Genomic DNA, 112,818 nt, shown 5'->3' with positions numbered 1-112,818 from the left:
GTCGAAGGCGTGCGCTGGCTCGCCGATCACCTGCTGGGCCGCCGGATCGCGGTCGTGGTCGTCACGCACGACCGGTGGTTCCTCGACACCGTCGCGAGCCTCACCTGGGAAGTCGCGAACGGCCGGGTCGAGCAGTACGAAGGCGGTTACGCCGACTGGATTTTCGCGCGCGCCGAACGTGCCCGCCTCGCCGCGACCGCGGAGGAGAAGCGGCAGAACCTGGCGCGTAAGGAATTGGCGTGGCTGCGGCGTGGTCCGCAGGCGCGTTCGTCGAAGCCGCGCTACCGCGTCGAGGCCGCCGAGGCGTTGATCGCAGATGTGCCGCCGCCGCGCGATTCCGTGGAGCTGATGGCGTTCGCGAAGCGCCGGCTCGGCAAGACCGTGCTGGAGCTGGAAGACGCATCGCTGCGGGTCGGCGACCGGACGCTGCTCGACCACGTGACGTGGCGGATCGGCCCCGGCGACCGGATCGGTCTCGTCGGTGTGAACGGCTCCGGCAAGACCACGCTGCTGAAACTGCTGGGCGGCGACGTCGAATCGCCGACCGGACGGCGGGTGCAGGGCAAGACGGTCGCGCTCGCGCACCTGCGCCAGGAACTCGACGACCTGCCCGCCGATCTCCGGGTGCTGCAAGCGATCGAGCAGATCGCCGGCCGCGTCGTATTCGGCAAACAGGAGATGACCGCGTCGCAGCTCGGCGAGAAGCTCGGCTTCCCGGCCGCCCGCCAGTGGACGCCGGTCGGCGACCTCTCCGGTGGCGAACGCCGCCGGCTGCAGCTGTGCCGGTTGCTGATGGCCGAGCCGAACGTGCTGCTGCTGGACGAGCCGACGAACGACCTGGACATCGACACCCTGCAGCAGCTCGAAGACCTCCTCGACGGCTGGCCGGGCACGATGGTGGTGGTCTCGCACGACCGGTACCTGGTCGAGCGGGTTTGCGACGCCACGTACGCGCTTCTCGGCGACGGCAAGGTCACGCACCTGCCGGGTGGCATCGAGGAGTACCTGCAGCGCCGCGCCCGCGCGAAGGAAGCAGCGCCGCGTCGCGAGGCACCGGCCGCGGAGAAGACCGAGGCCAAGCGCAGTGCGGCGGAAACCCGTGCGGCGCAGAAGGAATTGAGTCGGCTGGAACGGAAGCTGGACCAGCTCGCGAAGCGGGAAGAGAAGCTGCACGCCGCGCTGGCGGAGGCGGCCACCGACCCGGAGAAGCTGATCGAGTTGAACACCGACCTGAAGGCCGTCCTGGCGGAGAAGGACGACGTCGAGGCGCGGTGGCTGGAGACGTCCGAACTCGCCGAGTGACAATCGGCGGATGGACGACGACGTTCCGCGGCTGTCGATGCTGCGCGCCGACACCACGTCGGTGCTGCGGCTGATCGCGCATTTCGACGCGCTGACCGGCCTCGCGCCCGACGCGGTGGTCCGGTCGGCGGCGCTCGTCGCGGGTTGCCCGGTCGGCGCCGTCCTCGGCGGGGAATCCGTCTGGTTCGACGGCGCGGGCTCGCCGATTTCCGGACCGCCGCTGGACGACGTCCAGATCGACCGGCCCGCACCGCATCCGCTCGATGTCGTCCTGCTCGACCAACTCCGTCGCGCTCTGCGCGCCGCCCGGCCCAGTCCGTCGCTCCGGCTCGGCGAACCCGGCCTGCTGGAGATCGCCGTCTCGTCCCGCGAACAACGCCGGGATCGCTTGCGCGCTCTGCAATTGCTTGGCTACGACCTCGACCAGCCGGTCACCGCTTTGGTGCTAGCCGGTGCTCCGGAAGACGGCCTCGACGCGCTCGCCCGCGCCGGAGCCGGTCGGCTGCACCACCACCGCTTGGGCCGCCTGACCCTCGCGCTGACCCAAGGCGGCCCAGCGCCGCGCGAGTTAGCCGGGCGCTTGCACAACGGCCTCGCCGCCCGCCATCCGGCTTCAACGGGACTTGACCGAGCCGTGGACATCTGGATCGGCATCGGCGAGCCAGCCGCGGCAGCTGACGCGCCCGTGTCCTGGCAGCAAGCCCGCACCGCGCTGCGCTTCGCATCGTCCACTGTGTTCGGTCGCCGCGCCGTGCCGTACGGACCGCTCGGAGTCCTTGTCCTGCTTGCGGAATTGCCGCCGTCCCAACTTGCGGCGACCCCAGGCGTAGCGGCGCTCGAAACCCACGCCCGGACGCCCGGCGGCGCACTCGACGTGGAAGCGCTTGAGTCGTACTGCGTCTTCGGCGCGCTCCGGCGGACGGCAACCGAATTGAACCTCCACCACAGCACCGTCGCGGCTCGCCTGGGCCGGATCGAAGCGGCGACCGGCTGGCGGCTCGAAGACGCGATGGACCGCTTCCAAGCGACGTTCGCGCTGCTGGCCCGGCGATTGGTGACGTCGGATCGCACGCTGGGCGACGTCGGGTAGGCGACGCCCGTCGCGCCGACCGGCCGGATCCGGCGACGCGCGTCGGCTGACCCGTCGGGGCTCGCCAGCGACGATCGAGCACGCGCAACGACGCGCGTTTCCCGGAGGGACGCCCATGATCGACCCCACCCGCACCTGGCAGATGCTCGAACAGCGGCTCGAGACGACCACGAATCCCCGGCACCGGCAGGTGCTCGAGATCGTCCTGGAACACATGAAGGCCGAAGCCGAGCCGGACCTCGATCGCCTGATGGCGACGGTCAGCAAGGACGCCGCGTATCACTTCTGGGGCGCGAGCGGCGACAGCGGACCGAAGGGCCACGACGGCGTCCGCGAGTACTACGCGGCTTTCGTGGCGAGCAAGGCGAACCACCTCGAATACCGGATGGACCGCCTCGTTGTTGACGATCATGCTCTCGTTACTGAAGGCGATCTGCACATGCTCCTGCCAGGCGCGACCGCGCAGCAGATGGGTTTCCCGGTGGACGACGCCGACGCGGACTACCTGTATGTCAGCAGGCAGCTGATCGTGTGGCCGGTCGACGAGGACGGCCTGATCACCGCAGAGGATTCGTACACGTCCGGGCCGCTGGAATTCCGGAAACTGACCCGCGACGAGCTGCCGCAGGCGTACTTGGACCGGGTGCGTCCGCAACCCGTCTGACGCCGGACATCCGCTGTTCACGCCGCCGCGGGCGGGGCGGGAAAAACCGGACAGTAATCTGACGCACATGAGTCGGTTTGTGGACACACTCGTCGGGACTGCGGCGGACCGGGGGCAACGGCGCGGCATGGTGACCGGCGAGCCCAAGGAGCCGGTGCGCCGGACCTGGGCCCAGGTGCACGACGAAGCGCGCCGGATCGCGGGCGGGCTGGTCAGCGGCGGATTGAAGCCGGGAAGCGCGGTGGCGGTGCTGGCCGCGGCGCCGGTGCTCATCGCGCCGACCGTGCAGGCGGTGTGGCTCACCGGCGGCAGCGTGACGATGCTGCACCAGCCGACGCCGCGCACCGACCTCGCCGAATGGGCCGAGGACACGGTGAAGGTGCTCGAGATGATCGGGGCCGAACTGGTCGTGCTGGGCGAACCGTTCGACCAGCTCGCCCCGGTGCTCGAGGGCAAGGGCATCAGCTACCGGCTGATCTCCGACCTGGCCGCCGCCGAACCGCTGGCCGAGATCGTGAAGACTGCCGAGGGTGACACCGCGCTGCTACAGCTGACCAGCGGATCCACCGCGGAGCCGAAGGCCGTCCGGATCACCTACGGCAACCTGTACACCAACGTCAAGGCGATGGTCGACCGCGCGGAGTTCGAGTTCGACACCGACGTGATGGTGTCGTGGCTGCCGACCTTCCACGACATGGGCATGGTCGGCTTCCTGACCGTGCCGATGACGTTCGGCGTGGAACTGGTCAAGATCACCCCGGTCGAATTCCTGACCGGCCCGCTGATCTGGCCGGAGCTGATCAGCAAATACGGCGGCACCACGACGGCCGCGCCGAACTTCGCGTACGCCATCGTCGGCAAGCGCATGGCCCGGGTCGAGGACGACAATGCCTACGACCTGTCGAAGCTGCGCATCGCCCTCAACGGCGCGGAGCCGATCGACGAAACGGCCGTGCAGACCTTTGTGGACGCCGGGAAGCGCTTCAAGATGCCGCCCGAGTGCGTGTTCCCCGCCTACGGCATGGCAGAGGCGACGCTGGCGGTCTCGTTCGCGCCGCTGTTCACCGGCCTCACCCTGGACGTCGTCGAAGCGGACGCCCTGGAAGCCGACAACCGCGCAGTGCCCGTCCCGGAAGGCGACCCCCGGCGCGGCACGGACGAGGTCCGCTCGTTCGCCCTGCTGGGCCGCCCCTTGGACGGTCTTGAAGCCGACATCGTCGACGAATCCGGTGCGGTTCTGGGCGAACGCCAGGTCGGCGAGATCCGCCTGCGCGGCGAGGCCGTGACCCCGGGCTACCTGACCGTCAACGGCCCGCTGAACACCCAGGACCCGGACGGCTGGATGAAGACCGGCGACCTGGGTTACCTGGCCGGCGGCCAGATCGTGATCTGCGGCCGGCGCAAGGACGTCATCATCATGGGCGGCCGCAACCTGTACCCGACGGACATCGAACGCGCCGCGGGCTCGGTGGACGGCGTCCGGGCGGGCAACGCGGTCGCGGTCCGCCTGGACGCGGGCAGCCGCCGCGAACGCTTCGCCGTGGTCGTGGAATCCAAACTGGCCGGTGACGCCGCCGAGGAAACCCGCCTGTCCAAGGAAATCGCCGCAAGGGTCCGAGACGCGGTCGACATGCGTCCCTTCGCCGTGGTGGTGCTTCCGGCGGGGAGCTTGCCCAAGACCCCTTCCGGCAAGGTGAAGCGGGCGGCTACCGCGGTGCAGTACGCGGAGAAGATCGCTAAGAACGCCGATAGTTGATCTTTTCCGCGCCGGAACGCGACGAAGGCCGCTGCGAGGGATCGCAGCGGCCTTCGCGTCTAGGTCTTACCGGCCGGGCAGCCGTTCGGCCGGTGCCTCGGCGACGACGGGCCAGGAGGCGCGTCCCGCGGTGGCCTCGGTGTGGTCGCGGCTTCCCGGGATCATCGGGGCCCGCCTTCCGGACAGTTCGGCCAGCTGCGCCTCCACCTCGTCGAGGAACTGGTCGACCTCGCGCTCGTCGTACCCGCGCTTGCCGATCAACGGCTTGGAGAACAGCACGTGGTGGACCTCGGCCGCGGTGAGGTCGTCCTCGTCGGCGATCGTCTTGGCGATCCGCCGCACGAAGTCGTCGACCTCCTGCTTGGCGTAGCCGCGCCGGCCGATCGGGGCGTTACCGAAAGCGACCTCAGCGAGATCCTCGGCGGTAAACGACATGGATCATTCTCCGATTCAGGGGTCGGGGTGATGCGTTCTCCTGAATCCGTCCTAACCGGTCCCGGCCACCCCGGGAAGCCCGCGGCCGCCCGGACGACTCGATCAGGGCCCCAGAAGCCGCCCATCGAGTGAGAATTCCATCACGCACGGCCACAGCCGCTCACCCACACGCACAACGTGCGGAGGGGCCTGAACTCCCCAATGTGGCATTGGGTGCGTAGGACGCACCGAACGCCACATTGGGTGCGTCAGATGCACCCAATGCCACATTGGGGCGGAACCGGGCAAAAAATCAGGCGGCGTGGAAAGCGTTCTGCGCCGCCGCCAGCCCCCGCGAAATCAACGCCTCGGTCGCGTCCGCGCACCGGTCGACCTCGAACGGGAGCTCCTTGCGCTCGACCGTCGAGAAATCCTTCAGCACGAAATCCGCCGGATCCTGCCTGCCCGGCGGACGCCCGATGCCGAAGCGCACGCGGTAGTAGTCACGCGTGCCGAGCGATTTGGTGATGGACCGCAGTCCGTTGTGGCCGTTGTCGCCGCCGCCGAGCTTGAGCTTCAGCGCGCCGAAATCGACGTCCAGTTCGTCGTGCACCACCACGACGCCGGACGGCGGGACCTTGAAGAACCGGGCCGCGCCGACCACCGGACCGCCGGAGAGGTTCATGAACGACCGCGGCTTCACCAGCACGACGCGGGCGCCCGCGAGCCTGCCTTCGAGCACCTCGGCCCCGCTGCGGTGCGCCTTGAACTTCCCGCCGATCCGGCCGGCCAGTTCGTCGAGCACCATGAACCCGACGTTGTGCCGGTTCCCGGCGTACTGCGGCCCGGGATTGCCAAGGCCGGCGAGCAGAATCTGCTCGCCGGCCCCAGGCACGTCTTCACTCACGAAAGAGAGCTTATTCGGCAGCTTCGGCGGAGGCTTCCTCGGCTTCGGCGTCCTCGTCAGCGGCACCGCGCGGAGCCTCGTTGACGGCGACGACGAGCGCCTCGGCGTCGGTGACCAGCTCGGCGCCGGCGGGCAGGGTGACCTCGCCCGCGGTGATCTGGGTGCCGGCCTCGATGCCCTCGACGGAGACCTCGAACTGCTCGGGGATGTGCAGCGCCTCGACCTCGACCTGGATCGTGTCGAGGTCCTGGGCGACCAGGGTGCCCGGGCCCGCGGTGCCGGAGACGACGACCGGGACGTCGACGGTGACCTTCTCGCCGCGCTTGACGACCAGCAGGTCGACGTGCTCGATGTAGTTCTTGAGCGGGTGGACCACGATGGTCTTGGTCAGCGCCAGCTCGCTGGAGCCCTCGAGGTCGAGCGTGATGACGGCGTTGGTGCCGTTCTCGCGGACGACGCGGGCGAACTCGATGGCCGGCAGCGCGAAGTGCCGCGGGTCCGAGCCGTGCCCGTAGAGCACCGCGGGGATTTTGCCGGCGCGACGGGTGCGGCGGGCGGCACCCTTTCCGAACTCGGTGCGCGGTTCGACGGAAAGACGTACCTCGGACACGGTGTAGCACTCCTTCAATCACACGACGTGCGGCAGGGGGCGGCGGGGATCGTCGATCTCTGCTCGGGGGGCGGTTGTGCACGGCGGCGAGATTGCGGGCGCGAAATGACCACGGGGCTTCTCGAGCCGCCGCGTCGATCACGCCGGGCACCTACAGGCGCACCCGCCTCGCCGAGACAACCCGAGAAGTGTAAACCAGCCGGTCCGCGCGGGCACCCACCGGGTCGGCCCACGCTCCCCCTCGCGGGTGGGTGACGACACAATTCCCGTGCCGCCCGTCGATCTCTTGGGGGTGGCATGATTCCCGCGAAAGAGGGGCGGCCGACATGCGGGCTAGATGGACTGCGACAGCACTGGTGCTGCTGGGTGGGCTTCTCGCGGGCTGCCAGGTCGCGGTGACCGGCACGGCGGGACTGTCCGACGCTGACCGGCAGCTGGCCGAGCAGCGCGCGCAGCAGCAGACGGCGGTCGACGCCGCGCTTCAGGCGTTGGAGCAGGCACCGGCGCTGCAGTACGACGCGACGCTGAAGGACGGCGCCGGCAACCCGGCGACGCTGACGTACCGCGTCGCGCGCGACGGCAACGGCTTCGGCGCGCTGCCGCTGGAAGGCAAGTCGGTGCGGATCACCGAACCGGACGGGCAGCTGTACCTCGCGGCCGACGCGGACTACTGGAAGTCGCACGGGCTGGAGGAGAACAGCACCCAGTTCGGCGGCGGATGGGTGCACACCGTCGGGAGCGAACTGCCGGTCGACCCGGCCGCGCGGCTGGCCCCGCCGAAGCTCGCCGGCGAACTGCGCAAGGCGCTCGGCGGACTCGGCTCTGGCGCTCCGCAGAAGCAGAAGCTGCCGGACGGCACCGAGGTGTACGACCTCGGCGGCGCGCTCCAGGTGACCACCGCCGAACCGCACCGGGTCGCCGGGTTCGCGCCCGCGCTGCTCGACCCGCGCGGCGGCCCGAAGCTGGGCGCGGCGTTCCGGGTCCGGCCGCTCAGCGTCGCGGAGATCAAGCAGTTCCACACCGATTTCAACGCCGCGGTCGACGCCATCGGGCAGCCGTTCGACGGGCTCGCGCAGGCGAGCGTCACGGTGCTCAACGACAAACTCGACTGCCAGGATTACGTCGGTTCCTGCAAGACCACAGTGGACGTTTCGAACAGCGTCGTCGGCAATCAGCCGGGCTCCAAACCGAATGTGCACATCAAGCTCTCGGTGGAGATCAGCGCGGACTCGCTCGGCTCGCAAACCTGCGCCACGGAAGGCGACGCCGCCGCGGACGCGACCATCACGATGTCCTGCTCGGTCAAGTTCACCCTGCCCAACCGCACCGCGAGTTACCAGGTGCTGGCGAAGCCGACGGCGGTCGCCGAGGTGCGGTCGGCGGTCGACGCGAACGCGGTGAAGGCGAAACTGGCCACCGCGTTCGCCGCGCTCGGCGGCTGACCTGCACGCTCACCTCGGGGTGCGTTTCTTCCGTTGAAGTAGCCGAAGACCCGTCCTTACCATCGGCTGCGACGAGACGGACTTTCTTTTCGAGGAGCGGCAATGAGCAAGCTGGTGGTGTTCGGCGCAACGGGATTCGCCGGCGGCCGGATCACCGACGAGGCGCTGCGGCGCGGGCACTCCGTGACCGGGGTCGCGCGCAAGGCCGAGGGCTTGCCCTCTGGTGTCGAGGCGCGGTCGGGGTCGATGCACGACGCGGACTTCGTCGCTTCGGTGGCCAAGGGCGCGGACGTGCTCGTGATCGCGACGCCGGGCCGCGCGGACGACGAGGGCCGTCGCCTGGTGGACGCTCTGCCGACGCTGGTGGAAGCGGCCCGGGCGAACGGCGCGCGGCTGGCGGTTGTCGGCGGCGCCGGTTCGTTGCGGGTCAGCGAGGACGGGCCGCGCGTGATCGACACCCCGGAATTCCCGGAGGAATACAAGCCGGAGGCGGGCAGCCACGTCCTCGTCCTGGAGGCGCTTCGCGAGCTCCCCGCGGATGTCGACTGGTTCTACGTCAGCCCGGCGGCCGAGTTCGGTTCCTGGATCCCCGGCGAGCGCACCGGCAAGTTCCGTCTCGGCGGCGACGTGCTGGTCAGCGACGCCGAGGGGCGGTCGCACATCAGCGGTGCGGACTTGGCGATCGCGTTCGTGGACGAGATCGAGGAGCCGAAGCACTCGCGGGCGCGGTTCACGTTGGCTTACTGATGGTGGAACCCGGTGGTGCTTGTTGGCACCACCGGGTTTTTGCTGTGTGTCAGCCGGGGGATCCGGCGGTGCAAAGGAATTTCTCGGCGTGCGCCGGGTCGAGCGCGTTGGTGACCAGGTTCCAGACGTTGAGGTCGTAGGCCTCGCCGATGTGTCCGACCGGGTCGAACGGGCAGGTGTCCTGGACGTATTCGTTCGTGACGCCCGGCTCGCGCACGAAGGACGTTTCGGTGGGCGTGACCAGTTCGTCGAACCGCGATGTGAGCACGGTGTAGCGCACGCCGGGCTGCGCGATGGGACCGTTCGTGAGCGTCTGGACCGCGCTGCCGTCGGTGATCAGGTTGTCGCAAGCCGGGCAGCCGAACGCGGTGAGCGCCTTGCCGACCTCGTCGCGTGCGCCCAGCAGATACGCCAGCTTCGTCAGCCCGGCGAACGTCGTGCCGTGCGTGGGCGGCGCGATCGACACCACGGAGCCGATGCGGTCCGCGATGCCTTGCGTCTTCGTGACGTACAGGGATTGGAAGCCGCCCTCGGAGTGGCCGACCAGATCCACTTGCGCCGCACCGGTTTCGGTCAGTACTTCGCCGATGAACTGCTTGATTTCCGTTGCGGAGTCGGCGATCGGGCGGAGTCCGCCGACGACCGGGAACTGCGGGTACGCGCCGTAGGTCCGGCTGAAGGTGCAGTATCCCTTGGCCGCGACGTGATCCTGCAGATAGTTCAAGTCCTCATAGGACGTCGCGCCGAGTCCGTGCAGGAACACCACCGGACGCGGATGCGCCGCGCTCGGCCGGCACGCGGGATCGTTGACGCCGCCTGCCGTGGCGGCGGTGGCTGGGGAGGCGAACGCGGCGGTCAGCAATGCCGCGGCGGCCAGGACGATGCGCAACCTCATCGGAGCGGTCCTTCCCTGTCGTCCTTGACAGAGTCCTTGACACTGGATACCCGTGGGTATTGGATACCTGAAGGTATTGAGTGGGCTGAGCCAGTGTCAACCCCCGGATGAGGGAGAAGCCGATGACCGGCCGGACGCGGCCGACGCGGGCGGAGACCCGGCGGCGCATCCTCGACGCGGCCTTCGCCGTGTTCGGGGAACAGGGCATCGCCGCGACGAAACTGACCGAGGTCGCCGCGGCCGCCGGGCTGACGAAAGGCGCGGTCTACTCGAGTTTCGCGTCGAAAGACGAACTGGTGCTGGCGTTGATGGAAGAGCACGCCGCGCACCGGCTCGAGGCGAGCCTGGCGAGTTTCGCCGAAGCGGACGACGGCGGCGCGGGGCTCGCGAACGTCGCCGCGGTGCTGATGTACGAAATGCGCGCCGACGCGGTGTGGCACCGGCTGCTGGCCGAGTTTTTCGCGATGGCGCACCAAGACGACCGGCGGCGCGACGCATTGCGCCGGCGCCGCCGGGAGGTTCGCGACACGATCGCGCGTGCGTTGAACCGGCTCGCCGAGGGGTTGGACCTCGAACTTCCTTTGCCTGCCGAGGAATTCGCTGTCGTGCTGCTCGCGTTGAGCAACGGTTTGGCCGTGGAAGCCGATATCGACGACGAAGCTGTGCCAGACGGTCTCCTCGGCAAGGTGCTGACACTGATCGCTGGCGACGCCGTCGCGAAGGTGCAGGCGGCTAGCGACCTCGCAGCTCAGCCACCACCGGAGCGAAAGTCTCTATCATCGCCTCGAAAACGGTGAAGTAGGAGAAGCCGTACCGTTCGCGGTGCGCGATCAGCTGCTGCACCATTTCGTCCACTGTGCCGAAGAGCAGCTGCGGCGCTTTGAGCAGCTCGTCGACGTCCGCAGCGCTGCGTTCCTCGGTCTCGGCGTGCCATTCCGCGGCGGCCTGGCGGCGATCATCGGTGACCACGACGCGCTGGATCAGCATGTTGTAGTCGATCTCGCGATCCCCTGCGAGGGAACGGAAATACGCGACCCGCTCGTCCATCGCCACGTCGTTGTCGAGCACGAACGTGCCCGGCGGACGCCCGCGATCCTGGCGGAGACCGGCGAACCCGGCGATGTCCGCCTGTTCCGCCGCGAGCTTCAGCACGCCGTCGCTGTTGCCCGCGATCAGCAGCTTCGGCATACCGCCCTCGTCCTCGACGCGCGTGCGCAGTTCGGCGAGACCTTCGGTGAGGTACGTGATCCGGTCGGCGGCTTTGCGCCACGGAAGCCCGGCGTCGTCGAACTCGTGTTTCATGTGGCCCGAGCCGAGCCCGAGTTCGAAGCGGCCTTGGGTGAGTTTGTTGGTGGTGGCGACATCGCGGGCGAAGAGCGCCAGGTTGTAGAAGGGCACATTGGACACCAAGGTGCCGACCCGCACCCGCTCGGTCACCGCGGCGGCGGCCGTGAGCGCGGGGAACGGAGACAACCGCCCCGGCCCGAGATGGTCGGGCACGGTCAGGTGGTCGTAACCGAGTTCCTCGGCGCACCGGCATTTTTCGGTCCACTCAGCGCCGTCGGCCGTGAGCCGCAGGCTGACGCCGAATTCGAATTTCCCCATGGCAGTGACGCTAGCCAGTCCCGGACGGGTGACGCATCGGTTTTCGCCGCCGGCGGAACCCGGTTTTTGTCGTACCCCGTCGCTAGCTTCGGAGGCATGGTGTTGTCGATTGAAGAACGGGAACAGTTTCTGGCCGAACCGCACATCGGCGCGCTCGCCGTGGTCGAGCGCCCCGACCGCGCGCCGCTGACGGTGCCCATCTGGTACCAGTACACCCCGGGCGGCGAGCTGTGGGTGATCACGGAACCGAACTCGCGCAAGGCAAAGGCGATCGAGGCGGCGGGCCGGTTCAGCCTGATGGTGCAACGTCTCGAACCGACGGTGCGGTACGTGTCCGTGGAGGGCCCGGTGGTGCGGACGCGGCCGGGCAGCTACGAGCTGACGTGGGAGATGGCTTCGCGATACCTGCCAGCGGACAAGGTGGCCGGGTATGTGGAGTACGAGCGGACGCAACTGGGGGAGCACATGGCGATCCATATGCGGCCGGAGAGGTGGTTGTCTTCGGACATGGGCGCGGTGTGACGCCTCGGGCTTGGTGAGGAACGAAGCGAGGAGTGGAGGGGGTGTCTTTGACGGGTGAGGGCGGCACGGCTGCTCGGTAGCGGCGGCGCGGTTTTCGGGCGGCGCTGAACGCGGTGGCGCCTGGACGGATCCAACGCGGCCTGGACAGCTGCTTCGGTCAGGCGCGGGCTCGGCGTGGCGAGGTGGCGCGGTCGGCCGAGGTGGCGCGGCTGGGCTGGGGTGGTGCGGCTGGAGTGGCGTGGCGCTGCTGGACTGCGGTGGTGGGGCCGGGGTGGCGTGGCGCGGCTGGTCCGCAGTGGTGCGGCCGGGTGTCGTGGCGCGGTCGGCCGAGGTGGCGCGGCTGGGCTGGGCGACCGTGGCTTGAGCTGAGCGGCGGTTGGGCCAGACTGCGCGGGCCTCGGCGGGGCAGCGCGGCTGAGCCGGGCGATGCGGTCCGGATTGGACGGTGCGCCTGGATCGGCGGCGCGGGCTTGGACCGGTCGACGTTGCTTGCGCACGGGGGCGACCCCGTCTGCGCACGGCGGCAACCCAGCCTGCGTCGCACCGTGCCGTCGGCGCAGCCTGCACTGCTGAGCCGAGCCCCACTCGGCAACCGGGGCGCAGTCACCAAACAACGCGACCCGAGTCAACCGATGCGACCTGTCTCAGGCCGCACCCGCCAACTCGGGCCGCGTCGTTCAAAGCCGTTCAGAAAAGCGTCAGGCGTTGCCGTCGAACAGCGAGGTGACCGAGCCGTCCTCGAAGACCTGCTGGATGGCTTCCGCGAGCATCGGCGCGATGGACAGCACCGTCAGCCCCGGGAAGCGCTTCTCTTCCGGGATCGGCAGCGAGTTCGTCACGATGACCTCGCGCGCCTTGCACTGCGACAGCCGCTCAGTCGCCGGGTCGGAGAGGATGCCGTGCGTGGTCGCGATGACCACGTCCGCCGCTCCCTCTTCCAACAACGCCTCAGTGGCCTTCACGATCGTGCCGCCGGTGTCGATCATGTCGTCGATCAGCACGCAAAGCTTGCCCTCGACCTTGCCGACCACGCGGTTCGCCACCGCCTGGTTCGGCTTGTCCGGGTCGCGCGTCTTGTGGATGAACGCGATCGGCCGGTCGCCGAGCTGCTGCGCCCACTTCTCCGCCAGGCGCACGCGGCCCGAGTCCGGCGAAACAACGGTGATGTCCGCGTTGCCGTACGTCGACTTGATGTGGTCGGCGAGGACCGACTGCGCCATCAGGTGGTCGACCGGGCCGTCGAAGAAGCCCTGGATCTGCGCGGTGTGCAGGTCGACCGTCATGATCCGGTCCGCGCCCGCGGTCTTGAACAGGTCCGCGATGAGCCGCGCCGAGATCGGCTCGCGGCCCTTGTGCTTCTTGTCCTGGCGGGCGTACGGATAGAACGGCATGACCACGGTGATCCGCTTGGCGCTCGCGCGCTTCAGCGCGTCCACCATGATCAGCTGCTCCATCACGTACTCGTTGATGGGCGTGGTGTGCGCCTGGATCACAAACGCGTCGGTACCGCGCACCGACTCCTCGAACCGCACGAACAGCTCGCCGTTGGCGAACGTGTGCGCGGTCTGCGGGGTGATCGTCACGTTGAGGTGCTTGGCGACCTCTTCCGCGAGCTCGTGGTGCGCACGGCCGGAGAAGAGCATCAGATTCTTCTTCGGCGTACCTGACTTCGGACTCATGCTGGCGACTCCCCGTCGGTTCCTGCTGCTGACTCGGACACAACGGTGTCCTGCTGCTGGGCGGCGAGAGCAGCTTCCGCTGCCTCCGCCGCGGGCGTGCCCGGCCTGCGCCGGACCGCCCAGCCTTCGATGGTGCGCTGCGGACCGGCCGACAGCGCCAGTGAGCCAGGCGGGACGTCGTCGCGGATCACCGCACCGGCTCCACTGTAAGCGCCGTCCCCGATCCGCACCGGCGCGACCAGCGTGTTGTCCGCCCCAAGCCGGACATGCGAACCGACAACGGTCTGGTGCTTGGCCACCCCGTCGTAGTTCACGAACACACTGGAACAGCCGATGTTGCTGTGCTCGCCGACGATCGCGTCGCCTACATAAGTGAGATGCGGCACCTTGGTTCCGGTGCCGATTTGCGCGTTCTTCGTCTCGACGAACGCGCCCAGCTTGCCCTTCGCGCCGAGCTTCGTGCCCGGCCGCAGGAACGTGTACGGACCGACATTCACGCCGTCGCCCAGCTCAGAGCCGGAACCGTGTACGCGGACGACCGAAGCGCCCGCGCCGATCTGTACGTCGGTGAGCGTGGTGTCGGGGCCCACAACGGAGCCCTCGCCGACCGAGCAACGGCCCTTGAGCTGCGTGTTCGGCTCGATCAGCACGTCACGGGAGAGCGTGACGTCCGCCTCGATCCAGGTGGTGTTCGGGTCGGTGACCGTGACGCCTTCGCGCTGCCAGCGGCGCACGATGCGGCGGTTGTACTCGGCCCCGAGCACCGAAAGCTGCACGCGGTCGTTGACGCCCTCGGTGACCCACGGGTCGTCGACCACGAGCGCGCCGACGCCCTTGCCGTCCTCGCGCGCGATGCCGAGGACGTCGGTGAGGTAAAGCTCACCCTGCGCGTTGTCGGTGGACAGCCGCGACAGGCCGTCGATCAGCACGGCCGCGTCGAAGGCGTACACCCCGGAGTTGATTTCGGTGATCGCCCGCTGGTCCGGCGTCGCGTCCTTGTGCTCGACGATCGCGCTGACCGAGCCGTCGGCGCCGCGGACGATGCGGCCGTATCCGGTCGGGTCGGCGACCTCGGCGGTGAGCACGGTGACCGCGTTGCCCGCCTTGGTGTGCTCGGCGCGGAGCGCTTCCAGGGTTTCGGTGTCCAGCAGCGGGACGTCGCCGTAGCTGACGACCACGGTGCCGGTGAGTCCTTCCGGCAGTTCGGCCAGCGCGCACGAAACGGCGTGCCCGGTGCCTTTCTGCTCTTCCTGCACGGCGGTGGCGACCTCGCGGCCGAGCGCCTGCCCGACCCGGTCGAGTTCGGCGCGCACGGCGTCGCGGCCGTGTCCGATCACGACCACCAGATGCTGCGGCGCGAGGCCGGCGGCGGCGCGCACTGCGTGTTCCACCAGCGGCCTTCCGGCGATCGGGTGCAACACCTTAGGAGTGGAGGAACGCATGCGGGTGCCCTCACCCGCAGCGAGGATCAGCGTGCTCAGCGGGCCGCTCACGAGTCTCCCAACGATTCACCGGTGCGTTGACGAGCACCAACGATCCTACGTGGGGTCCTCAGCGCTCCACGCGGGGTCGGTCGGAGCCGTTTCCCCAGGCCAGCCGCCCATGCCGTCGCCCGCCATCGAATTGGCCGACGCTACCTGGTTGCCACCGCCGCGTTTCGCTTCGTACATCGCCGCATCCGCGCGCGCGAGCACCTGCTCGGCCCGCTCCTGCGGACGCAGCGACACGAGACCAATGGACAAAGTCACACCGTGCGAGAGGTGATGCGGCAGTGTCGCGACGGATTTGGCCGCGCGGCCGAGCGCCATCTTCGCCGCCGACGCCGGTGCGCCGGGCAGCAGCACGATGAATTCGTCGCCGCCGTAGCGGGCCACGACGTCGTCGCCGCGCAAAGCGTCGCGGAGAGTGCTTGCGACAACACGCAAAACGTTGTCGCCTTCGGCGTGCGACTGCTTGTCGTTGACGCCCTTGAACCCGTCGAGGTCGACCAGCGCGACCGCGAGCGGCTGCGCGTCCGCCGACGACGCCAGCGAGCGCAGCCGTTCGTCGAGCGCGCGCCGGTTCGGCAGGCCGGTGAGCGGATCCTGCAGTGCCTGCTGGGTGATCGCGCCGTGCTCGGCGGACAGCCGTTCATGCTCGCGGCGCGCGTTCAGGGTGGCGATCTGCGATTCGCGCAGCGCCCACATTTCGGTTTCCAGCGCGGTCGCGTAGTCGATCAGCGACTGGCTCGCGGCTTCCGGGTCGAGCCGGGCGAGTTCGCGGGAGAGGGTGAGCCGCATCGACGGCTGCGAGACGTCCTCGGCCAGCACGTCGCGGGCCTCGCGCAGCACTTGCAGCGCGTCGCTGCGACGGCCGGCCTGGTCGAGGCAGCGGGCCAGCGCGATGGCGACCAGCTCCTGCTCGTGCGGATAGTGGTGGCCGAGATGCATGCCCTGCAGCCGTTCGACGTGCTCGGCGGCCGGGTCGTGCAGCGCGAGCGCCGCGGCCAGCACGCCGACCTGGTCGACCGCCGACACCCCGATCTTGCGCGGGAAGAGCGATTCGGCGAACGGGCCTTCCGCGGCCACCGCCATCGACGCGGCGGTCCGAAACTTCTCCGCCGACTCGTCGTACTGCTCGATCCGTTCGAGCCGCAGGCCCCAGCCGAGCAGCATCTTGACCCGGTTCATCAGCTGCAGGGTGATCTCGTGCGGGCTCGCGCTTTCCCGGATCGCCTGGTGCGCGCGGCCGATCACCTCTTCGGCGGCCTCGTAGACGCCGAGCTGGTTGAGCACTATCCAGCAGTCGATGAGCGCCATCGACTGCATGCGGTTCCAGTTGCGGACGCCGACCTGGCGGTCCGGGATCGTGGAGTCGTCGAGGATCGCGAGCGCGCGGGCGATCTCGGTGAGCGCGGCGTCCTCTTGCGCGGCGAGCACGAGCCGTCGTCCGCGCAGCGCGTGCGCGTCCGCACGAAGCAGGGACAGACCGTGCCGCCGGGTGTGCGCGAGCATCTCGTCGAGCCGGGGTTCGGCCTCGGCGGCGAGGCCGCGGGTGACGAGCCGGGAGAAGGCGGAGGCGCGCAGCAGCTGGGCGACGAGCGTGGGTTCTCCCCGGCGCAGAGTCTCCTCGAGCAGCTCGTCCATGATCTTGACGATCTCGAGCTGGTTTTCGTGCTCCTGGCGCTGAACGGCCGCGATGAGTTCCCGCGCGCGCCCGACCAGCCACGCGTCCGACATCTCGACCAGGGTCGGGCGACGGGCGCCCGCGGGGTCGCTCGGTTCCTCGCTCAGCCGCCCCCACTCCCATCGCCCTCGCCGGATGTGCAGCTCCGCCGCCAGGATTCGAACCTGAACTGTCAGAACCAAAATCTGAAGTGCTGCCGATTACACTACGGCGGATCGGTCCTGGTCAGGATAGCGATGATCGAGGACGGGGGCGCCAGGAGGGGGAGGCGTGCGCCACAGGGCCGTCCCGGGCACCGGGCAATCGGACTTTTCGGGCCTCCACAGCGCCGGAAACCTCCTGTACCGTAACTTACGACACCGTAGGTAAGGGCACCCTTCGCAAGGGGTTGTGAGAGGAAAGAAGTGAGCGCATGACGGCCACCCTCGATCGTTCTCAGCCAGCGGGCGACCCGCCGAAGGGACCCAAGCCGATCATCGACGGACAGCGCGGGATCGGCGTTCAGCTGTCGGTGTACTTCGGGGTGCTGCTGCCGATCGTGGCGCTGCTGGTCGCGGTTCCGTTCGCCTGGGGCTGGGGCCTGACCTGGCTGGACGTCGCGCTGTTCGTCGTGTTCTACGGGATCAGCGGGCTGGGCATCACCGTCGCCTACCACCGCTACTTCACCCACGGTTCGTTCAAGGCCAAGCCGTGGCTGCGCGTCGTGATGGCGATCGCGGGCAGCATCGCCTTGCAGGGGCCGGTGATCACCTGGGTGGCCGACCACCGGCGCCACCACGCGTTCTCCGACCGCGACGGCGACCCGCACTCGCCGTGGGCGTACGGCACCTCGCCGCTGGCCATCGCCAAGGGTTTCTGGCACGCGCACATGGGCTGGCTGTTCGACCGCGACCAGAGCAACCAGGCGCGGTTCGCGCCGGATCTGGTGAAGGACCCGGCCATCCGCAAGGTCGACGACCTGTTCTGGCTGTGGTCGCTGGTGAGCCTGTTCGGGCCGGCGCTGCTGGGCGGGCTGATCTCGTGGTCGCTGTGGGGCGCGGTGACCGCGTTCTTCTGGGCTGGTCTGGTCCGCGTGTGCGTGCTGCACCACGTGACCTGGTCGGTCAACTCGATCTGCCACATGATCGGCGAACGCCCGTTCGCCGCCCGCGACCGTTCGGCGAACTTCTGGCCGCTGGCGATCTTCTCCTTCGGCGAGTCGTGGCACAACCTGCACCACGCGGACCCGACCTCGGCCCGGCACGGCGTGAAGCGCGGCCAGATCGACATGTCGGCGCGGCTGATCTGGATGTTCGAGAAGTTCGGCTGGGTGCACGACGTCCGCTGGCCGACCCCGCAGCGGCTGGCCCGGATCGCGGCCGAGGCCAAGTAGGTTTCCCTTTGCCGGGCTGAGTTTCCCGGCGCGCGCTCGTGAATGAACCCCGTCACTCGGCGGGGTTTATTCCTGTTTAAGCCCGCGACGACGAGCGGCTCGCTGCAGCCCGCCTGGCCCAAGCCCGCTACCCTGCTGCGAATGGCGGGGAGACGACGGGCGAAGCGAGAAGCAGCGGTCACCGGCGCGCGGCCGGCCGCACCGGTCGCCCGGGTGCGCATGACGGGCAGCGAGCGCAGGCAGCAGCTGCTCAACGTGGCACGCGCTCTGTTCGCCGAAAAGGGTTTCGACGGCACGTCGGTCGAGGAGATCGCCGCGCGGGCGAACGTGTCCAAACCGGTCGTCTACGAGCACTTCGGCGGCAAGGAAGGCATTTACGCCGTCGTCGTCGACCGGGAGACGCAGCTGCTGCTCGACCGGATGATCTCGACGCTCCACGGCGGACATCCGCGGGTGATGCTGGAGCAGGCCGCCGTCGCGTTGCTGAGCTACGTCGAGGATTCCCACGACGGTTTCCGCATTCTCGTGCGCGATTCCCCGGTCGCCAGTTCCACCGGCACGTTTTCGACTGTCCTCAACGACATCGCCAGCCAGGTCGAGCACATCCTCGCGCAGCAGTTCGCCGCGCGCGGATATGAGGAGAAGCTGTCCGCGCTCTACGCGCAGGCGCTCGTCGGCATGGTCGCGCTCACCGGGCAGTGGTGGCTGGACGCACGCAAACCGAAGCGCGACGAGGTCGCCGCGCATCTGGTGAATCTCGCCTGGAATGGCTTGTCGCACCTGGAAAACAAGCCCCGGCTGCTCGGCTGAATTCTCAGCTGCCGGACGGCGCGTTGCTCAGATCCACTACGCAGAACAGGTTGCCGTCCGGGTCGGCGAGGACGACGAAGTCCGGCTCGGGCGGGTAATGGTCCCAGTCGACCCGTTGTGCGCCGAGTCCGACGAGTCGTTCCACTTCGGCGCGTTGCTCGTCCGCGGTGTCGGTGTAGAGGTCCAGGTGCAGCCGCGGTTTCGCTTCGGCGGGCGATTCGCTGCGCATCAACCCCAGTGCGTGCGCGCCGCCGGGGTGGGCCAGGGTTCGCCACGACTCAGTCGCCCATTCCGGATCCTCGACGAGCCCGAGCGCCGCGGACCAGAACCGCATCGCGCGGTCGACGTCGGCGACTCCGAGCACTGTTGTCCCGAGTCGCAGCATTAGGCGAGTTTTCCTTGTGCGTGCAGGTCGTCGAGGATCAGCTGGACCGTCGCCGACACCCGGTCGCGGTCGGCGTGGGCGAGCCAGCCGAACGACTCGATCTCGCTGCTCGGCTTCAGTTCGCCGGCGTACTCCGCGGTGTAGCAAGTCATCCGCACCACGACGCCGTCCGCTTTGCCGTGCGCCTGCGCTTCCCAGGCTCCGGCCAGTTGCGCGGACGCCGGATCCAGCGTGACGCTCAGCTCCTCGGCGATTTCCCGGACCAGCGTTTCGACGTCCGACTCGCCCTCTTCGCGTTTCCCGCCGGGCAGGTACCAGGTGTCCTTGCCAGCGGAACGCGCGGCGAGCAGCTTGCCGTCGACCACGTGCAGCCAGGCGACTTTGTCGATGGTGGGCATGTCCGCCACCTTACCTGCGCGCCCGCCGGTCGAGGTCCGCGAGCAGGATGCGCAGGAGATCGGCCAGCTGATCGCGCTGCGCCGGGGACAGCGCGGACACCAGGGTTTCCTCGTGTTCCAGCAGATCTCCGACGGTTCGCTCGATCAGCTCGTGGCCGGCCTCGGTCAGTTCGACGTACACCCCGCGACGGTCCGAAGTGGACTTCACCCGGCGGACATGGCCGTCGCGTTCGGCGCGGGCGGTCTGCTGGGAGATCGCGCCCGGGCTGACCCGGCAGTGTTTCGCGAGTTCGCCCGCGCTGAGCCGGTACGGCGGCCCGGCGCGGCGCAGCGTGCTGAGCAGGGTGCGGGTGGAGGCGTCCATCCCGAGCTCCAGCATCGTCGCGCGCCGGTCTTCCTCCAGCAGCTTCGCGATGTGCCAGATCCGCGTGATCACGCCGATGGACGACACCGGCGTGCCCGGCCGCTCTCGCAGCCACGCCCGCTGAATCTCGTCCACCTCGTCGCTTGACGGGTTTTCCCCGCCGCCGGTACCGTCGTCCACAAGAGGTACTTTAGCAATAAAGGACGTGGGGATGAATCGGGACGTAGTAGTGACCGGGGGCAGCACCGGAATCGGATACGCGACCGCCGCGGCGTTTGTCCGGGACGGCGATCGGGTCACGATCACCGGACGGCGCGAGGACGTGCTCACCGAGGCGGCGACGCTGCTCGGCGCGCGTGCGGTGAGCTTCGACGCGAGCGATCCCGAGGCGGTCGAGGCGGCGTGCGAGCAGTTGCCCGAACGGGTCGACGTGCTGGTGAACAACGCTGGCGGCAATACGGATTTCCTGCGTTCCGACGGTCGGGGGCTAACGGCGCTCGACGCTGCCTGGACGACCAACATCCGGGCGAATCTGTTCTCCGCCGCCTTCGTGACGTCGGCGCTGGGGGAGCGACTGGCCGACCACGGGCGCATTGTCACCATCGGCTCGATCGCCGGGCACACCGGTGCTGAGTCGTATGGCTGGGCGAAAGCCGCAGTGGAAGTGTGGAATACCGAAACCGCTCGCCAATTCGGTCAGCGGGGGATCACCGCGAATATCGTCGCGCCGGGGTTGATCGTGGACACGGAATTCTTCCGCGGCAAGCTTTCCGCCGAACGCCAGGAGCGGCTGGTCGAGAACACGATGACGAAACGCGCGGGCAAACCGGAGGACGTCGCCGAGGTGGTGCGTTTCCTGGCTTCCCCGGCGGCCGGACACGTCACCGGCCAGGTCGTGCACGTGAACGGCGGCGCGTACGTCGGCTGAGCTCAGCTTGGCGTCACGCGCAGCACTTTGTCGTTGCTGCCATTGGAAGTCGTCACGTACAGCGCGCCGTCCGGGCCGCTTCGGGCTGCTCGCAACCGGCCGAATTTGTCGTTGAATTCCGCGGGCAGCGTCACTCCGGTGACCTTCGCGGCCGCGTCCAGATGCAGCAGCAAAAGCTTCTGTCCCTTCAATGCCACCACGACCAGCGCGCCTTCGTTCGCGCCCCACTGCTTGCCGGTAAGGAACGCGTCGCCGCTGGTCGCTTCGGTGATCTGCCCACTGGTCCACAGTGGACGAACCGCGTCCGGGAACCGGGTGGTGTCGGTCATCGGCACGCTCTCGTCGTAGCTGGTATCGGTGCCGCCCTTCGACGGATCCCAGCCGTAATTCCCGCCTGGCCGCAGGAGATTCACCTCGTCGTCGAACGCCGGTCCGTGTTCGGAGGTGACCACCTGCCCGGTGCCCGGCCGGATCGCGACGCCTTGCACGTTCCGGTGGCCGTAGGTGTAGATCCGGCGTTCATTCGGGTCCGTGGACGACAGGAAGGGGTTGCCGGGCAACGGTTCCCCGGTCTTCGCGTCGATCCGCAGCACCTTGCCGCCAAGGCTGTGCCGGTCCTGCGCCACCGTGGACCGTGCGGTGTCGCCGGTGCCGACGAGCAGCGCGCCGTCGGGAGCGAGCGTCGGACGGCAGCCGGAATGCCGTCCGCTCGGGTTCACCGGCAGCCCGGTCAGCAGGTTGCGCACCTTGGCCGCGCTCGCGCCGTCGTCGGCGAGCCGCCAGGTGACGAGCCGGACGTCCACCGCGCGTCCGTTTTCCTGGTGGGTCTGGCAGGTGGTGAACTCGCGCGACGTCGCGAAATCCGCAGCCAGGACCAGGCCCATCAGACCGCCTTCGCCACGCACGAGGACGTCGGAGAAATCGGCGTGCACGTCGGTCTTCCGGCCGTCGCGGATCAGCGCGAGCTTGCCGGGGCGCTGCGGCACGAGCAGCGAACCGTCGGGAAGGAAGGCGACGTCCCAGCCGTGTTCGAGGCCGTCCGCGACCTCCTGGACGGCGAACTTCCCGGGCTCAGCCGGAGCCGGGACACTCGCTGGCGCGGCCGAGCAGGCGGCGAGCAGCAGAACGGAGGCGAGCAACGCGACGACACGCATGTGTCCAGCATGCCCCGATTCAGCCGCCTGGACGTACCAATCCGGATTCATACGCGAACACGACCGCGTGCACCCGATCCCGCAGCCCGAGCTTGTTCAGCAACCGCCCGACGTGCGTCTTCACCGTCGTCTCGCCGATGAACAGCGTCCCGGCGATCTCGGTGTTCGACAGTCCGCGGGCGATCAGGCCGAGCACGTCCTTCTCGCGTTCGGTCAGCGTCTCCAGTTTCTGCTCGTCGAGCGGCGTCCGGTGCGCGCTGAGATAGCGGTCTAGCAGGCGTTTCGTCACCGACGGCGACACCATCGCGTCGCCGCGCAGCACGCCGCGGATGGCCACCAGCATCTCGTCCGACGGCGCGTCCTTGACCAGGAATCCGCTGGCCCCGGCGCGAAGTGCGGAGTAGGCGTACTCGTCGAGGTCGAAGGTCGTGATCACCAGCACCGAGGTGTCCGGCAGTTCGGCGCAGATCTGCGCGGTCGCCGCGACGCCGTCGAGCACCGGCATCCGGACGTCCATCAGCACGAGATCCGGCCGTCGCGCGCGGGCGAGTTCGACGGCTTCCGCACCGTCGCCCGCCTCGGCGACCACCTCCAGGTCGGGCTGGCTGTCGACGATCATCCGCAGCCCGACGCGCACCAGCTCCTGGTCGTCGCAGATCAGCACGGACGTCATGCGGCGTCCGTCCGCAGAGTCGCCGATACGCGGTAGCCGCCGTCCGGCAGCGCGCCGGTTTCGAGCTTGCCGTGGTACATCGCGACGCGCTGGGCCATGCCGGTGAGGCCGCGCCCGGACCCGGGCAGTCCCGCCGCGACTGGCTGGCGTCCGCCGGAGTTGGTGACTTCGACGTGGATTTCCGGACCGGCGAACGTGACCCGGACCCGGCCGGTCGCGTCGGGCGGCGCGTGTTTGAGCATGTTGGTCAAGGCCTCCTGGACGATGCGGTACGCCTGAAGCGCGACGCCGGCGGGCAGGTCGGCGATGTCGCCGTTGACTTCGAGGGTGACATCGCGGCCGGACTGCGCGACGAGCGTGCGCAACTGATCGAGCGTCGGCTGCGGAGCGCGCGCGGGTTCGCCGGCGTGCATCACTTCCAACAGCCGCCGAAGCTCGGCGAGCGCGGAACGGCCGGTTTTGCTGATGGTGTCGAGCGTACGGTCGACAGCGTCCGGGTCGTGATGGCGTGCAAGCTTCGCTCCTTCGGCGTTCAGGACGATCACGCTCATGCTGTGTGCGAGTACGTCGTGAAGCTCTCTCGCGATCCTTGTGCGCTCTTCGGCGACTGAAGCGCGACTGCGGGCCTGTTCCTCGGATACCGCCAGTTCCGTTCTCAGTCGTTCTTCTTCGGCGAGCTGTTCCTTCGTGCGGAAGAACGCGCCGAGCGCCCAAGCCGCCAAGTACAGCGGCAGTGTGCCGAAGATGGTGAGCGTCGGGTTCAGAGTGTTGGTGCCCCAGGTGAATCCCCAGAAGGTGTCCAGGCCGGCGACAGCTACCGCGAAGCCGATGAACCATCTGTCACCGGCTTTGACGAGCGTGTACAGGACCACCGCCATTGCGAGGTCGCTACGGCCGCGGTCATACGCCCACACCTCGTTCGTATAGACGACAGCTACTCCGATGAGGATCAGGAGCGCGACTGTGCGCGGGTAGCGGCGACGGAGCAACAGAGGGAGCAGGAACAGCATCGAAACCATGCGCAGCAGCCAAGTCTGCTGATCCGCGATGTTCGGTCCGAAGGCGATGAAGACGGCGTACAGCGGCAAGTCCAGCAGCCAGCGCTGCTTGCGCCCCCACATGACCAGTCTCCGCACGAAACGAACGTAACGCGAGACCGTCGTCGCGCGCGTCGTTCCGGAGGATGGCCGGGGTCCTCCGAGCGAACGACTTTTCCCGCCGACCGAGCCGATCCGCGACGACCGAAGCGCTTCCTACCGTCGAAAACATGTCGATTACCAGGGAGTTCTTCCGGCACCCGATGCGAACCGGCGCGATTGCCGCCAGCTCGGCACGGCTGGCCGGAGTGATGACGGCAGGGCTGGGCATCGAGAGCGCGCACAGTGTCGTGGAGCTGGGGCCGGGGACGGGCGTGTTCACCGAAGTGCTGCTTCGCATGCTTCAGCGCGACGCGCACTTCACCGCGGTGGAAATCAACACGCACCTCGTACAGGAGCTACGCGAACGCTTCCCGTCGATACACATTGCGGAGGGCTCCGCGGAACACGTCGCGGCGTACGTGACGATGCCGGTCGACGTGGTCGTCTCCGGTCTGCCGTGGACAGCTATGCACGCCGCACCCCAGGCCGCGGTACTGAACGCCGTCTGCGAGGTGCTTTCCCCGCAAGGCCGCTTCACCACCTTCGCGTACGCGCACACCTCTTGGACACCGCCAGCGCGTCGATTCGCACGGTTGCTGCGAAGCCGCTTCGCCGTTGTCGAACGCACCAGCGTGGTTTGGCGGAACCTGCCACCTGCGTACGTCTACCGCGCGGCCTTGCCGGTGCGGTCGGGACTGGACCGGTATGGACAGCCTGCTTCAGCCGCTTCTTGACGCTCCCGCGCCGCTCGTCTACCTGATCTGCGCGCTGGTGATCATGGCCGAGACCGCGCTGTTGCCTGGCATTGTGCTGCCGACGCTGTCCACCTTGCTGCTCATGGGTTTCCTGGTGCAGCGCGGGACTTTACAGCTGTGGCCAGCGCTCACAGTCTGCGTCGCGTCAGCGCTTGCGGGGGACCAGCTCGCGTACTGGGAGGGACGCCTGTGGGGCCCGAAGCTGCGTCGGTCGCGCGTAGGCCAGCGCATCGGCGACGCGAAGTGGGACAAGGCCGAAGCGACCGTCGCGCGTTATGGCGTACCAGCTGTCGTCCTGGGGCGGTGCCTTGCTGGCGTACGCACTCTGGTGCCGCGCGTCGCGGGTTCTGCCGGACTGTCATACCGACGCTTCTTCATCGGAAGCTTGTGTGCGGCGGTGCTGTGGGCGGGTGTGGAGTTGACAATGGGTCAGGTCACCGGTTGGGTCGCGCCTTGAGCAGCTCCGCCGTCGAAGCGTCGGCAGGCAGAAAAGTTTCAAGACTCAGCTCAGCGACCGTCACGTCGACCGCAGTAGCGAACTGCGTGATCGCGGTAAGCAGCCGAAGCTCGCCCGCCGAACTGGACAGCTGCAGCGGCACCGCGAACCCGAGGTGGTCACCGGTCGGTTCGCCAGGCGACGGCAGATAACCGGTGAGCTCATCCAACAACGACTGATGCCGCGGATCCGGCCCGTGCGCCAGACCACGCCGAGGTCGTTCGAGCACATGCTGCGCCCAATCGGCGAAGTTCTGGATCCGCGGAGCCATCCCACGCGGGTGCAAGGCCAGTCGCAGCACGTTGATCGGCGGTTCGAGCAGCTCCGGCGCGACGCCCTCGGTGAGCAGATCGAAGCCGTCATTAGCCGCGACGAGATCGCCGTAGCGATTCACGACCAGCGCCGGGTACGGCTCGTGCCCGGCGAGCAGCGCGCGCAGCGACTCCAGCACCGGCGTCAGCGCGGGGTCGTCCAGCCGCGTTTCGGGGTAGACCGGCGCGTATCCGGCGGTCAGCAACAGGGCGTTGCGCTCGCGCAGCGGCAGGCCGAGCGCCTCGGCGACGCGCACCACCATGCCGCGGCCGGGCAGCGAACGGCCGCGTTCCATGAAGCTGACGTGGCGTTGCGTTGTCCCGGCTTTCAGCGCGAGGTCGAGCTGGCTGAGCCTGCGGCGGGAACGGGCGTCGCGCAAGGCGTCGGCGAACGTGGTGGGCACCTGCGCGATTCTGGCCGAGCTTTCTGGCACCGGGCCATTCCCCGCAGGGAATTGCCGGGACGCCAGGCCGCGCTGGATCGTCGACGGCGTGGAATTCGGACTACTTCTTCCCGCCGGACAGGCACAGCTCGGAGCAGGCGGCACCCCGCGTGCCCTCGTCGCAGTGGCCCGCGAAGCCGAACGGCTCGGGTTCGCGTCGATCTGGGCCGGTGACTCGCTTTCCCGGCCGCGGATCGAACCGCTCACCCTGCTCACCGCGGTCGCGCAGGCGACCGAACGCGTCACCGTCGGAACCGCCGTGCTGCTGCCCGCGCACCGCAACCCGGTGCAGACGGCGATGACGCTCGCCTCAGTCGACCTGATCTCCGAAGGACGCCTCGCAGTGGGCGTCGGCGCGGGTTTCCCCGGCTTCAGCGAGCGAGAGTTCGAGCTGGCCGGGGTCGATTTCCGGACGCGGTTCTCGCATCTCGACGACGTGGTCACGCTCTGGCGCGAGCTGTGGACCGGCGAGCCGGGCTCGTTCCACGGCAAGGTGCTGAACTACGACTGGCTGCCACCGGCGATCCGCCCCGCGCGCCCCGGTGGCCCGCCGATCTGGCTGGGCGGCGCGACGCCAGCCGCGCTTCGCCGCACCGCGCTGCGTTACGACGGCTGGCTCCCGTATCCGCCGGATCCCGCGGATTACGCGTCCGGCCTCGCGACGATCCGCGCCGCCACCGATCGCAAGGTCACCCCGTCACTGTTCCTGACGGTTTACGTCGACTCTGACCCGCGCCGCGGCCGTAGCGTCCTGGAGGACTACGCGCAGGCGACGTATCAACGGCCGCTGGCGCAGATCAGCACCATCCAGGCGACCGTGACCGGCCCGATCGAGGAAGTCGCGGCGACCGTGCGCCGCTACGCCGAGGCCGGAGCGGAGCACGTGCTGCTGCGCGTCGGCTCGCTGGAACCCGGTGCGGTCGAGCGGCAGCTGCCCCTGTTGGCGGAGGTGATCGCCGGGGAGCGGAAACCTGTCGGTGCCGCGACGTAGGCTGGGATGGTGACCGACGCTGTAGCTTCCTCGTCGTTGCTCAGCGTGCGGTTGTCGCTTCGGCCAGGAATCGCTGACTGTCCGAGGCCCAACCCCGCTCTCGCGGGGTTGGGCCGGAACAACTAGGGCAGCCCGCTTTGCCCGCGGTTGCAGATCGATGAGCACGCCTTCCCTGTCCCGCCGCCACAGCCATTGTCCCGTTGGCCGGGATTCGCCGTACCCAGGCCTGCCTGACGGCGTCGCAGGCTTCTGACCCGATAAGTGTGCCGACCCGAATAGCCGGCCACACGAATGGCCGATGCCGGATTGATCATGGTCCGGATACGCTGGCGTGGCCAAGGGAGGTGGCTTGATAGTCATGCATTCGAACTACTCTTCAGTTTTCCGTCGAAGGCGATCGCGCATTTTCTTGCATTCCTTTATGTTGGCGGTAAATGCCGCGTGAGCTGATTTCCGGCAGGGAGACTAGAGGATTCCTTGATCGATGTTGTCGTTGCGGAAACCTGTGAAGTTGTGCGCTTGGGCCTGCGAGCATTGCTGGGCGGATGGTCGATATTTCGACTGCTGAGCGACCATGCGGACGCGGAAGCCTTGCTTGCGGGGTTGCGTGCCGCTGAGCCTCAGGTCGTCCTGCTGGACGGGCTTATCGTGCTCAGGCGGGGCCCGGAGTTCATCGGCGAGCTGTTGGCTCGCGCGCGACCGCCCGGGCCGAAAGTCCTTGTGACGGTCGAAGGTGGGGACAGTGAATTAGTGCTCGGCGCAGTGTGCGCCGGGGCTTCGGGTTCGGTGCCTAAACAACGGTCGGCCAGGCTGATTGTGGAGGGAATCCGTCAGGTCGCCGCCGGGCAGCTGGTGCTGCCGCAGGAAGTGCTGCGAATGCTGGTCGAGAGGCGCCGGCGGGGCGGGTTGCCGGGGTATTCCGGCGAAGCCGGATCCACGGACGCGTTGACGGCGAGGGAAACCGAGATCGTCCGGCTGGTGTCGGCGGGAATGGACAACGGTACGATAGCCAGTCGCCTGGTGCTGAGCGAATCCACGGTCAAGACCCACGTGCACCGCGCCATGCGAAAGCTGTCTCTGACGAGCCGGGCGCAGGTCGTGGCTTTTGCGTATCGAAATGGCTTGACGTGAGGATCACGCAGGTGTGTTGCGGCGCATCGATGCTGCCGCAACACACCTGTCACCGCGGCGGCTTATCCGAACAGCCTGGTCGTCCTCACAGCTTCGCGGGGATGCACGGGCCCTGCACCGGGTAGGCCGAGATGTTCTCGGACGCGGGGCCGACGGTGATCACTTGGCCTGCCCCGACGCACCGGATCTCGTCCCACGAAGTCCCCTGGAGCTGCTGGTGGTGGAACTGCACGAGTTGTGCGACCGACCCGCAGTTCGTATAGGCCCAGTAGAGGAGTCCTTGGCTCAATCCGCAGTTCAGCGTGCTCGCCGGCTCCGCGTTCGCGACTCCGGCCCCGAAAAGGCTGACCCCGCCAGCGATCGCGAACCCGATGGCCGCGGCGGTGCCTGCGGCTTTGATTTTCGACAACACGGTAATTCCCCTCTTCGCGGGTTTGGCCGTCTTCGCGGCCGGTCAGGAAAAATTTAAAAAAACCCAGGGGAAAGCGAATCCGTCCAGGGTGGGCGGAAAACGGTCAACTTGAGTGGTGGTTCTGTTGACTTTCCCGGTTATCTGCGCGGTCGGCTCGCGAGGATTGGCACGATGGACGGCCGCGGTGTGAAGTGGTATCGGCCGATCAATTACGATCGACGTGACCGGGCGGGCATGACCGGCATCGGATGGAGGTTCCTTGGTGCGGCAACGGGCCGGTATCGCGCGGAGCGGCGGAGAAACGCCATCCGCGAAGTCGGTTCGGACGTCAGCGGGTGCGCTTGGGCTGACCATTGTCGCTGCTTCGATTCTCGGGTATCTCGTCCTGCTTATCGCGGGCAAATACCTCAGCCCAGCCGAAAATGCCGTGTTCCTTGGGTTCTGGGGCCTCGTCATGGGAGTCGGCAGCGCGTTGTCGCCCCTGGAACAGGAGTTGTCCCGGCAGACCGCGGTGGCCGAGGTGGCCGGTGCCAGGCCGGATGCGACCGTGTTCCGGGCCTGCGCCGTGTCCCAGTCGGTGGCCTTCGTCGCCGCCGGGCTGACGCTGGTTCCGTCCGTGAACGCGCAGTTCTTCGGTCCCCGGTCGTCCCTGGGATTGGTCGCCTTCTTCGGTATCGCCGCTTTTCCCGCTCTGTACGCAACCCGCGGTGTGCTGATCGGAGCTGGGCGAAGCCGTGCTTACTCCGTGATCTTGCTGGCCGAGGCTGGGCTCCGGATGGCGGCGTTCCTGGCCTGTGTCGCGGCGGGGATCGCCGGACTGACGTGGCTGGCGGTGTCTGTCGCGGCGGGGTCGTTCGCCTGGCTCTTCTTCATCCCGGCCGCTCGGGGCACGGTCGATCGGAGCGTCCCCGGCGAGGCATGGGATGCGGTGCTCCGGCGGATGCTCGGCCTGACCGTGAGCGCGGCGCTGACCGCGAGCGTGCTGACCGGCTACCCGGCTGTGGTGAAACTGCTCGCCCCGTCCGGGAGCGACGACCAGCTGGGCGGGTTGTTCCTGGCCGTCTCGCTGGTGCGCTCGCCGCTGTTGCTCGTCCTCGCCCCGGTGCAAACACTCGCTGTGCCGATGGTCGTGCGCATCACGAACCGTCCGGACGGCGCTGGTCGTCTGCGCCGCATCGTCGCATGGGGCGGAGTTGGCGCGCTTGTGGCAGGCGTGGTGGCAGCGGTGGGCGCGTATGTCGCGGGCCTGTGGCTGTTCGGGCTCCTCTACCAGGACAAGTACCGCATCTCCGGGTGGACGATGGCGGCGCTCGGCTGGTCGGGGATCATGATGGCGGCGACCCTGCTGGCAGCCGCGACGCTGGTCGCCCGCAAGAAGACCGGCTCTGTCGTGCTGGTGTGGGCGGTGGTCGCCGCGGCGAGCTTCCTCGTACTGGTCAGTGCCCCCGGCGGGATATTTTTCCGCGCCGTCGCCGGTGCTACGGCAGCTCCGACGATCGGCTTGCTGACCGCGGTCGCGTGCAGCCTCGGCAACGGTGATCGAAAGTAATGTCGGTGCCACGACGTAGGCTGGAACGGTGACCGACGCTGTACTGTCCGGACTCCTCCAAGCCATCCTTCCCGACCCGGCGCTGCGCGGCGTTGTCGAGCGCGCTGGCGCCCCGCTGCTCGAACTGCAAGGCGCTGTCGCCGTACGGCAGCTCGTGGCCGCCGCGCTGGCCGAAGACCCCGAGCGCGGCGGCGCGGGCCGTCCGGTGCTGGCCGTCACCGCCACCGGGCGCGAAGCCGACGAGCTGACCGCGTCGCTCAGCGCGCTGCTCGGCCCCGATCGCGTGGCCGATTTCCCGTCCTGGGAGACGCTGCCGCACGAGCGCCTTTCGCCGCGCGCGGACACGGTCGGGCGGCGGCTGGAGGTGCTGCACCGGCTGCACGTCGGCGACGAGGAGCTGCGGGTCGTGGTCGCGACCGTGCGCAGCCTCATCCAGCCGATGGCTCCCGGGCTCGGGTCGCTCGCGCCGGTCGACCTGGTCGTCGGGGAAGAACAAAGCTTCGAGGACCTGCTCGAACGGCTTGTCGAGCTGGCGTACACGCGCGTGGACATGGTCGAGAAGCGCGGCGAGTTCGCGGTCCGCGGCGGCATCCTCGATCTGTTCGGGCCCACCGCGCAGCATCCGGTCCGCGTCGAGTTCTGGGGCGACGAGGTCAGCGAGATCCGCGCGTTCGCGGTGGCCGACCAGCGGTCGCTGCCCGGCGAGATCCAGCGGGTCACCGCGCCGCCGTGCCGCGAGCTGCTGCTCACGCCGGACGTCAAGACGCGCGCGGCGGAGCTGGCCACCACGTACGAGGCCGACGCGCACCTGGCCGAAATGCTCACCAAGCTGTCCGGTGGCATCCCGGTCGAGGGCATGGAGGCGCTCATCCCGGTGCTCTGCGAGGGCGAGCTGGCCCTGCTCACCGATTCGATGCCGCAAGGCAGCCACGTGCTGCTGGCCGATCCGGAGAAGATCCGCGCCCGCGCGGCCGACCTCGTCCGCACCGGCCAGGAGTTCCTGGAAGCCTCCTGGACCACGGCCGCGGCGGGCGGGCAAGCCCCGATCGACCTCGGCGCGTCGGCGTACCGCGAGCTGTCCGAGATCGCCGCGCACGCGCAGGACACCAAGCGCCCGTGGTGGACGCTCACCCAGCTGACCAGCGAAGACCCGGACGTCTACCGCGTCGGCATCGAGCCCGCGCCCGCCTACCGGGGCGAGCTGGAACGCGCGATGACCGACCTGCGCGCACACCTCGCGTCCGGCGGCACCGGCGTGCTCGTCGTCGCCGGACAGGGCACCGCCAGCCGCGCGGTCGAGCAGCTGATGGCGGCCGAGGTCCCGGCGAAGCACGCCGAGGTGCTCGCCGACGTGCCGCCCGCCGGGGTCGTCACGGTCACCTGCGGCGGGCTCGCGGAGGGCTTCGTCTCGCCGGAACGGGCGCTCGTGGTGCTGTCCGAGGCGGACCTGACCGGCCGCGGCGCCACCGCTGGATCGTCCACAAAGGACTTGAACACGAAGATGCCGTCGCGCCGTCGCGGCGCGGTCGACCCGCTGGCGCTCAAGGCGGGCGACTACGTGGTGCACGACCAGCACGGCATCGGCCGGTTCGTGGAAATGGTGCAGCGCACGGTCGCCGGCGCGACCCGCGAGTACCTGCTGCTGGAGTACGCCTCGTCCAAGCGCGGCCAGCCCGGCGACCGGTTGTTCGTGCCCACCGACCAGCTCGACGAGGTGTCCCGCTACGTCGGCGGCGAGCTGCCCACGCTCAACAAGCTCGGCGGCTCGGACTGGAAGAACACCAAGGCGCGCGCCAAAAAAGCGGTCAAGGAGATCGCCGCCGAACTGGTGCAGCTCTACGCCGCCCGCCAGGCCGCGCCCGGGCACGCGTTCGGCCAGGACACGCCGTGGCAGTCCGAGCTGGAAGACGCGTTCCCGTTCACCGAGACCAACGACCAGCTCGCGGCCATCGACGAGGTCAAGTCGGACATGGAGCGCGGCGTCCCGATGGACCGGGTGATCTGCGGCGACGTCGGCTACGGCAAGACCGAGATCGCGGTGCGCGCGGCGTTCAAGGCGGTGCAGGACGGCAAACAGGTGGCCGTGCTCGTGCCGACCACGCTGCTCGCGCAGCAGCACCTGAACACGTTCACCGAGCGCATGCGGTCGTTCCCGGTCACCATCAAGGGCCTTTCACGGTTCACGCACAAGGCCGAATCGGACCGGATCCTCGAACAGCTCGCCGACGGCGAGGTCGACATCGTCATCGGCACGCACCGGCTGCTGCAGACCGGCATCCGCTACAAGGACCTCGGCCTCGTGATCGTCGACGAGGAACAGCGGTTCGGCGTGGAGCACAAGGAACACATCAAGGCGCTGCGCACGCACGTCGACGTGCTCACCATGTCGGCGACGCCGATCCCGCGCACGCTGGAGATGTCGCTGGCGGGCATCCGCGAGATGTCGACCATCCTCACCCCGCCGGAAGACCGGCACCCGATCCTGACCTACGTCGGCGCGTATGACGACAAGCAGGTCGGCGCCGCGGTCCGGCGCGAGCTGCTGCGCGACGGCCAGGTCTTCTACGTGCACAACCGGGTGTCGTCGATCGAGAAGGCGGCGAAACGGATCCGCGAGCTGGTGCCGGAGGCGCGCGTCGTCACCGCGCACGGGCAGATGAACGAGGACAAGCTCGAAAAGATCATCCAGGGCTTCTGGGAGAACGAGTACGACGTCCTCGTCTGCACCACGATCGTCGAGACCGGCCTGGACATCTCCAACGCCAACACGCTGATCGTGGAACGCGGCGACATGCTCGGCCTCGCCCAGTTGCACCAGCTGCGCGGCCGCGTCGGGCGTGGCCGCGAGCGCGGGTACGCGTACTTCCTGTACCCGCCGGAAGCGCCGCTCACCGAGACCGCGCACGACCGGCTCGCCACCATCGCGCAGAACACCGAACTCGGCGCGGGCATGGCGGTCGCGATGAAGGACCTGGAGATCCGCGGCGCGGGCAACATCCTGGGCGCGGAACAGTCCGGGCACATCGCGGGCGTCGGATTCGACCTGTACGTCCGGCTCGTCGGCGAAGCGGTCGAAGCGTTCCGGCGGCACGCGGGCGCGGAGCCGGCGGAGGACGAGGAACTGGCCGAAGTCCGCGTCGACCTGCCGGTGGACGCGCACATCCCGCACGACTACGTGCCCGGCGAACGCCTGCGGCTGGAGGCGTACCGCAAGATCGCGTCGGCCCCGGACACCGCGGCGCTCGACGCGGTGCGCGAGGAACTGGTCGACCGCTACGGCCAGCCGCCCGCGCCGGTCACGCGGCTGCTCGCGGTCGCCGCGTTCCGGCACACCTGCCGGGCCGCAGGCGTCACCGAGGTCGCGGTGCAGGGCAACACGATCCGGTTCGCGCCGCTGCCGTTGATGGATTCGCAGCTCGTGCGGCTGAAACGCTTGTACCCCAAGGCGTTGTACAAGGCGGTCACCAACACGGTGTCGGTGCCGAAGCCGACCGAAGGCCCCGCAGGCGGCCGGATGGGCGCGCCGGTGCTGCGGGATCAGGAACTGCTCGACTGGTGCACGAAGCTGTTGGGCCAGCTGACGAAAACCCCGGCGGCGGTGTGAGTGCCGTGGCGTAGGCAACGCACCGCATCCGCAACGACCGGGGGCGCCGCGGCAGAACTGATTTGAGCGGCGGTGCCATGCCAGGTCGTTGCGGCGCGAATTCGGGTGTTGGCGGAGATCTCGATGGCGAGGTACTGCCGTGCCCGCTCGGTCCCGGTGTGCTGTCCGTGGCCGAGCGGGAGGCGGTTCAATCCGCGGTGCAGACCTCGAGTCCCGGCGGTTGCGCCGTAGCCAGCCGCAACGACACTTCCTCCTCCGGTGTCGGCAACGCACCGCAGCCGGACATCGGCAACGGCCGGGGTCGTCGCGGCACCCGCGCTCCCGAACCGCCGCCGCGGCCCGGGTACACGAGCAGCCCGCGCTCGGGGTCCGGCACCGCGTCGAGAGCGGCGGTCACAGCGGGCAGGCTCCGGAAGCGATCCCGTTTCTCTTCCGAGGAAAACTCGATCTCCAGCGTCACGCCCCAGTGGTGGACGTGCCACGTCCACTGCTCGGCGCCGTTGGTCAGCGCGGCCTCGGTCAGCCGGTCGCCGTGAGCGCGTTGCCACGCGCTCGCCGCGAAGGCCCCGTCGAGGACTTCGATCGACAACCAAGAGTCCATATGTCGACAATAGCCCGCTGAATGCCTCGATGGTGTTGCGTTTCGAGGGCATGTGAGAGGGTAGGGCCTGTGATGCGGATCATGGGGCGCCGCCGTGCGCTGGGCGCCGTTCTCGCCGGAGCTTTCCTCCTCGCCGGATGCGGTACCGGCCCCAGTCAGGTGGGCACCGCCGCGGTGGTCGACGGTCAGGTCACCACCATCGACCAGGTTCAGGCGCTGCTCGACCGCGCCGTGCAGGAGCAGCCGTACGCCCGGCAGCTCGCCACGCGGCACCAGCTCGACCTCGTCGGGCGCGAGATCGTCCGGCAGACGCTGCTGCACGAGGTCGTCGTGAAGGCCGCGCAGAAGGAAGGCATTTCGGTCGACGAGGCCACCGTCACCGAAGCCATGCAACAAGATCCGCTCGCGTCGCCGGTGCCCGAGGCCGTCACGCAGGACCAGTCCGCGGCCGTGACCCAGCTCGTCTGGCGGCTGCGCGACCACCGCGAGGCCGTCACCGATCAGTATCTGCAGCAGCGGATCGCGCTGAAGTACCTGCCGACGCTCGCGGTGAACTTCGACTACACCAGCATCGGCGCGCCGACCTCGGAGAGCCAGGCCCCGTCGATCGACCCGAAGACCGCGCGCAGCCAGGCCATCGCCAAGGCCGAGGAGTACGCGGCCAACCCGGGCGCGATCCAGTCCGACATCCGCGGCGGCGCGCAGGGCAACGTCGGCCAGCAGGCGCCCGCGCTGTCGTCGCCGCAGGACGCCGCGACCGTGCTGTTCGGCGTCCCCGCGAACACCGCGATCGCGTTCCAGCCGAACCCGGCGAGCGCGCCGACCTGGTGGGTAACCGCCGTGGTGCGGAAGCGGTCGACCGATGCGAAGGTCGCCACCGACCAGGTCCAGCAGCCGACCGCGGCCCAGCTGGGCGCGATCGGCGTGCGGATGCTTCAGCCGTATGTTGGCAACGTGGACTTCAAAATCAACCCGCGCTACGGCGTGTGGGACGCAGTCGGCATGAACCTCGCCCCGAGCGCGGCCGAGCTCACCGGCGTGGCTGTGCCGCTGCACGGCGGCGGTGCCCCGGCTCAGCAGTGACCGGCACCGTAGTCCTGGTCCGCGGCGCGACCCTGCCCGCGGCCGCATTGCCCCTGCTTCGCGCCCGTGCGGTGTACGCCGCGACCGACGTCGATGCCGCGCAGCTCGGCGTCCCGCCAGTAGGCCAATCCTTCGCGGACATCGTCCTGCTCGCCGCGTCCCGCACGGAACCGACCGCCGCCGCGATGCTCGCCGCCGGCGCGCAACTGATCGAAACCCCCGTGCCCCCGCTTGTGGAAGCGGTCGAGGTCATGGACCGCCTGCGCTCCCCGGGCGGCTGCCCATGGGACGCCCGGCAGACGCACGAATCCCTGCGGCAGTACCTGGTCGAGGAAACGTACGAACTGCTGGAAGCCATCGAGGACAACGACCGCGCGGCCTTGCGCGAGGAGCTGGGCGACGTCCTCCTGCAAGTCCTGTTCCACGCCCGGGTCGCGGCGGAACACGGCCGGGCCCCCTTCACCATCGACGACGTCGCGGGCGACCTGGTGGACAAACTGGTAGGCCGTCACCCCAACGTCTTCGCCGACGCGGCCCGCATCGCGACGGCCGAGCACCAGGAACTGAAGTGGGAAGAGCTGAAGCAGGCCGAGAAGCAGCGTAAGTCCATTGTGGACGGTGTGGCGCTGGGTCAGCCCGCTGTCGCGTTGGCCGGAAAACTGGGCCAGCGCAGCGGCCGGGCCGGAATTCCGCTGGACCTCTTCCCGCAGGACTCCTCGGCCCCCGCCCACCTGTTCCGCACCGCGGCGACCGCGCGTCGAGGCGGGTTGGATCCGGAGGGCGAGCTTCGTGCGGTAGCCAAGCAGTTCGCCCGCGACATCCGAGCGGCGGAGACAGCGGCTCGGAAGGCCGGGGTGGAACCAGCGACGCTGGAGGCTGAGGGCTGGCGGAAGTTCTGGCCCTCGGCTTGAGCCGGTTTTGTTGCGTTGCTTGGGCTTCCGTGGCGGGCGTGGTCGACGGCTGGCGAAGGCCCCGGCCGTCGGCTTGAGCTGGCTTCGCTGCTGGGGTTTCTGTCGCGTATTGCGTTGACGGCTGGGTGAAGTTCTGGCGTGCTGCTTGTTCTCGGTCGACGCCGAGCCCGCGCTCGCCGCCCATATTCCGTGTGGCACTGCGCTTTGCGCTAGTTGCGGAGCGCAATGCATTCGCCATCGTGTCCTGGCGTTGACGGGCACTTCGCGCACGTTTCGCATCGCCCGGCATTTGCGCCGAACCAGTGCTCTGCGTTTGCCCTCCTGCTCGTCTTCCGTCCTCGCGCCTCTCCCGATGGCTGCCTCGTCCCGTGCGTCAGTTGCTGCTTCGCGCACTCGCCGCCCTCACTCGATGGACGGAGCCCCTCCCATTCCCTCACGCCCCCGCCGCCCGCCGGGCACGATGGCGCCCGGAACCCCGACTCCGAATATGTGACCCACATCACTCGATTATGAGAACCAGAAGCGCGGAGGTGGCGTCTTGCCTGGTGTGAGACACAAGCCACCCAGGGAGCCGGACGAGGAGCACCTCCTCCGGCGCACCGCCCGCGGTGACCGTGCGGCGTTCGAAGAGCTCTATCGCCGCACGTCGCCGTGGCTCGCGATTCGCCTGCGGCACCGCTGTTCCGACGACGAGATCGTCTTGGAAGTGATGCAGGAGACCTACCTCGCCGTGTGGCGCGCCGCGGGTTCGTTCGCGGGCGTCGTCGCCGGCGGCTCCGCCGTGGGCTGGGTGTGGACGATCGCGGTGCGGCGGCTCATCGACGCCTACCGGCGGCGTGCGCACCACGCGCATCCGCCTCCCGCGGTGCAGGAGGCGCTGTCCGCGCCGGCTGCCGAGGAGGAGGCGCTGGCCGGCACGGTCGGCGATTCGGTGGGCGACGCCTTGCGCAGTCTCGCGCCGGAGCTGCGCGAGGTGCTGCAAGCCATGGTGCTCGACGGATTGTCGGTCCGGGAGACCGCGATCCTGCTGGACCTGCCGGAGGGCACGGTCAAAACCCGGGCCCGCCGTGCCCGGATCGCGATGCGGGAGGCGTTGTCGTGAAACCAGGAGTGGCCGGAGGAGGTCAAGCCATGAACCACGTATCCGACCGGATGCTCGCCGGTTACGTCGCCGGTCGCGCACTGCCGGGGGACGAGGCATGGGCGATCGAAGGGCACCTGGAGAAGTGCGCGCAATGCCGGGCGCGGCTCGCCGGTGCGTCGACCGCTGAGGTGGCCGGTCTGCTCGATGCCGTCTGGGCCGGGCTGGAGCCGGACCTCGCGCACGCACCGCAGCCGATGCCGCGCCGGGCCGCGAGATTGCTGCATTGCTGGGCGACCCCGGTGATGGTGCCGTGGCTGCTGATGGTCCTCGTGGTCGGCGCGCTGTCGGTCTACCTCGACCGGTCACTGCACGACGGGCTGTCGTTCGTGCAGCTGCTTTCCCCGGTGCTGCCGGTCTTCGGGGTGGCGGCGGCATGGACTCGCGGGCTCGATCCGTCATACGAACTCACTGCGGCCACCCCGCGAGCCGGGTTGGAGCTGATCCTGCGGCGGACCACTGCGGTCGTGGTGCCGGTGCTGGCGGTGCTGTTCGCCGCCGGCTGGCTGGTCGGCGCGCGCATGGGGCTCGGGCTGCTGCCGAGTCTCGCGTTCACCACGGGGACCCTCGCGCTCGGCACGTTCATCGGCGTCGCCTGGGCGGCGTCGATCCTGATCGGACTGTGGCTCGGCGCGCTGGTGGTGCCAAGCGTCGCGTTCGGGAGCTCGGCGCTGTTGGAGGCCGCAGCCTGGCCGGGCTGGCTGGCGGCCGCTGTCGTCGCGGCCGTGTTCGTAGTGCTTCGCCGGAACAGCTTCACGCAGCTTGCTGCGCATCACTGACGGAAAACGAGAGGGGAAACCGATGCGGGCTGTGGAAGCCGCCGAGGTCGCTCCGGCGACCTACGCCTGGGAAATCCAAGCACAGGCACTCAAAGTACGGGTCGGCCGCAAGAAGATGGCGGTCGACGGTCTCGACCTCACGCTCGGCACGGGGGTGCACGGGCTGCTCGGGCCGAACGGCGCGGGCAAGACCACCTTGATCCGCACGTTGGCCACGGTGCTGCGGCCGACGGACGGCGAGCTGTCGCTGCTCGGAGAGCCGATCGGGGGGCACTTCGAGCAGCGCGGCCTGCGCAGGCGGATCGGATATCTGCCGCAGACCTTCGGGTACTACAAGCGGTTCACCGTCCGCGAGTTCGTCGAATATATGGCGTGGCTCAAGGAAATGCCCAAGCGTGAGGTGCCGGGCGCGGTCCAGCGCGCGATCGAGCGGGTCGGTCTCGCCGAGCGTGCCGAGGACAAAATGAAGACCCTGTCCGGCGGCATGGTCCGCCGGGTCGGCATCGCACAGGCGATCGTGAACGACCCGGTGCTCCTGCTGCTCGACGAACCGACTGCCGGGCTCGATCCGGCGCAGCGGCTGCGTTTCCGGGAGCTGCTGCAGGAAATCGGCCGGGACGCGTGCGTCGTCGTGTCCACCCACCTGGTCGAAGACGTCGCCGCGGCGTGCTCGGACGTCGTCCTGTTCGCCGACGGGAAGCTGGTTTTCCAAGGCACGCCAGCCGATCTGGCCTCGGCGGGCGATGCGGCGGACGTCGGCGACAGCCCGATCGAGCGCGGTTATTCGGCGCTGCTCGGCCACGCGCAGGGGAAGGGGTCTTGGTGATGAGCGTGTTCCGAATCGAACTTCGGCGCACCATCGCTCCCTGGGTGCCAGTCGCGATCCTGGCGGTGAGCCTCGGCCTGCTCCTGTTCTCGCGCGGCCCGTGGAGCTCCAATTCCGCGGCCTGGAACGCGACGTGGCTGACCGCGGTGCGGTGGCCGCGCTACCTGCTGGTGCTGATGTGGCCGATCATCGTCGGCGCCGCGGCGATCCAAGGCATGCGGGACGCCCGCGCCGGGGTCGGCGAACTGTTCGGCTCCACTCCCCGGCCTGCCGGGCAGCGAGCCGCCAAGCTCGGTCTCGCCCTCGGGCTCAGCGCGGTGGCGGGCTATCTGGTGCTCGTCGCCGCCGGGGTCGGGCAGGTCATCGCGAAAGACGGCCTGTTCACCACGGCGTGGGTGATGCAACTGGTGCTCGGCGTGCTGTCCGTGCTCGCCGGCGTGGCGCTGGGGCTCGGCCTCGGACGGCTCCTGCCGCATCCGATCACCGCTCCGGTGCTCGCCGTGCTCGCGCTGGCGGGCGGGCTCTTCGCGCAGGTGTCGGGCATGAACGGCACCGGGCCGAACGCGATGGTGCTGCTGGGGATCGGGCAAGTGCAGCCGCACGGTCCGTTCGATCTGCCGAGCCCTGCGGTGGAACTCGGGCAGCTGAGCTGGCTGCTCGGGCTCACCGCCGCGGGAATCCTGTTGCTGCTGGCCGGTTCGGCGCGCGCCAAGGTGCTCGCGCTGCTCCCGGTGGCGGCCGGGCTGGCGGTGGCTTTGCCGCTCTTCCCCGCTTGGTCGACGGACAACTACGTCCCGGACAAGACGGCATCCGCTCTCGTCTGCGACGGCCCGGTGTGCGTCACGCGATTGCACGAGGATTGGCTGTCCACTGTGGCCGGTCCGGGCAAAGAAGCCTTGCGGAATCTGGAAAAACTGCCGAACCATCCGACCCGGATCGAGGAGTCGGCAGAGTCGTTCCGGACCAACAAGGTCGGCCCGCGCGATCCGTCCCGGCTGCTGATTCAGAAGGACTCCTATGCGCTGTGGCACGAGAGCGGCCCAAGTCTCACTATGGTGCTGCTGAGCGGTGCGGGGACGATGCCCTGCCACGCCGCGTCCTACGGCGGCGAGCAGAACGACCGGGAGGACGCTGCGCGCTGGGTGATGGCGCAGTGGCTGGTCGGCTCGTACGCGCCGCCGTCTTCGCAGCGGCTGCCTCCGCTGAAGCCCAGGACGGACTCAGCGTGGGCGGCCTTGAAGGCGGTGCCGGAGGCGGAGCAGACCGCCCGGATCGGCGCGGCTCGCCAGGCGGAGCTGACCTGCGCCGGTGACCCGTTGAAGATTCTCACCGGCGGTGCGCGCTGATGCGGTGGACAGCGCTGTACGTTCGTTCGCGCCACCTCGCGGTGGCACTGGTGGCGGTGTTGCTCTGTGCCGCCGTTCTGCCGCCGCTGCTGGGCGACAACTGGTCGAACTTCTTCGCGACAATCAGCCTCGGCGCCGCGGTCGCGGTGGCGGGCGTGGGCCTCAGCGGGCAAGACCTCGACCTGGACCGCACGGCCTCCTTCCGCTGGCCGCCTCGGCGGCTGGTGCACCTCCTGCTGATCGGTGCGGTGGCCGGTGGAGTAATGCTTGCGGCACAAGGCTTTGTCGACCACCCGATGGAATCCGGCTGGATTCTCCGCAACGCGGCCGGGCTGCTCGGCCTGACCGGGCTGGCGGCCACGCTGTTCGGCGGTCAGTTCGGCTGGACGCTGCCGTTGGCCTGGGCGATGACGGCGGTGTTCGTTCCGAGAGCCGGCCCGGCGCACGACATCGTGGCCTGGCCGGTGGCGACAGCAGACTCCGCCTCAGCGTGGTGGACGGCCGGGCTGCTGTTCGTGGCGGGAACGGCGGCGTACACGGTGGCGGGTGCTCGTCGTTGAGAGCCAACGGATCGGTGAAGCCAGGCGCAGCCCCGTCCCTCCCCCGGGCAGGGGCGGGGCTGCGGACTGGCGCGCCTTCACACATTCCGGTTGTTCGGCTTCACCTCGAGCGGTTCGCGGTCGGGGTCCTCGATGCCCATGCTGATGATGCGTTGTGGGTAGATGCGGATAACAGCGCCGTCGAGGTGGCCGTCCGGTTCGAAGGCGTCCGGCACGGCTTCCGCCCGGCCGCGGATCTCCAAGCAGCGGATACGCATCGGCTTCGTCGAGGGCTGGTCGTCGATCACGATGGCGACCTCGCCGTTGGCCTCGACGTTGCGGTACTTCCGGCTCTTCGTCAGGTTGTAGCCGGACACGTCGATGGTCTGCGTGTCCGGATTCCAGGAAAACGCGACCGGGCTGACCTGCAGGGTTCCATTCGGCTGCTGCGTGGCGACCCGGGCGAGCGGCTGGTCGGCCAGGTAGCTGAGTTCTGCGTCGGTGAACATGCACCTACCGTGCAAGTTCAAGCTTGCTTGAAGTCAAGCGCACGCGGGGGATCACGTGCTCGGCGAACCGGCGCATCTCCGCTTCGAAGGGCTGAAATTGCAGCATAAACGTCTCGATTCCCAGGTCAGCCCACTCGCGGATCCGCTGTGCGACAGTGTCGTAACTGCCCACCAGCCCGGCCGCGGTGCCGCCGTTCGTGCCTATGTGCGGGTACTTCGCGAACGTCTGAAACATCACCGCCTTCGGATCGGCGTCCGCGACAAGCGCCTCCCAGCGCGCCTTGCCCGCCTCGGCCAGTTCCCACAACGCCGCCAGTTCCGCTTCCGCCTCGGCGTCGGTTTCGCGGGCGACCACGAACGCGGACAGTCCAAATCGGACTGGCGGGCCGACGCGCGGGCGGGTGGCGACGTCCTCGATCAGCCGGGCGACGTTCTCCTGAGGCTGCCCGTTGATGAACCACACGTCGGCCTTGTCCGCCACCAGCGCTCGCGCCGGGTCCGACTCGCCGCCCACGTACACGGTCGGCGACGAACCAGCGGGACGCAGCTGGTACCCGTCGACCTGGAAATGCTTGCCCTCGAACGAAACTCGCTCGCCGGCCAGCAGTCCGCGCACGACGCTGATCCACTCGCGGCCGTATTCGTACCGTTCGTCGTGTTCGGCGAACGGAATGCCGGCTCGCGCCAATTCCGGCTTGAACCAGGCGTTGACCAGGTTCAGCCCGAACCGGCCGCCGCTGATCTCCTGGATTTGCAGCGCCTGTTTGGCCAGCACCACCGGGTGCACGAGATACGGCTTGATCGCCGCGATGATCTCGATCCGCTCGGTGAGCGCGGCGAGCGCCGCCGCGGACGTCCACGTCTCCAGCTGGTCCAGTTCGTCGCCGAACGGATTCACCACGTGCTGGGCGATGAGCGTCGAATCGAAACCGAGCCGGTCGGCCTCGACGATCAGCCGCCGGTTGCGTTCCCAGCTCGCGTCCACCGGATCGGCCGGATGATCGAACGGGCCCCACGACCCGTAGACGACCGCCCATACCCCGAACCGCGGCTGTGCCACAGCGACCACGACGGAACTCCTCACCTCGCGCGGATGAACGCGGTCACCGTCGCTTGCCCGGAAGGCACCGGCAACCGGTCCCACGCAGTGGCGGGGAGGAGAGGTTTGTACTGGTCAGGCGAAGAGCCCGTCACCCCAGTTGCTGGTCGGGGTGAGACCCGGCGGGATCGCGAAGTGCGCGGAACCGGTGTGCTGCAGGTACTCCATCATCGCGTCCTTCGACGAAAGCACCTGCTGCATCGGGACATACTGCGTGCGCGTGTCCCGGTTGAACGCCAGGAAGAACAGCCCCGCCTCGAGGTGGCCGACGCCGTCGGAGCCGTCGACGAAGTTGTAGCCGCGGCGCAGGATCTGGACGCCCTTGCGCGTCTGGCGCGAGGCCAGCCGGATGTGCGCGTCTTCGGCGATCAGCGGCGTTCCGCCCGCGCCGCCGACCTGCAGGTCGACCTGGTCGAACTCGCCGGTTTGCCCGAGCGGCGCACCGCTTCCCTTGGTGCGCCCGACAATCTGCTCCTGTCCGGCAAGCGTCTCGCGGTCCCAGGTTTCGATGTGCATCCGGATCCGGCGCGCCACCAGGTAGGTGCCGCCGGCCATCCACGCCTGTCCGTCGCCGGCCTGCGCCCACACCTGGTCGCGGAGCACGTCGGTGTCCTCGGCCTTGACGTTGTTGGTGCCGTCCTTGAAACCGAACAGGTTGCGTGGCGTCTGCTGCGAGCGCGACGTCGACGAACTGCGGCCGAACCCGAGCTGCGACCAGCGCACCTCGGTGACGCCGAAGCCCAGCCGCACCAGGTTGCGGACCGCGTGCACCGCCACCTGCGGATCGTTCGCGCAGGCCTGAATGCACAGGTCGCCGCCGCTGCGGGCCGGGTCGAGTTTGTCCTTCGGGAACGCGGGCAGGTCGATCAGCTGCGGCGGGCGTTTCGCGGCGAGGCCGAACCGGTCGTCGAAGAGCGAGGGGCCGAAGCCGATCGTCAGCGTCAGATCGGAGGCGGGCAGGTCGAGCGCCTCGCCGGTGTCGTCCGGCGGCGCTTGCGCGGACCCGGCGAGCGCGCCGTTCGGGCCGACCTCCTCGCCCGCGGTCATCCGCCGTGCCGCGGCAGTCCAGGTGCGCAGCAGTTCGCGGAGCTTCTTGGGGTCCTTCGTGGTCACGTCGAGCGCGGCGAAATGCAGGTTCGGCTGCGCCGGGGTGACGATGCCCGCCTGGTGCTCGCCGTGGAAGTCGACCTTGGACGTCGCGGCCGCGGCAGGGGTGTCGCCGCCGAGCCGGTCGAAGCCGACTCCAGCCGCCGCGCCCGCGCCGGCCAGCGCGACCCCCGCGCCGGCCAGCCCGAACAGCCTCCGGCGGGAAACCTGGGTTCCCTCTTCTGTCACTTCGCCACGACCTCCGCGACCTTGCTGAGCGGCTCGCTCAGCGCGTCGACCGCCGACGCGAACGCCTTGATCTGATCCTGGGAGAGCTCGTTGTAGTACTTGAAACCGTCCCCGGAGCGGGTCTTGTCGAGCAGCCCCTGCACGTTCGCGAACTCCTTGTCCAAAGTGGACACCAGGGTCGCGTCGCGCTCCTGCAGGATCGGCCGCAGCGCGGCGATCGCGCCCTTGGAACCGTCGAGGTTGGCCTGGAAGTCCCACAGGTCGGTGTGCGAAAAGGTCTCCTCCTCGCCGGTGATCTTCTTGGTCGCGACCTCGTCGAGCAGGCCCTTCGCGCCGTTGGCCAGGTCCAGCACGCTCAGCTGCAGCGTCTTGGTCTTGGCGACGAGCGCCTTGACGTCGGTGAGCAGCTTGTCGGCGATCTGCGGGCTGTCCGGCTTCAGGCCGGTGGTCCACAGGTCTTTCTCCAGCCGGTGGAAGCCGGTGAACTGCTGGCCCGGCTCGACGTCGGCCTCGCGGGCGTCGATCGACGGGTCGAGGTCGCCGAACTTCTCCGCGACCGGCTCGATCCGCTCGTAGAACACGCGAGTGCGGGCGTACTCGGCCTTCGCCTCGTCGACCTTGCCCGCCTTGACCGCGGCGACGAACTTCGCAGTTTCGGTCTCCAGCGCCGAGCTGTTGTTCTCGACGTAGGTCGCGTAGCTCTTGGTGGCAGCGGTCTTCTGCGCGCTGGCGTTGCTCTGGCCCTGCGCACCGCCGGTGACGGTGAAGTCGCCGCGGATGCCGTTGCCCGCCATGCCCGGCTTGCACGCGGTCTGGTACTTGCCCGCGTCCGGGACCTCGACGATGAGCCGCCGGTTCAGTCCCGGCGCGATGTTCTCGACCTCGCCCATGATCCGGTCGCCCTCGGCGTAGAGGTAGAACTCGGTGACCTTGGTGCCCTTGTTGGCGATCTCGAAGGTCAGGTTGCCCGCGGCCGCGGTCGTCGCCGACACCGAGCACGCGGTGTCGGACGCCTCGACCTTGATCGGCCCGCCCGCGGCCGCGCCGGAAGGACCGGACGCGGAGTTCGTGCTGTCGCAGGCGGTCAGCGCGACGAGCGCGCCGAGACTGGTGAGCACAGCCGTCGAGGTTTTGCGGAACTGGGGCACGGTCACTCCTTGGCGGCGGCCGGGGCGGCGGGTGCCGCTTCGGTCTTGTTCTTGCGGGCGGGCTTGAGGAACAGCGGCAGCACGATCGCCACGTAGACGACCCATGCGATCGCTTGCAGCACAGTGGTTTGCTGCGAATAGTTGAAGATTCCCTTGAGCAGCGCGCCGTACCAGGAGGTTTCCGGCAGCGTGCTCGACGCGTCGAAGGCGAGCGTGGTCAGGCCGGGAATGAACCCGGCTTCCTGCAGGTCGTGCAGGCCGTAGCCGAGGACGCCGGCGGCGACGAACACCAGCAGCACACCGGTGATCGTGAAGAACTTCGCCAGGTTGAACCGCACCGCGCCGCGGTAGAGCAGGTAAGCGAGCACGATCGCGGCGGCGATCCCGATCACGAACCCGATCAGCGGCTGCAGGGTGTCGGACTGCGCGGTCTGCACGGCCGAGTAGAAGAAGACAGCGGTTTCGAGCCCTTCGCGGCCGACCGCGAGGAACGACAGCAGCAACACCGCCGCCGGACCGACCTTGAGCGCGTCCTCCATCTTGCCGCGCAGTTCGGCCGCGATGTGCCGGGAAGCCTTGCGCATCCAGAAGATCATCGCGGTGACGAAGACGACCGCGACAATGGAAAGCGTGCCGCCGAGCAGTTCCTGATGCTCGAAACTCAACTGTGCGGTGCTGTAGGTGAGGATCGCGCCGACGCCGACCGACAGCAGTACAGCCGCGCCGACGCCGGGCCACACGAACCGCAGCGCGTGCCGTCGCTCGGTTTTGACCAGGAAGGCGACCAGGATGCTCACCACAAGCGCGGCTTCGAGGCCTTCGCGCAGCCCGATGAGCGCGCTCGAAAACACCACTGTTCAGCCCTCCTTCGACTACCTGACCTGATGTTTTTAGGTAAGGCTTGCCTGTAAGTCCAGAGGGAGTTTCGCTGAACGGGCCCGGCAAAGCGGGCAAAACGACGTTCTCCGGGGAGTTAGGTTAGGGTAACCGCAGGTCAGAGCGTCGCCGGGTGGTCACGTAACGAATTGTGTGACCTGGGCGGCTCAGGCGTCGAGTTAACCATCCGCTTGCCATTCGCCCAGTCCAGCGTCCCTCAGCCGGGTTCATCAGTAACCTGTCCGGGTGGCCGATACCACTCAGCCGACGATCGCCCCGTCCCCGACGGGCCCGCCGCGCCGCTACCCGAGCCGCATCGCGTTCGCGCTGGGTCTGGTGCTGACCGGGGTCGTGCTGGTGGTGACCATCGGAATCCAGAATCCGAACCCGCCCGCCCCTCCGGCCGCGGCCGCTCCGCCGCCGGTTTCGCCGAAGCCGGAACCGCGCCCGCAACCCGGCACCGAAGCCCCGCGGGTCGGTTTGGCCGCTCCGCCGGACCGCCCGCTGGTGTCCGACCAAGCGGAACTGGACGCGTGGGCGACCCGAGTCGCCGACAAGACGCGGCTGGACGCGCGCGTGCTCGCCGCGTACGGGCGCGCGGAAATGTGGATGCAGCGGCAAAAACCGTCGTGCCACCTCTCGTGGGCGACGCTCGCCGCGATCGGAAACCTGGCGTTCGGAACGGAAAAACCCGGCCCCGACGGCACCATGGCGGTCAACCCCGATCGGGCGGAAGGCCCGGACACCGACGGAGGAAAGCTCGACGGCGACCGCACCGCCGACCACCGCGTCGGCCCGCTGCGGATCATGCCCGCCGCTTGGCACAAACACGCCCAACGCGCGAACGGCGACGGCAAACCGGCAGACCCCCGCAACCTCGACGACGCGGCCTTCACCGCCGCCCGCTACCTCTGCTCGGGCGACGACGACCTGGGCGCTCCGGCGGGCTGGTGGAAAGCGATGCTGTTCTACAACCCGGCGGTGAACTACGTGCAAGACGTTTTCACCGCAGCCGATTCTTATGCGGCGGAGAGCGTGGCTCCCTGAGCCGGGCCGGGCCAGGCCGGGTCGGCGGGGTTGGTGGGGTTGGCCGGGTCGACCGGGTTGGTCAGCGGCTCGTTGGCCGGGTGGCCTGGCTGGTGGGGCGGCCTGAGCTGGTCGGTGGGGTGGCTTGAGCTGGTTGGCGAGCGACGGCGGCTTGGCTCGGTATTCGGCCGGGGCCGGTTTTTGTTGCTGCGCTTGGCTTTCAGTGATGGGCAGGCGCGATTCGCCGTTCCAGTTCGCCCAGCGACTTGCCGGTGCGGCGGGTTGACCGGTGCGGTGGTTTGGGCCGATTCGGCTCGGCGTGGCGCGCTGTTCTGGTTCGGCAGTGGTCCGCCAGTGCGTGGCGCGTGGCCGGTGCGCGGTCTGGGGCGGATCCACCTCGTAGCTGCTCGGCGTGGCTCGTCGGTGCGGCGGCGCGCGGCGCAGTCAGCAGGCGGCAGTCAGTGGGTCGTCAGCGCGGCGCTCACTCGCACCGGCTTCTGCGCCACGCCCTCGGCGCGCACCGGCTGCTTGCGCGGCTGGACCGGGTGGCGTTCGTTCAGTTCGACGAGCGTCGGCGCCAGCGCCATCAGCACCAGCACGATCAGCCCGGCGGTCGCTCCGATCACGGTCAGCGCGGTCATGTCGGCCTCCTCTAATCGCTCTCTGTGATGACACCAAGGATCGCGCTTCGCCCGGTCTGCCCGGATCGGCCGACCGGCCGAGCCGCGGCGCCGGATGGCCAGGCTTCCCCGCTGCCCTGTTCACTTCAGAAGACGCGCCGGGGCCGTGCTGGATCCGGCGGTTGCACGTGAGTGCCTCCGCGGGTGCACATTCGGGACATGCGGGTTCAGCGGTCGCTGAGCGTGATCCTCGCCCTGACCTCGCTGATCGCCTCGAGATACTCCGGCACCGGGTTCATCGCCGACGCCATCCGCAGTTGTGCGAGCGCCTCGGCCAAACGGCCGAGGCGCTGGAGGGTGCGGCCGAGCACGAACCGGGCGTAGTGGTCGGTCGGGTCGAGTTCCAGTACGCGGGTGAACGCGCGTTCGGCGCGGCGCAGCTGGGCGGAGTGGAAGTACGCGCGTCCGGCGAGCAGTTGCACGCTCGGCTTGTCCTGCTCGTCGGCGAGCAGGGGTTCGAGTTCTTTGAGCGCGTCGAGCGGACGTCGTCGCGCGACCAGATGTTCGGCGTTGCGGAACCTGCGGAAGCGCGATTCGCCGTCGGGTTCGGGGGCTGCTGCGGCGTCCGTCATGGTCGCCTCACGATACCGGCGCGGAGGGCGTTGCACGACCGTCAGACGAGTCGTGATGGACTGTTCCGCCATGAGCAGCGATCAGGAACCCGACTACGTGGGACTGGCGCCGTACCTCTACTACAGCGATGCGACCGCCGCGCTCGCGTGGCTGACCAGGGTGTTCGGCTTCACCGAGGAAGTCCGCTTCGAGGACGGGGCGGGCGAGGTCTTCCAGGCCACGCTCCGCGCGGGCGGCGCGCGGCTGCAGCTGGCCGGGGTCGGTCCCGAATACTGGGAGGCCAAGGGGGTCGAGGGGCCGGTCGGGCAGTTGAACGTCGTGTACGTGACCGACGTCGACGCGCAGCACGAGCGCGTCTCCGCGGCGCTCGGCGAGGACGCCGCACCGGAACCGCCCCAGGACCAGCCTTACGGTGCGCGGATCTTCACCGTGGCCGATCCCGGCGGCAACAGCTGGACGTTCTGGCAGCAGGTGACCGATCAGGTCGAGCTGCCGTCGGGGTGGCGCGAAGTCCGGCCGGAGGACCAAGCCGCCGACGAGACCGGCGAAGTGCCCGGCTGAGCTGGAGAACACGCAGCGGAACGGCCCCGCACCGGCCTGGCCTCCAACGGGTGAACCCGCTGGGCGGTTACTCTGGGCGGCGTCACCGCAGGCACGACCCACCAAGGAGCAGAGCGTGGCTCTCATCGAGCAGGTAGGCGCGCGCGAGATTCTCGATTCGCGCGGGAACCCGACCGTCGAGGTGGAGGTGGCGCTCGACGACGGCACCCTGGCCAGGGCCGCGGTCCCGTCCGGCGCGTCGACCGGCGAGCACGAAGCGGTCGAGCTGCGCGACGGGGACACCGGCCGCTACAACGGCAAGGGCGTGGAGCGCGCGGTCGCCGCGGTGCTCGACGAGATCGGGCCGGACCTGGTCGGCGTCGAAGCGGTCGACCAGCGGATCGTCGACCAGAAGCTGGTGGACCTCGACGGCACGCCGGCGAAGTCGCGGCTGGGCGCGAACGCCATTCTCGGTGTCTCGCTCGCCGTCGCGAAGGCCGCCGCGGAATCGGCCGAGCTGGAGCTGTTCCGCTACCTGGGCGGGCCGAACGCGCACGTGCTGCCGGTGCCGATGCTGAACATCCTCAACGGCGGCGCGCACGCCGACACCGACGTCGACATCCAGGAATTCATGATCGCGCCGATCGGCGCGGAGTCGTTCCGCGAGGCGCTGCGCTGGGGCACCGAGGTGTACCACGCGCTGAAGTCCGTGCTGAAGGGTCGCGGCCTGTCCACCGGCCTCGGCGACGAGGGCGGTTTCGCGCCGAGCCTCGCCAACAACCGCGAGGCGCTCGACCTGATCCTCGCCGCGATCGAGAAGGCCGGCTACGCGCCGGGCCGCGACGTCGCGCTCGCGCTGGACGTCGCCGCGACCGAGTTCTACTCCGATGGCGCGTACACCTTCGAGGGCTCGAAGCGCAGCGCGGAGCAGATGTCCGCGTACTACGGCGAACTGCTGCGCGACTACCCGCTGGTCTCCATCGAGGACCCGCTGAGCGAGGACGACTGGGACGGCTGGGTCCAGCTGACCTCCGAGATCGGCGACAAGGTCCAGCTCGTCGGCGACGACCTGTTCGTCACCAACCCGGACCGGCTCGAGGAGGGCATCACCCGCCGCGCGGCGAACGCGCTGCTGGTGAAGGTCAACCAGATCGGCACCCTGTCCGAGACGCTGGACGCGGTGTCGCTGGCCACGTCGTACGGCTACAAGTCGATGATGAGCCACCGGTCCGGCGAGACCGAGGACACCTTCATCGCCGACCTCGCGGTCGCCACCGGCGTCGGCCAGATCAAGACCGGAGCCCCGGCGCGCGGCGAGCGGATCGCGAAGTACAACCAGCTCCTGCGCATCGAGGAAACCCTCGCGGACGCCGCGCGCTACGCCGGCGACCTCGCCTTCCCGCGGTTCAGCGCGGAGGCCTGAGGGGCACATGGCCGACCGGGGGAGGGCGCGCGGCCGTCGCGGCGGCCGGGCCGCGGGAAGCGGGTCCAGCAGGGCCCGCCGTCCCGCATCGGCCCGGCGCCGCACCGGCGCGGGCACGACGGAGACGACCAGGGCCCGGCTACGCCGCGGCCTCGCGGCGAAGCGCGCCTCCGGTGCGGCCAAAGTGCTCGGCATGTCGACCACCCGGCGCGCCGCCGTGGTGGCGATCGTGGTGTGCGCGCTGGCCTTCACCGTCGCAGTCCCGTTGCGCACCTACCTTTCCCAGCGTTCCGAGGTCCGCGACCAGGAAGCGCAGCTGGCCCAGCTCCAGCACGAGGTCGCCCAGCTGCGCGACCGCAAGGCCCAGCTGAGCGATCCGGCCCAGATCGAGGCGGAAGCCCGTCGTCGGCTCCGGTACGTGAAGCCTGGCGAGACCCCGTGGATGGTCCAGTTGCCTGAGGATCAGCCTGGTTCGCCGACGGCTGCTCAGCCTGGGCAGCAACCTGCTCCGCAGGCGCCTTGGTACGAGAACCTTTGGGCGCAGGTTTCCGGGGGTTGAGGTTTCCCGGGTAGTGGGTTGTTCGCTGGGTTGTTGGGCGGGCGAGGTTCCTGGCTGGGCGGGCCTTGGTGGTCGGGCAGGAGTTCGGCCGAGTGAGGCTGACGGCTGGGGCGGATCATGGCCGAGCAGCATCGTCGGCCGCGCGAGGTTCCTGGTTGGGCGAGCTTGGTGGTCGGTCGGGATCTTCGCTGGGGCTGCTGGCTGGAGTCGTTGGCCGAGTGCGATGGTCGGGTTGCGTGAGGTTCCTGGTCGTGTGGGCTTGCTGGTCAGGCGGAATTTCAGCCGGGCAGGCTGATGGCTGGGCCGGTCCATTGGCCTAGCGGGACTGGTCGGTTGCGTCCAGCCGGGATCTCGGCTCGGTGGTGCTGGTGGCTGGGGCGGATCATTGGCCGAGCAGGATCGTCGGCTGCGTGAGGTTCCTAGCCAGTCGGGTCCTCCGTTCGGTAAGGCTGGCGGCTGGGCGGGGTCGTCGGCTGCGTGGGGTTCCTGGTCGGGGTAGGGCGCTGCTGGGCGAGGTTGCTGGCTGAGCGAGTGTCTTGTCCGGCGGGGTTGCCGACCGGGTGCGGTTGCGGCGGCTCGTGCCGGTGATTCTTGGTTGGGCTTGAGGCGGCTCCTCGAGGTCGTGAGTTTCGGTGGTTCTCGGCTGGGCGGCCGAGTCTTCGTGATGCGGTCCTTGGGTTTTCTTTCATTTCGGTGCCTTGATTTCGCGGCGAAGCTTCGGCTGCCATCCACGTTAACCACAGCGCAAGGGCCCCGGAGGCGGCTGCGGCGAGTTGTCCACACGGTGTGCGGGTTGTGGACAACTCGGCCGTTTCGGCGGAGGTCGCGAGGGGTCGGGCGGGCGGCGGCATTAGCCTGGAGAGCGTGAACAGCAGCACGGAGACACCCCGATTCGAGCCCGTCACCGATGCCGACCGGGAGGTCATCGCGCAGCAGCTCGGACGGCCGCCGCGGGCGTTGCGGGCGGTGGCCGCGCGGTGTCCTAGCGGGCATCCTTCGGTGGTCCAGACCAGTCCGCGGTTGGAGAACGGGACGCCGTTCCCGACGTTGTATTACTTGACCTGCCCGCGGCTGACGTCGATGGTGGGCACGCTGGAAGCGTCCGGCGTGATGAAGGAGATGACGGAACGGCTCACCACCGATCCCGAACTCGCGGCGACTTACCAGCGCACGCACGAGACGTACCTCGCCGAGCGGGACGCCATCGAGTCGCTCGGGACTCAGGTGACCGCGGGCGGGATGCCCGGGCGGGTGAAATGCCTGCACGTCCACCTCGCGCACACGCTCGCGGCCGGCCCGGGGGTGAACCCGTTCGGCGACGAGACCCTCGCCTGGGTCCGCGAACAGGGCTGGCCGACGGGCGACTGCGCCGGGTAACGCTCCGGTCTCGGGCGCGGATAGGCACAGCAGAGGCCGGTGCCCGCCTGGGTGGGAATGCTTCGCGGCGCGCACCGGAGCTGCACACCGAGCAGGCGAGCCTGGGTGCACCGCCGGGCGCGCCGGGGAGGGGCGGAAAGTGCGGGTGCCACGGAGATTTCGGCGATCGGTGCGCGCTGATGCGTCTCCTGATGCGGAGGCTCGGGCCGAAGCGGCGGCGGATGGTGCGGGTGCGGGAGTTGCCGGTGGTGTGTTGGGTGCTGGCGACGAGGCAGTCGGTGACGCGGCGGTCGGTGAGTCCAGTGCGGGCCGTGGGGCGGTTGGTGACGGTGAGGTTGTCGATGCGGCCGGTGACCGGGCCGCGGATGGGATCGCTGCTGTCGGCGGGGAGGTCGGCGAGCGCGGGTTCGCCGAGGTGCTCGATGGCGGTGCTGACGGGATCGTTGCGGGCGGTGATGCAGCTCGCGGTGCCGAAAGCGCTGGCGGCGAAGTAATTCGCGACTCGGCGGTTGGCGGCTTCAGCGCCGATGGCGGGGCGGTCAGTGACGGGGCCGTGGACGGGATCGCGGCTGGTGCCGAGGCCAGTCTTGACGGCGAGGTTGTCGATGCCATCGCCGACGGGACTGCTACCGGCGGGGAGGTCGGCGAGCGCGGGGTTGCTGCGGTAGCTGATGGCAGGACCGCTGGTGGTGATCTAGTGCGCGGCGACGAGATCGGTGAAGGTGGCACCGATGGCGAAACCGTCAGCGCGACAGTCAATAGAGACCACGTCGATGAGGCGGCGGCTGACGTAGCGGCCGAAGACGGCGAAACCGCCTCTGGTTCGGCTGAAACCAAGAAGAGAACTGCCGTGTTGGTCGGGCCGCCGCTGGATCGGTCTCGGTGGGTGCGGGTTCGGGTGCGGCGGGGGCGTTATCGGGCTCGGAGGGCGGCTTCGCGGCATCGGACGGTGGTCGCCGTGCTCGCGGGGGTTCTCGGGGTGCTTCCGGCGGTCGTCGGTGCTGGGGTCGTCGTCGGGTGGGCCGGGCGGATGCCGGTGGTGCATACGGCGGACGTTATGCCTGATCAGGGATATGACCCGGGGATTCGCGGCGTCTCGGTCGACGGGCGGTTGCCTGACGCGCCGGTGCCGGTTCCGCTGCCTGCGTATGACCTTCCGGACGGGCCGCTCGGGATTCCGGCGACCGCGCTGGCCGCGTATCGGCATGCGGCCGAAGTCCTCGGGAAAGAGCAGCCGGGGTGCCATATCGACTGGGCGCTCGTCGCGAGCATCGGGCGGATCGAGTCGGATCACGCGCGGGGCGGGTACGTTGACGCTGCTGGGACGACGCTTCAACCGATCCTCGGGCCGCAGCTCAACGGGACTGGGCCGTACGCGGCGATTCCGGACACTGATCACGGCGTGCTCGACCACGACCCGGTTTGGGATCGTGCGGTTGGGCCGTTTCAGTTCATTCCGGCGACCTGGCGGATCTACGCGGCGGACGGCAACGGTGACGGCAAGGCCGACCCCGGCAATCTCTTCGATGCCTCGCTCGCGGCGGCTCGTTATCTGTGCTCCGGCGGGCTTGATCTGGCCAATCCGGACCAGTTGAGGACTGCGATCTACCGCTACAACAACTCCGACGCGTACGTCACCACGGTCATTCTTTGGGCGGAGGCATACCGGAAGGGCGTCGCGCAGGTGCCGGACAGTCCGGTTCCGGTTGGGGTGCCCGGGCCGACGACGTCCAGTGTCGCGCCGACGGCGAATGGGCCGCGGCCGCCGCAAGTGGGGACCTCGTTGCCCCCGGTTTCTACGGGGGCGCCGTCGGTGACGCCTACCGGGACGACGCTGCCGGGCAGTTCGTCCGGGTCTCCGTCGGGCAGTCCGAGTGAAACGCCGACCAGTTCGACGTGCGGATCCACCACCACGACCACGACTACGGCGACTACGGCACCGACGGAGACCTGCACCTCGTCGAGCAGCAGCCAGGCGAGCAGCGGGACGTCGGCTGCCGGCTAACCCGCGAAACCAGCGAAACCGGGCGACGCGATCTCCTCCGGTAGCCTCGCTTACATCATTACAAAGCAGGGGAGCCGATGAGTCTGCGTCAGTTCGAGTACGCCTTGGCGGTCGCCGAGGCGGGGTCGGTGACCGCCGCGGCTGAGCTGCTTCACGTCGCTCAGCCGTCCGTTTCGCAGCAGATCCGGGGGCTTGAGCGGGAACTCGGCGTGCAACTTTTCTCCCGCACGCCCAGCGGGCTGGTGCCGACCGTCGTGGGGCGGGCGTTTCTCAAGGACGCTGAAGTCGCCGTAAGGGCGGCGCGGCGGGCGCAGGCGACCGCGCGTGCGGGCGCGGACGAGTTGGCCGGCGAGTTGCTCGTCGCGGCGCAGATGGGGTTGGGGACTCGGCAGTTGCCGGGTGCGTTGGCTGCCTTGCGAAAAAAGTTTCCGCGGTTGGCGGTGACCGTTTTCGAGGAGCCGAATCCTGCGGAGCTGGAGCAACTGGCGCGGCGTGGGGTGCTGGATCTCGCGTTGCTCGGGTCGGCGTGTGATGAAGGGCTGTACGAGGGGCATCACCTCGGCGACGAGGAGTTCGTGGTTGTCCTCGGAACCGGGCATCGGTTGCTCAAGAAAGACCGGATTGCGTTGCGGGAGTTGGCAGAAGAGCAGTGGATCCGGTTCGATCCGGATAGCGCGCTCGACGGTCACTTGACAGAAGTGTTGCGCGACAACGGTTTGGCGCCGACGGCGGTCGCACGGGTGTCGCAGACGTCGACGGCGGTGCGGTGGGCCGCGCACGGGCTGGGCGTGACGCTTGTTCCGGCGTCGGCGGTGCCGGAGGGGCATGAGCACCTCGTGCGGCCGGTGTTTCCGGTCGTGGCCCAGCCCGTCGTCGCGGCGGTGCGGCCCGGGGCTGGGCCCGCGGAGATGGCGTTGCTCGAGTTTCTGCGGCAGGAAGCCTGGTCCGAAGCCCCGGCCGCCTGAAGCGTCAGAGTTGCGTGTCGCCTCCGTCTACGACCAGTTCGATGCCGGTGGTGAAGGTGGCGTCGAAGGCCAGGAAGGCGACGGCACGGGCGATTTCGACAGGGGTGCCCAGCCGTTTCATCGGGTTCGCCGCGGCGCGGGCGGCCTTGAACTGTGCGGCCTCCTCGGCCGACATGCCGGCTTCCAGGATCTCGGTGTCGATGGGGCCAGGGCTGAGCGCGTTCACCCGGATGCCGCGCGGGAGCAGTTCGGCGGCGAGGGTTCGGGCCATCGATCGCAGGGCGGCTTTGCCCGCGGAGTAGACGCTGGTTTCGGCAAGGCCCATGACGTTCGCGGTCGAGGTGGTCAGGACGACGCCCGCCCCGGAACGCAGCAGGGGCGCGAGCTTCTGAACGGTGAAGTACGCGCCCTTGACGTTCACCGCGAACTGTTCGTCGAACTGCTCCTCGGTGACTGACTCGAACGGTGCCGTCCGAGCGATCCCGGCGTTGACGAACAGGGCGTCGACCGGGCCGGGGACCTGGGCCGCCAGCGCGTCCAGATCGGAGAGCGACGCCACATCGCCGCGGACGGCTGTCGCGCGGTCACCGAGTTGGGTCAAAGCGGCGTCGAGGCGGGGCTGCGAACGGCCGGTGATGATTACGCGAGCGCCGCCGTCGGCGAATAGTTTCGCGGTGGCGAAACCCATTCCGGTGCTGCCGCCGGTGACGACGACAGTTTTGTCCTGATAAGCATTCATCGCGGGTATTCGCCTCCGTCGACGGCCAGACCGCTTCCGGTCAGCCAGTTCGCTTGGTCGGACAACAGGAAGAGCACGGCGTTGGCGATGTCGTCAGGGTCGCCGTCCCGGCCCAGCGGGACGCCGGGGAGAGCAAAACCGGGCATCAGGGTCGCCCACTGCTCGCGCGTGGCGACGCCGCCGGGGGTGGCGGTCCGGCCAGGGGACACGGTGTTGACGCGGACACCGGAGGGCGCTAGTTCGGCGGCCAGGCCTTGGCTGTACGCCTCCAGTGCGGTTTTCGCGGCGACGTAGTGCAGGAAGGGCGGGAACGGCGGACGGATCGCGGCGGTGGAGATGTGCACGATCGAGCCCGATCCCCGCTCCCGCATGCCAGGGGCCAGCAGTGCGTCCAAGCGGACGGCGGCCAGGAGGTTCACCGACAACGCGTCCTGCCATTCGTCGTCGGGGATCTCCAGCGCGCTGGGGTGCGGACGCGCGCCGCCCGCGTTGTGGACCAGCAGGTCGACGCCGCCGAGGACCTCCTGTGCGGCGGAGGCGACCGTCTGGGCGCCGGCCTGGGTGCGGACGTCGGCCTCGACGAAGGACGCGCCTTCCGGCACCGGGCCGGCCGACCGGGCGGTGGTGAGCACCGTCGCGCCCGCGGCCAGCAATTGCGCCACGATCGCCGCGCCGATTCCGCGGGAACCGCCGGTGACCACTGCGCGCTTTCCCGCTATCCCGTAATCGGGCATGCCAATAAACCTCTCGATAAAAGAAGAAGAAAACCGCCGCGAAACGAAATGCGGCGAACACGTCGACCGTACGGCCGGAAAAGCGGAAAAGGCAAAGACCAAATGTCGGTGAGGGGGCATAGGACCCGCCTATGCCCGCCTCGTCTGCGAAGCGCCGCGGACCAAGTAAAGTCGGAGGCATGCCTCGGGTAGCTGCGATCGACTGTGGGACCAACTCCATCCGTCTGCTCGTCGCCGAGTTGACGCCGCGCCACGACGGCACGGTCGACCTGCGCGACCTGCACCGCGAGATGCGCATCGTGCGGCTCGGTCAGGGCGTCGACGCCACGGGCCGGCTCGCGCCGGAAGCGCTCGAGCGCACCCGCGCGGCGCTCGCGGACTACACCGTCGCCGCGCGGCGCAAGGGCGTCGAGAAGGTGCGCATGGTCGCCACCTCGGCGACGCGCGACGCGAGCAACCGCGACGAGTTCTTCGCGATGACCCGCGAGACGCTCGGCGTCGAGGCCGAGGTGATCAGCGGCGACGAGGAAGCCCGGCTGTCCTTCACCGGCGCGGTCGGCGAGCAGGACCCCGACGACGGGCCGTTCGTGGTCGTCGACGTCGGCGGCGGCTCCACCGAACTCGTGCTCGGCACCTGGAACGGCCGCGAGGCCGAGGTGATCGCCGCGAAATCCGTCGACATCGGCTGCGTCCGGATCACCGAGCGCGCGCTGAAGGGCGACCCGCCGACCGCCGACGAGGTCTCCGCCGCCCGCGAGCTGGCCCGCGGCATCCTCGCCGAGGCCTTCGACGTCGTGGACGTCGCGAAGGCCCGCACCTGGATCGGCGTGGCAGGCACCGTGACCACGTTGTCAGCGGTTTCGCTGGGGCTGCCCGAGTACGACTCCGAGCGCATTCACCTGTCGAAACTGAGCCACGGCGAGATCGACCGGGTCGCGCAGGAGCTCCTCGCGGCCGACCGCGAGACCCGCGCCGCGAACCCGGTGATCCACCCCGGCCGGGTCGACGTGATCGGCGGCGGCGCGGTCGTCGTGCAGGTGCTCGCCGAGGAACTCGCCGCGCGCGGTGGTCCGGACCAGCTGGTCGTCAGCGAGCACGACATCCTGGACGGGATCGCTTTGGCGCTCGCCTGAACGCTCCGCGATGCCCCGGTGACCACGCGCTCATCCCGCGTCCGAACCCGTACCAAAATGACCGAACGTCATCTACCTCACTTCGTTGTGGGCTGACTGGGTGACGGTTGTCGTTGTTATTCATGTGCAACCCGGTGATCCGGTTACGAAGGGCCGATCACGCTAGCCTCCATCTCGCTATTCGGACGCTAGAAACGGAGGGGACATGCGGGGTTCATCCAGGCTCTGGAGCGCGGCCGCTGTCGTGACAACCTTGTCACTGCTCCTGACTGCCTGTGGGGGCGGCGGATCCAGCAGTGGCTCGTCAGGCGAAGCCGACCCGAACGGGACATTCACCGTCTACGGCACGGAACCGCAGAACACGCTGATCCCCACGAACACCAACGAACTCGGCGGTTCCAAGGCCGTCGACCCGATGTTCTCCGGACTCGTGGCGTACAAGGGCGAAAACGGCGAGCCGTACAACTTGATGGCGGAGTCGATCACCACGACCGATTCCAAGGTCTTCGACATCAAGATCAAGCACGGCTGGAAGTTCCACGACGGCACCGAGGTCAAGGCGAAGAACTTCGTCGACGCCTGGAACTACGGGGCCAACTCCGCGAACGGCCAGATCAACAGCACGTTCTTCGAGAACATCCAGGGCTACTCCGACGTCCACCCCGCCGACAAGGCGGCGAAGCCGACCACGGACAAGATGTCCGGCCTGGTCGTGAAGGGCGACTACGAGTTCCAGGTGACGCTGGAAGCGCCGTTCTCCGTTTTCACCACCAAGATCGGCTACACCGCGTTCGCGCCGCTGCCGGACTCCTTCTTCAAGGACCCCGCTGCGTTCGCGAAGCACCCCATCGGCAACGGCCCGATGAAGTTCGTCAGCCGCACGCCGAACGTCGAGATCAAGCTGACCCGGTTCGACGACTACCAGGGTCCGGACAAGGTCAAGTTCAAGGACCTCGACGACAAGATCTACGCCAGCCAGGAAACCGCGTACCAGGACCTGCTGAGCAACAAGCTCGACTTCATCGAGACGCTGCCGCCGTCCGCGCTCACCGCGGACAAGTACAAGACCGACCTCAAGGACAACCTGGTCACCGGGCACCTGCTGGGGATCAGCACGATCGCGGTCCCGTACTACGTGCAGGGCTACAACAACCTCGACCTGCGCCGGGCCATCTCGATGGCGATCGACCGCGCGCAGATCACCAAGACGGTCATGCACGACACCTACGTGCCGGCCGACGGCTATGTCTCGCAGGGCATTCCGGGCTACCGGCCGGGCGTGTGCGGCGAGTACTGCAAGTTCGACCCGGCGAAGGCGAAGGAACTCTTCGCGAAGTCCGGGTTCAAGGGCAAGCTCACCATCGCCTCGAACGCCGACGGCGGCCGCAAGGAGCCGCTGGTGGCCGCGTGCAACAGCATCAAGAACACCCTCGGCGTCGAATGCGATTTCGTTCCGGCGACCGACTTCGGCCAGTGGCGCAGCATCGTGACCGGGCACAAGCTGACCGGCATGGGCCGTTCCGACTGGGCCGCGGACTATCCGTCCATTGAGGACTTCCTCAACCCGCTCTACCGGACCGGGGCGTCGTCGAACGACTCGACGTACTCCAACCCGCAGGTCGACGCTCTGCTGAAGCAGGCCGACTCGACGGCGGACAAGGACGCTGCGGTGAAGCTGTACCAGCAGGCCGAGGACCTGATCGCGAAGGACCTGCCCTCGATCCCGGTGTGGGACGAGAAGGGCGTCGCGGCCAAGTCGAAGCACACCAAGACCGTGGTTCTCGACTTCCGCCGCCGCGCGGACTACTCCTCGGTCGAGGTCCTCAAGAAGTGATGCGCTGACTCGTCCGTTCCCACCACGCGGCTCGTGAGTGTCCGCGCAGGCCACAAGCCGGCGCGGGCACTCGCGGGCCCGGCGCGCACTCCTAGGAACCACGCATGATTCGTTACATCCTGCGTCGTCTGCTGCAGTTGATCCCGGTGTTCTTCGGCACCACGTTCCTGATCTACGCACTGGTGTGGGCCGTGCCAGGGGACCCGTTCTCCGGCAAATGCGGTCAGCAAGCCTGCCCGCAGGCCTACATCGACCTGATGACCGAGAAGTTCCACCTGAACGACAATCTGTTCGTCCAGTACTTCAAATACCTCGGGAGCCTGTTCAGCGGCGACTGGGGCGAGACGTTCAACGGCTCCTCGGTCGGCGAACTGATCTCCACCTCATACCCGATCACGCTGCGCCTCGCGCTCGTCGCGGTGCTCATCGAAGCCATCATCGGCCTCACCGCCGGCGTGCTGACCGGCTTGCGCGGCAAGGGTTTCCTCGACAACCTGGTGCTGGTCTCGACCACATTCCTGATCTCGCTGCCGGTGTTCGTCACCGCGATCGTGCTGCAGATCGTGCTCGGCGTGAACCTCGGCATCATCGACGCCAGCGTTTCCGACGATCCGAGTTTCGGCGAGCTGATCGTGCCGGGCATCGCGCTCGGCAGCCTTTCGATGGCTTATGTCGCACGGTTGACGAGAACGTCGATCGCGGAGAACCGGCACGCCGACTACATCCGCACCGCCATCGCCAAGGGACAGCCCAACAGCCGCGTCATCGGCATCCATTTGCTGCGCAACTCGGTGATCCCGGTGCTGACGTTCCTCGGCACCGACCTCGGTTCGCTCATGGGCGGTGCGATCGTGACCGAGGGCGTGTTCAACATCAACGGTCTCGGCGGGCTGATTTTCCGCGGCCTCCAGAACCGGGAAAGCGCGACGGTCGTCGGCGTCGTCGTGCTGCTGGTGCTGGTGTATCTGCTGATGAGCCTGATCGTGGACCTGCTCTACGCCGTTCTCGACCCGAGGATCCGTTATGACTGACCCGAATCTCGTCGGCGGCGGAGGAGTCGACGCGGCACAGCTGTCGCATGTGGACAGCTCGGCCGACGCCGGACCGAAGAAGCCGCGCAGTCTGTGGGGCGACGCGTGGCGGCAGCTGCGCCGCAAGCCGACGTTCGTCATCTCCGGGCTGATCATCCTGCTGATCGTGCTGATCGCGATCGCGCCGGGGCTGTTCTCGCACCGCGACGCCGGCTACAGCGATTTGACGCACGCCAACGAAGGCCCGTCCGCGGACGCCTGGTTCGGCTACGACAACCAGGGTTACGACGTATACGCGCGGACCATTTACGGGGCCAGGGCTTCGCTGCTGGTCGGGGTTTTCGCGACGCTGCTCACTGTCCTTTTCGGATCGTTGATCGGCATCGTCGCGGGCTACTACGGCCGCCTCATCGACAGCCTGCTTTCCCGGCTCGGCGACGTTTTCGCCGGACTTCCGTTCGTGCTCGGCGCGATCGTCATCCTCACCACGTTCAACGCGCCGGGCACGAATCCCGGACAGGTCACCATCATCGTGCAGGTGGTGTGCTCGATCGCGGTGCTGACCTGGCCGGTGGCGATGCGCATCATGCGGTCCGCGACACTGGTGGCCAAACAGCTGGACTACGTGAAGGCGGCCCGCGCGCTCGGGGCCAGCACGCCGCGGATCGTGTTCCGGCACCTGCTGCCGAACACGATCGCGCCGGTGCTCGTGTACGCCACGATCGCGCTCGGCGCGGCCATCGGAGCCGAGGCGACGCTGGCGTACCTCGGCATCGGAGTGCGGCCGCCGGTGGTGTCGTGGGGCGTCATGATCAGCGACGCCCGCGACTATTTCCGCGCGGTCCCGCACATGCTCCTGTTCCCCGGTGCGTTCGTCACCGTCACCGTGCTCGCGTTCGTGATGCTCGGCGACGGTATCCGCGACGCGCTCGACCCGAAGTCGAGGTAGCCGCGATGTCCACAGTGTCCAATGCGCCCAGTCCGGCGGCCGAGAACGAGCTGCTGCTCGAAGTCGAAGACCTGCACGTGGAATTCCGCACTTCCGACGGCGTGGCCAACGTGCTCAACGGCGTCGGTTATTCGGTGCACGCCGGGGAAACCCTTGCCGTGCTTGGCGAATCGGGTTCCGGCAAGAGCGTCACGGCGCAGACCATCATGGGAATTCTCGACACTCCGCCGGGCGTGATCACCAGTGGGTCGATCCGTTATCGCGGCGAGGATCTGCTCACCGCGTCGGACGACCGGCGGCGGCAGGTGCGTGGTGCGGAGATCGCGATGATCTTCCAGGACGCGCTCTCGGCGCTGAACCCGGTGTTCACCGTCGGGTTCCAGATCGAGGAACAGCTGCGGGTCCGGCTGGGAATGTCCAAAAAGGACGCGCGCAAGCGGGCGATCGAACTGCTCGACCTGGTGCGGATCCCGGCGGCGGCACGGCGGGTGAAGGACTATCCGCACCAGTTCTCCGGCGGGATGCGGCAGCGCGCGATGATCGCGATGTCCCTTGCCCTCGACCCGGATCTGCTCATCGCGGACGAGCCGACGACCGCGCTGGACGTGACCGTGCAGGCGCAGATCATGGACCTGCTCGCGGACATCCAGCGAGAACGGCGGATGGGGCTCGTCCTCATCACGCACGACCTCGGCGTGGTCGCGGAGGTCGCGGACCGGATCGCGGTGATGTACGCCGGGCGGATCGTGGAACAGGCCGACGTGCGGGAATTGTTCAGCTCGCCGGGGCATCCCTACACCGCCGCGCTGATGGATTCGCTTCCCAGGCTGGACCTCAAAGGACAGACCTTGGAGACGATCAAGGGCCTGCCGCCGAGCCTGCTCGACATTCCGGCTGGCTGCCCGTTCCATCCGCGGTGCAAACGGGCCGAGCAACGGTGCCGCGACGAGCGGCCGTCCTCGCACGCGCTCGGGTTCGGCCGGGTCAGTGCGTGTCACTTCGCCGAGGAGGTGGTGGAGAGCCGTGGGTGAGCCGATTCTCAGCGTCCGCGATCTGGTCAAGCACTTCCCGGTGCGCGACGGAGTGCTGTTCAAGCGGACCATCGCACACGTGAAGGCCGTCGACGGCGTGTCCTTCGACCTGCAGCCCGGTGAAACCCTTGGGGTGGTCGGCGAATCCGGCTGCGGCAAGTCGACGCTCGCCCAGGTGCTGATGCGCCTGGAGGAGCCGACCAGCGGGGCGGCGACGTTCGAGGGCCGCGATCTGTTCAAGCTGCGCGGCGCGGAACTGCGGCGGATGCGCCGGGAGATCCAGATCGTGCTGCAGGACCCGTACACGTCGCTGAATCCGCGGATGACCGTCGGCGACATCGTCGGCGAGCCGTTCGAGATCCACACCGACGTCGCGCCGAAGGGTTCGCGGGCGAAGAAGGTGCAGGAGCTGCTGGAGGTGGTCGGGCTCAATCCCGAGCACGTGAACCGGTATCCGCACCAGTTCTCCGGCGGGCAGCGGCAGCGCATCGGCATCGCGCGGGCGCTGGCGTTGCGGCCCAAGGTGATCATCTGCGACGAGCCGGTGTCCGCTTTGGACGTTTCGATCCAGGCGCAGGTGATGAACCTGCTCGGGGAACTGCAGGGCGAGTTCGGACTGTCCTATGTGTTCATCGCGCACGACCTTTCGGTGGTGCGGCATCTGTCCACCCGGGTCGCGGTGATGTACCTGGGCAAGATCGTCGAAATCGGCACCGAGGACGAGATTTACGAGCGACCGTCCCATCCGTACACCCAGGCGCTGCTGTCGGCGGTGCCGGTCGCGGACCCGGCGGTGCGCGGGCAGCGGCAGGTGATCCGGCTGGAAGGCGATGTGCCGAGCCCGATCGATCCGCCGTCCGGCTGTCGTTTTCGCACGCGGTGCTGGAAGGCCGCGGACATTTGCGCGACCGAGGTTCCGAAGCTGGAACCCCGGACGGACGGGCATCTGTCGGCTTGTCACTTCGCCGAGGTGAAGTCGGTGGTTCCGTAACCAGGCGATTCCTCCGGTTTGCCGATTGCCGCACGCAGTGTCCGCTATGTACGTTGCATTGTCGGTTTTCGTGAGGAGGACTCGTGAAAAGACCCAGATTGCTCGCTGTGGCACTCGCGGTGCCATTGTTCGGTGCGGTGTCCGTCGTCGCCCTTCCGGCGGCGACGGCCCAACCGGCCGGACCGTTGACGGAATTCAGCGTCCTGGCGCGGGACGGCCAGAGTGTCGCCGCCGCGCAGCAGGCCGTGCGCGACGCCGGCGGCACGATCGTTGCCACCAACACCGCCGTCGGGCTCATCACCGCCACCGCGCCCGCTACTGGCTTCACTGAGCGGGTTTCGGCCAACCGTGCGGTATTCGGTGCGGCGAAGGCAAAAGCGATTGGCAGCGCGCCGAAGGCGGGCAAGAAGGAGAAGCCGGACGCGGTCGAGAAGGAAGGCCGCGGCAGTGTGTCGCGCAAAGCCGCGGCGAACAAGGCGGTCGGCACCGATCCGCTGGACGACCAGCTCTGGGGCCTCAAATCGACCCGCTCCGACCTCGCGCGCACTAAGCAGGCGGGCGACAAACGGGTGAAGGTCGGCATCATCGACACTGGCGTCGACGGCAGTCATCCGGACATCGCGCCGAACTTCGACAAGACCGATTCGCGCAACTTCACCAAGGACATCGTCGCGGACGTCAACGGCACCGTAGTCGACGGACCGTGCGAGTTCCGCGGCTGCGTCGACCCGGTGGACCACGACGACAACGGCCACGGCACGCACGTCGCGGGCACGATCGCCGCGGCTGCCAACGGATTCGGCGTGTCCGGCGTGGCGCCGAACGTGACGCTGGTGAACGTCCGAGCAGGTCAGGATTCCGGGTATTTCTTCCTGCAGCCGACGGTCGACGCACTGACCTATTCCGGCGACGCGGGCATCGACGTCGTCAACATGAGCTTCTACGTCGACCCGTGGCTGTACAACTGCCGCTCGAACCCGGCGGATTCCGCTGCGGAACAAGCGGAACAGCGCACGATCATCGAAGCGACCACGCGGGCGTTGAACTACGCGCACCGCAAGGGCGTGACGATGGTGGTCGCGCTCGGCAACCAGCACGACGAGCTTGCCGCGCCGCACGATGACGTCACGAGCCCGGACTACCCGGCGAACGGGACGCATCCGCGCAAGATCGACAATGCTTCGTGCTTCTCGCTGCCGGTCGAAGGCCCGCACACCATCGGTGTCGGCTCATTCGGTCCGACGCAGGCGAAGGCGGACTACTCGAACTACGGCACTGAGCAGATTTCCGTTTCCGCGCCTGGCGGCTACTTCCGCGACGGATACGGCACGCCTTGGTATCGGACGGTCGAGAACGAAATCCTTTCTACGTACCCGCGCAATGTGGGGGTGGCGGCCGGAAACATCGACGCGGCAGGCAATGTGACCCCGGCCGGGGTCGCGCTCGGCGTGCAGAAGGCTACGGCGGCGGACGGCCGCGTCGGCTATTACCAATGGCTGCAAGGGACTTCGATGGCCACTCCACATGCGACTGGTGTCGTGGCGCTGATCATTTCCCAGTACGGCAAGAAGACCGGGCATTCGGTCTCGATGGATCCGGACGCGGTGCAGCGAGTACTGGAAGGCACGGCGGCACCGATCGCGTGCCCGGTGCCGAGGACTGTCGACTATCTCAAGGAGGGCCGGGACGCTTCGTTCACGGCGACCTGCTTGGGTGACGCGTCGTTCAACGGGTTCTACGGACATGGTTCGGTGGACGCTTATGCCGCGGTGACGCGGGGTTCGGCGTTCCTGCGCTGAACGAGCGGCGGTGGGGCGGGTGTTCCGCCCCACCGCCTGTTTCAGTACTGCCGCAGCCGTTCCATGATCTTGTCGGCTGCCTGTTGTTGTTGCGGGGTAAGCGATCGAATTGCTTCCGCGCCGCAGAATTTGTCGGTCGCCGGACGGACGCCGTGCACGAGATAGTCGACGACGGCGTTGAAGCCGCAGCTGTTCAGATACGGGAGGCCGACGCCGTGTCCGCCTTGGTCCACAGTGACCATTCGCGCCCGCTTGCCGAATGCTTCGCGGGTGTCCTGCGCGCCGGAGAGCGGCGTTGCCGGGTCACGCATGTTCTGGACCAGCAGCAGGTTGGACGGTCCCTGGTCGCTGAATCGCACCGCCGGTTCGCTTGGCTGATACGGCCAGGCGGCACACGGCCAGACGTTCGCTGTCGCGCCGCCGAGCATCGGGTACGCGACCCGGTCGTGCGCGACGTTGCGCTGGTAAGTCGAAATCTGCCGGGGCCACGCGTGATCCCCGCACACGACCGAAAGCATCGTGGTCACCTGGCTCTGGATCGGGCCGGTCGTGCTCGGCAGTGAATCGTCTGGCGGTGCTTGGTCGGTGAGGAATGCCTGCCAGAGTTGCGCCAGCCGGGGGAACGCCGAGGTCTGGTAGATCAGGCTGTGCGTCGCCGAGCGGAAGAGCGAACCGTCGAATCCTCCGGTGGGATGCCGGTCGAGTTTGTCCGCGAGCTTGAAGAAATTCGCGGTGACTTCGGCGGGAGTGGCTCCGAGCCCGTAGCTCGAATCGCGTGCGGCGGCCCATTTGGCGAAGTCCGGGAAGCGGTCCTGCATTCCTTCGGCGAAACGACGGGACGCGGTGATGTCGTAGCCGTCCGGCCCGAGAATGCTGTCGAGCACGACGCGGTCAGTCCGGTCTGGGAACAGCGAGGCGTAGACCCCGCCGAGGTAAGTGCCGTAGGACAGACCGAAATAGGAGATCTTGGCATCGCCGAGTGCGGTGCGGATCTGGTCCATGTCACGCGCGGTGTTCGCGGTGGTGATGTACGGCAGGATAGCCGCTGACGTCGAAGTGGCGCATTGCCGCGAAATCTGCTTGGCGGATACGGCGGCCGCCGTGACTTCGGCTGGGTTGTGCGCGTAGTTCGGCACGATGGTGAGGAGTTGTTCCGGTTTCAGGTCGCAGCTCACCGGGCTGCTGTGGACGACTCCTCGCGGGTCGAAGCCGATCAGATCGTATTCGGCGAGCAGGCTCGCCGGCAGTCCGAGCTGGGCCATTTCCAGCGGGAACGTGAGGCCGGTGCCACCCGGGCCGCCTGGGTTGAACAGTAGGACTCCGCGTCGTTTCGCCGGGTGGCTGCTGGGCAGCCGGGAGATTTCGACGGTGATCTTCTTGCCGTCCGGATTCCGGTAGTCGAGCGGTACTTCGAGCGACGCGCACTGCAGTTGCGGAGACGCGACGTCGGCCGGGCACTTGCCCCAGTTCACCGCGGGTCTAGCGGATGCGGCGGACGCCGGAACCGCCGTCGCGGTCAACGCGACGGCGGCCAGTACGACGAGCAATTGCTTTCGCACGGTGTTCCTTCCTGTTTCGAGAGCGGACTCGGGAAACCAGAGGGAACGGGCAAACGACGGTGGGGCGGGAAGCCCGCCCCACCGCCGATCATCGTCCCACCCATCGTCCGTTTCAGAATTGCCGCAGCTGGTCCATCACCTTGCTGGCGGCCTGTTGCTGCTGCGTGTTCAGCGATCGCGTGGCGTTCGCTTCGGCGCCGCAGTACTTGTCGGCGTCCGGCCGGGTTCCGTTCACCAGGTAGCTGGTGACAGCACCGAAACCGCAGCTGTTCAGGTACGGGAGGCCTACGCCGTGTCCGCCCTGGTCCACAGTGACCAGACGAGCCCGGTCGCCGAACGCCTCGCGGGTCTCCAGCGCACCGGACAGCGGCGTCGCCGGGTCGCGCAGGTTCTGCACCAGCAACAGGTTCGACGGACCCTGGTCGCTGAACTGCACTGGCGGTTCGAGCGGCTGGGTGGCCCAGTGCGCACACGGCCAGACGTTCGCCGTCGAGCCGCCGATCATCGGGTAAGCGGCCCGGTCCTCCGCGACGTTGCGCTGATACGTCGAAATCGTCCGCGGCCAAGCGTTGTCGCCGCACAGCACCGAAATCATGGTGGCCCGCTGGCTCTGCTCCGGACCCGTGGCCGGCAGCCGCATCGAGCCCGCCGGAGGCGCCTGGTTGTTGAGCAGGGCCTGCCACGCCTGTGCCAGCACGGGGAAGGCCAGCGTCTGATAGGTCAGGCTGTGCGTGCCCAGCCGGAAGGTGGAGCCGTCGACTCCCCAGGCGGGCTGCTCGTCGAGCCGGTCCGCGAGCTTCGAGAAAGTGGCGGTGACTTCGGCGGGAGTGGCGCCGAGACCGTAGATCGAATTGCGTACGGCCGCCCATTTCGCGAAGTCGGGGAAGCGGTCTTGCATTCCCTCACCGAAACGCCGTGCCGTGGTGACATCGACGCCGGTCGGTCCGACGACGCTGTCGAGCACGACGCGGTCGGTCTGGTCGGGGAACAGCGAGGCGTACACCGCGCCGAGGTAGGTGCCGTACGACAGGCCGAAGTAGGAGATCTTGGACTCGCCGAGCGCTGCCCGGATCTGGTCCATGTCCCGAGCGGTGTTCGCGGTCGTAATGTACGGCAGGATCGCCGCCGAGGCCGAAGCCGCGCACTGCTGTGCGATTTGCTTCGCGGCCTCCGACGCCTGGACGACTTCTTGGTGATCGTGCGCGTACTTCGGGACGAGAGAAAGCTGTTCTGGCTTCAGGTCGCAGCTCACCGGGCTGCTGTGGTCGACCCCGCGAGGGTCGAAGCCGATCAGGTCGTATTCGGCGAGCACGCTCGACGGGACTCCGAGCCGCGCCCACGTCAGCGGGAAGGCGAGGCCGAGACCGCCGGGGCCGCCCGGGTTGAACAGCAGCACCCCGCGCCGTTTGGCGGCGTCGGTGCTGGGCAGGCGGGAGACTTCGATGCTGATCTTCTTCCCGTCCGGTGCCCGGTAGTCGAGCGGCACTTCGAGCGACGCGCACTGGAGCATCGGGGAAGCGACGTCGGCCGGGCACGCGCCCCAGTTCATCGAGGGCTTCGATGGGGTCGCGTACGCCGGAACGGCGGTCGTCGTCAGGGCGACGGCCGCCAGTACGACGAGCAATTGTTTTCGCACTGTTTTCCATCCTTAGCCGAGATCACGCGAACTCAGGAAACTGAAGGGAAAGTGCACGAAACAGAGCTGTTCGCGGACATCGCGGCCCGGCCGCCGGTCGGGGCCGACTTCCGGCCGCGCTGCCGCGGACACGTCGACGATCGAGAGCGCCGTCGACGTTACCGCAGTTCCCTCGGCATCGGAAGGGGTTTCAGCGGCGCGGTTCCCAGCGGAATAGTCGGGTCGCCAGGGTGACGCTGAGAATCAGCCACGCCGCGATCGGGCCGAGCAGCACAAGCGAGTCGGTGACCGAGGCTCCGCCATTCCAGGAATTCAGCACGAGTTCGGTGGCCGCCCCGCCGGGGAGAAGGCGTTTCAGGAGGGAAAGCTGTTCCGTTCCGGTGATTCCGATCCAACTCGCGACCGCGAGGACGGCGAGGGTGATCGGCAGCGTGGTGACCTGGGCGTGCTCCGGGGAGTTGGTGAGACCGGCGGTGGCCAGGCCCAGGGCGAGCATCATGGCGACGGTCGCGACGACCGCGACCACCAGCAGCAGCGGGTTTTTCGGCAGGCCGGTGACCGCGCCGAGCACGGCGAGGATGACGGCGACCTGGATCGTGGTGATCACCGTGATCGGCAGGAGCAGGCCGACGAGAATGCCGGAGTCGCTCGCCGCGGTGGAACGCAATCGCTTGAGGAACAGGTTCTGCCGCCGGGCCGCGAGCGTGGTGACGGTGGTCGTGTAGAGGCCGATCGCGGTGATGAAGGAAAGCGTCAGCGCCGCGATATAGCCGAGGCTGCCGAGTTTCGCGAAGGTTTCGTGCCGGGAGATGAAGAAAGCGCTGAAGGCGACGGGCAGGATCAGCGAGGTGACCAGTACTAGCCGATTTCGGAAAAGCTGGATCAGTTCGCCGCGGGCGATTGAGAACATAGCAAAGCCTTTCGGTGATTACGCGGTGCCGATGGCGCGGAAGACGTCGTCGAGGCGGGTCGGGCCAGCCTCCAATTCGGCCAGTTCCAGTGCGCTGTCTTGTGCCCAGCCGAGCAACGTGTGCAGGTCTTTCTGCAGGCCGAAAGTTTCGATGAGGAACCGGCCGTCCTCCTCGCGGGTCGCTTGCAGCGGCGGCGTAGGCGCGTGCGGCGGCAGTCCGAAGCGGATGGTCGCGGGCAGTGTCCGGGTCAGTTCGGCGACGGTGCCTTCGCGGTTGAGCGTGCCCTGGTGCATCAGGCCGATGCGGTCGGCGCGCTGCTGTGCTTCCTCGAGGTAATGCGTGGTGAGGACGATGGTGGTGCCGTCCTCGCGGAGCCGGTCCACCGCGGTCCACAGCGCGTCGCGCGATTGGATGTCCAGACCGGTGGTCGGCTCGTCGAGGAAGACCAGGTCCGGCGTTCCGTACACGGCGGTCGCGAAGTCCAGCCGGCGCTTTTCGCCGCCGGAGAGCTGCGAGACCCTTGTCGTGGCTTTGCGCGTGAGGCCGGTGATGCCGAGCAGCCGTTCGACGTTGTCGCCGCGCTGGGTCAGGCTGCCGATCAGCCGGATCGACTCGCGCACGGTCAGGTCCGGCGAGAAGCCGCTTTCCTGCAGCATGATCCCCATCCTCGGCCGGACGGCGGCGCGGTCGCGCGGGTCCTTCCCGAACACCCGCACGGTCCCTGAGCTGGGCGGCCGGTGGCCCTCGACGGTCTCCAGCGTCGAGGTCTTCCCCGCGCCGTTCGTGCCGAGCAGCGCGTACAGTTCGCCGCGGGCGACCTGGAACGACAGGTCGCGCACGGCCTGGAAATCGCCGTAGGTGAGGTTCAGCCGGTCGACGTCGATGACTGGGGTCGTGGACATGCTCCGATTCCAGCCGGTTCTCCCTGGTCCGGAGTAGTGCGGCCACGTCAGCCGAAAACATGACGCTGCGTCACTGGTGGGCCGTCGGCGGCTGCGGCATGCTGGGCCGAACCGCCCGGCCGAACCTGGAGCACCATGACCGAGATCCGCCTGCCGCGGCCCCGCCGGATGTCCTGGTCCGGCGACGCGGTCCAGTACCGGCTGCGGCGGCTCAACCTCGTCACGGTGATGCCGCCGCTGCTGGTGGTCGGGGTGCTGCTGCTGGTCCTCTCGTCGAAGACCTGGTGGCACGTCGTCATCCAGGTGATCGGGCTGCTGGCCGCGACCGCCACCGCCGAACGCTGGACCGCGGGCGACTTCGTCCGCACCGCGCGCCCGAGCCTGGTGCTGACCGCGTTCGTCTGGTTCGCCGGTGCGCTGAGCAACAGCCCCATGGCGTTCTACGGGCTGAGCATGGTCGGGTCGTTCCTCATCCCGCCGCTGCCGCGGCACCGGTTCGCCGCGCTGGTCGGACTCGCCGTGCTGACCAGCGCGATCGGCTCGACCAATTTGCTGCTGCACCACGACCGTCTCGGCACGCGGGTGCTGGCCTACGTGGTGGCTCCGGCGATCGGCTCGGCGCTGTCGACGCTGCTGATGTTCGCCAGCCAGCGGCTCTACGACCTCGTCGCGGAGCTCGAAGAGTCGCGCGAGAAGGAGGCGGAGCTGGCGGTGGTCCGGGAACGCGTGCGGTTCGCCAGCGAGCTGCACGACATCCAGGGCCACACGCTGCACGTGGTGAAACTGAAGGTCGCGCTCGCGGAGAAGCTGCTGCACCGGGATCTCGAACGGGCACAGGAGGAATTGCGCGAGGTGCACACCCTGGTCGGCGACACCATCGTGCAGACCAAGGAACTCGCTTACGCCCAGCGTCGGCTCAATCTGTCCGCGGAACTGGAGAACGCGAAGAACCTCTTCGAGGCAGCGGGAATCCACGTCCGGATCGATCGGCGGGCGGTCGTCCACGCGGGAGTGGACGAGCTGCTCGGCCAGGTGCTGCGCGAGACCACCACGAACATCCTCCGGCACGCACAAGCCCGGCAGGTGCGGATCACCTTGACCGAAGCGGGGATCAGCGTCGTCAACGACGGCGTCGCGGACGATGCCGTGTTGGTGCTGAGCGGACTGTCCACTTTGGCGGATCGGCTGGCGGATCAGGGCGGAGAATTGACGGTGGAGCAGAAGGACGGCCGGTTCGTGACGGCCGCGGCCTTCCCGGAGAAGGTGTCGCGATGACGACGGTGGTGCTTGCCGACGACGAAGCCCTGCTCCGCAAGGCGATGGCCGCGCTGCTGCCGATGGAAGGCGAGATCACCGTGGTCGCCGAGGCGGAAGACGGCGAGGCGGCGGTGCGGGCCACTGTGGAGCATCGGCCGGACGTGCTGGTGATCGACCTTGAGATGCCCACTGTGGACGGACTGGGCGCGGTCGCGCGGATCCGGCGGGAACGGCCGGAGCAGGTGATCCTGATGCTGACCCGGCACGCGCGGCCAGGAGTGCTGCGCAAGGCGTTGAAGCTCGGCGTGCAGGGATTCGTGAGCAAATCGGCGGAACCGGCGCACATCGCGTCGGTGATCGCGACGCTGGACGAGGGCAAACGCTGGATCGACCCGGACGTCTCGGCGCTCGCGGTAGTGGACGATTGTCCGTTGACCGTGCGGGAAATCGACGTGCTGCGGGCGACGCGGGAGGGGTATTCGGTCGCCGATATCGCCGCGCAGCTGCATCTGGCGGAGGGGACTGTGCGCAATTACCTGTCGAACGCGATGCAGAAGACGCAAACGCGGACACGGCACGAGGCGGCGCGGTACGCGCGGGAGCACGACTGGCTGTGAGCACCGGTCCGGCGCTCACAGCCAGGTCGGCTCAGCGGTTGGACGCCTTCTTCACGAACTTGCCCAGGTCCTTCGACTGCTGCACCCGCGACGGTTCGTTCACGTACATCATGTGCCCGGCCGGGTAGTAAGCGGTGTCGATGTTCTCCCGCAGTTCTTCGGGAATCTTGAGCTGCGAGAGCACGTACTCGGACGCGTAGTACGCCGTCGCGCCGTCGTAATGCCCGAACGCGACGTGGACCTGCAGATGCGGGTTCGACCGCATCGCCGCGCTCAAGGTGTCCACAACGGACACTGAACGGCCCTCGAACTCCTTGTACGACCAAGCCTTGAACACGTCGGTGGACAGGATCTCGTACGGCAGGTCGTTCTCGTAGCCCAGTTCGGCGCGCACGTAGTGGTTGAACCCGGCCGAGTAAGCGCCGATGACCCGCGACACCGACGGGTCGTCGCTCATGTGCTCGACGCCGCCGTCCGGCTCCCAGGTGGTGAACCGGCCGTCCATCCGGCCGACGGTCTTTCCCTGGTCGCGCAGCAGTTCGGTGAAGAACCGGACGTGCTCGATCCGCAGGTTCACCCGGTCCACATAGGACTCGCTGAGTCCGGTGAGCGAAGCGAGCGTCTGCACCGCCTCGGTCCGGTCCTGAGTGGACAGCCGCGCGCCGCGGGAAAGCGCCCAGGGCAGTTCCTTGGAGGCGAAGTCCTCGGCGTCGGCGAGCACGTCGTCGAGCGGGCGTTCGCCATGGCGGCCGTGGTAGTGCGCGATCGCCGCGTACGTCGGCAGGTACAGCGAGTACGGCAGGTCGTTGCCCTCGTCGAAGCGCAGCGTGCCGAGGTCCAAAACGGACGAGATGAGCATCAAGCCGTTGAGGTACAGGCCGTAGCGATCCTGCAGGTGCCCGGCGAGCGCGGCGGCGCGCAGCGTGCCGTACGACTCTCCGGCCAGGAACTTCGGCGACAGCCAGCGCTCGTTGCGCGAAACCCACAGCCGGATGATCTCCGCGATCGATTCGACGTCGCCCTGGAATCCGGTGTACGGCTGGGATTCGCCGCCCTCGGTCACCCGCGAGTAGCCGGTCTGAACCGGGTCGATGAACACCAGGTCGCTGTGCGCGAGCAGGCTTTCCGGGTTGTCCTCGAGCCCGTACGGCGGCGGCACCGGGTCGTCGACGTCGCCCGACAGCACCCGGCGCGGTCCGAGCAGGCCCATGTGGAGCCAGATGCTGGAGGAACCGGGGCCGCCGTTGAAGGCGAAGGTGACCGGCCGCGAGCCGGGGTCGGCGTCGTCGAGGGTGTAGGCGGTGAGGAAGACCTCGGCCTTGGCCTGGTGGCCCTCGGACTTGCCGTCCTTCTTGACCTCTTGGCGGAGCACGATCCGGCCGGTCTGGGCGGTGTAGGCGAGCTTGCGCCGCTTGACGGTGAGGGTGTGCTGCGTCGTGACGAGGTCGTCGACGGGCTCGGCCGCCTTCGTCTCCTCGTCCTTGGTCTTCTCGGCGGTCTCGTCCGCGGTGGTGTCGGCCATGGCCCCAACCTATCCCGCGTTACCGTGGCAGCACACCGACGCGGAGGAGATCGATGCGCACGTTCGCCGGCCTCGACGCGCAGCTGGTGCGGTGCCGGGCCTGCCCGCGGCTGGTCGAATGGCGCGAGGGCGTGGCCGGGACGAAGGCCGCCTTCGCGGGCGAGGAGTACTGGGCGCGGCCGGTTCCCGGTTTCGGCGCGGAAGACGCCGCGCTGGCCGTGGTCGGGCTCGCGCCGTCCGCGCACGGGGCCAACCGCACCGGGCGGATGTTCACCGGCGATCCGTCGGGCGACTTTCTCTTTCGCGTGCTGTACGAGGTCGGTCTCGCGTCGCAGCCGGTGTCGACGGCCATCGGCGACGGGCTCACGCTGCGCGGCACCCGGCTCGTCTCGCCGGTCCGCTGCGCGCCGCCGGAGAACCGGCCGACCCCCGCCGAACGGGACGCCTGCCGGCACTGGCTGGCCGGCGAACTGGACCTGCTCCGGCCGACCCTGCGGGCGATCGTCGTGCTCGGGGCGTTCGGCTGGCAGGCGTTGCTGCCCGTGCTGTCCGCCGCGGGCTGGCCGGTGCCGAAACCGCGTCCGGCCTTCGCGCACGGCGCCCGTTTGCAGCTCGGCGACCTAGCGGTGTTCGGCTGCTACCACGTGTCACCGCGCAATGTCCAGACCGGTCGTGTGACACAGCCCATGGTGGTGACCGCGTTCACCGCCGCGGCCTCGGCGGCCGGGCTCATCTGAATCGTGACAACCAGCGTGGCGATGCTGGTCACAGCGGGGTGGGGTACCCGAGCGGAGCCGCTTCGGAAGTGCGACTATAGGTACATGGCTGCTGCGAAGTCGGAACCGACTCGGATCCTCGTCCTCGGTGGTGGATACGTCGGCCTGTACACCGCGTACGGGCTTCAGAAGATGCTGCGTGCCAACGAGGCCTCCGTGACCGTCGTTGACCCGCAGCCGCACATGACCTATGCCCCGTTCCTGCCCGAGGCGGCGGCCGGCGCGATCGAGCCGCGGCACGTGGTCGTGCCGCTGCGCCGCGTGCTGAAGCGCTGCCACGTGCTGACCGCGCGGGTCACGAAGATCGAGAACGAGCGCAAGGCCGTCACGGTCGAGGCGGCCGACGGCCACATCGAGACGCTGAACTACGACGTGCTCGTGGTCGCGCTCGGCGCCGTCGCGCGGATCCTGCCGATCCCCGGCCTCGCCGAGGAGGGCATCGCCTTCAAGACCATCGGCGAAGCGATCTACCTGCGCAACCACATCATGACCAAGCTGGACGAGGCCGCCAGCACGCTCGACCCCGAGCTGCGCAAGCGCCTGCTCACGTTCACCGTGGTCGGCGGCGGGTTCGCGGGCATCGAGGCGCTGGCCGAACTCGAGGACATGACCCGCTTCGCGGTCGAGAACTACTACCCGAACATCAAGCCGGCGGACATCCGCTGGGTGATGGTCGAGGCGGCCGGGCGGATCCTGCCCGAGGTGCGCGAGACGCTGGGCGTGTACACGGTGCAGCAGCTGGAGAAGCGCGGCATCGAGGTCTACCTGTCGACCGCGGCGAAGTCGTTCGAAAACGGCCACGTCGTGCTCTCGGACGGCACCGAGTTCGACACCGACACGATCATCTGGACCGCGGGCGTGAAGGCCAACCCGGTCCTCGCGGGCTCGGACCTGCCGCTCGACAAGCGCGGCCGCGTCGAGGCCACCGCGGCGATGCAGGTGGTCGGCCACCCGGACGTCTGGACCGCGGGCGACAACGCGGCCATCCCGGACCTGTCGCGCACCGAGCAGGACCCGACGGCGACCTGCCCGCCGAACGCCCAGCACGCGGTCCGCCAGGCCCGCCTGCTGGCGAAGAACATCATCAAGGTGATCCGCGGCGGACAGCCGAAGGACTACTTCCACAAGAACCTGGGCGCGGTCGCGAGCCTCGGCCTGCACAAGGGCGTGGCGGACGCGCTGAACCTGAAGATCAAGGGCTTCCCCGCGTGGCTGTTCCACCGCGCGTACCACCTCAAGGCGATGCCGACGTGGAACCGCAAGATCCGCATCCTGTTCGACTGGATGCTCGGGGGCCTGTTCCGCCGGGAGGTCATCTCGCTGGGGCAGATCAACAACCCGAAGGAAGAGTTCAACCGGGCCAGCAAGGGCTGAGTGGTTTTGTGGTGAGGCCGGGTCGTCTTCGGGCGGCCCGGCTTTGTCGTGTCTTGGGGCGGGTTCGCTAGGGTGGGTGGGCCCCCGTAGCCCAATTGGCAGAGGCAGTCGACTTAAAATCGACCCAGTGCGGGTTCGAGACCCGTCGGGGGCACCGTTATCGCTGGTCGAGGCGAGTCTCGAGCTAGATTGCCCCGGGTAACTCCCTGGAATTGCCGAAGCCCGGGGGTCCGTCGTCGGTCAGCCACCGCTCGGTCGGAAGCGGGACCGGTCCCGCGCAGGTCGTCGAGACTGGCCGGCATGGCGATTCCAGCACCGTTACGGCAGGCTGTCTCTCGGGTTGTACCGCGAATTCTGCTCGCGGCTGCGCTCTTGCCCGGCTTTGGATGCCTGATCACCGGGATCGGCCAGCGGAGCGATGTCGACAATGCCTACCGGATCGAGTTCGGGCATGAGGGCGACACCTGTACCGAGTCCGGTCCCCTGTACTTGAGCGTGGACACCGGCGAAGCGATGGCCTGCACGGCTTACCCGCAGTTCCCGTCCGGCGGCACGACGACGCTGCCCGGGTTCACCCCCGCGCAGAACGGCGAGATCGGGGACCTGGTCAAACAACTCGCCGGGGGCGGGTTGAGCGAGGTTGAGCAGCGGCGGATCCAGGACCGGGTCGACGAGATCGCGGCGACGGTGCCCGAGTCGGAGCGGCCTTATCACTACACGGGGTTGTGGGGGACCGGGCTGGCGTTGCTTGGCGGCGCGATTGTGGTCGTGAGCCTGCTGCTTTTCGGCTTTGTGCGCAGGCCGCTGCGGTCGTGGCTCTTGGGCCGCTAAGGGACAAGACCCACATCAGTGCTGATCCGCCCGTGCTCCAACGCGATCACCCTCTGCGCCCGCCGCACCGTCGCCGGACGGTGCGCGATGACCAGCAATGCGCACTCCCCGGCGACCTGGTCCAGCGTCCGCGCGAAAGCGGCTTCGTTCGCCGCGTCTAGTTGGGAGGTTGGCTCATCGAGCAATAGCAGCTCAGGTCGGGCCAGGAGGGCTCGGGCGATGGCCAGTCGTTGGCGTTGCCCGCCCGAAAGCATGCCGCCGTGTTCGCCTGCGGGGGTTTCCAAGCCGGCGGGGAGGCGGTCGACGAACTCGGTCAGGTTGGTTTTCGCCAGGACGTCGCGGATTTGCTCGTCGGTCGCGTCGGGAGCGGCGTAGGTGAGATTGTCGCGCAGGGTGCCGTGCAGGATTGGGGTTGTTTGTTCTACCAGGCCGATTCGCTGGCGGCATTCCGCGATGGACGGCTGGTGTCCGTTGAACAGAATGGTTCCGCGATCTGGTTCGTAGAAACGCTCGATCAGCGCGAGGATGGTGGACTTTCCGGCTCCGGAAGGGCCGACCAGTGCGACGTGGCCTCGGCGCGGCACGGTGAAGGAGACGCCGCGCAGCACGGGGCGGTCGGGGTGGTAGCTGAACCAGACGTCGCGCAATTCCAGTACTGGCGCGGAAGCCACGGAGACACGAGAGAGGGGCGTAGCGTCGGTTTCGGTGGGGAGCTGGGTCATGTCGTGGACTCGCTGGAATGCGGCCAGTCCTTTTTGGATGGTGGCGGCTACCTCGAACAAACCCGCGCTCGGGACGGCGATGTAGCTGACGTAGAGCAGGAAAGCCACGAGTTCGGCGAGGGTGAGACTGCCGTTCGCGACCTGGATTCCGCCGGCGACCAGTACTGCGATGAGGGCGCCGTGGGCGGAGAGGGTCACGGCAGGCGCGGCGATGGAATTCAACCGCGCGGCGCGGACGTTGTCCTGATAGGTCGTGCGGGCATAGTGGCCGATGCGGTCGGTTTCCCGGTCTTCCGCGCGCGTGGCGCGGATCGTGCGGATGGCGCTGAGCGCTCGTTCCAGTTCCGCGGCCATCAGGCCTAGGCTGTCCTGTGCGTTCTCCGTGGCGTTTCTGATGCGCGCCAACACAAACAGCGTGACGCCGCCCACGCCGCCGACGATGACTGCCACGATGCCGAACAGCAGTGGGCTCAGCCAGAGCATGGCGACGGCGCCGCCGACGACCACGAAGCTGCCGGTCAGCATTTCGACCAGGTCGTAGGCGAGGGTGTCGCGCAGCAGGGTCGTGTCGGCGGTGGTTCGGGACAGCAGGTCGCCGATTCGGTGTTGGTCGTAGAGGCGCATGGGAAGCCGCAAAAGGTGGCTGACCAGGCGGACTCGCAGGCCCAGCACGACGCCTTCGCCGGAGCGTTCCAGCCAGTAGCGGCCGACGGTGTCCGCGACGGCCTCGGCGGCGAAGACGGCGATGAGGGCGACCAGCAGCCAGCCGATCGCGCGGTCTGTTCCGACGGCGTCGATGGTCTGCATGGCCAGCATTGGTTGCAGCAGACCAAGTCCGGCACCGATGAGGGTGAACAGCAGGGCGACGGCGATGTTTCTCCGGTGCCCGCGGGTGGCGGCGAACAGGTGGCGCAGGCCGACCCGGGTACGGACCGGCTCTTCGGTCGCCGAAGGAGTGGACTTAGCGGCGGTGACGGTCATGCGGGCGGTCCTCGGCCGTGAGGGGAGCAACGGTCAGCAGCGGAGCGAAATAGCCCGGCGGATGGATTTCGTCGACTGCCCGGCCGTCGGCTTCGACCCACGCGTGGGCGCTGAAAGGCTGCGTACGTACGCCGGTGCACCACGTCGGCCAAGTACCGTGCGCGCGGCACAGCAGCGCGGTGGCAACGGAACGGAGCAGACAGCCGTCGCCCGCGCAGCGCAGGCTGATCGCGACGACTGATCGACGCGCGGTGCGGGCCTCTTCGAAGGTGGCGGGCCGGGCGCCCCGGCGGACGAAGGTCAGGATCGCGCAGAGGTGCTTGGGGGAGAGCGCGTTCAGCAGCGTCGAGAGGCCGACTGCCAGCAGCGGAAGGATCTTCCGGTGCAGCGGAAGGCGAATGCGATGGGGTACCACGGACGGCTGGCTCACGACGCCTCGACCAGTCCGGCGGCGAGCAGGCTGTCGGTCATCGCGCTGATGTCGGCTCGCACCTTGGCGGCGTCGATGTCGTATCTGGCGGCGAGGTCGGCGGCGATCCGGTCGGCGGGTTCGCCCGCCAGCAGGCGGTCGAGGGTGTGCGCGCCGGTTCGGTTGACCTGCCAGTAGCTTCCGGTGCGTTTGTTGAGCAGGACCGAGCCGTCCGGGGTGTCGGTGAGCGCGGTGTCAGGGTGCAGGTGCATGAGTCCTCCGGTCGGTCGCTGGCCGGGCGTCGGCGATCGCGCGCAGCCACATCTCGCAGCCGAGCGCGGTTTCCAGGTGCGCTTCCCACTCGTCGTCCATCCGGGGTTCGAGCAGGCACGACCGGAGCACGTCGAGGTCGAGCAGGCCGCGCGCGGCCAAGGCGGAGTCGGCGAAGTAGTCGAGCAGGTCGGGTACGTGCCGGTGCGCCTCGGCATCGTCGTCGTCCTGGTAGTTGCCCTTGGTGGTGCGGTCGAGGATGACGTCCGGGACGAGCCCGCGCATCGCGGTGGCGAGCAGCGGTTTGTACCGCCATGGCGTGAAGCGGTCGGAAGTCCGGACCGCGAGCGCGGCTTCGACGACCCGGTCGTCCAGGTACGGGAGGTCGAGCGGCACGCCGCAATCGAGGTACTCGCGCTGGATTTGCTGGCACAGCGGGCCCGCGGCGCGCAGGCTGGTGAGCGCTTCGTGCTGACCGCGGTCGTCGGCGAGGGGCTCGGCCTCGTCGGCGATCGCGTACAGGACCCGGCGGGTCGTCGCGAGCGCGTCCGCGGTGGCCCACGGCGAGGCCCGGACCGCGTCGGCCCAGCCCAGTTCCGGGGTGCCCGGCCGGGGCAGCGGGTCGGTGAGGTGGTCGGCCGACTCCCGCCACCAGTCGCCCCAGCTCTGCCTGCTGGCGAGATCGGCGAGGGTGCGCCGCCACGACCATCGGCCGAGACTGCGGTAGACCCGGAGCTGGCGCAGGCCGGTGAGCGGGCGACGGCGGATCAGGGTGTGCAGATAGCTGGCCGAGGCGGTGAAGACCTCGTCCCCGCCGTGCCCGGCCAGGTGCAGGCCGGAACCGTGCTCGGCGAGCATGCGGACGCAGTGGGCGGAGCCGTTCAGCCCCCGGGTCATCGTCCACGGCGCTTCGAGATCGGACGTCGCATAGGGCGGTGCGAACAACGCGGGCGCGCTGCCTTCGGACATTTCCAGGTGCTCTACACCGGGGAGCAGCCGGGCCGCCTCGGCGGCGAAGATCGGATCGTCGTTGGCGACGCTGCCTCCGGTCCACCGGAAGGTGAACAGGTCGGGATTCTGCTCGACGGCGAGGAAACACAGCGTCGTCGAGTCCATTCCGCCGGAGAGGTCCAGCGACAACCGGCCCGTGGCGGGCCGCCGCTCCGTGACCGATTCGCGCAGCGCCGCGCGGACGGCGGGAGCGCCCTTCTGGATCGGCAGGACCGGGTCCGGCGGGCGCCACCAGCGCACCGTGCGGGCGGTTCCGTCGTCGGCCAGCACGATCGAGGAGTCCGGCGGCACCGAATGCACTGTGCGCCACCAGCTTTTCTCGATCAGCGGGGGAAGCAGCTGCATTTCCGTCAGGTGCGCGGCGAGGAGATCCTCGTCCAGGTCCGCTCCGGTCATCTCGGCCAGCAGGTCGGCGCGGGTGCTCGCGACCGGGGTGGCGTCGATCCGGGTGTGGAAGGCGCGGCGCAGGTTCGTGAGCGTGCCCTGCAGCCGGACCTGCCCGTTCACCGACGCGATGAGATGCGCGCTGCCAGGCAGGACGCGGGCGAGCGTGTCCGCGTCGGCCACGGTCCGCAGGCGGGCGGTGTAGGCGGTCAGCCGCTCGACCGGCATCGGGCAGAACCCGAACACGGCGACGCGCGCCCGGCCCGCGATGGCCACCCGGATTTCTCCCGGAGCCCAGCGGCCGGCCAGCCAAGGCCGCCCGGAGGAATGGAACAGGACACTCGGCCGCTGGTAAGGAACTCGCGGCAGCAGCGCGGCGCCGCCCGGCGAGTCGGGGAGGACGACAAGGCTGCTCGGCTCTGCGTTCATCGGACCACCGACCGGGATCGATTCGAACGACGGGAGGACGAACGTGGCTGAAGGCCCGTTGGCTCGGCCTTTGGCGACGTCAGGGTCAGTGCGGGGCTGACAGGTGCTGTCCGCGAGATGACCGGGTGCTCAGTGGCGGCGGCGACGTCCGCGGTGGCGGTGGTCGCGCCAGATGCCGTCAATGCGGCGAGTGTCGGTCGCGAAGCGGCCAGCGGAGGATGCGGCTGGGGCTCGGTAGCGTTCGGGAAGGGTTTTCACGGTGACCAGTCCTCTGCTCAACATTTGGTGCCGCGTGAGCGGGCTGACGCTCTCCGGCAACGTCAGGCCAGTCGGTGACAGGTGCTGTCTGAATGCCCGCGTCTGCGGGAGAGAAGGCGCCCGAAGAAGATGCTGTCGAGCGCGCCCCGGCCGAAGCGGCGGGTGTCGGTCGCGAAACGGCCGGCGGGGGACGCGGTGGGGGCTTGGTAGCGTTCGGGGAGGGTTTTCACGGGAACCAGTCCTCTGCTCAACTCTTCGGATGCCGAGCGACGGGCTGACGAACGTGGCTGAAGACCGGCTGACTCGATCCCCAGCCACGTCAGGTCAGCTCAGCGGGTGGTGAAACCCCGCGTGTTCAGTGCGTTCAGCGGCGACGACGACGTGCGCGGTGGTGATGGTCGCGCGGGCCGCGGCGGAGCCGCCGGGTGTCGGTCGCGAAGCAGCCGACGGAGGAGGCCTCAGGGGCCTGATAGCGCTCGGGAAGGGTCTTCACGGAAACCAGTCCTCCTCTGTGCTCTCTTTCTGCTGTCATTTCTTATGGGTTCGATAGCGATCGCTGATGAACTGTTCCGATGCGCGAAGTTCTCCGCCTGGAACACGCTAGCAGGGCCGCCGGGTGCTGACACTCGGGCGTTCAGTCGAATCAGTTGGGCCGACGGCGAAGTTCGCTTTGTTTTTGATGAAGAATATGCGGAACAGTGCAGCTAACCTGGTTGTAAGGTTTCCGGAGAAATACTTCTGGGTGCGTACTGAATTCCCGGAAGGAGATTTCGCCGGTGCCGCGGTGCGTTCAGGGAATGGCGAGCGCGCCGGGAGCGTCGGCCGGGACCGCGGGATGCCGCGGGGGCACTGGATCGATGCGTTCGTAGCGCGCGCCGAGCGGCGGGCGCCGGTCTTCCTCGCCGCGGTTGGGCCAGAAGGACATCGCGCGTTCGGCTTGGGCGGTGATCGTCAGGGACGGGTTGACGCCCAGGTTCGCCGAGATCGCCGAACCGTCGACGACGTGCAGCCCGGGGTGGCCGTGGACGCGCTGGTACGGGTCGAGGACGCCGCCCGCCGGATCGTCGGAAATCGCGCAGCCGCCGATGAAATGCGCGGTCATCGGGATGTTCAGGATCTCGCCGGTGGTGCCGCCCGCGATGCCGTCGATTTTGTCCGCGACGCGGCGGGCGGCGTCGTTTCCGGCGGGGATCCACGTGGGATTCGGTTCGCCGTGGCCGGGCGCGGATGTCAGTTTGTGCCGTCCGGTGCGGGTTCGTTTGCCGGAGACGGTGATGGAATTGTCCAGCGTTTGCATCACCAGCAGGATGATGGTGCGTTCGGACCAGCGGCGCGGCGAGAACCAGGTGAAGTTGCGCGGATTCCGGGCGAACGCGCCGAGCCAGGTCAGCCAGCGCGGGACGGACTTTCCGCCGTCGGTGAGCGCGGTTTGCAGCAGCGACATCGCATTGCTGCCCTTGCCGTAGCGGCACGGTTCGATGTGCGTGTGCGCGTCGGGGTGGATCGACGAGGTGATCGCGACGCCGTGGGTGAAGTCGACGTCCTTGCGTTTCGATTTCGCGCCGAGGATGGATTCCGAGTTGGTCCGGGTCAATCGGCCGAGGCTGGCGGAAATTCGGGGCAGTGCACCGGTTTCGCGGGCTCGGTGGAGCAGTTTTTGCGTGTTGTAGGTGCCCGCGCTGAAGATGACGTCGCGGGCGAAGAAGGTGCGCACGTTTTTGCCGCGGCGAGGCGACTTTCCGGTGCGGACCGCGGTGACGGTGTAGCCGCCGTCTGCTGGGCGGACGTCGAGCACTGTGGTCATCGGGATGACATTCGCGCCGCGTTGTTCGGCCAGGTAGAGATAGTTGCGGTCCAAGGTGTTTTTGGCTCCGACGCGGCAACCGGTCATACAGGACCCGCATTCGGTGCAGGTTCGGCGGGCTGGTCCGGCGCCGCCGAAGAACGGGTCTGGCACGACAGTTCCGGCGGGAGTGTCCTTGTCGCCGAAGAAAACGCCGACCGGCGTGAGCTGGAAGGACGAGCCGACGCCCAGGTCGTCGGCGACTTCCCGGAGCACCTCGTCCGCGGTGGTGACGGTGGGGTTCTGGGTGACGCCGAGCATCCGGCGGGCCTGGTCGTAGTGCGGTTTCAGTTCGGCTTGCCAGTCGGTGACGTGCGCCCACTGCGGGTCCGCGAAAAACGGCGCGGGCGGTTCGTAGAGAGTGTTGGCGTAATTGAGGGAACCGCCGCCGACGCCCGCGCCGCCGAGGATGACGACGTCCCGGAGCAGGTGGATGCGCTGGATGCCGTAGCAGCCGAGACGCGGCGCCCAGAGGAAATTCCGGACGTCCCAAGAGGTTTTGGGCAGCGTCTCTTCGGTACGGCGCGGCCCGGCTTCCAGCACGGTGACGCGGTAGCCCTTTTCGGACAGTCGCAGTGCGCTCACGGAACCGCCGAAACCGGAGCCGATCACGAGGACGTCGGTCTCTTCGCGGGGTGGAGTCATCGGGTCCTCGCCTCGGGTCTGGGGACGCCGCCGGACGGCGATTGGGCACCGTCCGGCGACGTTCCCCGCAGTCTTCGCCTCAGGTCAGGCGCGCGCATCGGTCTGTGGACCGGGAGGTCGGGACCCGACTGGTCCCGCAGCACAAATTCAGTCGACCGGCCGGAGGACGGCGGGACCCAGCAGGCGGCATGCCAGCAGCGCCACCTCGACGTCGATCCGCCCCTCGGACAGCGGACGGCCGCGTTCCTGCTCGGCCTTGCGGAGCCGGTACTGGATGGTGTTCTTGTGCAGGTGCAGCTCCTGCGCGGCGACCATCAGGCTGCTCCCGCTGGACAGATACGCCCAGACCGTCTCGCGCATCCGGTGGTGTCCCTCGTCGTCGTCGGCCAGCGCGCCGAGCACCGACTGGACCCAGCCCGCGACCGCCGACGGATCGGCCGCGACCAGCGCCAACGGCCCGAGCTGCGCCGCCGCGGTGACCGGTCGCGGTTGGGAGCGCTCGGTCATCTGCGCGACGGCTTCGGCTTGCCGGGCCTGCTGGTGGGTGGTGCGGAAGCCGGCCAGTCCGCTCGCCGGATCGCCGAGCGCGACGCGGACCGGGTCGGGTGAGCCGGCGAGCGCGGCGGACACCGCGTCGAGGTCGAGGCTCGCCGTCGGGAACCAGGCCCAGACGGTCGAGGCATCCGGGGCCACGACCAGCGGAGTGGTGCCGAGGGCGGTCGCGAGCAGGGCGGCGTGGCGTTCGAGGGTGGTCAGACGCGCGCTTTCGTCCAGCTCAGGGCCACACCACAGCACCGCGCCGACGTGTCGGTCCGACAGCGCGTAGCCGAGGGTTTTCTCGACGTCGGCAGTGTCGATGGGCTTGCCGGACAACGCTGCTTGCACCTTCGCGAGCCGGGCCGCGTTGCGGTGGCGCAGCCAGGTGTCGCGTTCCGCCTGGTAAGCCTCGACGACCTCCTCGGAGATCTTGTCGATGTAGGTGAACGCGACCTGCGACAAGTCGGTGGCGGCGGCCGAGATCTCCGCGGTCGGGGCCGGTTCGGCCGCGATCCGGGTGATCATTTCCTGCTGGAAGGAGGCCTGGCCGAGCCGGTACGCGCGCAGCATCGCGGTGATCGGCACCCGGCGCTGCGCCAGCCGCCGCGCGAACTCCAGCGCGGCCGGCGGCGCACCGACTTCGTCGGGATTCGTCGCGCCGCTCAGCACGCCGAGCGCGGCGACGAGGTTTTCCCGGACCGAGCTTTCCAGCAGCTCCCCGGCCTGCGCGTCCGGCGCGAGCACCGGGACCGCCTCGGCGATCTCCTCCACGATCCGCGCGCAGAGCAGCGCGAGCTCGGCCAGGACCGAGTCCGCGACCTTGGCCAGCGTGGCGGCAGCCGTCGACGTCACAGGCAGCACCGTACGCCCGGTTCGTGCCCGGGACCCAACGCAGCCGGGCGTTTCGGTTTCGCGCACAGTGTCCCGCCGCTCGCGGATCCCTACCTTCGGGAAAACGACAGACCGCGTGGAGGCCGCCATGAAGAAGTACCGCCTCGCCGGAGCTCACGGCGAGACCGCCTGGCACGACCGGAAGCGGCACTTGTGGCTGCTCGGGCTGGTGGTGCCGCTGCTGCCGTTCGCCGCGATCGGGCTGCACGCCGCGACCGGATCCGACGCCGTGCTGTGGCTCGGACCGCTCGTCGTGCTCGTCCTCGTGCCGCTGATCGACCTCGTCGCCGGCTACGACCACACCAATCCGCCGGACGAGGTGATGGAGGCCCTGGAGGAGGATCGCTACTACCGCTGGATCACCTACCTGTTCCTGCCGTTGCAATACGCCGGTTTCATCGCGGGCGCGTGGATGCTGGCGCGCGGTGATTTGTCCGTCGGCGGCAAGATCGGCCTCGCGATCACGCTGGGCACCGTCGCCGGCATCGCGATCAACACCGCGCACGAACTCGGCCACAAACGGGAAGACACCGAACGCTGGGCGGCGAAAATCGCGCTGGCGCAGTGTTTCTACGGGCATTTCTACATCGAGCACAACCGCGGGCACCACGTCCGCGTCGCCACTCCGGAGGACCCGGCGTCGAGCCGGATGGGTGAGAGCTTTTACCGGTTCTGGCCGCGTACGGTCTTCGGTTCGCTGCGCAGTGCCTGGGGTGTCGAGCGGAAACGGTACGCCCGCAAGCAAAGCCATCCGTTCCACCTCGGCAATGACGTGCTCAACGCGTGGCTGATGAGCGTCGTGCTGTGGGGCGGCCTGATCGCCTGGCTGGGCGTCGGGATCCTGCCGTATCTGGTGGTGCAGGCGGTGTTCGGATTCTCGCTGCTGGAAATCGTGAATTACATGGAGCACTACGGGATGCTGCGCAAGCAGGTCACGCATGGTTCGAAGACGCGGTACGAACGGGTCACTCCGGCGCATTCCTGGAATTCCAACAATGTCGCGACGAATGTCCTGCTGTACCACTTGCAGCGGCACAGCGATCACCACGCGAACCCGACGCGCCGGTTCCAGACTTTGCGCGACTTCAAGGAAAGCCCCGTTCTGCCGACCGGCTACACCGGGATGATGGTCGTCGCGCTGGTCCCGGCGTGGTTCCGGAAGGTGATGGACCCGCGGGTCTACCGGCATTTCGACGGCGACATCCGGCAGGCGAACGTGCAGCCGGGCAAACTGACGTCGCTGCTGAAGAAATACCCGGTGGTCGCTGCTGCGGTGGAACAACCCGCCGCGGACACCCGGCCGAAGCTGGCCGACGACGTGGACGCCGCGCGCTGCCCCGGCTGCGGCTACGTCTACCGCGTCGCGGAAGGCAACGAGCTGGAGGGCTTCGCCGCCGGGACGCCGTGGTCGGAGATCCCGGACGACTGGACGTGCCCCGATTGCGGCGTGCGCGACAAGGTCGACTTCGTGCCCGTGGTTCGGGAGGCAGCGTAATGAAGATCGTCGCGGACCACGGCAAATGCGAAGGCCTCGGGATGTGCGAGGCGATGGCCGACCAGTTCTTCGAGGTCGGGGACGACGGGTTGGTGCAAGTCCTCGACGAGACTCCGTCCGAGGCGGACCGGCAGTTCGTCGACGCGGCGGTGCAAGCGTGCCCGGTCGCCGCGTTGCGGTTGCAGGATTGAGGCCCGGTGGAGACGGAGCTGCTCGGGCGGGCGCGGTCTGGCGACCAGGCCGCGTTCGCCGTCATCTACCAGGAACACGCGCCGCCGGTCTTCCGCTACCTGCGGATGCGGGTGCCGACGGCGACCGTCGCCGAAGACCTGACGAGCGAGGCGTTCCTGCGCGCGTGGCGGAAACTGCCGGACTTCCGCCCGGACATCGGTTCGTTCACCGGGTGGCTGTACACGATCGCCGACAACCTCCTGCGCGACCACCGGAAATCGGCCCGCTACCGGCGTGAACTCCTCGACGGGAAAGACCACGACGGACCGGACGTCCGGGGCGGAGCCGACCGGCTCGCGCTGGCCCGGATCGAAGCCGCCGCGCTCCGGCGGTGCCTGGCCGGCCTCAGCGAACCGCAGCGCGAGTGCGTGCGGTTGCGGTTTTTCGCCGGGCTTTCCGTCGCCGAGGTCGCCGAAACGATGAACAAGAACCCCAACAGCGTCCGGGCGCTGCAGCACCGCGCGGTGCGCACGCTCGCGACGCTGCTGGCCGAGACCGAGAAGGCGTGACGCTGTTATGCATGGATTCCTGGAGATTTTCAAGATCATGGGACCGCTGCTGGTCCTGATGCTGTGCCCGATCTGGCTTCCGCTGCTGGGGATGGCGATCGGGAAGCTCTCGGATCTGTTCTCCGGAGGCGGCAAGCGGACCGAGCCCGTGCGTGCGCCTCGGCAGGTGCGCGCTGAACCGGCCGAGGCGGGGAGCCGCGTTTCGCGGTGAGCTATAGCCGGGCAAGCATGTCTCGGGCGGCAAAGAGCATTGGTCAGGCATTCCGGACTTTCTTAGCCTGACTGCGGGTCGAAGGTGCCGGACACCCGCTCAAAGGAGAGCCGCGATGACCGAATGCCAGCCTGTCACTGCTCAGCCGCCGTCCGGTCCGGTCATCGGCATCGACGACGGCGTCCTGCGGTTCCGCGGCGTGCGGTACGGCACCGCCGAGCGGTTCCAGCCGCCGCGACCGGTCCAGCCCCACCTGGAGGCGGTCGACGCCACGCTGCCGGGCCCGATCTGCCCGCAGCTCGGCTCTCGGCTGGAGGCGGCGATGGGCCCGCCGCGGGATGAGCCGCCCCAGTCGGAGGACTGTCTTCACCTCGCCGTCGCGACACCGGCGCTGACCGGATCGCGGCCGGTGCTCGTGTGGCTGCACGGCGGCGGCTTCCTGAGCGGCGGCGGGACGCTTCCCTGGTACGACGGCGGGCGGCTCGCCGCGGACGGCGACGTGGTCGTGGTGTCGGTCAACTACCGGCTGGGCGCGTTCGGCTACCTGGCCCACGACGGCGTCAGCGAGGGCAATCTTGGCTTGGCGGACCAGACTCTCGCGCTCGAATGGGTGCGCGACAACATCGCGGCGTTCGGCGGCGATCCGGGCAATATCACCCTCTTCGGCCAGTCCGCGGGCGCGCTTTCGACGCTCGCCTTGCTGGCCAAGCCCGACAGCCGTCCGCTCGTCCGGCGGGCGATCGTCCAGAGTTCTCCGGATCCCGCGATCATCCAGGATCGCGCGAAAGCACTGGAGATCGGCCGGTATTTCGTCGACGCGGTCGGCGGAGATCCGCTGACCGCTTCCGTCGAGCAGTTGCTTGCCGCGCAACTGCAGACTCTCCGGTGGAACGCCGCGAAGGATCCGACGTCGACCCGGCCGCCGTTCGGGATCGTCGACCTCGACGTGCGGCTGTCCGATCCGTTGCCGGACTTGATGATCGGATATACCGCGCAGGAGTGCGAGGCGTTCGCGATCGGAGTTCAGGACGAGGAGATCCGGCGGGCGATCGCGGACCAGACCGAGCCGCTTTTCGGTCGCCCGGCGCGTGACTTGGCACAGCGGTACGGCGCGTACTCCTACGAGTTCGCCTGGACTCCGGCAACCGGCGGCTACGGCGCGATCCATTGCCTGGAACTGCCTTTCCTGCTGGGCACCCCGGAATCCTGGCGGGGGAGCCCGATGCTGGGCGACACGAGCTGGGCCGAGGTAGAACGTCTCGGTGCGCAGATGCGCTTGTGGTGGACCGAATTCGCGCGGTCGGGTTCGCCTGGCCCGCGGACCGGCTTCCGGATCGGGAATTTCCCTCAGAAACTGGAGAACACGCCATGAGCAAGAGCATCCATTGGCCCGTAGTCATTCTCTGCTTCCTCGCTGTTCTCCTTGATGGTTTCGACACCGCCGCCCTGTCGTTCACGATTCCGACGCTGTCGCACGAATGGGCTTCCGCTCCCGCCGCCTTCACCTTGCCGTTGGTACTGACCAACATCGGCGTCGTCATGGGATACCTGGCGGCGGGTTACGTCGGCGCCCGGATGAAGGCGCGGTCGGTGGTGCTCACCGGCGTCCTGATCTTCGCGGGCGCGACGGTGCTGACCGCCGCGATCCTGCACCTGAAATCCATGCCGGTCTTCGCCGCGACCCGCCTGGTGACCGGACTCGGTCTCGGGCTGGTGCTGCCCGCCGGGGTTTCGCTCGCGACGAAACACAGCGCGGAGGGCCGCCGGGAGCTGGTTTCCGTGGCGGTGACCCTCGGCCTCGCTTCCGGGAGCAGCCTCGGCGGATTCTTCGGCGGCAAGCTGCTGCACAGCGTCGGGTCCGCCGGAGTCTTCTACGTCGCCGGGCTGGCTCCGTTGGTGCTGGCCGCCGTCATGGCGATGGTGCTGCCGACTAACGAGCCCGCGGTCGCGAGCACGGCGAAGCAGGAAGCCAAGGTGAGCAGGTTGTTCGGCCAGGGACTGCGCCTGCCGACCTCTCTCATCTGGGCGTTCTCGTTCCTGATCTTCATCACCGCGTACGTGCTGATCTCCTGGGTTCCGACGCTCCTCACCGGCTACGGTTTCGCCGCCGGGAAAGCCCCGCTGGGACTCGCGTTCCTCACCCTCGGCGGCATCGCGGGCGGTCTGGTGCTCATCCCGCTCGCCGCGCGGATCGGGATCGCTCGTGCGCTGATTCTGCTGCCCGCCATCGGGGCGGTGTGCATGGTTCTCGTCGCGACGGTGCCGGTCGGCGAGACTGTGCTGTTCCTGCTGCTGGCCGGGGCCGGTTTCGGGGTTACGGCGGGGCAGATCGGCCAGCTGACCCTCGCGGTCTCGATCTACCCCGCGAGCACTCGCACCACCGGCGTCGGCTGGGCCGCGGCGCTCGGGCGGATCGGGTCGATCGTCGGACCGGGCGTCGCGGGTTTGCTGCTTGCGCTGGCATTGTCGGCTCAAACGATCGTCCTGGCTACGGCCGTTCCCGTGCTGGTGGCAATCGCTTGCGCGGTCGGGTTGAGCCGGGTGCGGTCGCAGGCTAGGAGGGAGCGCGATGGCGCACTGGTTCGATCTCGGTGACGTCGCGGTCGTTCCGCTGATCGAGGACGACCGGCTGCTGATCGAGCCCGGGGAGTTCTTCCCGGGACTCGAGCCCGACCTCGGCGACTGGTACACGCGGGAGCCGTGGTTCGACCGTTCCTCGGGGAAGCTGGTCTTCGTCATCCAGTCGTTCCTCGTCTGTTCGGCCGACGAGGTGCTGGTGGTGGACGCGTGTGTCGGGGCGGGGAAGGACCGTCGGCGCGCGGAGTTCGATCAGCTGCCGGACCGATGGATGCAGCAGTTCCTCGCGACCGGGTTGCGGCCTTCGGACGTCGATGCGGTGGTGTTCACGCATCTGCACACCGATCACGTGGGCGCGGCGACTGCCCAGCTGGAACCGGTTTTCCCGGACGCCCCGCATTTCGTGGTCGAGGAGGAGTTCCGGTATTGGTCGAGCGAGGCTGGCGGGGAGGCCATGCGCCGGACTGGTGACTACCTGGCCGACAGCGTGCTGCCGATCGAGCGGGCCGGCCAGCTGAGCTTTGTGGCTCCGGATGCGGTGGTGGGCAAGCATGCTTCGCTGGCTCCCGCGGCCGGGCATACGCCGGGGAATGTGTGCGTGCGAGTCCGCGGCAGTGCGGGGACTGTCCTGCTGGCCGGGGACACGATGCATCACGGGGTGCAGGTTCGGCATCCGGAGTTGAGCACCCGGTATTGCGTTGATCCGCAAGCGGCGGCGCGGGTGCGGAGCCGTCTGCTGGAGGACGAGCTGGGCTCGGTTCTGCTTCCGACGCACTTTCCCGCGCCGTCAGCGGGCCGGGTCCGGCGTGGTCAGGACGGGTATGGGTTCGAGTTCGCTGACGACCTGCTCCGGGCCGGGCAGTTCCGCTACCGGGAGTGGTTGGCGTAGCTGGCCAAAGTCCGTGAGGGAACCCCTGAGGGAATCTGATTCCCTCAGGGGTTCCCCTCACGGCCGATCACCCAGGCACGGGGTCGACTCGGCGGCGGAGCAGGCAAAATACGTTCCCCTCCGGGTCGGCGAGCACGTGCCACGACTCCTCCCCGGTCTGCCCGATGTCGGCGGGCCGCGCTCCGGCGGCGAGGAGGCGTTCCAGTTCCGCGTCCTGGTCCCGGTCGGTCGGGTTCACGTCCAGGTGCAGCGGCAGTTTCGCCGGTTTCGGATCGCTGCTGCGGCTGAGGATCAACGTCGGCTGCGGACCGCCGAAACCAGCCTCGGGAGGGCCGATCTCGAGGTCTTCTCCGTCCCAGCCGAGTTCGACGTAGCCGAGGACTTCGCACCAGAAATCGCCCATCCGTTGCGGGTCGGCGCAGTTGAGGACGAGTTCGGTGATCCGGCAGGCCATGCGCGCGAGCTTAGGGCCCGCGCGCACCCCCGCCCAGCGGATTCCGGTTTGTGCGCGCGGATAGATCTGCCGCCCCGGATTCGTCCGCGCGCACGAACGTCGTGCCCGGGAAACCTCCTAGGGTCGCCAGCAGCGAGGCGAGGAGGCAAGCATGCGGACACTGCTGCGTGGCGGTCGCGTCATCGACCCGGCTACGGGCTTCGACGGCACAGCTGACGTGCTGGTATCCGACGGCGAGGTGATCGCGGTCGGACCGGGACTGCCGAGCGCGGACGACCAGGTCGAGATCGACGTCGCCGGGTACATCGTCGGGCCGGGGTTCATCGATCTGCACAGTCACGTGCACACGATCGCCGGACAGCGGCTGCAGGCGATGGACGGCGTCACCACGGCGCTCGACCTGGAGGCCGGGCTGATGCCGGTCGAACGGGCTTACGCCGAGGCCGCCGCGGCGGGGCGTCCGCTGCACTACGGATTTTCGGCCTCGTGGGGGTCCGCGCGGGCGAAGGTGCTCGCCGGCATCGAGCCGGACGCGAACATCAACACCGGGCTCTCCGTGCTGGGCAATCCGGCCTGGCAACGGTCCTCGTCGAAGACCGAGCTGGCCGCGTGGCTGTCGCTGGTCGAGGGCGAGCTGGCGGCGGGAGCGCTCGGCGTCGGCGTGCTGCTCGGGTACGCGCCGGCCAGCGATCCCGCCGAGTTCCTGGCGCTGGCGAAGCTCGCCAAGCAGGCTGAAGCGCCGACGTACACCCACGTCCGCGAGCTGGTCGAGGTCGATCCGGGCACGCCGGCCGACGGGTCCGAGGAGATCGCGATCGTCGCGGCCGAGACCGGTGCGGCGATGCACCACTGCCACGTCAACAGCACTTCCGGACGGCACATCGACCGCGTGCTCGCCGCGCTGGAATCGGGCCGTTCCGCCGGGTCGCGGGTGACGGTCGAGGCCTATCCGTACGGCGCGGGCAGCACCGCGGTCGGCGCGGCTTTCATCTCGCCGGAGCGGCTGAAGATGAAGGGCCTCAACCCGTCGCGGGTCATCCTGCTGGAGACCGGCGAGCGGATCGCGGACGAGGGACGGCTGCTGCAGGTCCGCGCCGAGACGCCGGGTGCGCCGTGCATCCTCGAGTTCCTCGACGAGGACGACCCGACCGACCGCACCCTGCTGCATCAGGCGCTCGCCTTCCCGGACTCGATCGTCGCGAGCGACGCGATGCCGGTGTACTGGCAAAACGGGGCCAACGAATCCACTGAATGGCCGCTGCCGCCGGGCGGTGCGACACATCCGCGTACGGCGGGGACGTTCTCGAAGTCGCTGCGGCTGATGGTGCGTGAGGCTGGCGTCTGGACCTGGCTGGAGGCGTTCCGGCGCTGTTCTTACCTCCCGGCTCGGGTGCTCGACGAGGTCGCTCCCGGAGCGCGGACCAAGGGCCGGTTGAACGTCGGTGCGGACGCGGACATCGTTGTCCTCGATCCGGCCACGATCACCGACACCGCAACGTATTTCGACGCTACCCGGCCCGCAGTCGGTGTCCGGCACCTGTTCGTCGCGGGCACTCCGGTGGTGCGCGACGGCCAGCTGCTGACCGACGCGTTCCCGGGCCAGCCGCTGCGAGGGGAACCGCGATGACCGAGTTCGCTGTGGACGCTTTGCTCGCCAACATCGAAACGTTGGTGCGCTGCGAATCCCCATCGTCTGATCTTGACGCGGTTGCACACAGCGCTGACGTGCTGACCGAGGTCGGCAAGGCGTTGCTTGGCGTGGAGCCAGAGCGGATTGTCCTGGATGGACGGACGCATCTGCGCTGGCGGTTCGGCGACGGTCCGGCGCGCGTGCTGCTGCTCGGCCACCACGACACGGTCTGGCCGATGGGCTCGCTGGAGACGCATCCGTTTTCCGTGCAGGACGGGGTTTTGCGCGGGCCGGGCTGCTTTGACATGAAGACCGGCGTCGTGATGGCGTTGCACGTCGCGGCTTCGCTGGCAGACCGGAGTGGACTGTCTATTTTGGTCACCGGTGACGAAGAGCTGGGCTCGCCGTCGTCGCGCGGATTGATCGAGGAAGAGGCACAGGGCTGCGCGGCGGCGTTCGTGCTGGAAGCCTCGGCGGATGGCGGCGCGATCAAAACTCGGCGCAAAGGCGTTTCCCATTACCGGATCGAGGTGACCGGACGCGCGTCGCACGCCGGGCTCGAGCCGGAGAAGGGGATCAACGCCGGGATCGAGATCGCGCATCAGGTGCTTGCCGTCGCCGCGCTCGCCAGTCCGGAGCGCGGGACCAGTGTCGTGCCGACAGTGCTTTCTGCTGGTACCACGGTGAACACCGTGCCCGCCGCAGCCGCAGTCGAGGTCGACGTGCGTGTGTGGGACGAGGAAGAACAACTCCGGGTCGACCGCGAAGTCCGCGCGTTGCAACCGGTCCTCGACGAAGCGCAGGTGCGGGTCACCGGCGGGATCAATCGTCCGCCGCTGGACGCGGTTTCGTCGGCTGCGTTGTACGGGCTGGCAAAGGAACTCGCTGCGGAACTGGGCTTGCCGGAATTGACCGAGGCGGCCGTCGGCGGGGCTTCGGACGGCAATTACACGGCAGGCCTCGGTGTCCCGACGCTCGACGGTCTTGGCGCGGTCGGCGGCGGCGCGCACGCGGATCACGAACATGTCCTGGTCGAGGAATTGCCGAAGCGGACCGCGTTGCTGGCCGCGCTGGTGGAGAACGTGCTGACGAAGGGGAGTCCGTCGATTCCGACGAATCCGACCGGCGATTCTGGTCGAGCACGACGGTGACGTCGGTGGGGAAGCCGGGAAAGGATCATCCCGTGACGAATCTTGCGATGAACACGGAAAGACCCGTCGCGGCGGAAGTGTGCGACGAGGCGGTCGCGGCCGCTCGGGCGGCGGCCGCCGCCTCGGGCGTCGAGGTCCGGGAAATCACCGAGATCGCGGAAATGACCGCGGTCGGAGTGCTGTTCGAGACGATCTGGCGGTCCGCGCCGGGAACCCGTCCGGTGACCACGGAACTCCTGCGCGCGCTGTCGTCGGCGGGGAATTACGTGGCAGGCGCGTTCGCCGACGGAGAAATGCTCGGTGCGTGCGTCGGCTTTTTCGGAAATCCCGGAAAAGGCAGTCTGCACAGTCACATCGCCGGAGTCGCGAAGGCCGGTGCCGGTCGCGGAATCGGGTACGCGCTGAAACTGCATCAACGTGGCTGGGCGCTCGGACAGGATGTCTCGACGATCAAATGGACCTTCGACCCGCTGGTGCGCCGCAACGGCTATTTCAACCTCGGCAAACTCGGCGCGCTCCCGGCGCGTTATCTGCGGGATTTCTACGGCCCGATGGCGGACGGCATCAACGGTTCGGGCGACACCGACCGGCTGATGGTGTCCTGGGACCTGGCCAGTCCGACCGTGCGGACCGCCGCGTTCGGCGAACCGATCCGCACCGACGCGAAGACGTTGCTCGACCAGGGCGCGAAGGTGGCCCTTGAAGTGGCCGATGACGGTGGTCCGGCCGCTGGTGCCGCGGACGCCCCGACGGTGCTCGTCGCGGTCCCGTCCGACATCGAAGGCTTGCGCACGACCGATCTCGGCAAGGCGGACGCGTGGCGGGTCGCGCTGCGCGAATCGCTCGGCGGGCTGATGGCCGCCGGGGGCCGGGTGACCGGTTTCGACCGAGCCGGCTTTTACGTGATCTCCAAGGAGGAGCAGTGAAACTCAGCGGTGTGGAACTGCGCCGGGTGCAGATGCCGCTCGTCGCCCCGTTTCGGACTTCGTTCGGCACCCAGTCCGTCCGCGAGCTCTTGCTGCTGCGCGCGGTCACGCCGGCCGGCGAGGGCTGGGGCGAATGCGTGACGATGGCCGGGCCGCTGTACTCGTCGGAGTACAACGACGGCGCGGAACACGTGCTGCAGCACCACTTGATCCCGGCGCTGCTGGCCGCGGAAGACGTCACCGCGGCGAAGGTGACGCCACTGCTGGCCAAGTTCAAGGGCCATCGGATGGCCAAGGGCGCGCTGGAGATGGCGGTGCTCGACGCCGAACTCCGCACGCACGAGCGGTCGTTCGCCGCCGAACTCGGATCGGTGCGCGATTCCGTGCCGTGCGGGGTTTCGGTCGGGATCATGGACACGATTCCGCAGCTGCTCGACGTCGTCGGCGGGTACATCGACGAGGGCTACGTCCGGATCAAGCTGAAGATCGAACCCGGCTGGGACGTCGAGCCGGTGCGCGCGGTCCGCGAACGCTTCGGCGACGACGTGCTGCTGCAGGTCGACGCAAACACTGCCTACACCCTCGGCGACGCGCCGCAACTGGCCCGGCTCGACCCGTTCGGCCTGCTGCTGATCGAGCAGCCGCTGGAAGAGGAGGACGTGCTCGGCCACGCCGAACTGGCCCGCCGGATCCAGACGCCGATCTGCCTCGACGAGTCGATCGTGTCGGCGCGCGCGGCGGCGGACGCCATCAAGCTGGGCGCGGTCCAGATCGTGAACATCAAACCGGGCCGCGTCGGCGGTTACCTGGAAGCGCGGCGGGTGCACGACGTGTGCGCGGCGCACGGGATCCCGGTGTGGTGCGGCGGGATGATCGAAACCGGCCTCGGCCGGGCCGCGAACGTCGCGCTGGCCTCGCTGCCGAACTTCACCCTGCCCGGCGACACGTCGGCGTCGGACCGGTTCTACAAAACCGACATCACCGAGCCCTTCGTGCTCTCCGACGGCCACCTCCCGGTGCCGACCGGACCGGGTCTCGGCGTGGCGCCGATTCCGGAGCTGCTGGATGAGGTGACCACGGCAAAGGTGTGGATCGGTTCGTAGCCCGCTACGAATTCCGGAGGTAGATTTGGTCGGATCGGACCAGCCGGTCCGCACGAGGCCGGATCTACCTTCGGGGGGTGCTGACACCGGTGCCGAGCAAACCGCACACGAGTCTGGGACGCGTCCTCGAAGCTCTCGGGGACGTGCTCCTCGAACCGGTCGCCGTCGGCCGCGACACGCGGCGGCAGCTCGGCGGGGTGGTGATTCACGACCCGCACGACGACGCGGAATTCCCGGCACAGGCGGTGGTCCTCGGCGTCGGCGTGCGCGAATCCGACGAGATCGTGCAGCTCCTGCACGCCGTCGCCGCGCGCGGAGCGACCGCGCTGGTCGTGCGAGCGCCGGTCGCCGCCTCGACGGAACTGGTGCGGGCGGCCAATTCCTCCGGGGTCGCGCTGCTCGGCCTCGCCAGCGGCGCGTCGTGGGCGCAGCTGGCCGCCATGCTCCGCACGCTGCTCGCGGAGGGCGACGTCGGCGATGTCTCCCCGCAGACGCTCGGCGGGATGCCGTCCGGCGATCTTTTCGCGCTCGCCAACGCCATCGCCGCGCTGCTCGACGCGCCCGTCACCATCGAGGACCGCAACTCGCGCGTGCTCGCGTTCTCCGGCCGTCAGGACGAGGCCGATCCCTCGCGGGTCGAGACGATTCTCGGCCGCCAGGTGCCCGAACGGTTCACGCGCGAGCTGGAGAAGGACGGCGTTTTCGAGCGGCTCTACCGCGATCAGGGCCCGGTTTACGTCTATCCGGGCGACGGCTACGACAAGAAGATCGTCATGATCCGCGCCGCCCTCGCGGTCCGGGCCGGTGACGAGGTCCTCGGGTCGATTTGGGCAGCTGTCGACAAAGAACTAAGCGAAGAACGTACCGCGGCGTTGATCGACGCTTCGAAAATCGTTGCGCTGCATATGCTTCGGCTGCGCGCGGGTGCCGATGTCGAACGTCGGCTACGCGCGGATCTGGTCAGCACCGCGCTCGAAGGCGGTTCCGGCGCGCAGGAAGCGATCGCGCGCCTCGGGTTGCTGGGGCAGCCGACGATCGTGCTCGCCATGGGCCTGATCGAGGCACCCGACGACGACCTCCGGCTGGTCGCGGAACGCCAGCGGGTCGCGGACGCGTTCGCCATGCACCTGAGCGCCGTTCAGCCCCGATCGGCGGTCGCACTGGTCGGCGATGTCGCGTACGGGATCGTCCCGATGCCCGGGAACCACGGCGATTGCCGCGAACGCTCGGTGCGTGTCGCGTCGACCTTCCTGGAACGCACCGGCCGCCGGGTCGCTGCGGCGATCGGCATCGGCCCGCTCGCGCTCGACGGATCGGGCTTGCGTGCTTCTCGGGACGGTGCCGACCGCGCGTTGCGGGTGCTGCTCACGAACGGCGGCTCGAAGCGGGTGATCGCTGCCGAGGACGCGCACATCGAGGCGCTGATGCTGGAACTGGCCGACCTGTCCGCAGCCCGCGGCGACGTCGCGACCGGGCCGATCGCGCGGCTGCTGGAGTACGACACCAAGCACCAGTCGCAACTGGTGCACACGCTGCGATGCTGGCTCGATTCGTTCGGGGACATCAGCGCGGCTTCAGCGGCGGCGTACGTGCATCCGAGCACGTTCCGCTACCGCTTGCGCCGGTTGGCCGAGGTGGGCGGCATCGATCTGGACGATCCGGGTGACCGGTTCGCGGCGATGGTGCAGTTGCACTTGCTGCCGAGGGTGGAGAGGGCTGAGGAGGGGTCGTGAGTGTTCATCACGGTTAGAACCGCGATGAACACTCACGAGAACCCAGCCCCCGCCCTGCTCCACCAACGGGAAACCTCCTCGCCACCTTCCTGCGATCGCACCAACCGCCCCCCTCCTGCCTCCCGCACAATGGGGAATCGGCAGGCCGGACCAGCGCGGTTTCCGGGCGCACCAAGAACTCCCTGCCTGCTGCCGGAGAAGTCCACAGTAGACAGGAGGGTCATGGCCACCGCATCCGAAACGATCGTCCGCCGCGCCGAGGAGGTCGGCGTCGAGGTCCGGTTGCACGCCGCCGAGGTCGACGGCTCGCGCAGTCTCGGCATCGGGGAGGACGTCCCGGTCGTTCCCGCGTCGGTGTTCAAGGTTCCGATCGCGCTGGAGCTCGCCCGCCAGGCCGCCGAAGGAAAGCTCGATCTCGGCACCCGGATCACCGTCAAGCCCGGGCATCCGACGCCGAGCCCGTACGGCCTCGCCACCTTCCGCCACGAGGTCTCGATGTCCTGGCGCGATTTGGCGATTCTGATGATCGGAATCAGTGACAACGTTGCCACCGACCTGATTCTCGCCGAAGTCAGCAAAGACGCGGTGAATAGCACGTTGCGGCGCCTCGGATTCACGCACACCGTCGTGCCGCAGGACTGCGGTGAACTGCTGGCGACCATCGGCGAGGATCTCGGAGTTTCTTACGAGGACGACGAACGCGCGCTCGCCGAACTGACCTACGAACAGGTTTCCGGGTTGCGCGCGCTGCAACCGGAGAAATCGTGCAGCACCACCGCCGCCGAAATGACCCGCCTGCTGGGACTGATCTGGCGGGACGAAGCGGCCGCCCCGGAGGCGTGCGCGGACGTCCGGCGCTGGATGGAACTGCAGGTCTGGCCGCACCGGCTGCGTTCCGGGTTCCCGGACGATCGCATCCGCACCAGCGGCAAAACCGGGACGTTGCCCGCCGTGCGCAACGAGGTCGGCGTGGTCGAGTACCCGGACGGCGGCCGCTACTCCGTCGCCGTGTTCACCCGCGCCGCGGATTCCCGGTCGAGGGTGCCCGAGCGCGACGCGTTCATCGGTTTCGCCGCGGCGACGGCAGTGGAGTCCCTGCGCACGGCTTGATTCGTCGGAGCGGAGGAACTTTCCCCCGGCTCTCCTCGGTCCGGACGAACAAGTGACGTCCGCCACCGACCTAGCATTTCCGAAACGCCGGTCCACCATCCCCCGGACAGAAGGTGCACATGTCGAAAATTTCCGAGATCGAGACCTGGCTTCAGGAGAATTTCGCCGCTCTGCTCGCCAAGCATCAGGTCCCCGGAGCCGCGATCGCGGTGCTCGCCGACGGCGAGGTGATCGACCACGCGGCGGGCGTCGTGAACAAGGGCACCGGCGTGGAGTCCACTGTGGACTCGGTGTTCCAGATCGGGTCGATCACCAAGGTGTGGACGACCACGCTCGCCATGCAGCTCGTCGACGAGGGCAAGCTGGACCTCGACCGGCCGGTGCGCGACTACCTTCCCGAGTTCGTGCTCGGCGACGACGAGGCCGCGGCGGCGATCACCGTCCGTCAGCTGACCTGTCACACCGCCGGCTTCGAGGGCGACATCTTCACCGACACCGGACCCGGCGACGACTGCGTCGAGAAGCTCGTCGCGACGCTGTCCGACGTGCAGCAGCTCTTCCCGCCGGGCGAGCGGTTCTCCTACAACAACGCCGGCTACTGCGTGCTCGGCCGCGTCATCGAGGTGCTGCGCGGCAAGTGCTGGGACGACTGCGTGCGCGAGCACCTCTTCGCGCCGCTCGGCCTGACCCACGCGGCGTCCGGCCCGTACGACGCGATCCGTTACCGCGCGGCCATCGGCCACGTCTCCCCGAAGCCGGGCGAGGACCCGGTGCCCGCGCCGATCTGGGCGCTCACCCGTTCGAACTCGCCCGCTGGTTCGACGCTCGCCATGCGCCCGCGCGACCTGCTGACGTTCGTCCGGATGCACCTGAACGAGGGCAAGGCCGACGACGGCACCCAGGTGGTCCTGCCGGAATCGCTGCTCGCGATGCGCGAACCGCAGGTGGACGTGCCGAACCTCGGCATGGCCGAGCACTGGGGCCTCGGCTGGATGCTCTTCGACTGGGACGGCGGCAAGGTCATCGGCCACGACGGCGGCACCATCGGCCAGGCGTCCTTCCTGCGCGTGGTTCCGGAGAAGGGCGTCGCGGTCGCGCTGCTGACCAACGGCGGCCAGCCGATGAACCTGTACCAGGAGATCTTCGCGAAGCTGCTGGACGAACTCGCGGGCGTCACCGTCGCGGCGCGGCCCGAGCCGAATCCCGCCGCCGCTCCGGCCGACTTTTCCCGGTACGTGGGCGAGTACTCGTCGATGGTCGCCGACACCGTCGTCAGCGAGGAGGACGGCAAGCTCTGGCTGGAACGCACCCCGAAGGGAATCTTCGCCGAAATCGGCGCGCCCTCGGGGAAGGAAGAACTGTTCCCGAGCCAGGGCGACACCTTTGTCGCCAAAACCGAGCAGCTGCCGGGTGTCTACATGGCACACGCGTTCGTCGGCGACGACGGCAACGGCCGCGCGCAGTTCCTCCACACTGGACGCGCGGACCGACGGGTCTCCCAGTGAGCGGGATCCGCGAACAGATCGAGGCCGTCTTCGCCGACGCTGGCGCGGAAGGGTTCCTGCACGCCCGGGAAATCGGCGTGCAAGGCCCGGAAGTGTCGGCGGGCGGAGACGACCCGGTCGTCCTGGCGTCGGTCTTCAAGATCCCGGTCGCGCTCGCCTTTGCCCGCGAGGTCGCCGCCGGACGGCTTGACGACACCGAACGGACCAAGGTGACCGCGCGGTACCGGATCGGCGGCATCGGCACCGCGGGTTGCGCCGACGACGTCGAGATGAGCTGGCGCGACCTCGCGCACTTCATGCTCACGATGAGCGACAACGCCGCGACCGACGTCCTCTACCACCGGCTCGGCCAGGAAACGGTGGACCGCGTGCTGGCCGATCTCGGGCTCGCCCGCACTCGGCTGATCGGCTGCTGCGAGGACCTGTTCGCGTCTGTCATCGCGGATCTCGGCGGCACTCCGGATTCCGACCTCGAAGCGCTGTTCAGCCAAGCGACACCGGAGCAGATGGACAAGCTGTCGGTCCGCGATCCGGAGCGCACGACGTCGTCCACGCCGCGCGAGATCACGACGCTGCTCAACGCGATCTGGACCGACCAAGCAGGCGAACCCGAAGCGTGCGAACGGGTTCGCACGATCATGGCGCAGCAGATCTGGCCGCACCGGCTGTCGTCGGGCTTCCCGTCCGGCGTGGCGGTCGCGGCGAAAACCGGGACGCTGCCCGGAATCCGCAACGAAGCAGGCGTGGTGACCCTGGGGGACGGCCGCCGGTTCGCGGTCGCGGTGTTCACTCGCGCGCATTCTCTCGAAGACCGCCTTCCCGCGGTCGACGCGTCCATCGGCGCCGCCGCCCGGCTGGCGCTCGACCACCTCCAGAGCGCGACCCCGTAGGAGAAATCCCATGAAAACTGCCCGGCTCACCGCCGCGATGGCGGGCGTGGTGGCCTTGACCGTGAGCGCGTGCGGGGGATCAGCGCAATCCGGGACGGACCGGACCGCGAACCAGAAACTGGTCGACGGCAAGACGTTCACCTATGCCATCCCGACCGATCCGGGAACGCTCGACCCGGCGATCACCGTGCTCTCGGTCGCCCGCAACCTCGACCAGTTCCTCTACGACGCGCTGATCAATCTCGATTCCAAGGGGCAGCCGGAGGCGGCCCTCGCGGAGAAGTGGGAAGCGAATACGACCACCGCGTCCTTCACTCTGCGCAAGGGAGTCACCTGTTCCGACGGAAGTCCGCTGACCGCGGCCGACGTCGCGGCGAACATCAACTTCGTCGGCGACCCGGCGAACAAGTCCCCGCTCGCCGGTGTCACGGTGAAGAGCGGCACGAAAGCGGTCGCCGGCGACGGCACGGTCACGATCACCAGCGGCGCGCCGGACGCGTTCCTGCTCCGCAACATCGCCGGTCTGCCGATCGTGTGCGCCAAGGGGCTTGCCGACCGGAAGACGCTCGCCAAGGGCGAGAACGGCACCGGCATGTTCGCCATGTCCGAGATCGTCCCGAACGACCACTACACGCTGACCCGGCGCAAGGACTACACGTGGGGTCCCGGCCAGTTCGACCCGAAGCAGCAGGGGGTGCCGGACAAGGTCAACATCCGGATCGTCCCGAACATGACCACCATGTCGAACCTGCTGTTGTCCGGCGAGGTCAACGCCGCCTCGGTGATCGGGCAGGACCAGCAGCGGCTCAAGGCGCAGCGGCTGTACCACGCCGACATCGTCTCCCCGTTCGGCGAGTTGTTCTTCAACCAGGCTCCCGGCCGGTTCGGCGCGGACCAGGCGATGCGCCGGGCGCTGACCCAGGCGATCGACCTTCCGCAGGTCGCGAAGGTGCTGACTCGCGACGGCAGTGCGCCGGTCAAGGGCATGGTCACCATCGAACCGCGGCCGTGCGAGGGCGATTCGGTCACCGGCAAGATCCCCGGCTTCGATGTCGCCGCGGCCAAGGCGGCGCTCGATCAGGCGGGCTGGAAACCGGGTCCGGACGGCATCCGCGTGAAGGACGGGAAGCGGCTCGCGCTGACCGCGATCTACGGCACGCAGGCCGGTCCGACGATGCCGCCGGGAGCGGAGCTGATGCAGCAGGGCTGGAAGAGCGTCGGCGTTGACGTGACGCTGAAGGGCGTCGACAGCCCGGGCCTCAGCCAGTTGCTGTTCGCCACCGGCGAGTGGGACATCTCGATGGCGCCGCTGGGCCTCACCCTGCCCAGCCAGCTCGTGCCGTTCATCTCCGGCGGGGAACCGCCGCAGGGCACGAACTTCGCGCACATCAAGAACCCGCAGTACGACGCGCTGGTCGCCAAGGCGGCCTCGCAGGCCGGGCAAGCGGGCTGCGCGGACTGGATGGCCGCCGAGTCGGCGCTGTTCGAGAAGCAGGACGTCGTGCAGTTCGCGAACTCGGTGGTCCCGACCTTCGGCAGCAACGCGAAGTTCGACATCGTGAACGGCTACATCAAGCCGACCACCATCCGGATGTACGCCTGATGACCGGCGCGATCGCCGTCGCGGGCCCGAAGGTCAGTCCCTGGCTGGCCTTCGGCGCCCGCCGCCTCGGGCGGTTCGTGGTGTCGCTGTGGGTGCTGGTCACCATGGCGTTCCTGATGATCCAGCTGATCCCGGGCGACCCGGTGCGCGCGGCGCTCGGCCTGACCGCGCCGATCGAGCTGATCAACGCCCGCCGCGCCGCGCTCGGGCTTGACCATCCGTTGTGGCAGCAGTACCTCGACTATTTCGGCGGGCTGTTCCGCGGCGATTTCGGCACGTCGATGCTGACCGGGCAGCCGGTCGGCGACGTCATCTCCGACCGGCTCCCGGCGACGCTGCAGCTGGCGCTCCCCGCGTTCGTGGTGGTCATCGGGCTGGCGATCCCGATCGGCCTGACCTTCGCCGTGCTGACCCGCGGCGGCCGGCATCGCGGCGCCGAACTCGGCTTCACCTCGACCACCGTGCTGTTCGCCGCGATCCCGGAGTTCCTGGTCGCGGTGGCGCTGGTGGCGTTTTTCGCGGTGCAGCTCGGCTGGTTCCCGGTGGCCGGCCACGAGGGCGCGGGTTCGCTCGTGCTGCCGATCATCGCGCTGGCGCTCGGCCCGACCTCGACGCTGTCCCGGATCGTCCGGGTGGAGACGCTTTCCGTGCTGGGCAACGATTTCGTCCGCACCGCGCGCGCGAAACGGCTGCCCGCCCGGCTGGTCTACCTGCGGCACGCGCTGCCGAACGCGCTGACCGCGACCCTGACGCTCGGCGGGCTGATGCTCACGAGCCTTGTCGCGGGGACTGTCTTGGTGGAGAACGTGTTCGCCTGGCCGGGTCTCGGTTCGACGATCTCGCAATCCATTCTGCAGAAGGACTATCCGCTGGTGCAGGGGATCGTGCTCGTGTACGGCATCGGCGTGCTGCTGGTGAACCTCATCGTGGACCTGCTGCTGGCGATCCTCGATCCGCGTTCGACGATCCGGGAGAACTGAGATGGCGAAACGGCGCGGACAACAGTGGCTGGCCGCCGTGCGTACCCCGCTCGGCGCGTTCGCCGCCGGCCTGCTCGTGCTGGTGATCGCGGTCGCGGTGCTGGGCCCGATCCTCTGGCAGGACTCGGCTTCGGCGATCGACACCAACGCGATCGGCCAGGGTCCCTCGGGCGACCATCTGGTCGGCACCGACGAACTGGGCCGCGACATCTTCTACCGCGTGCTCGTAGCGACCCGGCTTTCGGTGCTGCTGGCGCTGATCGCCGCGGCGCTCGGCGTCGCGACCGGCCTGGTGCTCGGCATGCTGCCCGCGGTACTGCCGCGTCCGCTGGGCAGATTGCTGACGGCGGCGATCAACATCGCGGTCGCGTTCCCCGGGCTGCTGCTGGTGTTGTTCTTCGCGGTGATTTTCGGTGTGGGCACCCAAGGCGCGGTGATGGCGATCGGGTTCGCGCTGGCTCCGCAGTTCGCCCGGCTGACGCAGACGCTGTCGGCTTCGGTGGCCGGACGGGACTTCGTGTCCGCCGCCCGCGTGGCCGGGGTCGGCCGGATCCGGTTGCTGTTCCGGCACATTCTGCCGAACATCGGCGAGCCGCTGGCGGTCAACGCCACCATCGGCGCCGGTGGTTCGCTGCTCGCGTTCTCCGGGCTGTCGTTCCTCGGGATCGGCGTGCAGGCCCCGGATTACGACTGGGGGCGGCTGCTCAACGAAGGCCTCAACGGTATCTACGTCAACCCGGCGGCGGCGCTCGCGCCCGGTGTCGCGGTGGTCGTCGCGGGGCTCGCGTTCAACCTCTTCGGTGAGACTGTCGCCGGAGTGATCGGCGTGCGGACCCGGTTGCCACGGCTCACCCCTCGCGTGCTGCGAAAGTCCAAAGTGGACCCGGTCGTCACGGATGATGCTGTGCTGGTCGTCGAAAACCTGGAAGTCGCCTTCCCCCGCCCGACCGGCTGGACGGTTCCGGTGCGCGGCGTGAGCTTCACCGTGCGGGCGGGCGAGGCGATCGGAGTCGTGGGCGAATCCGGTTCGGGCAAGAGCTTGACCGGGCTCGCGGTGTCGCGGCTGATCGAATCGCCCGGTTCGGTCACCGCGGACCGGCTGGACTTCGCCGGTACGCCGGTGCTCACCACGCCGGAACGCGAATTGCGGACGCTGCTCGGGACGTCGCTGGCGATGGTGTTCCAGGACCCGATGACGTCGTTCAACCCGACGAGGCGGATCGGCCGTCAGCTCGCCGAGGTTTCCGAGCAGCATCACGGACTTTCGCGGACCAAGGCATTCGAGCGGGCCGTCGACCGGCTGCGCGCGGTACGCATTCCGGCGGCGGAACGGCGGGCGAAGCAGTATCCGCACGAGTTTTCCGGCGGCATGCGGCAGCGCGCGATGATCGGCATGGGCCTGATGGGCGACCCGCGGCTGATCATCGCCGACGAACCGACCACGGCGCTGGACGTGACCGTGCAACGGCAATTGCTGCGGCTGCTGGCCCAGACCCGCGCCGAACGGGACACCGCGATCATCCTGATCAGTCACGACATCGCGGTCGTTTCCCAGACGTGCGAACGGATTCTGGTGATGTACGCCGGACGGATCGTGGAGGACCTGCCCGCCGCCGGACCGGACATCACGCCGCGGCACCCGTACACGCGGGCGCTGCTGGCCACGACGATCGACCTGGAGACGGACCCGGACGCGCCGCTCGCGGTGATCCCCGGCCGTCCGCCGGAGCCGGACCAGATGCCGTCCGGCTGCGCGTTCGCGAGCCGCTGCCCGGTGGCGACCGACCGGTGTCGCGAGGAAGACCCGGAACTGACCGTGCTCGCGCCGGAACATCGGGTGGCGTGCTGGCATCCGGATGCGGCAGGGTCGGAAACAGGGCGGTCGGAAGCAGTGGGCACCGTCGCCACCGCTGGAGGTGCGAAATGACCGCCGCGTATCGCCCCCGCTGGGCAAAGTCCGTGGGGGGAACCCTGAGGGAATCAGAGTTCCTCAGGGTTCCCCTCACGAACCTCGGAGCGGGGCAGCGGCCGGAAGCGGGAGGGGCGGAATGAGCGAACTGGTTTTCGACTCGGTCAGCGTCCGGTACGGCGGACGGCGCGGGCTCACCGCGGTGGACGGCGTTTCGCTGACCGTCCCGGCGGGCAAGGTCGTCGGCCTCGTCGGCGAATCGGGTTCCGGCAAGTCGACGCTCGCCCGGGCGGCCGTCGGATTGTCGCCGGTGAGCGCGGGACGGGTGCTGCTCGGCGGTGTGGACGTGCGGAAACTCCCGCGCCGGCGTCCGCTGCAGATGGTGTTCCAGGACCCTTATTCCTCGCTCAACCCGCGGATGACCATCGGCGAGTCGATCGCCGAAGCGATGCCGCGCGGGACGAATCGCCGAGAGGAGGTCGCCCGGCTGCTGGAGCTGGTGAACCTCGATCCGGAGCGTGCCACGCACCTGCCGGGCCAGCTTTCCGGCGGCCAGCGGCAACGCGTCGCACTTGCCAGGGCGCTCGCGGGTCAGCCGGAAGCGTTGATCGCCGACGAAATCACCTCCGCGCTCGATGTTTCGGTGCAAGGCGCGGTTCTCAATCTTGTGCGTGAAGTGCAGCGGCAACTCGATTTGTCGATGCTGTTCATCTCGCACAACCTCGCCGTGATCCGGTATCTCAGCGATTTCGTCGCGGTGATGTACCTCGGCCGGATCGTCGAAGCCGGACCGGCCGAGCAGGTGCTCACCGATCCGCAGCATCCCTACACCCGCGACCTGCTCGATGCCGCCCCGTCGGCGCACAAGTCGCTGTTCGACCTCGAACCCGGCGCGACCGCGGACGCGGAACCGCCGGATCCGCACCATCCGCCGGCCGGATGCCGGTACCACCCGCGCTGCCCGGTCGGCCCGCTCGTGCGGAGCGACCGCGAGATCTGCCTCCGGGCCGATCCGGCCGAGGACTCCGCGCCCCGCCGGCACGCGTCGGCCTGCCACTTCAGCGAATCCGAGGGCCACGAGCCCGCGATCTCTCAAGGAGCCAGCGTATGACCCGCCGTCTCGGCATCGATGACCTGTACGCCCTCGCCGCGCCCAGCCAGCCCGCGCTTTCGCCGGACGGCAGCCGGATCGTCTACGTGCTGCGGACCGCGGACCGGGAGGAGGACCGGAACGTCGACGCGCTCTGGACGGTCGGCACTTCCTCCGGCGAGGCCCGTCAGCTCACCCGCGGAAACGCTGACGCGGCACCGAAATGGGCTCCGGACGGTTCCCGGCTCGCGTTCCTGCGCGCCCAGGACGGTCCGCCGCAGGTCTGGGTTCTCCCGGCGGACGGCGGCGAGGCCGAGCAGCTCACGAAGCTCCCGCTCGGCGCGGGCGCACCGGTGTGGAGCCCGGACGGCAGCAAGATCGCGTTCTCCGCGGCGGTCGACCTCGCCGCGATTGTCGAGGCGCCGCCGGCGAACACGCCGATCGTCGCCGAGCGGCTGGACTACAAGTCCGACGGTCCCGGCCTGCTGAAGACCCTCCGCAGCCACATCCACGTCCTCGACGTCGCCACCGGCGAAGTCCAGCAGCGCACCTTCGGCGACTGGCACGCGGGCCAGCCCGCCTGGTCGCCCGACGGCAAGCACGTCGCGTTCACCGCGTCCCTGGACGACGACGCCGACCTCACCTTCCGGTCCGCCGCCTACGTCCTCGACGTCACCGAGCGGAACGCCGAACCACGGCTGGTCGGCACTGACCAGGGCATGGCGGGCACGGTCGGCTGGACCACCGACGGCAAGGCGCTGCTGGTGGTCGGCCGCACCGACACCGTCACCGGACACCTCGGTCTGCTGCGCGTTCCGCTGGACGGCGGCGAGACGGTCAACCTGGCCGAAAGCCTCGACCGCAACGTCATGTCTGGCGGCCCCGGTTACCCGGGCGCGCTGCCGCAGCTGAACGAGGCGGGCGACGTCGCGCTGTTCGCGATCCGCGACCGCGGCTGCACCCATCTGTACGAAGTGGACCTTGCCGGTGGAGACCCGCGTCCGGTGCTGGTGGGCGACGGAAACGTCGTGTCCGGAGTGGACTTGGTCGGCGGCAAGGCCGCGATTGTGTTGGCTACCAGCGATTCCTTCGGCGAGGTCGCCGTTCTCGACCGCGCCACGGGTTCGGTCGACGTGCGCACGAAGCACGGCGACGCAGTGTCCGAAGTGGAATTGTTCGGTCGCGAGTCGCGCGAATTCACCATCAGCGACGGCACTGTCGTCCAGGGCTGGCTCATCCGCGACACCGAACGCACCGGCCCGCAGCCGTTGCTGATCGACATTCACGGCGGTCCGCACAACTCCTGGAATGGTGCGGCGGACTCGATTCACCTGTACCACCAGACACTTGCCGCGCGCGGCTGGGCAGTGCTGCTGATCAACCCGCGAGCCAGCGACGGCTACGGCGAAGAGTTCTTCACCGCCGCGATCGGCGCGTGGGGCAGCGCGGACGCACCGGACTTCCTCGAGCCGATCGACCAGCTCGTCGCCGAAGGTCTCGCGGACCCGGACCGCCTCGCCGTCACCGGGTACAGCTACGGCGGCTACATGACCTGCTACCTCACCAGCCGCGACGACCGCTTCGCCGCCGCGGTCGCCGGTGGCGTCGTCAGCGACCTGACCAGCCTGGCCGGGACGTCCGACGGCGGCCACTACATGGCAGTCAACGAATTCTCCGGGCTTTCCTCGGGCAAGTACGAGAATTCGTCCCCGCACGCGCAGGTCGAACAGGTCCGCACGCCGACGCTGATCCTCCAGGGCGGCGAAGACGTCCGGTGCCCGGTCGGCCAGGCCGAGCAGTGGTTCACCGCGCTGCGCGAGCGCGACGTGCCGTCCAGGCTGGTGCTGTACCCGGGCGGCGCGCATCTGTTCGTTTTGGACGGTCCTCCGTCGCACCGCGCCGACTACAACCAGCGCGTAGTCGACTGGGTCGAGCAGTACGCCGGTTCGCGGGTGCCGATCGACGCCGCACACTGGAGCCGCCGCCTGGCGGAACTGGCGCGCAAGCACGACATTCCCGGTGCGTCGCTGGGCATCCTGCGCGTCGACACCGGCGAGGAGGTGTTCGCGACCCACGGCGTGCTGAACAAGGCGACCGAGGTCGAGGTCACCGAGGATTCGCTGTTCCAGATCGGCTCGATCTCCAAGGTATGGACGTCGACCGTGGTGATGCAGCTCGTCGACGAAGGCCTGCTCGACCTCGACGCGCCGATCCTGGACGTGCTGCCGGAACTGCGGCTGTCCGATCCGGAGGTGACCAAGCGCGTCACCATGCGGCACCTGCTGACGCACACCAGCGGCATCGACGGCGACATCTTCACCGACACCGGCCGCGGCGACGATTGCGTCGAGAAGTTCGTCGACCTGCTGGACGAAGCCGCGCAGAACCATCCTCTCGGCGCGACTTTCTCCTACTGCAACTCGGGTTTCGTGCTCATGGGCCGGGTGATCGAGAAGCTCACCGGGAAGACCTGGGACGCCGCGATGCGGGACAAGCTGTACACCCCGCTCGGCCTCACGCACACGGTCACGCTGCCGGAGGAGGCGCTGCTGTTCCGCGCCGCCGTCGGCCACGTCGCGCCGGACGGCGAGGACCCGGCTCCGGCCCCGGCCTGGCAGCTGCCGCGCTCAGCCGGACCGGCCGGTCTGATCACCGCGCGCGCCGCGGACGTCCTCGCCTTCGCCCGCCTGCACCTCACCGGCGGCCTGACCGCGGACGGCACGCGGATCCTGTCGGCGGAATCGGCCGCGGCGATGGCGGCCAAGCAGGCTGACGTCCCGGACAAGCACACCCTCGGCGATTCGTGGGGCCTCGGCTGGATCCGCGACGACTGGGGCGGCCGCCGCGTGATCGGCCACGACGGCAACACGATCGGCCAGTCGGCGTTCCTGCGCCTGCTGCCGGACGCGGGCCTCGCGGTCACGCTGCTGACGAACGGCGGCCACGCGCGGGATCTGTTCACCGAGCTGTACCGGGAGATCTTCGCCGAACTCGCCGACGTCGCCATGCCGCGTCCGCTCGAGCCCCCGGCCACGCCGGTCACCGTGGACGCGAGCCGGCACCTGGGCGTGTACGAACGGGCGGGCGCGCACCTCGAGGTGGTGGAGCGCGAGGGTGGTTTGCGCGTCGTGTACACCATCACCGGACCGCTGGCGGAGCTGTTGCCGGACAAGGTTCAGGAGTTCGACCTGGTGGCGGTCTCGGACACGCTGTTCGTGCTCCGGATGCCGGGCGGGCAGTTCTGGACGCCGGTGCTGTTCTACACGCTGCCGACCGGCGAGCCGTACGTGCACTTCGGCGCGCGGGCGACGCCCAAGGTGGCCTGAGGGCGGAGGGGCTGGGTTCGCTCAGCCCCTCCAGTCCGTCACTCCGCGTAAGCTCGGCTCGTGCCGGAAATCCGCCCGAGGCCCGTCGTGGTCTCGCAGTTCGTGGAGAAGCGGGGCCACCTCGCGCACGGCGATGGCATCGCACCGCACCGGCATGTCCAGGGGCAGTTGCTGTATCCGTCGGCGGGCGTCCTCGCGACCACGACCGAACGCGGCACGTGGGTCGCTCCGGCCAACCGGGTCGCGTGGACTCCGCCGGGTTTCGAGCACTATTCCCGTGCGTACGGCCAGACCGAGGTCCGGGTCCTGGAGTTTTCCGGGGAACTGTCCGCCTCGCTGCCAGATCAGCCAACGGTCTTCGAGGTGTCGCCGCTGCTGCGGGAGGCGTTGCTCGTCCTCACCAGCCGGACCCTTCGCCCGGAGGCCAGGGAACGGCTTCGCGGAGTGGTCGTCGACGAGCTGGTCGTCGGCCCCGACGAGGCGATGTACCTCCCCGCCGCGTCCGACGACCGCCTTCGCGCGGTCACCGATCTTCTCCACGCCGACCCCGCGGCCTCGCTGACCTTGGCCGAGTTCGGCCGAACGGTCGGGGCGGGGGAGCGGACCTTGAGCCGCTTGTTCCAGACTGAGCTGGGGATGAGCTTCCACCAATGGCGCAGCCTGCTGCGCGTGCAGCACGCCCTGATTCGTCTAGCCGAGGGCGACGCCGTCATCGACACCGCGGCCCGGCTCGGTTGGGCCAATCCGACCAGTTTCATCGAAGCGTTCACCGCGGTCGTCGGCCAGACGCCCGGCCGCTATCAGCAGGAGCTGCGCCGCGCCGGCCGATGAGGTTTGGCGGGTTTCCGGAAGACCCAGTCGGGCTGCTGGTACCGCTGGCCGCTGGGTTCCGGCGAACCTGGAGACATGACCGCAACACCGTCCGAAGTGGACGAGAAGACCGCCGTAGTGATCGTGGGCGCCGGAGTCGCCGGGCTCACCCTGGGAATTTTCCTGCTGCACAGCGGAATCGACTGCGTCATCGTGGAAAAGCGCAGCCTGGAGTACGTCGGACAACGCCAGCGAGCCGGAGTCGTCGACACCCGGGCCGCCCGGATGTTCCGCGCACACGGCCTGGAAGACCGGGTCGTCGGCGGCGTCCCGACCCAGCCGGTGCTGAACTTCCGCATCGACGGCGAAACCCGCCCGCTCGCCCTGGCCCCGGACGACCAGGGCGATGGCCGGTTCTGCCCGCAGCAGCTTTTGGTCCGAAACCTGATCGAAGTTTTCCTCGCCGACGGCGGAGATCTCCGTTTCTCGGTGGAGGCTTCGATCGAGAACCTCGACCGTCCGCTGGTCCGCTGCTCAGACAACCGAACGATCGCCTGCGAATTCATCGCCGGATGCGACGGAGACCGCGGCGTCAGCCGAGCCGCGATCCCGGACCTCACGCGCTACACCCACGAATACGGCTACGCCTGGCTGACGGTATTGGCGGAAGTACCCGCCAATCACCAATCGATGATGGCACTCCACCACCGCGGCTTCGCCGGTCAATTCGCCCGGGGCCTGCAGGCAAGCCGGTTCTATCTGCAATGCCCGCTGGACAGCTCCCTAGCGGAATGGCCCGACGACCGCATTTGGACGGAGATCGAAGCCCGTTTCGAGGAACCCATGACGAGGGGTCCGATCGCGAGTGCACAGTTGGTGCCACTGCGAAGCGTGGTGCACAGCACGATGAATCACGGCCGCCTGTATCTCCTCGGCGACGCCGCGCACATCGTCCCGCCCATGAGCGCTAAGGGAATGAACCTGGCCTTGCACGATGCCGAGCTGTTCGCGGACGCCGTTGTCCGCTACCGGAAAGAAGGGGATTCAAGCCTGCTAAACAGCTACTCGACTACGGCGCTGCGCCACGTCTGGAAGTACCAAGCCTTCGCAAACTGGTGGACCGAGCTAGTACACAACGCCGGTAACTCCACCTACGAAGGCGAGTTCCGACGCCAAGCCGCCCGCGCAGAGCTGGAAGGCCTATTCAAGCCCGGCCCAGCAAACCGCCGACTAAGCGAGTTCATCGCCGGGCTCGCCTGATCAATCCTTCCGCCGCGCCAGAAACCGCACCAGCAGAATCACCAGGCACACCGCCGCGATGCCGCCCCCGATATACCGGTAAGTGTCCTCCAGCCCGGCGAACTGGCCGATCGAATTGGCAGCGGCACCGGCGAGAAAAACCAGCCACAGCAAAGCAGTAACAGCAGGGCCGCCAGCGGTGCGGCTTCGGGAAGTCTCCATGCCGAGAACACTATGGACCGGCCAGCGCGCCAACCATGCCGTGCACGCCCAACTTCACGGTGGTGCCTGCGCTACCAAGAAGGGTCACCGGCGAGATTTCCGGGTAGAGCCTCGGCTGCCCCGGATCCCACGCTCGCCGCACCGCCGATTCCGGCCGCGGTTCCG

At 68.7% G+C, this 112,818-nt stretch carries 106 protein-coding genes and 2 tRNA genes (1 of these 108 only partly in view); 68 read left to right on the top strand and 40 right to left on the bottom strand.

The window, feature by feature from the left end; all coding sequences use genetic code 11:
* From ACWDNU_RS15280 to ACWDNU_RS15265, 4 genes are all read left to right on the top strand, one after another.
* Positions 1-1,302 carry the 3' portion of an ABC-F family ATP-binding cassette domain-containing protein gene (locus ACWDNU_RS15280; RefSeq protein WP_449669256.1) on the top strand. Its footprint begins 468 nt before the window's first position, so the window shows 1,302 of its 1,770 coding nt (coding positions 469-1,770); the start codon falls outside the window, past its left edge; the stop codon is at positions 1,300-1,302.
* A 10-nt stretch (positions 1,303-1,312) separates the two neighbouring features.
* A complete protein-coding gene (locus ACWDNU_RS15275; protein ID WP_449669255.1) occupies positions 1,313-2,392 on the top strand; it encodes a PucR family transcriptional regulator in 1,080 nt (359 codons plus the stop codon).
* Positions 2,393-2,507: 115 nt separating this feature from the next.
* A complete protein-coding gene (locus ACWDNU_RS15270; protein WP_449669254.1) occupies positions 2,508-3,056 on the top strand; it encodes a nuclear transport factor 2 family protein in 549 nt (182 codons plus the stop codon).
* Positions 3,057-3,123: 67 nt separating this feature from the next.
* The gene (locus ACWDNU_RS15265; protein ID WP_449669253.1) at positions 3,124-4,812 is read left to right on the top strand and encodes a fatty acyl-AMP ligase; all 1,689 of its coding nucleotides are present in this window, start codon (positions 3,124-3,126) and stop codon (positions 4,810-4,812) included.
* A 66-nt stretch (positions 4,813-4,878) separates the two neighbouring features.
* Here the strand turns inward: ACWDNU_RS15265 and ACWDNU_RS15260 are convergent, their stop codons facing one another.
* The 3 genes from ACWDNU_RS15260 to ACWDNU_RS15250 form a co-directional block, all read right to left on the bottom strand.
* On the bottom strand, positions 4,879-5,247 hold the full coding sequence (locus tag ACWDNU_RS15260) for a DivIVA domain-containing protein (RefSeq protein WP_370934047.1): 369 nt from the start codon (positions 5,245-5,247) through the stop codon (positions 4,879-4,881).
* 292 nt (positions 5,248-5,539) lie between these two features.
* The gene (gene pth / locus ACWDNU_RS15255) at positions 5,540-6,133 is read right to left on the bottom strand and encodes an aminoacyl-tRNA hydrolase (RefSeq protein ID WP_370934048.1); all 594 of its coding nucleotides are present in this window, start codon (positions 6,131-6,133) and stop codon (positions 5,540-5,542) included.
* Positions 6,134-6,143: 10 nt separating this feature from the next.
* Positions 6,144-6,743: a 50S ribosomal protein L25/general stress protein Ctc gene (locus ACWDNU_RS15250; protein ID WP_449669252.1), complete on the bottom strand. Its 600-nt coding sequence runs from the start codon at positions 6,741-6,743 to the stop codon at positions 6,144-6,146.
* 326 nt (positions 6,744-7,069) lie between these two features.
* Here ACWDNU_RS15250 and ACWDNU_RS15245 point away from each other — a divergent pair, with 326 nt between their 5' ends.
* Positions 7,070-8,185 carry a hypothetical protein gene (locus ACWDNU_RS15245; protein WP_370934050.1) on the top strand — a complete coding sequence of 372 codons (1,116 nt, stop codon included), beginning with the start codon at positions 7,070-7,072 and terminating at the stop codon, positions 8,183-8,185.
* 102 nt (positions 8,186-8,287) lie between these two features.
* The gene (locus tag ACWDNU_RS15240) at positions 8,288-8,932 is read left to right on the top strand and encodes an NAD(P)-dependent oxidoreductase (protein WP_449669251.1); all 645 of its coding nucleotides are present in this window, start codon (positions 8,288-8,290) and stop codon (positions 8,930-8,932) included.
* A gap of 49 nt (positions 8,933-8,981) precedes the next feature.
* On the opposite strand, the gene ACWDNU_RS15235 is transcribed toward ACWDNU_RS15240, so the two are convergent.
* Entirely contained in the window at positions 8,982-9,827 is an 846-nt protein-coding gene (locus ACWDNU_RS15235; RefSeq protein WP_370934052.1) for an esterase/lipase family protein, read from the bottom strand.
* Positions 9,828-9,949: 122 nt separating this feature from the next.
* Here ACWDNU_RS15235 and ACWDNU_RS15230 point away from each other — a divergent pair, with 122 nt between their 5' ends.
* Complete coding sequence (locus tag ACWDNU_RS15230) at positions 9,950-10,624, top strand: TetR/AcrR family transcriptional regulator (protein WP_449669250.1); 675 nt, start codon at positions 9,950-9,952, stop codon at positions 10,622-10,624.
* Here ACWDNU_RS15230 and ACWDNU_RS15225 read toward each other — a convergent pair.
* Positions 10,560-11,432: a TIGR03621 family F420-dependent LLM class oxidoreductase gene (locus ACWDNU_RS15225; protein WP_449669249.1), complete on the bottom strand. Its 873-nt coding sequence runs from the start codon at positions 11,430-11,432 to the stop codon at positions 10,560-10,562. The genes ACWDNU_RS15230 and ACWDNU_RS15225 overlap by 65 nt on opposite strands.
* Positions 11,433-11,528: 96 nt before the next feature.
* On the opposite strand from ACWDNU_RS15225, the gene ACWDNU_RS15220 reads away from it, so the two are divergent.
* Both ACWDNU_RS15220 and ACWDNU_RS15215 read left to right on the top strand, forming a co-directional pair.
* Complete coding sequence (locus tag ACWDNU_RS15220; RefSeq protein ID WP_370934055.1) at positions 11,529-11,954, top strand: pyridoxamine 5'-phosphate oxidase family protein; 426 nt, start codon at positions 11,529-11,531, stop codon at positions 11,952-11,954.
* 238 nt (positions 11,955-12,192) lie between these two features.
* Positions 12,193-12,318, top strand: a complete 126-nt coding sequence (locus tag ACWDNU_RS15215) for a hypothetical protein (protein WP_449669248.1) — start codon at positions 12,193-12,195, stop codon at positions 12,316-12,318.
* Positions 12,319-12,652: 334 nt separating this feature from the next.
* On the opposite strand, the gene ACWDNU_RS15210 is transcribed toward ACWDNU_RS15215, so the two are convergent.
* The 4 genes from ACWDNU_RS15210 to ACWDNU_RS15195 all read right to left on the bottom strand — a co-directional run bounded on the left by ACWDNU_RS15210 (position 12,653) and on the right by ACWDNU_RS15195 (position 17,013).
* Complete coding sequence (locus ACWDNU_RS15210; protein ID WP_116200125.1) at positions 12,653-13,633, bottom strand: ribose-phosphate diphosphokinase; 981 nt, start codon at positions 13,631-13,633, stop codon at positions 12,653-12,655.
* Positions 13,630-15,126 (bottom strand): bifunctional UDP-N-acetylglucosamine diphosphorylase/glucosamine-1-phosphate N-acetyltransferase GlmU, encoded by a 1,497-nt coding sequence (gene glmU, locus ACWDNU_RS15205; RefSeq protein ID WP_449669247.1) that lies wholly within the window; start codon positions 15,124-15,126, stop codon positions 13,630-13,632. Before glmU ends, ACWDNU_RS15210 begins: the two co-directional genes overlap by 4 nt.
* A gap of 45 nt (positions 15,127-15,171) precedes the next feature.
* Positions 15,172-16,851: a GGDEF domain-containing protein gene (locus ACWDNU_RS15200; RefSeq protein WP_370934057.1), complete on the bottom strand. Its 1,680-nt coding sequence runs from the start codon at positions 16,849-16,851 to the stop codon at positions 15,172-15,174.
* Between the two features lie 90 nt (positions 16,852-16,941).
* A tRNA-Gln gene (locus ACWDNU_RS15195) sits at positions 16,942-17,013 on the bottom strand.
* A gap of 197 nt (positions 17,014-17,210) precedes the next feature.
* Between ACWDNU_RS15195 and ACWDNU_RS15190 the strand changes: the two genes are divergently transcribed.
* A complete protein-coding gene (locus ACWDNU_RS15190; RefSeq protein WP_449669246.1) occupies positions 17,211-18,170 on the top strand; it encodes an acyl-CoA desaturase in 960 nt (319 codons plus the stop codon).
* 219 nt (positions 18,171-18,389) lie between these two features.
* Positions 18,390-18,980, top strand: coding sequence for a TetR/AcrR family transcriptional regulator (locus tag ACWDNU_RS15185; protein ID WP_134667546.1), 591 nt, complete (start codon positions 18,390-18,392; stop codon positions 18,978-18,980).
* Positions 18,981-18,984: 4 nt separating this feature from the next.
* Here the strand turns inward: ACWDNU_RS15185 and ACWDNU_RS15180 are convergent, their stop codons facing one another.
* From ACWDNU_RS15180 to ACWDNU_RS15170, 3 genes are read right to left on the bottom strand one after another with little or no spacing between them, the layout of a single operon-like run.
* Positions 18,985-19,365 (bottom strand): VOC family protein, encoded by a 381-nt coding sequence (locus ACWDNU_RS15180; RefSeq protein ID WP_449669245.1) that lies wholly within the window; start codon positions 19,363-19,365, stop codon positions 18,985-18,987.
* Positions 19,365-19,763, bottom strand: coding sequence for an NUDIX hydrolase (locus ACWDNU_RS15175; RefSeq protein ID WP_370934059.1), 399 nt, complete (start codon positions 19,761-19,763; stop codon positions 19,365-19,367). The genes ACWDNU_RS15180 and ACWDNU_RS15175 overlap by 1 nt, the downstream gene beginning before the upstream one ends.
* Positions 19,764-19,773: 10 nt before the next feature.
* Positions 19,774-20,307 carry a MarR family winged helix-turn-helix transcriptional regulator gene (locus ACWDNU_RS15170; RefSeq protein ID WP_370934060.1) on the bottom strand — a complete coding sequence of 178 codons (534 nt, stop codon included), beginning with the start codon at positions 20,305-20,307 and terminating at the stop codon, positions 19,774-19,776.
* A gap of 25 nt (positions 20,308-20,332) precedes the next feature.
* On the opposite strand from ACWDNU_RS15170, the gene ACWDNU_RS15165 reads away from it, so the two are divergent.
* Positions 20,333-21,055 carry an SDR family NAD(P)-dependent oxidoreductase gene (locus tag ACWDNU_RS15165; RefSeq protein WP_449669244.1) on the top strand — a complete coding sequence of 241 codons (723 nt, stop codon included), beginning with the start codon at positions 20,333-20,335 and terminating at the stop codon, positions 21,053-21,055.
* A 2-nt stretch (positions 21,056-21,057) separates the two neighbouring features.
* Here ACWDNU_RS15165 and ACWDNU_RS15160 read toward each other — a convergent pair whose 3' ends face one another.
* From ACWDNU_RS15160 to ACWDNU_RS15150, 3 genes are read right to left on the bottom strand one after another with little or no spacing between them, the layout of a single operon-like run.
* On the bottom strand, positions 21,058-22,209 hold the full coding sequence (locus ACWDNU_RS15160; protein ID WP_449669243.1) for a PQQ-dependent sugar dehydrogenase: 1,152 nt from the start codon (positions 22,207-22,209) through the stop codon (positions 21,058-21,060).
* Positions 22,210-22,228: 19 nt separating this feature from the next.
* Positions 22,229-22,882, bottom strand: coding sequence for a response regulator (locus tag ACWDNU_RS15155; RefSeq protein WP_037820214.1), 654 nt, complete (start codon positions 22,880-22,882; stop codon positions 22,229-22,231).
* Positions 22,879-24,003, bottom strand: a complete 1,125-nt coding sequence (locus tag ACWDNU_RS15150; protein ID WP_370940660.1) for a sensor histidine kinase — start codon at positions 24,001-24,003, stop codon at positions 22,879-22,881. The genes ACWDNU_RS15155 and ACWDNU_RS15150 overlap by 4 nt, the downstream gene beginning before the upstream one ends.
* A 146-nt stretch (positions 24,004-24,149) precedes the next feature.
* Here ACWDNU_RS15150 and ACWDNU_RS15145 point away from each other — a divergent pair, with 146 nt between their 5' ends.
* Together ACWDNU_RS15145 and ACWDNU_RS15140 are read left to right on the top strand one after the other, a co-directional pair.
* On the top strand, positions 24,150-24,755 hold the full coding sequence (locus tag ACWDNU_RS15145) for a class I SAM-dependent methyltransferase (RefSeq protein ID WP_449669242.1): 606 nt from the start codon (positions 24,150-24,152) through the stop codon (positions 24,753-24,755).
* The gene (locus ACWDNU_RS15140; protein ID WP_449669241.1) at positions 24,727-25,233 is read left to right on the top strand and encodes a DedA family protein; all 507 of its coding nucleotides are present in this window, start codon (positions 24,727-24,729) and stop codon (positions 25,231-25,233) included. The genes ACWDNU_RS15145 and ACWDNU_RS15140 overlap by 29 nt, the downstream gene beginning before the upstream one ends.
* Here the strand turns inward: ACWDNU_RS15140 and ACWDNU_RS15135 are convergent.
* On the bottom strand, positions 25,211-25,987 hold the full coding sequence (locus ACWDNU_RS15135; RefSeq protein WP_449669240.1) for an MmyB family transcriptional regulator: 777 nt from the start codon (positions 25,985-25,987) through the stop codon (positions 25,211-25,213). The genes ACWDNU_RS15140 and ACWDNU_RS15135 overlap by 23 nt on opposite strands.
* A gap of 88 nt (positions 25,988-26,075) precedes the next feature.
* Between ACWDNU_RS15135 and ACWDNU_RS15130 the strand changes: the two genes are divergently transcribed.
* Complete coding sequence (locus tag ACWDNU_RS15130; protein WP_449669239.1) at positions 26,076-27,017, top strand: LLM class flavin-dependent oxidoreductase; 942 nt, start codon at positions 26,076-26,078, stop codon at positions 27,015-27,017.
* Between the two features lie 477 nt (positions 27,018-27,494).
* Positions 27,495-28,148 carry a response regulator transcription factor gene (locus ACWDNU_RS15125; RefSeq protein ID WP_449669238.1) on the top strand — a complete coding sequence of 218 codons (654 nt, stop codon included), beginning with the start codon at positions 27,495-27,497 and terminating at the stop codon, positions 28,146-28,148.
* A gap of 85 nt (positions 28,149-28,233) precedes the next feature.
* Here ACWDNU_RS15125 and ACWDNU_RS15120 read toward each other — a convergent pair whose 3' ends face one another.
* Positions 28,234-28,560, bottom strand: a complete 327-nt coding sequence (locus ACWDNU_RS15120; RefSeq protein WP_449669237.1) for a hypothetical protein — start codon at positions 28,558-28,560, stop codon at positions 28,234-28,236.
* A 262-nt stretch (positions 28,561-28,822) separates the two neighbouring features.
* Here ACWDNU_RS15120 and ACWDNU_RS15115 point away from each other — a divergent pair, with 262 nt between their 5' ends.
* Entirely contained in the window at positions 28,823-30,109 is a 1,287-nt protein-coding gene (locus tag ACWDNU_RS15115) for a hypothetical protein (protein WP_449669236.1), read from the top strand.
* 43 nt (positions 30,110-30,152) lie between these two features.
* Entirely contained in the window at positions 30,153-33,713 is a 3,561-nt protein-coding gene (mfd, locus tag ACWDNU_RS15110; protein ID WP_449669261.1) for a transcription-repair coupling factor, read from the top strand.
* A 187-nt stretch (positions 33,714-33,900) separates the two neighbouring features.
* Here the strand turns inward: mfd and ACWDNU_RS15105 are convergent, their stop codons facing one another.
* On the bottom strand, positions 33,901-34,314 hold the full coding sequence (locus tag ACWDNU_RS15105; RefSeq protein ID WP_449669235.1) for a hypothetical protein: 414 nt from the start codon (positions 34,312-34,314) through the stop codon (positions 33,901-33,903).
* A gap of 81 nt (positions 34,315-34,395) precedes the next feature.
* Here ACWDNU_RS15105 and ACWDNU_RS15100 point away from each other — a divergent pair, with 81 nt between their 5' ends.
* The 7 genes from ACWDNU_RS15100 (at position 34,396) to ACWDNU_RS15070 (ending at position 40,960) form a co-directional block, all read left to right on the top strand.
* Complete coding sequence (locus tag ACWDNU_RS15100) at positions 34,396-35,397, top strand: hypothetical protein (RefSeq protein WP_370934071.1); 1,002 nt, start codon at positions 34,396-34,398, stop codon at positions 35,395-35,397.
* Positions 35,394-36,308, top strand: coding sequence for a MazG family protein (locus ACWDNU_RS15095; protein ID WP_449669234.1), 915 nt, complete (start codon positions 35,394-35,396; stop codon positions 36,306-36,308). Before ACWDNU_RS15100 ends, ACWDNU_RS15095 begins: the two co-directional genes overlap by 4 nt.
* Before the next feature lie 547 nt (positions 36,309-36,855).
* Positions 36,856-37,410, top strand: coding sequence for an RNA polymerase sigma factor (locus ACWDNU_RS15090; protein ID WP_449669260.1), 555 nt, complete (start codon positions 36,856-36,858; stop codon positions 37,408-37,410).
* 29 nt (positions 37,411-37,439) lie between these two features.
* The gene (locus tag ACWDNU_RS15085; protein ID WP_449669233.1) at positions 37,440-38,228 is read left to right on the top strand and encodes a zf-HC2 domain-containing protein; all 789 of its coding nucleotides are present in this window, start codon (positions 37,440-37,442) and stop codon (positions 38,226-38,228) included.
* A gap of 22 nt (positions 38,229-38,250) precedes the next feature.
* Positions 38,251-39,054: an ABC transporter ATP-binding protein gene (locus ACWDNU_RS15080; protein ID WP_370934074.1), complete on the top strand. Its 804-nt coding sequence runs from the start codon at positions 38,251-38,253 to the stop codon at positions 39,052-39,054.
* Positions 39,054-40,400 carry a hypothetical protein gene (locus ACWDNU_RS15075; RefSeq protein ID WP_449669232.1) on the top strand — a complete coding sequence of 449 codons (1,347 nt, stop codon included), beginning with the start codon at positions 39,054-39,056 and terminating at the stop codon, positions 40,398-40,400. Before ACWDNU_RS15080 ends, ACWDNU_RS15075 begins: the two co-directional genes overlap by 1 nt.
* Positions 40,400-40,960: a hypothetical protein gene (locus ACWDNU_RS15070; RefSeq protein ID WP_449669231.1), complete on the top strand. Its 561-nt coding sequence runs from the start codon at positions 40,400-40,402 to the stop codon at positions 40,958-40,960. The genes ACWDNU_RS15075 and ACWDNU_RS15070 overlap by 1 nt, the downstream gene beginning before the upstream one ends.
* A gap of 77 nt (positions 40,961-41,037) precedes the next feature.
* Here the strand turns inward: ACWDNU_RS15070 and ACWDNU_RS15065 are convergent, their stop codons facing one another.
* From ACWDNU_RS15065 to efeU, 5 genes are all read right to left on the bottom strand, one after another.
* On the bottom strand, positions 41,038-41,448 hold the full coding sequence (locus ACWDNU_RS15065) for a PPOX class F420-dependent oxidoreductase (RefSeq protein WP_449669230.1): 411 nt from the start codon (positions 41,446-41,448) through the stop codon (positions 41,038-41,040).
* A 4-nt stretch (positions 41,449-41,452) separates the two neighbouring features.
* Positions 41,453-42,517 carry an LLM class flavin-dependent oxidoreductase gene (locus tag ACWDNU_RS15060; protein WP_449669229.1) on the bottom strand — a complete coding sequence of 355 codons (1,065 nt, stop codon included), beginning with the start codon at positions 42,515-42,517 and terminating at the stop codon, positions 41,453-41,455.
* 105 nt (positions 42,518-42,622) lie between these two features.
* Positions 42,623-43,882, bottom strand: coding sequence for an iron uptake transporter deferrochelatase/peroxidase subunit (gene efeB, locus ACWDNU_RS15055; protein WP_449669228.1), 1,260 nt, complete (start codon positions 43,880-43,882; stop codon positions 42,623-42,625).
* On the bottom strand, positions 43,879-45,030 hold the full coding sequence (gene efeO / locus ACWDNU_RS15050; RefSeq protein ID WP_449669227.1) for an iron uptake system protein EfeO: 1,152 nt from the start codon (positions 45,028-45,030) through the stop codon (positions 43,879-43,881). Before efeO ends, efeB begins: the two co-directional genes overlap by 4 nt.
* 2 nt (positions 45,031-45,032) lie before the next feature.
* Entirely contained in the window at positions 45,033-45,884 is an 852-nt protein-coding gene (efeU, locus tag ACWDNU_RS15045) for an iron uptake transporter permease EfeU (protein ID WP_116200149.1), read from the bottom strand.
* 268 nt (positions 45,885-46,152) lie between these two features.
* Here efeU and ACWDNU_RS15040 point away from each other — a divergent pair, with 268 nt between their 5' ends.
* Positions 46,153-46,953: a murein transglycosylase gene (locus ACWDNU_RS15040; protein ID WP_449669226.1), complete on the top strand. Its 801-nt coding sequence runs from the start codon at positions 46,153-46,155 to the stop codon at positions 46,951-46,953.
* Positions 46,954-47,390: 437 nt separating this feature from the next.
* Here ACWDNU_RS15040 and ACWDNU_RS15035 read toward each other — a convergent pair whose 3' ends face one another.
* Together ACWDNU_RS15035 and ACWDNU_RS15030 are read right to left on the bottom strand one after the other, a co-directional pair.
* On the bottom strand, positions 47,391-47,573 hold the full coding sequence (locus ACWDNU_RS15035; RefSeq protein WP_370934082.1) for a hypothetical protein: 183 nt from the start codon (positions 47,571-47,573) through the stop codon (positions 47,391-47,393).
* A 206-nt stretch (positions 47,574-47,779) separates the two neighbouring features.
* Complete coding sequence (locus tag ACWDNU_RS15030) at positions 47,780-48,184, bottom strand: tetratricopeptide repeat protein (RefSeq protein WP_067575623.1); 405 nt, start codon at positions 48,182-48,184, stop codon at positions 47,780-47,782.
* Between the two features lie 70 nt (positions 48,185-48,254).
* Between ACWDNU_RS15030 and ACWDNU_RS15025 the strand changes: the two genes are divergently transcribed.
* From ACWDNU_RS15025 to ACWDNU_RS14995, 7 genes are all read left to right on the top strand, one after another.
* Positions 48,255-48,746 carry a VOC family protein gene (locus ACWDNU_RS15025; RefSeq protein WP_354743713.1) on the top strand — a complete coding sequence of 164 codons (492 nt, stop codon included), beginning with the start codon at positions 48,255-48,257 and terminating at the stop codon, positions 48,744-48,746.
* Between the two features lie 115 nt (positions 48,747-48,861).
* On the top strand, positions 48,862-50,148 hold the full coding sequence (eno, locus tag ACWDNU_RS15020; RefSeq protein ID WP_370934083.1) for a phosphopyruvate hydratase: 1,287 nt from the start codon (positions 48,862-48,864) through the stop codon (positions 50,146-50,148).
* A gap of 193 nt (positions 50,149-50,341) precedes the next feature.
* Positions 50,342-50,707: a septum formation initiator family protein gene (locus ACWDNU_RS15015; protein ID WP_078870811.1), complete on the top strand. Its 366-nt coding sequence runs from the start codon at positions 50,342-50,344 to the stop codon at positions 50,705-50,707.
* An 855-nt stretch (positions 50,708-51,562) separates the two neighbouring features.
* The gene (locus tag ACWDNU_RS15010) at positions 51,563-52,084 is read left to right on the top strand and encodes a DUF501 domain-containing protein (protein ID WP_199818177.1); all 522 of its coding nucleotides are present in this window, start codon (positions 51,563-51,565) and stop codon (positions 52,082-52,084) included.
* A 179-nt stretch (positions 52,085-52,263) separates the two neighbouring features.
* Complete coding sequence (locus ACWDNU_RS15005; protein ID WP_449669225.1) at positions 52,264-52,578, top strand: hypothetical protein; 315 nt, start codon at positions 52,264-52,266, stop codon at positions 52,576-52,578.
* A 464-nt stretch (positions 52,579-53,042) separates the two neighbouring features.
* Positions 53,043-54,089 carry a lytic transglycosylase domain-containing protein gene (locus ACWDNU_RS15000; RefSeq protein WP_449669224.1) on the top strand — a complete coding sequence of 349 codons (1,047 nt, stop codon included), beginning with the start codon at positions 53,043-53,045 and terminating at the stop codon, positions 54,087-54,089.
* 77 nt (positions 54,090-54,166) lie between these two features.
* Positions 54,167-55,054, top strand: coding sequence for a LysR family transcriptional regulator (locus ACWDNU_RS14995; protein WP_449669223.1), 888 nt, complete (start codon positions 54,167-54,169; stop codon positions 55,052-55,054).
* A gap of 4 nt (positions 55,055-55,058) precedes the next feature.
* Here ACWDNU_RS14995 and ACWDNU_RS14990 read toward each other — a convergent pair whose 3' ends face one another.
* Together ACWDNU_RS14990 and ACWDNU_RS14985 are read right to left on the bottom strand one after the other, a co-directional pair.
* Positions 55,059-55,793, bottom strand: a complete 735-nt coding sequence (locus tag ACWDNU_RS14990; RefSeq protein WP_370934086.1) for an SDR family oxidoreductase — start codon at positions 55,791-55,793, stop codon at positions 55,059-55,061.
* Positions 55,790-56,527, bottom strand: coding sequence for an oxidoreductase (locus tag ACWDNU_RS14985; protein WP_449669222.1), 738 nt, complete (start codon positions 56,525-56,527; stop codon positions 55,790-55,792). The genes ACWDNU_RS14990 and ACWDNU_RS14985 overlap by 4 nt, the downstream gene beginning before the upstream one ends.
* Before the next feature lie 179 nt (positions 56,528-56,706).
* Here ACWDNU_RS14985 and ACWDNU_RS14980 point away from each other — a divergent pair, with 179 nt between their 5' ends.
* The 7 genes from ACWDNU_RS14980 (at position 56,707) to ACWDNU_RS14950 (ending at position 65,295) form a co-directional block, all read left to right on the top strand.
* Complete coding sequence (locus ACWDNU_RS14980) at positions 56,707-57,660, top strand: Ppx/GppA phosphatase family protein (RefSeq protein WP_449669221.1); 954 nt, start codon at positions 56,707-56,709, stop codon at positions 57,658-57,660.
* 205 nt (positions 57,661-57,865) lie between these two features.
* Positions 57,866-59,494 carry a peptide ABC transporter substrate-binding protein gene (locus tag ACWDNU_RS14975; RefSeq protein ID WP_370934089.1) on the top strand — a complete coding sequence of 543 codons (1,629 nt, stop codon included), beginning with the start codon at positions 57,866-57,868 and terminating at the stop codon, positions 59,492-59,494.
* Positions 59,495-59,598: 104 nt separating this feature from the next.
* A complete protein-coding gene (locus ACWDNU_RS14970) occupies positions 59,599-60,525 on the top strand; it encodes an ABC transporter permease (protein WP_449669220.1) in 927 nt (308 codons plus the stop codon).
* On the top strand, positions 60,518-61,474 hold the full coding sequence (locus ACWDNU_RS14965) for an ABC transporter permease (RefSeq protein WP_449669219.1): 957 nt from the start codon (positions 60,518-60,520) through the stop codon (positions 61,472-61,474). Before ACWDNU_RS14970 ends, ACWDNU_RS14965 begins: the two co-directional genes overlap by 8 nt.
* Before the next feature lie 5 nt (positions 61,475-61,479).
* The gene (locus tag ACWDNU_RS14960; protein ID WP_449669218.1) at positions 61,480-62,505 is read left to right on the top strand and encodes an ABC transporter ATP-binding protein; all 1,026 of its coding nucleotides are present in this window, start codon (positions 61,480-61,482) and stop codon (positions 62,503-62,505) included.
* On the top strand, positions 62,498-63,496 hold the full coding sequence (locus tag ACWDNU_RS14955; RefSeq protein WP_370934093.1) for an ABC transporter ATP-binding protein: 999 nt from the start codon (positions 62,498-62,500) through the stop codon (positions 63,494-63,496). The genes ACWDNU_RS14960 and ACWDNU_RS14955 overlap by 8 nt, the downstream gene beginning before the upstream one ends.
* A gap of 83 nt (positions 63,497-63,579) precedes the next feature.
* Positions 63,580-65,295, top strand: a complete 1,716-nt coding sequence (locus ACWDNU_RS14950) for a S8 family serine peptidase (protein ID WP_449669217.1) — start codon at positions 63,580-63,582, stop codon at positions 65,293-65,295.
* Between the two features lie 41 nt (positions 65,296-65,336).
* On the opposite strand, the gene ACWDNU_RS14945 is transcribed toward ACWDNU_RS14950, so the two are convergent.
* The 4 genes from ACWDNU_RS14945 to ACWDNU_RS14930 all read right to left on the bottom strand — a co-directional run bounded on the left by ACWDNU_RS14945 (position 65,337) and on the right by ACWDNU_RS14930 (position 70,303).
* Complete coding sequence (locus tag ACWDNU_RS14945; RefSeq protein ID WP_449669216.1) at positions 65,337-66,854, bottom strand: alpha/beta hydrolase; 1,518 nt, start codon at positions 66,852-66,854, stop codon at positions 65,337-65,339.
* A gap of 112 nt (positions 66,855-66,966) precedes the next feature.
* Positions 66,967-68,403, bottom strand: a complete 1,437-nt coding sequence (locus ACWDNU_RS14940) for an alpha/beta hydrolase (protein ID WP_449669259.1) — start codon at positions 68,401-68,403, stop codon at positions 66,967-66,969.
* A gap of 277 nt (positions 68,404-68,680) precedes the next feature.
* Positions 68,681-69,400 (bottom strand): ABC transporter permease, encoded by a 720-nt coding sequence (locus tag ACWDNU_RS14935; protein ID WP_449669215.1) that lies wholly within the window; start codon positions 69,398-69,400, stop codon positions 68,681-68,683.
* 18 nt (positions 69,401-69,418) lie between these two features.
* The gene (locus ACWDNU_RS14930; RefSeq protein ID WP_370934097.1) at positions 69,419-70,303 is read right to left on the bottom strand and encodes an ABC transporter ATP-binding protein; all 885 of its coding nucleotides are present in this window, start codon (positions 70,301-70,303) and stop codon (positions 69,419-69,421) included.
* 135 nt (positions 70,304-70,438) lie between these two features.
* Here ACWDNU_RS14930 and ACWDNU_RS14925 point away from each other — a divergent pair, with 135 nt between their 5' ends.
* Together ACWDNU_RS14925 and ACWDNU_RS14920 are read left to right on the top strand one after the other, a co-directional pair.
* A complete protein-coding gene (locus ACWDNU_RS14925) occupies positions 70,439-71,578 on the top strand; it encodes a sensor histidine kinase (RefSeq protein WP_449669214.1) in 1,140 nt (379 codons plus the stop codon).
* The gene (locus ACWDNU_RS14920; RefSeq protein ID WP_370934099.1) at positions 71,575-72,177 is read left to right on the top strand and encodes a response regulator transcription factor; all 603 of its coding nucleotides are present in this window, start codon (positions 71,575-71,577) and stop codon (positions 72,175-72,177) included. Before ACWDNU_RS14925 ends, ACWDNU_RS14920 begins: the two co-directional genes overlap by 4 nt.
* A gap of 31 nt (positions 72,178-72,208) precedes the next feature.
* Here ACWDNU_RS14920 and ACWDNU_RS14915 read toward each other — a convergent pair whose 3' ends face one another.
* Positions 72,209-73,699 (bottom strand): S10 family peptidase, encoded by a 1,491-nt coding sequence (locus ACWDNU_RS14915; protein ID WP_449669213.1) that lies wholly within the window; start codon positions 73,697-73,699, stop codon positions 72,209-72,211.
* A 53-nt stretch (positions 73,700-73,752) separates the two neighbouring features.
* On the opposite strand from ACWDNU_RS14915, the gene ACWDNU_RS14910 reads away from it, so the two are divergent.
* The 4 genes from ACWDNU_RS14910 to ACWDNU_RS14895 all read left to right on the top strand — a co-directional run bounded on the left by ACWDNU_RS14910 (position 73,753) and on the right by ACWDNU_RS14895 (position 76,680).
* Positions 73,753-74,436, top strand: coding sequence for a uracil-DNA glycosylase (locus ACWDNU_RS14910; protein ID WP_449669212.1), 684 nt, complete (start codon positions 73,753-73,755; stop codon positions 74,434-74,436).
* 84 nt (positions 74,437-74,520) lie between these two features.
* Positions 74,521-75,849 (top strand): NAD(P)/FAD-dependent oxidoreductase, encoded by a 1,329-nt coding sequence (locus ACWDNU_RS14905; protein ID WP_043836597.1) that lies wholly within the window; start codon positions 74,521-74,523, stop codon positions 75,847-75,849.
* A gap of 80 nt (positions 75,850-75,929) precedes the next feature.
* Positions 75,930-76,003 (top strand) — tRNA-Leu (locus ACWDNU_RS14900).
* 146 nt (positions 76,004-76,149) lie between these two features.
* Entirely contained in the window at positions 76,150-76,680 is a 531-nt protein-coding gene (locus ACWDNU_RS14895) for a hypothetical protein (protein WP_370934120.1), read from the top strand.
* Here the strand turns inward: ACWDNU_RS14895 and ACWDNU_RS14890 are convergent.
* The 6 genes from ACWDNU_RS14890 to ACWDNU_RS14865 form a co-directional block, all read right to left on the bottom strand.
* Positions 76,677-78,383 (bottom strand): ABC transporter ATP-binding protein, encoded by a 1,707-nt coding sequence (locus ACWDNU_RS14890; protein ID WP_449669211.1) that lies wholly within the window; start codon positions 78,381-78,383, stop codon positions 76,677-76,679. The genes ACWDNU_RS14895 and ACWDNU_RS14890 overlap by 4 nt on opposite strands.
* Complete coding sequence (locus ACWDNU_RS14885) at positions 78,364-78,813, bottom strand: lasso peptide biosynthesis B2 protein (protein WP_449669210.1); 450 nt, start codon at positions 78,811-78,813, stop codon at positions 78,364-78,366. Before ACWDNU_RS14885 ends, ACWDNU_RS14890 begins: the two co-directional genes overlap by 20 nt.
* Positions 78,810-79,064, bottom strand: coding sequence for a lasso peptide biosynthesis PqqD family chaperone (locus ACWDNU_RS14880; RefSeq protein ID WP_449669209.1), 255 nt, complete (start codon positions 79,062-79,064; stop codon positions 78,810-78,812). Before ACWDNU_RS14880 ends, ACWDNU_RS14885 begins: the two co-directional genes overlap by 4 nt.
* Positions 79,048-80,886 carry an asparagine synthase-related protein gene (locus tag ACWDNU_RS14875; RefSeq protein ID WP_449669208.1) on the bottom strand — a complete coding sequence of 613 codons (1,839 nt, stop codon included), beginning with the start codon at positions 80,884-80,886 and terminating at the stop codon, positions 79,048-79,050. Before ACWDNU_RS14875 ends, ACWDNU_RS14880 begins: the two co-directional genes overlap by 17 nt.
* A 1,048-nt stretch (positions 80,887-81,934) precedes the next feature.
* Entirely contained in the window at positions 81,935-83,632 is a 1,698-nt protein-coding gene (locus tag ACWDNU_RS14870; protein ID WP_449669207.1) for a GMC oxidoreductase, read from the bottom strand.
* A 147-nt stretch (positions 83,633-83,779) separates the two neighbouring features.
* Positions 83,780-85,021: a PucR family transcriptional regulator gene (locus ACWDNU_RS14865; RefSeq protein ID WP_449669206.1), complete on the bottom strand. Its 1,242-nt coding sequence runs from the start codon at positions 85,019-85,021 to the stop codon at positions 83,780-83,782.
* Positions 85,022-85,148: 127 nt separating this feature from the next.
* Here ACWDNU_RS14865 and ACWDNU_RS14860 point away from each other — a divergent pair, with 127 nt between their 5' ends.
* From ACWDNU_RS14860 to ACWDNU_RS14830, 7 genes are all read left to right on the top strand, one after another.
* Positions 85,149-86,555, top strand: a complete 1,407-nt coding sequence (locus ACWDNU_RS14860; RefSeq protein ID WP_449669205.1) for a fatty acid desaturase — start codon at positions 85,149-85,151, stop codon at positions 86,553-86,555.
* Positions 86,555-86,746: a ferredoxin gene (locus tag ACWDNU_RS14855; RefSeq protein WP_370934128.1), complete on the top strand. Its 192-nt coding sequence runs from the start codon at positions 86,555-86,557 to the stop codon at positions 86,744-86,746. The genes ACWDNU_RS14860 and ACWDNU_RS14855 overlap by 1 nt, the downstream gene beginning before the upstream one ends.
* 6 nt (positions 86,747-86,752) lie before the next feature.
* Positions 86,753-87,295 (top strand): RNA polymerase sigma factor, encoded by a 543-nt coding sequence (locus tag ACWDNU_RS14850; protein ID WP_449669204.1) that lies wholly within the window; start codon positions 86,753-86,755, stop codon positions 87,293-87,295.
* Positions 87,296-87,302: 7 nt separating this feature from the next.
* Positions 87,303-87,506: a hypothetical protein gene (locus ACWDNU_RS14845; RefSeq protein ID WP_449669203.1), complete on the top strand. Its 204-nt coding sequence runs from the start codon at positions 87,303-87,305 to the stop codon at positions 87,504-87,506.
* A 115-nt stretch (positions 87,507-87,621) separates the two neighbouring features.
* Positions 87,622-88,878 carry a carboxylesterase family protein gene (locus ACWDNU_RS14840; protein WP_449669202.1) on the top strand — a complete coding sequence of 419 codons (1,257 nt, stop codon included), beginning with the start codon at positions 87,622-87,624 and terminating at the stop codon, positions 88,876-88,878.
* On the top strand, positions 88,875-90,101 hold the full coding sequence (locus tag ACWDNU_RS14835) for an MFS transporter (RefSeq protein ID WP_449669201.1): 1,227 nt from the start codon (positions 88,875-88,877) through the stop codon (positions 90,099-90,101). Before ACWDNU_RS14840 ends, ACWDNU_RS14835 begins: the two co-directional genes overlap by 4 nt.
* Positions 90,076-90,972, top strand: a complete 897-nt coding sequence (locus tag ACWDNU_RS14830; protein ID WP_449669200.1) for an MBL fold metallo-hydrolase — start codon at positions 90,076-90,078, stop codon at positions 90,970-90,972. Before ACWDNU_RS14835 ends, ACWDNU_RS14830 begins: the two co-directional genes overlap by 26 nt.
* Before the next feature lie 67 nt (positions 90,973-91,039).
* Here the strand turns inward: ACWDNU_RS14830 and ACWDNU_RS14825 are convergent, their stop codons facing one another.
* Complete coding sequence (locus tag ACWDNU_RS14825) at positions 91,040-91,426, bottom strand: VOC family protein (protein ID WP_449669199.1); 387 nt, start codon at positions 91,424-91,426, stop codon at positions 91,040-91,042.
* Between the two features lie 151 nt (positions 91,427-91,577).
* On the opposite strand from ACWDNU_RS14825, the gene ACWDNU_RS14820 reads away from it, so the two are divergent.
* From ACWDNU_RS14820 to ACWDNU_RS14750, 15 genes are all read left to right on the top strand, one after another.
* Complete coding sequence (locus ACWDNU_RS14820) at positions 91,578-93,053, top strand: amidohydrolase family protein (protein WP_370934135.1); 1,476 nt, start codon at positions 91,578-91,580, stop codon at positions 93,051-93,053.
* Positions 93,050-94,207, top strand: coding sequence for a M20 family metallopeptidase (locus tag ACWDNU_RS14815; protein ID WP_449669198.1), 1,158 nt, complete (start codon positions 93,050-93,052; stop codon positions 94,205-94,207). Before ACWDNU_RS14820 ends, ACWDNU_RS14815 begins: the two co-directional genes overlap by 4 nt.
* Before the next feature lie 47 nt (positions 94,208-94,254).
* The gene (locus ACWDNU_RS14810; RefSeq protein ID WP_449669258.1) at positions 94,255-95,133 is read left to right on the top strand and encodes a GNAT family N-acetyltransferase; all 879 of its coding nucleotides are present in this window, start codon (positions 94,255-94,257) and stop codon (positions 95,131-95,133) included.
* On the top strand, positions 95,130-96,236 hold the full coding sequence (gene menC / locus ACWDNU_RS14805; RefSeq protein ID WP_449669197.1) for an o-succinylbenzoate synthase: 1,107 nt from the start codon (positions 95,130-95,132) through the stop codon (positions 96,234-96,236). Before ACWDNU_RS14810 ends, menC begins: the two co-directional genes overlap by 4 nt.
* A 77-nt stretch (positions 96,237-96,313) precedes the next feature.
* A complete protein-coding gene (locus tag ACWDNU_RS14800; protein WP_370934138.1) occupies positions 96,314-97,969 on the top strand; it encodes a PucR family transcriptional regulator in 1,656 nt (551 codons plus the stop codon).
* 222 nt (positions 97,970-98,191) lie between these two features.
* The gene (locus tag ACWDNU_RS14795; protein ID WP_449669196.1) at positions 98,192-99,079 is read left to right on the top strand and encodes a serine hydrolase; all 888 of its coding nucleotides are present in this window, start codon (positions 98,192-98,194) and stop codon (positions 99,077-99,079) included.
* Between the two features lie 119 nt (positions 99,080-99,198).
* A complete protein-coding gene (locus ACWDNU_RS14790) occupies positions 99,199-100,584 on the top strand; it encodes a serine hydrolase (protein WP_449669195.1) in 1,386 nt (461 codons plus the stop codon).
* A complete protein-coding gene (locus tag ACWDNU_RS14785) occupies positions 100,581-101,474 on the top strand; it encodes a serine hydrolase (protein WP_449669194.1) in 894 nt (297 codons plus the stop codon). Before ACWDNU_RS14790 ends, ACWDNU_RS14785 begins: the two co-directional genes overlap by 4 nt.
* Before the next feature lie 10 nt (positions 101,475-101,484).
* Entirely contained in the window at positions 101,485-103,077 is a 1,593-nt protein-coding gene (locus ACWDNU_RS14780; protein WP_449669193.1) for an ABC transporter substrate-binding protein, read from the top strand.
* A complete protein-coding gene (locus ACWDNU_RS14775) occupies positions 103,077-104,057 on the top strand; it encodes an ABC transporter permease (protein WP_449669192.1) in 981 nt (326 codons plus the stop codon). The genes ACWDNU_RS14780 and ACWDNU_RS14775 overlap by 1 nt, the downstream gene beginning before the upstream one ends.
* A gap of 1 nt (position 104,058) precedes the next feature.
* Complete coding sequence (locus tag ACWDNU_RS14770) at positions 104,059-105,984, top strand: dipeptide/oligopeptide/nickel ABC transporter permease/ATP-binding protein (RefSeq protein ID WP_449669191.1); 1,926 nt, start codon at positions 104,059-104,061, stop codon at positions 105,982-105,984.
* A gap of 121 nt (positions 105,985-106,105) precedes the next feature.
* Positions 106,106-107,077, top strand: coding sequence for an ABC transporter ATP-binding protein (locus tag ACWDNU_RS14765; protein ID WP_449669190.1), 972 nt, complete (start codon positions 106,106-106,108; stop codon positions 107,075-107,077).
* Entirely contained in the window at positions 107,074-110,382 is a 3,309-nt protein-coding gene (locus tag ACWDNU_RS14760) for a serine hydrolase (protein ID WP_449669189.1), read from the top strand. The genes ACWDNU_RS14765 and ACWDNU_RS14760 overlap by 4 nt, the downstream gene beginning before the upstream one ends.
* Positions 110,383-110,442: 60 nt before the next feature.
* Entirely contained in the window at positions 110,443-111,213 is a 771-nt protein-coding gene (locus ACWDNU_RS14755) for an AraC family transcriptional regulator (RefSeq protein ID WP_449669188.1), read from the top strand.
* A gap of 75 nt (positions 111,214-111,288) precedes the next feature.
* Positions 111,289-112,452: a 4-hydroxybenzoate 3-monooxygenase gene (locus ACWDNU_RS14750; protein ID WP_449669187.1), complete on the top strand. Its 1,164-nt coding sequence runs from the start codon at positions 111,289-111,291 to the stop codon at positions 112,450-112,452.
* Here the strand turns inward: ACWDNU_RS14750 and ACWDNU_RS14745 are convergent, their stop codons facing one another.
* Positions 112,453-112,653, bottom strand: coding sequence for a hypothetical protein (locus tag ACWDNU_RS14745; protein WP_449669186.1), 201 nt, complete (start codon positions 112,651-112,653; stop codon positions 112,453-112,455).
* Positions 112,654-112,818 lie beyond the last annotated feature (165 nt).

The sequence above is a fragment of the Amycolatopsis sp. NPDC003676 genome (assembly GCF_053587275.1).
This window is presented reverse-complemented; position numbering and strand designations above follow the sequence as displayed.

Bases quoted from the DNA above. Each gene is read 5' to 3' on its own strand.
- ACWDNU_RS14995 (WP_449669223.1), top strand. From the start codon at position 54,167: ATGAGTCTGCGTCAGTTCGAGTACGCCTTGGCGGTCGCCGAGGCGGGG.
- ACWDNU_RS15230 (WP_449669250.1), top strand. From the start codon at position 9,950: ATGACCGGCCGGACGCGGCCGACGCGGGCGGAGACCCGGCGGCGCATC.
- ACWDNU_RS15075 (WP_449669232.1), top strand. From the start codon at position 39,054: ATGAGCGTGTTCCGAATCGAACTTCGGCGCACCATCGCTCCCTGGGTG.
- ACWDNU_RS14830 (WP_449669200.1), top strand. From the start codon at position 90,076: ATGGCGCACTGGTTCGATCTCGGTGACGTCGCGGTCGTTCCGCTGATC.
- ACWDNU_RS14905 (WP_043836597.1), top strand. From the start codon at position 74,521: ATGGCTGCTGCGAAGTCGGAACCGACTCGGATCCTCGTCCTCGGTGGT.
- ACWDNU_RS14960 (WP_449669218.1), top strand. From the start codon at position 61,480: ATGTCCACAGTGTCCAATGCGCCCAGTCCGGCGGCCGAGAACGAGCTG.
- ACWDNU_RS14855 (WP_370934128.1), top strand. From the start codon at position 86,555: ATGAAGATCGTCGCGGACCACGGCAAATGCGAAGGCCTCGGGATGTGC.
- ACWDNU_RS15100 (WP_370934071.1), top strand. From the start codon at position 34,396: ATGGGGCGCCGCCGTGCGCTGGGCGCCGTTCTCGCCGGAGCTTTCCTC.
- ACWDNU_RS15190 (WP_449669246.1), top strand. From the start codon at position 17,211: ATGACGGCCACCCTCGATCGTTCTCAGCCAGCGGGCGACCCGCCGAAG.
- ACWDNU_RS15140 (WP_449669241.1), top strand. From the start codon at position 24,727: ATGGACAGCCTGCTTCAGCCGCTTCTTGACGCTCCCGCGCCGCTCGTC.
- ACWDNU_RS14935 (WP_449669215.1), bottom strand. From the start codon at position 69,400: ATGTTCTCAATCGCCCGCGGCGAACTGATCCAGCTTTTCCGAAATCGG.
- ACWDNU_RS15270 (WP_449669254.1), top strand. From the start codon at position 2,508: ATGATCGACCCCACCCGCACCTGGCAGATGCTCGAACAGCGGCTCGAG.
- ACWDNU_RS15275 (WP_449669255.1), top strand. From the start codon at position 1,313: ATGGACGACGACGTTCCGCGGCTGTCGATGCTGCGCGCCGACACCACG.
- ACWDNU_RS14985 (WP_449669222.1), bottom strand. From the start codon at position 56,527: ATGCCCGATTACGGGATAGCGGGAAAGCGCGCAGTGGTCACCGGCGGT.
- ACWDNU_RS14940 (WP_449669259.1), bottom strand. From the start codon at position 68,403: ATGAACTGGGGCGCGTGCCCGGCCGACGTCGCTTCCCCGATGCTCCAG.
- ACWDNU_RS14790 (WP_449669195.1), top strand. From the start codon at position 99,199: ATGTCGAAAATTTCCGAGATCGAGACCTGGCTTCAGGAGAATTTCGCC.
- ACWDNU_RS15225 (WP_449669249.1), bottom strand. From the start codon at position 11,432: ATGGGGAAATTCGAATTCGGCGTCAGCCTGCGGCTCACGGCCGACGGC.
- ACWDNU_RS15025 (WP_354743713.1), top strand. From the start codon at position 48,255: ATGAGCAGCGATCAGGAACCCGACTACGTGGGACTGGCGCCGTACCTC.
- ACWDNU_RS15145 (WP_449669242.1), top strand. From the start codon at position 24,150: ATGTCGATTACCAGGGAGTTCTTCCGGCACCCGATGCGAACCGGCGCG.
- ACWDNU_RS15085 (WP_449669233.1), top strand. From the start codon at position 37,440: ATGAACCACGTATCCGACCGGATGCTCGCCGGTTACGTCGCCGGTCGC.
- ACWDNU_RS14775 (WP_449669192.1), top strand. From the start codon at position 103,077: ATGACCGGCGCGATCGCCGTCGCGGGCCCGAAGGTCAGTCCCTGGCTG.
- ACWDNU_RS15160 (WP_449669243.1), bottom strand. From the start codon at position 22,209: ATGCGTGTCGTCGCGTTGCTCGCCTCCGTTCTGCTGCTCGCCGCCTGC.
- ACWDNU_RS15245 (WP_370934050.1), top strand. From the start codon at position 7,070: ATGCGGGCTAGATGGACTGCGACAGCACTGGTGCTGCTGGGTGGGCTT.
- ACWDNU_RS14990 (WP_370934086.1), bottom strand. From the start codon at position 55,793: ATGAATGCTTATCAGGACAAAACTGTCGTCGTCACCGGCGGCAGCACC.
- ACWDNU_RS14825 (WP_449669199.1), bottom strand. From the start codon at position 91,426: ATGGCCTGCCGGATCACCGAACTCGTCCTCAACTGCGCCGACCCGCAA.
- ACWDNU_RS15200 (WP_370934057.1), bottom strand. From the start codon at position 16,851: ATGTCGGACGCGTGGCTGGTCGGGCGCGCGCGGGAACTCATCGCGGCC.
- ACWDNU_RS15155 (WP_037820214.1), bottom strand. From the start codon at position 22,882: ATGACGTCCGTGCTGATCTGCGACGACCAGGAGCTGGTGCGCGTCGGG.
- ACWDNU_RS14875 (WP_449669208.1), bottom strand. From the start codon at position 80,886: ATGAACGCAGAGCCGAGCAGCCTTGTCGTCCTCCCCGACTCGCCGGGC.
- ACWDNU_RS15180 (WP_449669245.1), bottom strand. From the start codon at position 19,365: ATGCTGCGACTCGGGACAACAGTGCTCGGAGTCGCCGACGTCGACCGC.
- ACWDNU_RS15240 (WP_449669251.1), top strand. From the start codon at position 8,288: ATGAGCAAGCTGGTGGTGTTCGGCGCAACGGGATTCGCCGGCGGCCGG.
- ACWDNU_RS14970 (WP_449669220.1), top strand. From the start codon at position 59,599: ATGATTCGTTACATCCTGCGTCGTCTGCTGCAGTTGATCCCGGTGTTC.
- ACWDNU_RS15035 (WP_370934082.1), bottom strand. From the start codon at position 47,573: ATGACCGCGCTGACCGTGATCGGAGCGACCGCCGGGCTGATCGTGCTG.
- ACWDNU_RS14795 (WP_449669196.1), top strand. From the start codon at position 98,192: ATGGCCACCGCATCCGAAACGATCGTCCGCCGCGCCGAGGAGGTCGGC.
- ACWDNU_RS14770 (WP_449669191.1), top strand. From the start codon at position 104,059: ATGGCGAAACGGCGCGGACAACAGTGGCTGGCCGCCGTGCGTACCCCG.
- ACWDNU_RS14765 (WP_449669190.1), top strand. From the start codon at position 106,106: ATGAGCGAACTGGTTTTCGACTCGGTCAGCGTCCGGTACGGCGGACGG.
- ACWDNU_RS15185 (WP_134667546.1), top strand. From the start codon at position 18,390: ATGACGGGCAGCGAGCGCAGGCAGCAGCTGCTCAACGTGGCACGCGCT.
- ACWDNU_RS14980 (WP_449669221.1), top strand. From the start codon at position 56,707: ATGCCTCGGGTAGCTGCGATCGACTGTGGGACCAACTCCATCCGTCTG.
- ACWDNU_RS14930 (WP_370934097.1), bottom strand. From the start codon at position 70,303: ATGTCCACGACCCCAGTCATCGACGTCGACCGGCTGAACCTCACCTAC.
- ACWDNU_RS14815 (WP_449669198.1), top strand. From the start codon at position 93,050: ATGACCGAGTTCGCTGTGGACGCTTTGCTCGCCAACATCGAAACGTTG.
- ACWDNU_RS14975 (WP_370934089.1), top strand. From the start codon at position 57,866: ATGCGGGGTTCATCCAGGCTCTGGAGCGCGGCCGCTGTCGTGACAACC.
- ACWDNU_RS15175 (WP_370934059.1), bottom strand. From the start codon at position 19,763: ATGCCCACCATCGACAAAGTCGCCTGGCTGCACGTGGTCGACGGCAAG.
- ACWDNU_RS14745 (WP_449669186.1), bottom strand. From the start codon at position 112,653: ATGGAGACTTCCCGAAGCCGCACCGCTGGCGGCCCTGCTGTTACTGCT.
- ACWDNU_RS14820 (WP_370934135.1), top strand. From the start codon at position 91,578: ATGCGGACACTGCTGCGTGGCGGTCGCGTCATCGACCCGGCTACGGGC.
- ACWDNU_RS15265 (WP_449669253.1), top strand. From the start codon at position 3,124: ATGAGTCGGTTTGTGGACACACTCGTCGGGACTGCGGCGGACCGGGGG.
- ACWDNU_RS14845 (WP_449669203.1), top strand. From the start codon at position 87,303: ATGCATGGATTCCTGGAGATTTTCAAGATCATGGGACCGCTGCTGGTC.
- ACWDNU_RS14870 (WP_449669207.1), bottom strand. From the start codon at position 83,632: ATGACTCCACCCCGCGAAGAGACCGACGTCCTCGTGATCGGCTCCGGT.
- ACWDNU_RS14915 (WP_449669213.1), bottom strand. From the start codon at position 73,699: ATGGCCGACACCACCGCGGACGAGACCGCCGAGAAGACCAAGGACGAG.
- ACWDNU_RS14910 (WP_449669212.1), top strand. From the start codon at position 73,753: ATGCGCACGTTCGCCGGCCTCGACGCGCAGCTGGTGCGGTGCCGGGCC.
- ACWDNU_RS14920 (WP_370934099.1), top strand. From the start codon at position 71,575: ATGACGACGGTGGTGCTTGCCGACGACGAAGCCCTGCTCCGCAAGGCG.
- ACWDNU_RS15070 (WP_449669231.1), top strand. From the start codon at position 40,400: ATGCGGTGGACAGCGCTGTACGTTCGTTCGCGCCACCTCGCGGTGGCA.
- ACWDNU_RS14835 (WP_449669201.1), top strand. From the start codon at position 88,875: ATGAGCAAGAGCATCCATTGGCCCGTAGTCATTCTCTGCTTCCTCGCT.
- ACWDNU_RS14840 (WP_449669202.1), top strand. From the start codon at position 87,622: ATGACCGAATGCCAGCCTGTCACTGCTCAGCCGCCGTCCGGTCCGGTC.
- ACWDNU_RS14810 (WP_449669258.1), top strand. From the start codon at position 94,255: ATGAACACGGAAAGACCCGTCGCGGCGGAAGTGTGCGACGAGGCGGTC.
- ACWDNU_RS15065 (WP_449669230.1), bottom strand. From the start codon at position 41,448: ATGTTCACCGACGCAGAACTCAGCTACCTGGCCGACCAGCCGCTCGCC.
- ACWDNU_RS14860 (WP_449669205.1), top strand. From the start codon at position 85,149: ATGAAGAAGTACCGCCTCGCCGGAGCTCACGGCGAGACCGCCTGGCAC.
- ACWDNU_RS15210 (WP_116200125.1), bottom strand. From the start codon at position 13,633: ATGAGTCCGAAGTCAGGTACGCCGAAGAAGAATCTGATGCTCTTCTCC.
- ACWDNU_RS15015 (WP_078870811.1), top strand. From the start codon at position 50,342: ATGTCGACCACCCGGCGCGCCGCCGTGGTGGCGATCGTGGTGTGCGCG.
- ACWDNU_RS14965 (WP_449669219.1), top strand. From the start codon at position 60,518: ATGACTGACCCGAATCTCGTCGGCGGCGGAGGAGTCGACGCGGCACAG.
- ACWDNU_RS14925 (WP_449669214.1), top strand. From the start codon at position 70,439: ATGACCGAGATCCGCCTGCCGCGGCCCCGCCGGATGTCCTGGTCCGGC.
- ACWDNU_RS15150 (WP_370940660.1), bottom strand. From the start codon at position 24,003: ATGTGGGGGCGCAAGCAGCGCTGGCTGCTGGACTTGCCGCTGTACGCC.
- ACWDNU_RS14880 (WP_449669209.1), bottom strand. From the start codon at position 79,064: ATGCACCTGCACCCTGACACCGCGCTCACCGACACCCCGGACGGCTCG.
- ACWDNU_RS15260 (WP_370934047.1), bottom strand. From the start codon at position 5,247: ATGTCGTTTACCGCCGAGGATCTCGCTGAGGTCGCTTTCGGTAACGCC.
- ACWDNU_RS14890 (WP_449669211.1), bottom strand. From the start codon at position 78,383: ATGACCGTCACCGCCGCTAAGTCCACTCCTTCGGCGACCGAAGAGCCG.
- ACWDNU_RS14780 (WP_449669193.1), top strand. From the start codon at position 101,485: ATGAAAACTGCCCGGCTCACCGCCGCGATGGCGGGCGTGGTGGCCTTG.
- ACWDNU_RS15105 (WP_449669235.1), bottom strand. From the start codon at position 34,314: ATGGACTCTTGGTTGTCGATCGAAGTCCTCGACGGGGCCTTCGCGGCG.
- ACWDNU_RS15030 (WP_067575623.1), bottom strand. From the start codon at position 48,184: ATGACGGACGCCGCAGCAGCCCCCGAACCCGACGGCGAATCGCGCTTC.
- ACWDNU_RS14750 (WP_449669187.1), top strand. From the start codon at position 111,289: ATGACCGCAACACCGTCCGAAGTGGACGAGAAGACCGCCGTAGTGATC.
- ACWDNU_RS15005 (WP_449669225.1), top strand. From the start codon at position 52,264: ATGCGTCTCCTGATGCGGAGGCTCGGGCCGAAGCGGCGGCGGATGGTG.
- ACWDNU_RS15080 (WP_370934074.1), top strand. From the start codon at position 38,251: ATGCGGGCTGTGGAAGCCGCCGAGGTCGCTCCGGCGACCTACGCCTGG.
- ACWDNU_RS14895 (WP_370934120.1), top strand. From the start codon at position 76,150: ATGGCGATTCCAGCACCGTTACGGCAGGCTGTCTCTCGGGTTGTACCG.
- ACWDNU_RS15220 (WP_370934055.1), top strand. From the start codon at position 11,529: ATGGTGTTGTCGATTGAAGAACGGGAACAGTTTCTGGCCGAACCGCAC.
- ACWDNU_RS14760 (WP_449669189.1), top strand. From the start codon at position 107,074: ATGACCCGCCGTCTCGGCATCGATGACCTGTACGCCCTCGCCGCGCCC.
- ACWDNU_RS15235 (WP_370934052.1), bottom strand. From the start codon at position 9,827: ATGAGGTTGCGCATCGTCCTGGCCGCCGCGGCATTGCTGACCGCCGCG.